Origin of the sequence: Flectobacillus rivi (genome assembly GCF_030056655.1) — a bacterium.
Taxonomy (GTDB): Bacteria; Bacteroidota; Bacteroidia; order Cytophagales; family Spirosomataceae; genus Flectobacillus; species Flectobacillus rivi.
The window spans coordinates 230,685-346,027 of the sequence record NZ_JASHIE010000001.1 but is presented as its reverse complement, the minus strand read 5'-3'; the positions used below and the strand labels follow the sequence as shown (position 1 = coordinate 346,027).

The window sequence follows — 115,343 nt, the reverse complement described above, 5'->3', positions numbered from 1 at the left end:
TTTTAGTTATGCGTATTCGGCGAATGTTTTTTTCAAAAACACTAATCGAGTAAATATTGGAAGAACGAAATTATTAGGAGTTGCCCCTGTCAATTTTGATGAAAAGCTAGGCGTTGCCAAACTCTATAATTCTGATCATACCCTTGAAAATATCGAAAAAAACTATTTTACAGGTAAACTTTTGACTTACCATAAAGCGTCAAAAGCAAACTTTAAAAAGGATATAGCCGACTACGATATAATCCAGTTATTTACCCATGGTAAAGCAGATTCAACAGAGTCGACAATTTATTTTCAAGATTCTGTTTTCAGTCTAAATGAACTCCAACGATTGCCACAATTGCAAGCTAATTTGGTGGTGCTATCGGCCTGTCAAACTAATATTGGAAAAAATGCTACGGGAGAAGGAGTTATGAGTTTTGCCAGAGGATTTGCTAATTTGGATGTGCCAAGTACGGTCTCAACTTTGTGGAGTGTAGATAATAATGCTACGTATCAAATCACGGAATTGTTCTATAAGTATCTTTCCGATGGTTACGAAAAAGATATTGCATTACAAAAAGCACAATTGGATTATCTCAGGAAACCATTAAATCCTAATTTACCATTTTATTGGAGTGGTATAGTCTTAATTGGAGATTCGGGAAAGGTGGTACTATTTTCAAAAATTTGGCAGTATACGATTATAGGAGTAGGTTGTTTGCTTTTTGGATTATTGGCTATTTTGGCATATAAAAAACTCTTTTAAAGTATGGATTGCGGGGAGTTAATCCCCGCAATCCATTATCTTAAAACTACATAATTGTCTTCGGTTGGAAAACTTTGATTACACCATCATTTTCGCTACTTACCACCAATAAACTCTTTTTGGTTGGACTATCTTTAGCAGGAATAAACATGACACCCTCTGGAGCATCACCAGTTTTAAGCAATTGTAAGAAAACAGGTGCTTTGGGATTAGTAATGTCATAAACTGCCACTGCATCCGAACGTTCCATGCCTACAAATACTACTTTTTTGTTACCGACCATTCCTGTTGCAATTCCTTCAGGTTCAACGCCTTTGTCGTCGCTTCTTGTGTCATCATAAAGACCAGCAGTGGCACATTGTGTATCTAATTCTTTCTTACTGTCAAAAATCAATGAGCCATCGTTACCATTCCAAACACTAAATGAGCGAGCACCAAACGAATATAATTCATCATAGTCGCCATCGCCATCGGTATCACCCAACGTTGATGTGATATTCAAACGACCTAATACAGGGTCAGTTTTAAGTGTAGTCGCATTTGGGAAAACAGTCGCATCCAATTTTGCTTTACCAATACGAAGTGTTTCTACAAAAGTGTCATATTCTCTAGCATCACCTTCGTTAGCTGTAAATAAATATGGAACACCACCAGCCTCATAAACGGCAATTGCATCGGGTTGGTACATGCCTTTTACAGGCCATTTTCCAAAAGCAATCGTATTGTCTTTATCGCTTGGATCGATTTCGTTGCCATCTACATTATAGCTTTTGAAACCTAATGGAAATACATTCGTAATGGTTTTTGAGGCAATACTGATTTTAGCAATAGCATTGTTTTCTTGTAAAGTTACCCAAGCGGTTTTTGAGTCACTCGAAACAGTAATATATTCTGGTTCAACATCTTTTGCCAAACTTGCATTCGGACCAAATACTCTAAAGCCTTTTGTCTTCAATGCGCTAAGTTGCCCTTCGTATCCTGCAAAATCTAAGGTTGTGACAGCATAGTTTTCATCTACTGAAATAATAGAAATACTGCCCACAGGGTCATTGCTATAACTTGCATTTGGTTCACCTTCGTTAGCTGACAAAATAAATTTGCCATCTGGCGAGAAAGTCACCATATCTGGCAACGCACCTACGGTAATCGATTTGATTTCTTTATAATCTGTTGTATTAAATACTACAATTTTGCCTGGCGCTTGCTTATCTGTTGACTCAATAGCTGCGGCTAATTTGCCGTTGCTCACACTTACGCTGTTTACAAAGCCACCATAAGGAGCAACAAGAATAGAAGAAATGACTTTGATATTGCTTGGGTCAGCAAAGTCCAAAACATCAATTTTATTAACAGCACTATTGTTTACAACGAACAAACGCTTTGTTTGAGGGTCGTAAGCTGAGATTTCTGCTGCGCCAGTTTCGCCAATATCGATTGAGCCTACTTCAGCAAAAGTGGCAGCATCTTCATTGACAAAAAAATCATTTTCAGTGGTAGTACAACTCGCTAAAGTTGCTGCGATAAGAATAGAAGTAAAAATCCTTTTCATCTTGAATAATTTAATTGTATGTACGTTTAAGAAACTTGGTTACAAAATTATTATCGCAGTTTTAGGAGAATTGTACTTAAGGATTAAGGCTATATTAGGATTGTATGCTTATTGTTAAGTAAATATTAGGGAAAGATGGGTAATATCGTGAAGAGAAAAGGAGGTTTGATTAGTATAAGGCTATTAATTTATTTAAAATGAAGGTATTACCTAGGTTGATGAGAATAGATATAAGTTTAATATTCATAAACAAAAAATCGGATTTGAGAGAAACCTAAGCTTCTCCCAAATCCGAAATCAAATATCCGCTATCCGAAATATTCTACTGGTGTTTGGCAAAAATCTTCTTGGCTGCCAAAGAAGCCATAGCCATAATGGTCAGTTGAGGGTTGACATTGATACTAGTAGGAAACACCGAAGCGTCGACTACATAAACATTGTCAAGTCCGACTACCCCAAAATTTTCATCAACTACTCTTTCATAAGCGTGTTGTTGACTCGCCATTTTATTACCCCCTTGTGGGTGTGCTGTACCCATAAAGAGGTCTGTCAATTGTAAAGGATAGGTTTCAAAATGCTGGATAAAATCATTTACTTCACTAGTATTTTGCAAGTTGAGTAAAATACCAGGTTTGGTAGGAATAATGACTTTTTGGGCTCCAGCAGCTTGACCTAGTTTAACCAGCGTAATGATTGCATATTTGATATTTTCGACATCTTTTTCACTCAAAGTCCAATCAAAAGCTTGTCCATTGAGGATGTTTGCTTTGGGCTGAATGCTTCCCATGGCATCCGAACCAATCAAGCCTCCAAAATTTAGAAGCTTGTCATAGTTTTTCATAAAATCGTCTCTTCGTTCAAAAACAAAAGGCATACAAGCTAACGCAAAGGCTGCAGGAGGATTGAAATAGGTCTCAAAAACGACCTTACTGTCAGGTTGTTCGCTATGACTGTATAAGGTAATTTGTTCTCCGTCAAATGCTTTGATAGGTTCGTCAAACTCAAAAGCTAACGGCATGCCAAAATTACAACTGATTTGTTGCCCAACCTGTGGGTTGTTGAGCTCACTGCGCATCAAAAAATGACTCGAGGCAATTACGCCACCTGCCACAATAACAGCCTTATTAACTTTCACGATACGAATAGCACCATTATCGGCACGTAAAAGTACAGAATTTGCTTTGGTGCCAGCTTCGTTTTTCTGTAAACGTAAGGCACTCCAATTAGCGATTACTTTCACGCCCCAAGCTTCTGACCACGGAATATAGGTTTCGAGCATCGAACGCTTACGTAACTTTTTGTTGCCCAAATTCCAGTTGCCATCGCCGATATTTTCTAAGTGGTTCACTTCCAGAACTTTTGGTTCTGTAAGTTTGGAAGCACCCAAAGGAGGGTTTTGATTATACCCCTCGACACCAGTCTTGAATTTGTCTGCAACAATTTCATTGATACCGAGCGGGTTCAATGGTTTTACGTTCAATTCACTTTTAATGGTAGGGTATTCATTGAAAATTTCCTCGACAGGAATACCGTAGGTTTCTTTCCAAATTTTAGCCACTGATTCAGGCATCTCAAAGCACACAGCATTGTTGCTAACAGTTGTACCACCCACACATTCGCCTTGAAGCATCGTCATGGTGAACTGATTGGTTTGTTGCAGACCACCTTCTTTGTAGATTTTCTTCATCATGTCAAACTCATTATCCTGAAAATCTTGACGTGGTTGTAAGCGGCTACCTCTTTCAACTACTACTATTTTACTAGCCGTTTCCCTCACTTTTTGCTCATCTATTTTCCCTGAAGCATCCGTAAATTCTTTTTGGATACATTCAACCAAACGATAGGCAGCACTAGCACCACCCGCTCCCGAACCGATAATGAGATAATCTACTTCTTCGGGCAAGTCCGCTTCATGCGTTGGCGTTGAAACCCTTGGTGCAGGAATTTTGAGGTCTTGAATTTGCTCATAATTATGGACATCATTAGGCGATTTGGGTAATGGCGCTACTTCACGATAAGGAGGATTAAATAAAGCCCCATTGCTTTGTAATCGGTCTCGTGTGTCGGCAGGCACATAACCAATCGAATGTCTGACATTGGCGTTGGTGTAAAAAGCAAACTGCGTCAAGGCATTTAATGAAAGCCCAATTTGATAGGCAAATTCTGAAATAATGGGAACGCTTGAGGATTTTCGTTGCCATTCATTTCTGAAAATATAATGATTCAAGAAATACCTTTGTTCGTCGCGATTCATAGACGAAAACGGAGGCTTCATGCCAAAAAGTGTATTGAAAACATGCTCTAATAGACTAAAAGGAACATTCAAAATACCTCGTTTTCTACCTCTTATCCCAGAGATATACCGGTCTATTGAGCTTGTAATCAAAGACAGGTTTTTTTCGTCTCCCAATAATTGATTTTGTTCTGCCCCTAAAGCCTGCACAAGCGCACGAATATTATCTGTTGCCGACGGGCTTAAGGTATTGATTCCACAATCAATTTTGTAATAAAGCTGACGTAGAAAAGCTAGTAATCCAGCAATGAGCAAAAATACACAAGCATAAAGCCCTAAATACCAGTCGATATGCTGAAATATGCCATATTGATTAATGATTTTGACATCAGCAAAAACAATCCATACTAATCCTAAAATAGCGCCAAGTACCATCGGAAAAATGATGAGATTGGTGAAATGTTGTCTTAGCGAAATTCTGTTGATCAACAAAAGACTAATAGCAGCCCACGATACAAAAAGCGTAATGGTATTGCCCAACATTGGGTCTGGAGCTGAGAAAATAAGTCCCCAGCCTTCGGTAGGATTTCCCCAAATGCGGAATGCCAACATACTCATTCCTATTAAAATACAGATAATAGTAAGTCCAGAGAAGACAATTTTTTGTAGTGTAAGAGGAATAGAAAAGTTTATCGGAATCTCTTTTATTGCTTGAAAATCGCCTCGGTTGGCACGGTACTTGACCATGACAAAGATGAAAATCGAGAGTAAACTTCCCTCTACAAAGGTAGAAGTAAGCAGGTAGTCACGGTAACTAATAGTGCTTGAAGGATTTAGGTAAAAAATAAGCGTATATAGCGTCGAAAATAAATGTCCAGCCACCAATACAATACAAACATAGTAGCGTAAAGCGATGTTATAAGCACCCAAAAAGGCAAGCATAATCATGAGCCATTCTTTGATATAAGTGTTCATTGACAAAGCCAGGTTGGCATTCCCCATATTAATCATGTATTGAAGGGAATCTGGCCATGGACTTGCCCCAAGCTGTCCTAAAGCTAAAACGCCCCAAAAACCTAAATAACCAAATCCCGCCAAGCGCAATAACCAAAAGCCAATATCTCTTTTGGGTTTTGCAATATTTTCTGTAGCCCAAGACTTTCCAAATAATTGATCAAATTGCTCTTTTGAAGCACCGTTGACAATAGGAGTGCCCCACAAAATACTTGCTACCAATCGAGCGACAAATAGGGTAAATATGGTCGTTACTTTGGATAAGGTAAGTATCGTAAATAAGATTTTACTAAAATGGTCAGGAAGCCAGAAGACAAATTTCTCAAAATGAAATACCCATGCTGGATGTGACGCTGTAGCATTTAACTCGTACTGATAGAGTTCGGCAACAAAGTAACCGAAGAAAACGATACTCCATGAGAACCAAGAACTAGCTTTTCGTAAAACAAATAACAAAGGTGATGTGGTAAAGATAATGATGCTTCCGATTAACCAAAACGATGATAGTTTGAAGCCCAGAACTGTAATTTTTTCGAATGTTATCCAATCTAAGCGATTGAATAACGTTACTAAAGTAGCAACCAAAATCGTTTGAACCACAGCAACGCTTCCTAGGCTTTTCCAAGTTGGTGTATTGTCGAGTGAATCAGGACGTAGGTATCCCTTTAGGGTAAAGAGAGAGGGAAGTTTCATAGTAGTGTTTTAAAGTATATCGTATAGATTGATGGTTGAAATAAAACAAGAACTGTATTGATACTCCAAAGGAGTGGTAAGCAAACTTTAATGATGAAAGCACTATATTTTTGATTATCAACAAAAATATACAATTTGCGCCTGTAATAAGTACTTTTTCAAGGCAAACCGTAATTATTAATAAGAACTTTTGAGTAAAAGGCATGAACCCGTAAAATGCCATACTTAGTTATATCTTTTAAAACTGGTGGATTCTTTTCGACCACTTAACACATGTGATTATAATGAAAAAACTTTTCCTAGCAGCCCATTTGGCAGTATTGTCTATTACTCAACCTATATTTGCCTTCAACACCGTAGTTCAAGCGACAAATGATAAACCAACGAAAGTAACTTTTCATGGCGTATATAAAATTCCAGATCATGAAATTTATACTATTGTAAAAGGTATTCGTACACCTATCAAGGAAAGCGCTGAAATCCTGATTGAACCTAATAGTAGCATCGTGTTACGTGTGATTGATCTCAAAACCAATCAGATTGTTGCCAGAGAAAAAATCATGTATATGAATTTGGCTACAGACCTTATTTTTGAGTCATTACAAGGTGAAAACGTTTTGTATAAACGTAAAGCATCAACAGGGGCAAGTACTGTTACGGAAAAAGTAGTTGCAACTCCTAAGCCAGCATCAGCTCCAGCACCTACTGCTTTAAAGACAGAGAGTGCTCGTCCATTCGTAAAACCTAAACCAGGTACTTTTCCAGAAAAAGACGGAATTCGTTCAGCAAAGGGAATTACTGATGAAAAAGTACCCACTACAAAGACAACTAGTGCTACCAAAGCGGTAGAAAATTCTGCTGTTTCAGCACCTAAGCTAACTAGCACAGCAGCTAATGCCACCGAAGGTGAAAAGCTTGACCCAAGAGCTACTTTGACAAAAGTAAATTTACCTAAACCCAAAGAAGAACCTATCTCTAAGGTAGGAAGCCTTGGTGCAATTAATGCCAAGCCAATTATTATTAAAAAAGCGACAACAAAACCTGCATCAACTACCAATACGAAGACAAAAGCGAAACAGTAATATGTCAGTTTTGGGCAAAGATCTTCAGAGACTAAATTTTTCATCAGCTTTGTAAGGCTGATCATTTGCTAAAAGCGAATAATTTCTTGTACAATTAAGTGAGTGGGCAAAATAAAAATAATTTTACCCGTATTAAGCACTAGGCTTTATGTTGTAGGCTAAAAGTTGAAAAGAATTTCTCATGAAATCATTAAGCTTTTTTGCCTAATGCCTACGGCTTACTGCTTAAAGCGTTGTAGGTGTGAAAGATTACAAATGGTTTTGTCTTCTCTTACACCTACAGCGCTTTTACAAGTAGTAATACTATAATTGCAGTTTTCTAAATTTTATTCTACAAAATCTCTTAAGTTTTTGATAAACAGGGCTTTATGTCTTTGTTTTGTTGTCTTCTTCACTACGCTCTCATTTGATTTCTCCCCGCTTAATCAGCTTACTAGCCACAACTCAAGAATTCTAATTATCTTTAGTGATATTTTTTGTCGTTGATGTCTGTATTTTGACGCTTAGCCATTAGTAAACTATTAGTTATACCCATGAGAAGTCGTTTTTTTTTACCAATAATGTTTGTTGTAGCCTTAATCTCCTGCGAAGAAAAAAAGCATCGTGAGGTTCAGTTACCCATCAGTGATTCATCTTTATTTGTAAATACACCGATTAAATATTGGGTCGAAAATCAAGCAATTGACGAGGCTTCAGGTATTGCCGCATCTTATCTGAATCCACATAAATTTTGGGTTCATAACGATAGTGGTGGCGACAATGTATTGTTTTTGATAGATGACAAAGGGCATGGCTTTCAGCAAGTTCACCTCGAAGGTATCAAAAATCGTGATTGGGAAGATATAGCTGTTGTCAAACATGGTGGTTCTTCCGAGATTTATATCGCCGACACTGGTGATAATTTTAAATGGCATTCTACAAAGTTTATTTACCGATTCAAAGAACCTAGTATGGGCGAAAAGTCCGACATGACCATCAGTCATATCGAGACGATCGAATTTGAATACCCCGACGGTAGAAAAGATGCAGAATGTTTATTAATTGATCCAGTTTCAAAAGACATTTTTATTATTTCAAACCGAGAAGCTGAAAAGCATATTTACCGCCTCAAATATCCACAGTCTACCCAAAAAGTAAACACTGCGGAGTTCGTAGGTATTTTGAATGCTTCAAAGGAAAAGCCTACAGATGATAAAGCGTCACGCCAAGATTTATATGTTACGTCTGGGACTATTTCAAATAAAGGAGATGAGATTTTGGTAAAAAACTATAAAAATATTTTCTACTGGAAAAAACTTCCCAACGAATCAATTGCCCAAGCACTTCAACATTCTGCTATCGTTTTACCATATGAAGTAGAGTCACAAGGGGAGGCGGTTAGCTTTTCTCAAGATTTAACGGAATACTACACTATCACCGAAAAAGGGCATCGTAGTAACACCGTTTACCTTTCATGTTACAAACGTAAAAATAGACTACATTCAGAATCTTTTTAAGAGAATATTCAACTCGTTTATCACTAAACTGAGGATGATTGTTGTATTGTAGGGTTAATCGTCAAAAATGATTTTTTGTTACCAAATGGTAAATTTCATTTGGTATGATTTTTGCGGCACTTTTATCAATTCTCAACTTCTTTTAAGGCGTAATTATCGCCTTGGAAATGAGAGAGTTATAGCCTAGCCTTACTATTATGATTCTCTTTGCCGTCATTTATATAGACACATACAAGCAGCTTCATATAGTAACTTCCGACCATTAAGATTATTTGTGGACAGTTGCTTATGCAAAATCTGGTAAATCATATATTTGAAGATACATTTGTAGGATATTGGCTTTGGGACGCAAGCACAAATCTGAACTCATGTAATCCAACATTTCTCAATCTTCTGGCATACCCCGAGGCAGAATTTAACGCTTCGGAGGTTTTTTGGCGTGATTACCTGTCTGCTTCGGATTTATTTGATTTTCAAAACGCATTCGAAGAACTTTCTCAAGCGCTTGAACCACGTAATTTTTCGTTTAAATGGCGCATGAAGTTGCCAAATCATGAAGTTCGATATGTTCGTGCGGGATTTAGAAATCTTCTCAATGACTTTTCGATCGAAGCGGTAGTGGGTAGTTTTATCGACATTACAGAAGAAACGCTCCAATTATTAGATGTTCAAAAAGAAGAAAAACTCTATCAACAAACTTCGCAATTAGGAAAGAGTGGCGCTTGGGAATTTGATTTTGCCAAAAATTGGTTTTATCTCAACAAGCCAGCTCAAAAGATTTTGCACCAACAATCGGCTTGCGCGGATTGGGAGGTGCTTCAAAGTGTTTTTGCTCACAAAGAAGATTTTCTTTCTTTTGAGAGAAATATCAAAGCTTTGTCGCCCTCACAAAATACATTCTTGTTGGAGTTTGAAGTGAATAAAAGCCTCGGAATTGGACGCTGGTTTAGAATTATTGCAGAGTCGAAAAGTACTACCATTACTTCAACAAAAGTTTTTGGTGTAATTCAAGATATTACCGATTTTAAATTGTTTGACGAACGTCTCAACGTAATTTTTGAGCGCTCAACCGACGCACATTTGGTATTTGACGAAAGCGGTATCATTGATTGTAATGCAGCAGCGGTTGAAATGCTTGGGTGTAATGATAAGGTAACTCTATTGAGATACCATCCAGCTCATTTTTCCCCTGATTTCCAACCTGATGGGATGACTTCTTTCGAAAAGTCGAAAAAAATGGATGCCTTGGCACGTCAAAATGGGTATCACCGATTTGAATGGCTTCACAAGCGTCTAGATGGCACGACTTTTTTGGCGGAGGTAACGCTCAACCCTATTCGATTAAATCAGAAAGATGCGCTTTTGGTGGTTTGGCATGATATTACAGAAAGAAAAAAAGCGGAAGCAAAACTAGCCAATACCCAACTTTTACTCGCCGAAACTCAAGTGCTGACTCACTCGGCAAGTTGGGTACTCGATTTGTCAACTTATACCAATACTTATTCGTCGGCGGCCTGTGAAATATTTGAAATTGAAAATGTGTCAAGTTTTCCTCAAATCAATCCGCTTGATTGGATAGATGAAAGTGCAAAGACTCGATACCAAAATTTATTAGAACAGGCTATCCAAAACCAAGAAGAGTTTGAGATAGAGCTATTGCTTAATCTTAACAATGGTAAAAAGAAAGTAATCCGAAAAATTGGAAAGCCGACTGTTTCAGAAAGTGGGAAGATAGATAAAATTATTGGGGCTATTTTGGACATTACTCAAGAAAGAAAAGACCAAGAAGCCATTTTAGTGAAGCAAGAGCAGTTTGCCAACTTTATTACCAATACACCTGCTGCCGTAGCGATATTTGACACCAAAATGAATTATATCGCCTATAGCCAGCACTGGATTGACTCTTTGTTGATTCAAGAACAAGATTTGGTAGGGCAAAATCATTATGAGATTTTTCCAAATATGCCTCAAAAATGGAAAGCTATTAATGATTTGTGTTTAAAAGGTGAGATACATCATTCTAAAAGCGATATCTATACACGTGCAGATGGGAAACAGGAATGGTTATGTTGGGATGCTCGTCCGTGGTACTTGGATTCAGGTGAAATCGGAGGAATCATCATTTGTCTTGATGTGATTACCGACCAAATTGAAGCCAAAAATACCCTTATTCTCGCCAAAGAGGAGGCCGAACAAGCAGCAGTTGCCAAAACACAGTTTTTGTCAACCATGAGCCACGAGATTCGCACACCGATGAATGCTGTGATTGGTATCACGCATTTATTGATGCAAAATGCCCGTGAAGACCAAGCTGAATATTTGAAAATTTTGAAGTTTTCTGCCGAAAATTTATTGGTATTAATCAACGATATTCTTGATTTTAATAAAATAGAAGCAGGGAAAATTACTTTTGAAGAGGTAGATTTTAGTCTGAAAGACTTATTGGGCAATATCCGAGCCGCTCTATTGCAGAAGGCTATTGATAAAGGAATTCAGTTGAAATTGATGATGGACGATGATCTTCCTGATGCGGTAAAGGGTGATTCGGTAAGAATAGGTCAAATTCTGACCAACCTTGTTTCCAACGCAGTGAAGTTTACGGATTACGGACGAGTTACCATTTCGGCATCAATTCTTAAAAAAGATGCAGATGCCACGACGGTGACTTTTGAGGTAAAAGATACAGGAATTGGCATACCTCAAGACAAATGGGATTCTATTTTTGACAGTTTTACGCAGGCCAGTTCAGAAACTACCCGAAAATACGGTGGTACTGGATTAGGGCTGACCATTACGAAGCGATTATTGGAGTTACAAGGTAGTAAAATCCAATTAGAAAGTGCTCCAGGGGAAGGTTCAATATTTTACTTTGACCTTCGTTTGAAGAATAGTTCATTCCAATTTAAAAAACGTACTGAACCTGATATGACAAGTCAAAAACACCCAAGTTTGAAAGGACTTAAATTATTAATTGCCGATGACAATAGAATAAACATCATTGTGGCACAACAATTCTTTAAGCGATGGGATATTGAAAGCGATGTGGCCGAAAATGGCGTACTCGCTGTTCAAATGGTACAGCAATCTGACTATGATATGGTCTTGATGGATTTACAGATGCCTGAAATGGATGGATATGAGGCTACACAAAGTATTAGATCGTTGAGTAACGATAGATTTGCTCAGATTCCAATCATTGCATTGACAGCTTCAGCCATGCTTGATATTAAAGATAAAGCATTTTCAGTGGGGATGAATGATTATATTTCAAAGCCCTTTAATCCTGACGAACTCTATCGAAAAATTGCTTTGTATAAAAAAGAAAGTACTCAGGAGGTGTAAAAAGCTATTCATTTGAATGAAAATACCTTTGATTTAAGTACAAATTTCGTGAATGTTGATTGAGTGAGGAGTGATTATGTGAAAATTCGTATTCCAGCAGTAGAGACGCAATGATTGCGTCTCAAGCCAAGTTATATCTAGCATAGGAGCATCAAAAAAGCGGTCGAAAATATTTTTCGACCGCTTTTTTGGTAAAAGCTTGTAGAATATTGCTAATCCTAAAAATTCGGAATGATTCATGTTTTAGTAAAGCATTTCGGCTCTATAGATGAAAAGAGGATTTAATAATAATCACTCATTAACTCAAGCACCATTCACTCAATTAGATATGATACCTATTTTATGGTTAGAAAATATCAAGGAACCTTCAACACTTTTCCTTGATAAACAGGGGCAATCTTAGTATTGCCAGTAGTAGGAGTGACCGAAATCAAGTAAAGGTTAGGAGATAGGTCTGACATATCTATAGGAAGTAAATTGTTTTCCGCAATCATATTTTCCTGAGCTTGTACGAGTCTTCCTAAACTATCATAAATTTTTAGATTAAAATATTGACTTTCAGCATCTAAACGCACAAAAAGTATTGAGCTGCAAGGATTAGGATAAGTAGGTAGTTCTTGAACAGGAACGAAGTCATCTATGATCCAATCGCCCGTGTATTCATAACAACCAATATCGTAGGCACCCCCAATAGGTCGAAGGGTATCTGTTAAATCTGTTTTTAAATTAAGATAAGCTAAGTCTTTACCTGCATTTACCAGTGGTGACGAGAGTCTTGGCTTGTAATTATCGTTATTGGAATATTGAAGTTTTGCGTTGTCTATCGATTTGTCTGTAAAGTTATTTGAGGCAATGTATCGTACTGTCGGATAGGTTTTGATATATTGATTAGTGGGCGTTTTGAGCAGTAAATTATTATAAACCTCATACTGTTGGATATTACTGTAAAGTTTAAGGCTTTCTCCTTTGGTACTGATGATACTATTGTTCATGATTCTGACGTAGGTATTTTCTGTAGAACGAGGTCTGGTATCTGAGAAAATACCATTTCCTCCAACATTATAAATCAGATTGTTATATACTTGCTGATTGCCCAAACCTCCGAGCATAATAATACCTGTTCCGTTTACATCATGGATAATATTATTGTAACAGTCGCCACCAGCACCTCCGCCAATCTGAATACCATTTACCTGATATATCGAAAATGGATTATACCCCGTATGTTGGAGTTCATTGTGATGGACTTTAGCATCAGGCGCACATGCATATTGGATTCCTTCGGCGGCAGTTCTTTGGACTTTATTATGGTGTATTTCTAATCCATAAATCAGGTGAGGGGATGCCAGCACTTTGCTACCATCGCAAGTGATTTCTTGTCCCTCGTTCCAAAACGAACTCCCTATATACATCCCTTCGCTTCCTGTATCGTGAATATAATTGTGATGTATCAAAATATTAAACATCGCAAAATTGCCTTCCCAGTTACTTTGGTCACAAAAAGGATCAGATTTTACCATGATTCCTGCAAATCCCACGTGGGAAATCTCAGTATTTGCCACCTCGATATCGCTACTTGTTCCCTCTATTTTGATACCCATTGAAGCACTAGCGGTTGAACTTACACCAATGCCTTCTTTCAAACTGGTATCTCCCGAGCCTAAAAATTGAATATAATTACAATCAGAGAATAAAACTCCGACATTGAAACCTGTGATATTGACTCTACCACCGCAGTTGATGATTTTGATAGGCTGTGAAGCCGTACCTTTGATATTGGTAAATCTCATTTCGGTATAATCACCAGCAGTAATACAAACCGTTTGTCCAGGTTTGACAGGTAAGTTGGCAGGGTCAAAGTAGTTGGCTTTGCTAATTTTAATGTCACAATTACAGTTTTGTGAAAAGGACGAAAAACTAACAAGAAGTCTCAAAAAAAATATCGTAGTTATAATTAAGCGCATAATTCTGTAAACCAAGATGAATAAATTAATAACTGGCGGATAATTAATCGAAACATTAAGCTTAATAATAGGTGGTTTTAACAAAATTATGAAATTTTCGCATTTATGTATCTTTTTGCTCTAAAATGTATTTTTAGAAAAACCTTTTCTATTTTGAGCTACAATTTTAAGCCGTTTTTAGAGTGATCTCCAACGATGGCAAAATACTTAAATATCAAGAAAGAAGAGATGAACCATATAGCTGTATCTATGCTACAATTAGATACCATCCTTCAGTTTGAAAGCGCCTTCAAACAGCAGAGATATGATTAACTCATAACATCTTCCTACTTACGATGATAAGAATGCCTATCTTTGCGACAAAATAAAATAAGAATGGCAGATAGTGAATGGATAGAAGAGCTTTGTCAATGGCTCGAATGGCAGGGTATTCCTTTTCAAAAAAGCACGGAGCAACTGGAAGGACAGATTTTGCCTTTGTTATATTTTCCTACTAAAAAGATAAAACTCCTTCTATTTGATATTTATCATTGGAAAAGCACACCGCTTTCAGAGGCCTATGGCACTAAATTGAGCCAGTTAGCTCAATCTACAGGTATCAAATATATTTGTCTTTGGCAAGATTTATGGTACACCAAGCAGGCACTCCTAAAAGCAAGAATCAGCAGTATATTGGGCTTTTTTACCAGATTGCATGCACGTCATTGTGTAGTCTCCAGAATTGACAAGCCTCTAATGGATGCTTTCCTACAAACACACCATTTACAAGGAAGTACGCAAGCCAAACTGAAATATGGACTTTTTCTCAAAAAACAATATATCCCTAAATACTTAGGCGAAAATTTTCCTACTGATGAAAATGCACTGATTGCGGTAGCAAGTTTTAGTGGCGCTCGTACCATGAAATGGGGCGACAGACAGGATTTTCGTTCGTATGAATTACTGCGATTTGCTTCACTGCAAGGATATGTTGTGGTAGGAGGGATGGACAAACTCATGAAGGCTTTTATGCAAGAAAACCAGCCAGACGACATCATGAGTTATGCAGATAAAGATTGGTCTGATGGGCGTAGCTATCAGGTGCTAGGATTTGAGCAAGTGTTAGATTTTGAGACAATTACCTATTATTGGGTGAACTCGAAAACATACGAACGTTATCCTGAAAACCGTATTCTCCAACAATACTCTGTAGAGGAATTGAAATCCCAAGGTTGGATTAGAATAGGCAATTCGGGTAGTTTAAAGTACATAAAAACTCTTAGAAAAGAATAGGAAAGTTTCATTTATGCAATATGAATTAATCACCATATTAGGTCCAACAGCTTCAGGAAAAACGCATTTGGCAGTACAATTAGCGGCACAGCTCGATGCCGAAATTATTAGCGCAGATTCAAGGCAAGTGTATCGTAGAATGAACTTGGGAACGGGCAAAGACCTAGAAGAATACAGTATTGGAAACAAAAAAATTCCCTATCACTTGATTGATATTGTAGAGGCAGGAGATAGTTATCATATTTTTCAGTTTCAAAAAGACTTCCAAAAAGCATTTAAGGATATTCGTAGTCGTGGTAAAATTGCCATTCTTTGCGGAGGTAGCGGATTGTATTTGGAGGCAGTTTTAAAAGGCTTTCAATATACAGCTGTTCCCATCGATGAAGCGTTTCGTGCGACTTTACTTCCCTTAAGCCACGAAGAACTCCTAAAACGTTTTGATACAGTAGCCTCGTTTGTACCCAAAGCAGATACATCTACCCACAAACGCACCATCAGAGCCATTGAAATAGGAGAGTATCTTAAAGTGCATCCTGAGTTTGAATTGCCACAGCAGCAAGTAATCAATTCAATCATCTTTGGACTAAATCCACCTGTAGAATTACGTCGAGAAAAAATTACCAGACGTTTGCATCTGCGTTTTGAACAAGGAATGGCGGAGGAGGTAAAAGCATTACTTGATGCTGGTGTCAGCCCAGATAAGTTGATATTTTATGGCTTAGAATACAAATGGATAACGGAGTATTTGCAAGGTACAATAGACTACCAGACAATGTTTGATCGATTAAATGTAGCGATACATCAATTTGCTAAAAGACAAATGACTTATTTTAGGAAAATGGAGAAAGATGGTTTGATTATCAATTGGTTAGATACAGAGCCGTTTACTCAAATTCAACAATTTATATAGGCTTTTTTAGGAGTGTTTTGTTACTTTGTTATAGAAAAATCGTATAAATATTACAATTCGATTAGGGTCAGCCTGTTCAAAGTTGTCATTGTATCAAATTAGAGATTTTTTCACACTCTTTTTCACTCCTATCTAAAATGTCAGTCGTTATTTTTGCCCTTGTATTATTAGGAATGGGTTTTTACCTTTCCTATTCTGTGAGTAGCACTCACAAAGAAAAGAAGTTTTCCAAATAAGAAAACTTTCTAGATGCTTGATTCGTAGTAAGGCAATATATGCACGGAAAATATTACTTACTAACCCATAAGTGTTCCTGCTTTGTTAAATTTTATTAAATGTTAGGTTTTGAAATTTGAAAATGTGTTCGGTATTTTCAAATTTCAAAACCTTTATTTTTGGCCTAGAAATCATCATCTAGTGCTTCCAAAATATTGATTAATTCGTCCATATCGGCAAAACCTGGACGAATTTCTTGCCCACCTTTCAGCGCCAAACCTTTAAATCCTACTTCTTCCAATAATTGGTTTGCATTGTCCTCTGTAATACCAAAACCTAGGAGAATTGGATATTGCGCTGCCCACGTTTCGATTTGATTGGTGATATCATCTATTGGAGTAAATTCATCTGAATTTTCTAACAAAAAATAGGTAACATATCCCGCTGTCGATTGAAACAAAGCTGGAAGATTAGCTTCAGCAAAATCAGTTTTGAGAATAATGGGTAAATTCAACTCTTTTAAAACATCTAAATCTGGCAAATCAGTCCCTGAGTTGGCCGAAATCTGGATTGCATCGGGTAAAAAAGTGCTTACCATTTCTTGAATATGCAACGCATTATTCGAACTGGTCTCACCCACGATTTGAACGCCTGCAAGCCAACCTCTCATTTCTTTATATTTCTCAAAAGGAACATTGTCCATTGAAAAACCAATATATTCAACGCCCATTCCTGCACAGTAGCGAGCATCTGATAAATTATTTACCTCCGAAACCTTAACGATAGTTTTTAACATAATTGTTTGCTTCTTGTAGGGCAAAACGTTTACCCTAGAATTTTTGCAAAAGTACAATTTGACCAACTCAGAACCAAAAAGCTAGCCGTGGTGTTAGAAAAATATTGTATTTTTGCAAAAGAATATTTGGTTAAGAGAAGCTGTCAATCTTTGATAAGTACCATTATTGGATTTACAACGTTGTTCTGGCCATTATTCAAAATCATATTTAAAAACAACGGAGGACTTTGAATCCTCGCCGAAAACATGAGTAAGCACGGAAGAATTTTAGTCGCCATGAGTGGCGGTATCGACAGTTCGGTGGCAGCAGTAATGCTTCACGAGCAAGGTTACGAAGTAGTTGGTATGACCATGAAAACATGGGATTATGCCTCGTCTGGGGGAACCAAAAAAGAAACAGGTTGTTGCTCGTTGGATTCCATCAACGATGCTCGCAACATTGCTGTAGAGTTGGGTTTTCCACATTATATTCTCGATATTAGAGAGGAGTTTGGAGATTATGTAATCAACCACTTTACGGGTGAATACTTGGAAGGACGCACGCCAAACCCTTGTGTAATGTGTAATACGCACATCAAGTGGGATGCGCTTTTGCGCCGTGCCGATAAGCTTGATTGCGAGTTTATTGCAACAGGACATTATGCCAATATTCGTGAAGAAAACTCACGCTTTGTGATTTCTAAAGGTGTTGATACTTGGAAAGACCAAAGTTATGTGTTGTGGGGTGTTTCGCAAGAAAGTCTTTCTCGCACTAAGTTACCTTTGGGACATTTGACCAAAAATACCATCAGAGAAATGGCAAAAGAGCGTGGCTTTATGGATTTGGTCAACAAATCTGAAAGTTATGAAATCTGTTTTGTGCCAGACAATGACTATCGTGGTTTCCTAAAACGCCGAGTAGAAGGTTTGGAGGATCAAGTGCGTGGCGGAAACTTTGTAGATACCACTGGTAAGGTTCTAGGAAAACATGAAGGATATCCATTCTATACCATCGGTCAACGCAAAGGTTTGGGTATTGCTTTAGGCTATCCAGCTTTTGTAACGGAGATTCGTAAAGAAACTAATGAGGTGGTATTGGGCCGTGATAAAGATTTGGAGCGTGATGGTATGTGGGTTGGACAATTGAACTTGTCGAAGTATACCTCTATCCCTGATACGTTAGAAACTATCACGAAAGTTCGTTATAAAGATCAAGGAACACCAGCTAAAATTATTCAAGAAGGAGAAAAAATTAGAGTAGATTTCCATCAACCTGTATCAGGTATTGCGCCTGGTCAAGCGGCGGTGTTCTATGAAGGAGAAGATGTTGTTGGCGGAGGCTGGATTACAAAATCGTTTAAACAAGATGCCACTTCTGGTATATATGCTGCGGTAATGCAGTAATATAAACGTTGAATTGTTGGGAGGCATTTTTTCAAATATATTTGGAAAAAACTCATTACATCATCAAATATTTTAGCAAGAGGATAGATTCGAGAGAGAGTCTATCCTCTTTTTTGTTTATTCTTTTCATGAAATTTTACTATTTTTGATTTTCTAACCAAAATAATATCTATGAAATACAATCAACAATGGCTCTGTGAAAAGTACAATTACGGAGAGCCAATTAAATATCTATTTTTCTGGGGGCATCAGTCTACAAAAGATGGTAGCCTTTCTAAGTCTTGTTTTAGTCAGTGGTGGCAATCACCATTTGAAGTCGACAGAGAAGTTTTTGTAACAGCCGAGCATTGGATGATGGTACATAAAGCCAGACTTTTTCAGGATGAATTTACAGCTGAAAAAATCCTAAAAGTGAAGAGTCCAGCAGAAGCCAAAAAACTTGGACGCTCGGTAAAAAACTTTGATTCAAGGATTTGGGATACTCACAAATTTAATATTGTTGTTGAAGGTAATTTTCATAAATTTTCTCAAGATATAGCTTTAAAGGAGTTTTTATTAACCACCCAAAATAGGGTTATTGTAGAAGCAAGTCCTGTAGATTCTATTTGGGGAATAGGCATGGCTTCTGACCACCCAGACGTAGAAAATCCGATGGAGTGGGAAGGCGAAAATCTATTGGGGTACGCACTCATGGAGGTGCGGGATAGGTTGCAGAACTTTAGGCAATAGGGATCAGGCATTAGGCAAAGAGTATCTAATTTGTGTGAAATGACATCTTATTTAATAGGACATAATTCATAGCATTACTCCTAATTATTTGGAGTAATGCTATTTTATTTTCAAATAGAAATAATTCCCTATTTCAACTTATTAGGTTCAACGCCTTCGAAAGTCATCTTAACATCTTTAATGGTACCGTCTTCGTTAAAATACAGATGATCGACACATACTACACGATGGTCACGGTCGAGATTAGGAATAGGGCGACGGTGATAAACAATGTACCAATCATCAGATTTAGGAGAATTAATTACGGAATGATGCCCTGCGCCTGTTGCAACCTTTTCGTCTGCCACTAAAATAGTGGATTTCTTCTCAAATGGTCCCCAAACTGAATCTGCCACCCCATAGGCTACTTTATAAGTACCATTAGTCCAACCACCTTCCGACCACATCAAATAATATTTGCCCTTACGGATAAACATAATTGGTCCTTCCACGTAGCCTTTTGGTGTGATTTCTTTGACCATTTCCCCGTTTTCTAAAGGCATTAAACCCGTAAAATCGGGTTTGAGTTTGGCAATATTACAGTGTCCCCAACCTCCATAAATAATATAATATTGTCCGTCTTTATCCTGAAAAACTGCTTGGTCAATAGGTTGTGCTTTATTGTAAAATTGATTGATAAGAGGTTTCCCAAGATAGTCTTTATAAGGACCTTCGGGTTTAGAGGCCACTGCAATACCTATTCCTCCCACCTTATCATCTTTGTCTGGATTGTTTGCTCCGAAGCCCTTACGTTCGGCGCTTTGAATATCATTTGCGGAAAAAAACAAGAAATACTGCTTACCTTTTTGTACAATTGATGGTGCCCACATCGCCATTTTTGCCCATTTGATGGCAGTAGTGTCTAAAATTCGAGGATGTTTTTTCCAATTGACTAAATCTTTGGACGAAAAGGCATCAAAGAATATTTGGTCTTTGTATTTAGCCGAAAATGTTGGAAAAATCCAATATTCTTTATTCAAAATGACCGCTTCGGGGTCGGCATACCAGCCTTCAAAAATGGGGTTGCCTGAGGTTTTTTTAGGAGCCTGAGCAAACACATTTGAAAGAGAGATGATAAATGTTAAAAAACAGTAAATAGAAAATTGAGATATTGATTTCATAAAATTTGGGTTTGATTATTACCCCAAGTTATGACCAATAAAAATCGAATCCTATTTGAATGAACTGTATGACAGGACATAGCAGTATAGGGTAACAATTTTCTGAACCCATTTAGAACATCTTGATATTTTCTTATGTATATGTTTAAATAAATTTAAAGTAGAAAATTCTTCCTCAAATTGAAAATTTTACTAACTCTAATACGGATACGTAAGTTATTACTTAACAAAAAATATAGAATTACATGATAGACATTTGTATGTTTTGACTGGAATACTCAAAATAGTTCGGAGTGCATCATAAATAAATGGAGTTTGCACTCGTTGCCCATAGTTTTGAGAGCAACAAGGGCATTGGTTTCTGGTGGTTATTCTATTTTTCATTTTAAAATAATAGAGTACTGTCACAAGTGCAATAACCACAATGGTAATGACGGTAAGAGCGGCTAGGTTCAAGATTTCGTTTTTCATGAGTTCTAACTTTAATATGTTGGTGTGTTTAATAAATAATGGAAAAGAAGTAGCTTTTATACGCTTAAGCGGAAATAGAGATATTGAATAAAAGCTCTAAAAAATCGTCTTGGTAGTTTTTTCCAATAGGTAAAATACAACCATTGCTCATTGTAACTTCCTGTAAGCTAAATTCATTGATATGATCAATGTTGATTAAATATGATCGATGAATACGGATTAGCTTTTCATAATTGAGTGAATGCTGAATTTGTACTATACTCGATTTCAATACAAATTTTTTGGAAGTACAAGTTTGTAATTCTACATAATTTCCAGCACTTTGCACAAATACTAGGTTATTGTATAGGAGCTTGATATAGAGGTTGTTTTGCCTTATAAATACATACTCCGTTCTGATTTTTTCTTTATTTTCTGGATTTGGCGGTACCAAAAAATTACTAGTCTTTTTTAAATAAACCATGTATTAAAGTAGTTTTAATCACAGATTAAAAGAGTAGAAGCTAGTTCAATAGTTTATATTTTGAGCATAGTGTATTTAAAGTTGTCAAAAATTGGCTTTTTAACTATTGGCTAGTTTAATTTTCTCTTTATAATCCATAGGATTTAGTGAGTGTTTAATAATGTTTTTTGGCATACTTTTATCGAATATAAACGGATGTATATTATAAGATTTAGGCAGTTGCAAGTGTATTAAACAGGTGTAGTGAAGGGTAATAGGTTTTGTTCAAAGTGACATACTTTGAATAATTGAAATGTTATCGTGCAAGAAGGTAAAAGTTAACTGTATTGAAATAGGCTAGCAATATGATATTTATACAGTATGTGGTGATTAGTTATTAAATACACAAGGATGAGAATATTTATGGCGAAATTTCCTCAGTTATCAGTGTAATTCTATACAAATCTCGTGAATTGGAGATGGTGAAGCAATATCCTATTAGATATAAATTTATACTTAAAGATAATTAGAAACAAATATTTTCAATAAGTAAATTGTAAATTTATATAAAAACTGCAAATACTTATATTTAGTTTATTAGGTGTTAATTTGTAGCAATATTCGGGTATGAAACCTCTAACATTCTCTTAAAATTTGCGTAAAAAACACTTGTATGACACTTTCATTATTTGAGTGTGAAGACTCTCAATTAAATCTGTTACCAAAGGATGGGACAGTCAACTACTATGGTAAACTTTTTTCAGAGGAAGAAGCCAATCGATTCTTCGAAGAGCTTTGGACTACTATTGATTGGAGAAATGATGAGGCGATGATGTTTGGCAAAAAAATCATTACCAAACGTAAAGTCGCTTGGTATGGCGATAGTCCTTTTCGCTATACGTATTCGAAAGTTACCAAGGAAGCGTTGCCTTGGACACCAGGATTATTGATGCTAAAGAATAGAATTGAAATGGCCACTGGCGAAACTTTTAATTCATGTTTACTCAACCTCTATCATACTGGTGATGAAGGCATGGCTTGGCATAGCGACGATGAAATTGATTTGAAAAAAAATGGTGCTATTGGTTCAATCACCTTTGGAGCTGAACGAAAATTTGCTTTCAAACATAAACATACAGCCCAGAAAGTGGAAATGCTATTAGAACATGGAAGCTTGTTGGTGATGAAAGATACCACTCAAACATTTTGGTTGCACCGATTACCGCCTTCTAAAAAAGTCAAAAAACCAAGAATCAATCTGACTTTCAGAACTATCGAAAATCAGCGATTTTAGGTTAATACAGGCTGTATTTTTCGTTCATAATACCAAACAATTTTATCCAAAAGTACATCTCCGCCACCATAAAAAAACACTGCTCCCAAAGGAGGATTGGCTGTAGCTAGTCCTCCATAAGTGTAGGGACGCCAAACCCAACAGTTGTAATATGTACCAATGAGTTCAGTCGTAAAAACCGCTATTCCAATGAAAAAATACACATTCTGCCATCTTTTTCGTCTAACCAATACAAAAAATAACAGACCAAATAGCAATGAAAAATGGTCGTTCCAACCATAACCAACCGCTACAAATACTAGTGCATAAAATACAATGAAAATAGGTCTTAATACCTTGTCATAACGAGCAGCCCATGATGTGTGTGCGAAGATATAACCTGTGGCATATACGATGCTATGACCAAATGGCACATAAAAAGGTACATAAGGCGTACGATAATCATACATTCCTGCGCCATTGCAGAAAATTAATTCCCCTAAATAGGATAAAAAAATCATGACGAAAAGTAACTTTCGCAGATGAGCATCGCTGTGTTTGAAAAGTAATCCAAAATAAACAAGTGTCAGTATATCAGCTAGATATCTTCCGTCAAATATATTTTGGGCAAACCAAGGAGAGTCGACAAAAAGTAAGGCTGTAATAAAAGGAAAAAAGCCCCAAGCCAGCGCTAACAGTGCCTTGAAGTTTTGTGTGTTTTGATTAAAAATGGGAAACGAAAGAATATATTTCATCGAATGTCATGTCAAAAGTTATCTGAATGTGAATTTAACATTTTGGGCAAGGCCAACTCACAATTTACCACTATTACTTAAATATTCTTGCAGAATTAAGTTGGATAAATTTTGAGATAAAACATTAGTAATCAAAAAATACACTCAAAACTCATCACTCATAATTCAGCACTATTACCTATCTCCATTTAAAAGACTTGTTATCGATAGCCCTCATCGTACATAAAATACCATCTAAATGATCATATTCATGCTGGAGCAGTTCTGATAAATCACCTTGCATATCCCAAATTTGCTCCTGCCAATTTTCGTTTAAATAACGAATCGTGAGACTTTTATGTCGCATTACTTTTACTAACAAACGAGGGAAACTCATGCAGTCATCCCAGAGTTCAAATTGCTCTTCACTGAGATTTTCTAACACAGGGTTGATAAAAACTACGGGTTTGTCAATATTCATATAAATTACCCTTTTCATAATGCCTAATTGTGGTGCCGCAATAGCTCTACCAAAATTGTACTTTTCTCGGATTTCCTGCATGACATTATGTAGGTCTTCAACCCATTCTTTTACGAAGGGTAATTCTTCTTTTGTCACTTCTTGACATATCTCATAAAGTCGAGGGTCGCCCAAGACTAGCAAATCATCTAAGGTTTTCATTTTTGAATCAATTATTTATGCAAAATCTGGAATATCTATTTAAAAAAAGTAGTTTAAATTTACAGAAGAATATGAGAATTTTAGAAACCATACAGATACAAGATGGAAAGATTTTACAATTATCCTACCATCAAGCACGCATGAACGCCGCCCGAAAGCAACTTTGGCAGTGCGAAAACGTCATAGATTTAGCGTCAATGCTGATTATCCCATCAGAACATCAGAGCGGTATTGTGCGTTGTAGAGTAGTGTATCAACAAGAAATAGAGGAGATACAGTTTATTCCATACCAGTGGAAAAATATTCAGAAAATAAAAGTAGTAGAAGCACCTCCCATCGATTATGCTATCAAATGGCTTGAAAGAAGTGTTTTTACACAACTACTACAAGACAACTCTGAAGCGGATGAGTTGATCATTACTCAGAATGGATGGGTTTCAGATGCTACTATTGCGAACTTGGCATTTTGGGATGGGAAACAGTGGTTTACGCCTAATACTCCATTATTAAAAGGAACAAAACGACAATATTTGTTGGATACGCATCAAATAAAAGAAAAAGCGATAAGGATTGAAGACCTGAAACATTTTGAGAAAGTATGTTTAATCAATACTTTCAGAGATTTATCACATGAAGATGCAATCATTCTTTAGCGCTTTAAAATCACAATTTACTCAATTACTCCCTCACAACTCATTCAATAATTGCCGTGGCAGAAGAACAAAAAACACCTTCGTTTTTATTAAGACAAAAATTTCCCTTTGAACCAACGGTAGGGCAGGTTGAGCTTTTTCAGAAAATGGAAAAGTTTATCCTCAATACTGATGATTTTGGTCCTTTATGTTTTTTGCTAAAAGGATATGCAGGTACAGGGAAAACCACGGTGATTTCGACAATAATTAAGGTATTGCCCAAATTTGGTTATAAATCTGTTTTGTTGGCACCAACAGGTCGTGCGGCAAAGGTAATGTCCAATTATTCGAAAAAGACAGCCTTAACGATTCACAAGAAGATTTATCGCCAAGTTGCCAACCAATATACAGGTAGCTTAGAGTTTCAGCGTCAAAATAATTACGCCACCAATACCATTTTTATCATCGATGAATCCTCAATGATTTCTGATGATGCCGAGTTTGGCACTGCGGGTTTGCTCACAGATTTGATGGAATATGTGTTTACTCACCCAGAATTAGATTATAATGGGAACAAAATTATTTTTGTTGGGGATACCGCACAGTTACCGCCCGTAGGAAAGTTTATGTCGCCAGCGCTGGAAAAAGTTTACATGGAAGGACAGTTTCACCTGGGTGTTTTGGAGCAAGAACTTACCGAGGTAATGCGTCAGGATGCTGAATCAGGGATTTTGTATAACGCTACACAATTGCGTAGTACGCTTAGTACCAACAAACCAAAAATCTCTTTTGTAACCAAAGGATATAGAGATTTTTATAAAATGACTGGTGAAAAGCTGGAAGACGGACTGAACTATGCCTATCGTAAATTTGGTCGTGAAAATACGATTATTCTGACTCGTTCCAATAAAACTGCTGTTCTCTACAACCGCTATATTCGTCAGCAAATTTTTGCCTTGGATGATGAGCTTTCAGTAGGAGACTTGTTGATGATTGTAAGAAATAATTATCACTGGTTGGGAGATGACTCCCCAGCGGGATTTTTGGCCAATGGCGATTTTGTAGAGGTTATGAAAATCCGAGGTGTAGAAGAAATGCACGGATTCCGTTTTGCAACTTTGTATGTTCGATTACTTGATTATGAAGACCATCCCGAAATTGAAGCGAAAGTATTGTTGAGTACCTTATATTCCAATAACCCTTCTTTGAATAAAGATGAAAGTAAAGCGCTTTACGACTCTGTAGCCTTGGATTATGAGCATATTACCAACAAAAAAGACCGTATTGCCGAAATTCGTAAAGACCCTTATCTCAATGCTTTGCAAGTAAAGTTTGCCTATGCGCTCACCTGTCATAAATCGCAAGGTGGTCAGTGGAACGCCGTGTTTGTTGAACAAGGCTATCTGACTGACGAACAAATCAATGAGGATTTTGTACGTTGGTTGTATACGGGCATTACGCGTGCTACACATGAGGTATTTTTAGTCAATTTTCATAATGAGTTTTTTGATTAGTACTGTAAAAATTATCCTAAAAAATTGATAAATGATAAGAGGTTTGAAGCAATTCCAAATCTAAAAGGCTGAGTTTTTCGTATTTTTCCCAAACGAGAAACTTATGAAATACATACTTGCCTTTACTTTGTTTTTAATGAAAACCAATTTTGTACCGAATGCCACGGTCGAGAAAGTTGATTTAAGACGCTATTGCGGTGTCTGGTATTCACTTTACTCTTTACCCACTATGTTTGATCGCAATACCCGCGAAACCACAGGGTATTATTCTCTTAATGCCAAAGGTTACTTAGATGTGGTAACCACTTATAAAAAAGGAGATGACGAAGAAATTCACTCCGTAAAATCCAAAGTTTTTCCTGTTGCGAATACCAATAACGCTAAGCTCGAAGCACAATTTTTATGGCCATATCGAGTGGATTATTGGATTATCGAACTCCCCGAAGATTATTCTTATGTGGTAGTGGGACATCCAGAGTACAAATTTTTGTTTATCATGAGTCGTAAAAAGACTATGCCACAAAAACAGTTGGATGATATTATAGCCAGATGTAAAGCAAAAGGCTATCCTGTCGATAAATTAAGTTCACAGAAGCATGACTAAGGAATAGCAAATGATATTTACTTTCTGAAAAAATCTTCTAATTAAGACGTTACTTAGTAGAAATATACCAATTGAATCTTTTAGGTTATATAGCGTCATTCGTTAGTGTAGAATTATGATTTTTTTACTTTCAAATATTTACTAATTAGACACATGTGTTTATAAAGTTTTATATTCAAAACTCACAATTCACAATTCATCACTACCAATTTCCTGATCTAAAAATTGATATTATCTCTAAACAGTATGCTTTCTAGAAGAACCTTTTTGGCTTCTTTGGGAGTCTTGCCATTGACTACATTTAGCTTTGGAAAACCCAAAACGAAGGTTTTGCCTTTATCCGATTTTGTTAAGCATCTTGAACCAATTGGTCGTCGATTGGAAATAGAAGGATATTACGTTTGGTGTGCTTCGCCGATTATGGCTCCAGATGGGAAAATACACGTATTCTTTTCTCGTTGGCCAGAAAAATACAAAATGGGTGGATGGATTCACAAATCCGAAATCGCTCATGCGGTTGCTGATTCACCGACTGCTCCTTTTCAAGTGATAGGTACTATTCTTGCCCCAAGAGGCGAAGGATATTGGGACGCTACTACTTGTCATAATCCTCATATTCAATTTGTTGATAATCAATACTGTTTGTTTTATATGGGTAATTCCAATGGTAAAACAGACACCAAGCGTATTGGTATTGCCACAGCGCCAAGTCTCGATGGACCTTGGACTCGCTATGACAAACCGCTGTTAGAAGCGGGTGCTGAAGGTACTTGGGATGACCATTGCACTACGAATCCCTCTTTTATCAAACATCCCAATGGGGAATATTGGTTGTATTACAAATCTTGGAATACGAAAGAATACCAAGAAGCCCAAGGTGCTATTCGAGGAAATCGGAAGTACGGTTTAGCGATAGCCAAAAACCTTATGGGGCCTTATCAAAAGTATAAAGGAAACCCTATTGTTGATTTTTCGAGAAAAGGTAATAATGCTCAAGTTGAGGATGCTTTTACTTATTTAGAAAAGGGGAAATTCAAAATGCTTACCCGTGATATGGGATATTACAACCATGAGGTGGGTTTATTTATGGAGTCTAAAAATGGAAAAAAGTGGAGCGAACCTACGGTATCGTTTCTCCCTGCTGAAGCCTACATTACCGAACCACCAGCACCTTCGCATCTCAAGCGATATGGTAGATTTGAACGCCCGCAATTACTCATGCAAAACGGTAAGCCAACCCATCTATTTACTGCCATGCAAGGCGGGAAATATGCTACGTCTAGTTGTTTTATTTTCCGTTTGAGCTAAAGTTTCACTACTAATATTCACTAATTTCTTTACCAATAAACCTGATTTATTTCATGAAAAAAATCGTAAGTAAAGTATTACCCTTTGCCATGGGGTTACTGATGTCGCATGGTATTACGGCTCAATATCAACTTGAAAATTTAGACAGAGGTTTGGTCGCAGTACGTACCAATCCCAAATCTGTTTTTTTGAGTTGGAGAATCCTTGGTACTGACGCCAAAAATCTTGCATTTAATCTATATCGAGGCAAAACAAAACTGAACGCCAACCCAATTTCAACTATATCTAACTGGGTGGATAGTAGCGGAGTTGAATCTGAAGAATACAGCGTTAGAGCCGTATTAAATGGCAAAGAACAAAAAGCCTATTCTACCAAAGTATTAGCACAAAACTTTATTGAAATCCCTCTGAATATCCCTACTGGAGGTACAACTCCAGACGGAAAACCCTATACCTATTCAGCATCAGATTGTTCGGTTGGGGATTTAGATGGTGACGGGCAATATGAAATCGTACTGAAATGGGATCCAACTAACTCGAAGGATAATTCTCAAAAAGGCTATACAGGCAATGTCTATTTGGATGCTTATCGTATGGACGGGAAGCAATTGTGGCGTGTGGATTTAGGTAAAAATATCAGAGCTGGTGCCCATTATACTCAGTTTATGGTTTTTGATTTTGATGGCGATGGTAAAGCCGAAATTGCGTGTAAAACTGCTGATGGAACCACAGATGCAATAGGAAAAGTGATTGGAGATGCAAAGGCTGATTATCGTAATGAAACAGGATATGTATTGGATGGTCCTGAGTTTTTGACGGTTTTTGAAGGAGTTTCTGGAAAAATTCTTGATTCTGTACCATTCACGCCTGAGCGTGGAGAGGTAGGAGCTTGGGGCGACAAGTATGGCAACCGAGTGGATAGATTTATTTCTGCTGTGGCATATTTGGACGGTAAACATCCAAGCCTGATTACTGGGCGGGGCTATTATACTCGTTTGGTTAGAACTGCTTGGGATTTTGAAAAAGGTAAAATCAAAATGCGTTGGAATTTTGACTCCAACGATGCTGGAAACGAAGCTCACAGAAGTATGGGAAATCATCAGATGAGTATTGCCGATTTGGATGGGGATGGCAAACAAGAGGTAATCAGTGGAGCATCTGTAATTGCCTCTACTGGTAAAAGCTTTTACGCCAATGGCTTGGGTCATGGCGATGCGCTGCATGTTTCGGATATGGATCCAACCAGAAAAGGCCTAGAGCTTTGGCAATGTCACGAAGAACCAGCCAAATACGGAGAATATGGCATGGAGTTTAGAGATCTATTGACAGGAAAACCTATTTGGGGTGTATCTGGAGAAGGTAAGGATGTGGGACGCTGTATGGCTTCGGATATTGATCCAACGCGTTATGGATATGAAGTTTGGGGCTCAGTAGGAGGACTTTATGACTGTAAAGGCAATCAAATTAGTGCTACCAGACCTCGTTCTATGAACTTCGCTGTTTGGTGGGATGGTGACTTAACTCGTGAGTTGTTGGATGGTAATCATGTAGATAAATGGGATTACCAGAATGGACAATTAGTTCGTTTGTTTACTGCTGAGGGCTGTTCGTCAAACAATGGAACAAAGGCTACGCCAGCCATTTCAGGAGATTTGTTTGGAGATTGGCGTGAGGAAGTTGTGTTGAAAAAAAATGATAGCTCTGCATTACGAATTTTTACTACAACCATTCCAACGACCTACAAAATGCCAACGTTGATGCATGATGCCCAATACCGTGTGGCTATCGCTTGGCAAAACTCTGGTTATAATCAACCTCCACATCCAAGTTTTTATTTGGGCGAAGTTGCACCGAAGTAATTTGAAAATTTGAAGATGTGTTGATTTGAAAATGGATTGTGATTTTGCGTAGCTAAATACCCGAGAGTCACGCTTAATTTAATGAATTTTACGAGTAGAGACACAATGCTTTGTGTCTTAAGCCGAATCAGACATAGCATATAGTATCAAAAAGGCGTTCGAAATAAGCTTTTCGAACGCCTTTTTGATACTTTATCTCAGGATAATAGTCACTAATTTGCTCATTATCAGATCACTAAATTAGGGACGAAATTATTCTGGAAGTAACTGGATAATTCTTCCCGGACCTTCTACCGAAATATAAATCAAGCCATCTGGACCTTGTTTTACGTTACGTACACGTCCAATACTTTCCAATAGTTTTTGTTCTTTTACCACCTTGCCATCTTTAATTTCGAGACGGCTCAAATATTGATATGCTAAACCTCCAACTAACAAACTTCCTTTCCAACCTTTGTATTTATCACTTGTAATAAAAGAGATACCACAAGTTCCGATAGATGGAGTGTATTGGTGTTGTGGAAGCGTAACACCTTCTTTTGAAGGAGCTTTAGAAATCGTTTTTCCGTCGTAGTTGATACCATAAGAAACTACAGGCCAACCGTAGTTTTTACCTTTTTGGATAACGTTTACTTCATCACCGCCACGAGGACCGTGTTCTGATTCCCAAATTTCTTGTGTAGTTGGATTAAAAGCCAAACCTTGTGGGTTGCGGTGACCATACGAATAAACCGTAGAAGGAGCAGTGTTACCTTCTAATACAGGGTTGTCGCTAGGCACTTTACCATCGTCGGTCATACGGTGAACTTTTCCCCAAGGAATCGTTACATTCTGCGCATTCATGTTAGGCGATTCAGCACCGCCGTAGCTAGTTGCACCACCTTCTCCGATTGATAAAAACAAAAATCCTTTATTGTCAAACTCAATGCGACTACCATAGTGATTGTACATGGTGTTGGTGGCTGGAGTTGTAAAAATCTTTTCAGTACCCGTAATAGCATCACCGTTAAGTTTGAAGCGAATCAAATTTAATTGTGATCCATCATCAGTGCCTTTGCTTACATAAGTCGCATAAATCCAGCCATTTTGAGCATATTTTGGGTGAACTCTTAAGTCCAATAAACCACCCTGTCCTTTTACAAATACATCCGTTGGAGCTCCTGAAAGTTCAGTAGTTTTTCCACCTGAATAGCGGTAAAATTTACCTTGTTTCTCTGTAAAAAGTAAGTCACCATTAGGAAGAAAGTCCATTCCCCAGATAACATCCTTGTCATTGACAATGATATTGGATTTGAGTTTTGGTTGTGTATCTGCGGTAGCGTTTTCTGTAGTAGGTTCTAATCCTCCATTAGTTTTGCAGGAGAATCCAGAAGAAAGAGACATGATTGATAAACAAGCACATCCTAAAAGTACATTTTTCATAATAATTGAATAGTTGGTTTTAATTTTCTTACAAAAGTATCATAATCAAGCTTTTCTCTGTCGGGGCTGTAGGGCTTTTGGTACCAGATTGTGGAGCCATTCAAGAGTTAGGACAGGACGAAGGACTCCCAAGTATTGCAGATTTAGGATTTCTGATTTCGGAAATAAAGTAAAATACCTTTATTTCAAGAAATACAAAAGATTACACTTCCGAAATCCAACATCTGATATCTGAAATAGATAGTTTTATAATCCTTCGTTCACTACTAATCTCATGCAATCTGAAATCTTGATTTAGAGTTTAATTTTTTCTCCTTGTTGTGGAAAAATGATGTTTAATCCTAATATATTTTGAGCTTTCATCTGTTCAATGATTTTTTGCTCGTTTATAGCTGGGGGTTTCAAATGCGTGATAACAACATTTAAGCCTTTCATATTTTCTTTTCCAGCAAGGTCTGCCAAAACACTCATTTCTTTCATCAACCATTGTGGTGTTAGGTGACCAAATAACAAATGATTGGGTTGTTCGTTGGGGAAAGAAACCTCGATAAGAATGCCCTTCAATTGCTTGTTTTTAATCAATGGTGCTACGGTTTTCCAAAGGTTTTTCAACTTTCCTGCTTTTTCTAATTCATCAGGTCCTGTGTCTCCCAAATACAAGACGTACGAATCTTGATGTTTAATCAAAAAGGCCGTGCTTTCAAAAGGCTCAATATGACTTAATGAAAAAGCTTTTACCGTCATGTCCGTTCCTGCAATTTTTTCCTCTGTTTCGAGTGGTAAAGTTGCATAATGGTATTTTTTCAAGAGAACACCAACGCCTGCATCGCCAAAATTTACCCAAGTTTTATCATTGAAATAGTTTTCTTGCATAATAGTCATGCACTTTTGTGTAGCATAAATACTTTTCGCGGTATCACCAGGGGAGTTGATAATGAGTCCAGAAACATGGTCGAGGTGTGGGTGAGAAATGAAATAACCTTTGATGTATTTTCGCATCACCTGCGAAGCAGATAAAGTAAACGTTTTTTTCTCCACAGCTTTTTGCAAACCTGCATAAACCGTTCCTGCGTCTAATGCCACAAATTGCTCAGAACCACTCGCACCAAGCATATAGCAAGACATATTACTTTCGTCGGTGCCACCTTTTACGCCCAAAGGAATTAAGTCAAATTGTGCTTTTTGCCCTAATGTAGCGAGACTTAAAAGGGATAAGGTTGCTAGTGTAAAGATTTTTTGCTTGTTGAATCGTATCATAAATGAAGAATATTAAATGCTAATTGTTGGTCTAATGAGATGATGATTGTCACTAGAAACCGTAAAGTTAGTAGATTCGAAATTAAATTATGGTTGAAGTTGAGATTTAAAAGCGTTTGTCTCAGAGACGACTAATGTTGGAATACTTTTTGCAGAAATTCCTTCAAAGAAAGTATCTATTTGAAGCGTAAAGAATAAAAAATGAGAAATATTGCTTTTGTTTTATCATTAAATTTCTATATTTAAAAAAGGAATTACTCTTTCGGCATAATACTTGATAGGTGAGGTTATTTGAATATACCTGTTTATCTGGTAAAAGCCATAGCCTAACTATTCTTGTATATAGATTCAACCCGTGTACTTATGTTTGAAAAAATCCTTAACAAATTTCTGAGCCTGATTGTCTTACTCCGCCATGGACGAATGACACCAGATGTACGTTATTATTACCGCCATACTTATCGGTGTCAGCTAACACAACTTAAGTATATTTTTAGGGACTATGTAATCAAGAAACCTTACAAAGAAATTGAGTTTCAGGGGGAGTTTGCTCCTGAACTAGAATTTACGATTCCGTTTGCTTATTGGCACTTCAAAAATGGTACCTTGAAAAGTACCAAGGCAGCGCTTTTTACCAAGGAAATGTATTTCTTTTCGCCTCATCATGAAGAAGTCTTTGATGTAAGAACCAACGAAGGAAATTATAATTTTGAACTCCCTCGTGTACTGTACAGTCAAGATTATGACATGGCCAAATGGCTTGAAGTGCCTTATAAAGAGCATTTTAAGAACGATGTTTATGTCTATGACAAACCGATGCTGATGATTGCTAATCGATACAATATGGAATGGGGTGGAGCACCCATTAGTTTTTATAGTATCGAAGATTTGGACTTTATGATTAGTCATTTGAAAAAAGACTATACCATTCTTTATAACCGCCCACGTCCTCAGAATATCACTAATGATACCAGCGATATTTACGAACTCAATGACTATGAGTGGTTAGCCGAAACACACCCTGAGGTAGTTTTGATGGAGGATTTGTATAAAGAGAATAAAATTAAAGCCAGAAATTACAACCATTTCCAACTATCTGTATATGCCAATTGTGAGAAGTTTATTTCTATTCATGGTGGTACGGCAGCCTTGGCAAGTTGTTTTAAAGGCTCTAATATAATTTTGTCAAAAAAAGGACCAGAGCATCATTTTGGTTGTTTCAAAACACTTTTTCCAAAACTTTCAGGAGCTACGATTTATCATGCCAAAACCAATGAAGAGGCGAGAGACTTTGTGCTAAAACATTACGTAAAATCATAACCGTATGGCAAATAACTATTGGTTAAAATCTGGTTTCTTGAATATTCTCCAAAGTTTGACAAATGTACTTTTTGGCTTTGGAGGCTTTTATATGTTGGTACGTGTTTTGGATAAAAATCAGTTTGGCGCTTGGACACTCTTTATGACGACTACCTCTATATTAGAGGTAATTCGTAATGGCTTAATTGGAAATGCTTTGGTGAAGTTTTTGTCAGGCGCAAAGCCTGAAGAGAAAACCCCAATTATTACGGCTTCGGTAACAATTAGCGCATCGCTTTCGGTTTTTTGTGTATTGCTAAATTTGATTTTTTCACATTTTCTCAGTGTAATGTGGCATACGCCTGAGCTGGAACCAATGTTTTATGTGCACAATATTACCTTTTTACTTTCGGGTGTATTGGCTATTTTTAACAGTGTCGAGCAAGCGCATTTAGCGTTTAATGGGGTTTTTATTACAACCTTTATTCGTCAAGCAGTCTTGTTCCTATTTATTCTGGTTTGTTTTATTACAAAGTTCACGATTCCGTTAGCGTATTTGGTGTATATTCAGATTGTGGCAGTTGTGATAGCAACTTTGATTGGATACAGCTACGCTAGAAAACACTTGACACTCGATAGACAGTTGCACAAAGAGTGGATTAGTAAATTGTTTCATTTTGGAAAATATACCTTCGGTACATCGGTAAGCTCTATTCTGTCGGGGACTATCGACCAAATGATGCTTGGGGCTATGCTTTCTCCTGTGGCTTCTGGGGCATTTAATGTGGCAGTACGAATTACAAATCTTATCGAGATACCAACCAATTCTATTGCTACGATTGTATTTCCACAAAGTGCCAAGCGTGCACAAGAAGGCTTAGATGGAGTGCGATATTTGTATGAAAAATCTGTGGGAACAATCTTGGCTTTGGTGATTCCTGCCATTATATTTCTTTATCTCTTTTCTGATTTAATCGTCAATATTATTGCGGGTGGAAAATACGATGACTCGATTCCTTTATTGAAGATTACGTTGTTGTATTGCATTTTTGTACCATTTGGTCGTCAATTTGGTATCGTTATCGATTCTATTGGCAAAACCAAATTAACCTTCTCTGTGGTGGTTTTTTCGGCTTGTTTAAACATTGCGATGAACTACTTTTTGATTAGTTCGCAAGGAGTAATGGGGGCGGCTCGGGCAACTTTAGTGTCCAGTTTTATTGGTTTTATCATCGGACAAGTAATTTTGTATAAAGAACTAAAAGTAAATGTGCTTCACCCATTTGTTTACGCTTTTAGATTTTACCCAGAATTTTATCACCAATATATCAAGCCTCGCTTAAAAAAGGCTTGATGTTAAATATTAATGCAAAATAAAATTGCATTAATACGCTTTAGGCTGTAAGCCGTAGGCATTAGGCAAAAGAGCTTAAATTATTTCATGAGAAATTCATTTCAACTTTTAGCCTACAGCATACAGCCTAGAGCTTAAAGCGGGTAAAATTATTTTAATTTTGCCTACTAACTTAAGTTTTTTAGATGAAAAAGTTTAAACAAATCACCTTAATTGAGGATTGTAGACTGAGTCCTGAAATTTTACCAGATTTACAGCAATATGCTGAAAAACCTGTGGTAATGTTTCAGGACTCTCCTGTTTCTGATGAGGAAATTTTAACAAGAATTGGAGATTCCGATGCCATTTTTCTGAGTTGGAAAACAAAGATTAATGCTTCAGTTTTAAGACAATGCCCACAGCTTAAATATATTGGTCTATGTTGCAGCATGTATGAAAATATTTCTACAAATGTGGATATTGAGACTGCCAAAGAACTTGGAATAACGGTAAAAGGAGTCAGAGATTATGGCGATGAAGGAACTGTCGAGTTTATAATATCGCAATTGATTTCATTATTCAAAGGCATCGGCAAAGCTCAATGGCGTTCTGAATCTACCGAGTTGACAGGAAAAAGTCTTGGAATTATTGGCCTAGGAACACTCGGACAAATGGTTGCTAAAACAGCTCAGTTTTTTGGCATGAAGGTATATTATTACAATCGTTCAAGAAAAAGTGAGTGTGAAAACTTAGGAATACAATTTTTATCATTGTCTGAGCTTCTCGCTACTTGCGACGTAATATCAGTTCATTTGCCCAAATACACTGTTTTATTAAACGAAGAGGAGTTTTCCTTCAAAAAGAAAAACTCTATTTTGATTAATACTTCCGTTGGGTTGACATTTGACAAAGACGCTTTTTTGAAATGGTTGCAAAATGACTCGACATCATTTGCCATTCTTGATGCAGATGGAGCAGGGACTTTCTATGAAGAATTTAACCAGCATCCTCAAATCATAACTTATCCTTTTAGTGCAGGATTTACTGCCGAAGCTAGAAGACGATTATCGGAGAAGGTTTTGAAGAATGTAGAAGAGTATTTATAGCATTACTGGTTCAAGCCACAGTCTCGAACTAGGAAATAGGCAAGCATCAGGATGATACATGATGGAGTGAAGACATTTGGAAGCTATATTTGATAGTTTAGGCTTATTAGGATTTTTTATACTACTAAGCTATTCTTAATTGCATAACTTACCATTTTAACCGTGAAAAAAATTCTCCAAAATCTATTCATAGCATCATTTGTCCTGATAAGTTTCGCTTCGATAGGACAATCAAAAAAACTCAATTTACAAGGAACATGGCGATTTGCGATTGATTCCTTGGATAAAGGCGTACAAGAAAAATGGTTTTCTCAAAAACTAAAAGATAAGGTAAAGTTACCAGGCTCGATGCTTGAAAATGGCAAAGGAAATGCAGTAACACTTCAGACTCAATGGACGGGTAGTATATATGATAGTTCTTGGTATTTTAATCCTCGAATGGCAAAATATCGGCAAGGTCCTCGCCCAAAATTCCCTTTTTGGCTTACTCCTAAAAAGCATTACGTAGGTGGCGCATGGTATCAACGTGATATTGTCGTTCCTGCTGACTGGAAAAATCAACGTATTTGGCTAAATCTTGAACGTCCACATTACGAAACACGTGTGTGGATTGATAATCAGGAAATTGGTTTGCAAAATTCTCTTTGTGTAGCCCATGTTTATGATTTGACGGGAAAACTCAGCACAGGAAAACATACGCTAACAGTGCGAGTTGATAATAAGACCAAAGCGATCAATGTAGGGAAAGATTCTCATAGTATTACGGATCATACTCAAGGAAACTGGAACGGTATTGTTGGAAAAATGGAGTTGTCTACCGAGGGACAAGTTTGGCTTTCGGATGTACAGATATATCCGAGTGTAAAAGAAAAGCTTGCTAAAGTAGTGATTCAATTGGAAAATAATCTGATCACTACAGTTTCTGGGAAAATTAGCCTTTCTGCCAAAAGCTTCAATTCATCCAAACAACATTCGGTTGCTCCTCTTGTGGTAGATTTTAGAGCGGATAAGGGAAGCAATACATTAACCTACACCTTACCGATGGGTGATAATTTTTTGACTTGGGATGAATATGCGCCAGCTTTATATAAATTAAACGTACAGGTTTCTACAAGTGAGGGCGTGCTGTCGGTAAGGGATGTTCAATTTGGCATGAGAGATTTTGCGATCAATGGAACTCGTTTTGAAATTAATGGACGTCCAATATTCTTGAGAGGAACGGTCGAAAACTGCCAGTTTCCATTAACAGGATACGCTCCGATGGATGTTGCATCTTGGGAAAAAGTTTTCAGAAAAGCCAAATCTTATGGGCTCAACCATTTCCGTTTTCATTCGTATTGCCCACCAGAAGCTGCCTTTATTGCCGCCGATTTAGTGGGTATTTATCTGCAACCTGAAGGTCCAAGCTGGGCAAATCACGGTTCGTCTTTGGGCGATGGACATCCGATTGATCAATATATCATGGACGAAACCAACCGTATGGCGAAAGTTTACGGCAATTATGCATCCTTCTGTATGTTAGCATACGGCAACGAACCAAGAGGAGGAAAGCAGGTAGATTATTTGACAAAGTTCATCAAATACTGGCAAGCGAAGGACCCTCGTCGCAAATACACAGGTGCTTCGGTAGCCATGAGTTGGCCATTAGTCCCTGCTAACGAATATATGATTAAGTCAGGACCACGAGGTTTACCTTGGGACAAACTCCCATCAAGCAGTGCTGATTTTGGAGATAAGGTCAAAAACTTTACAGTTCCTTACGTTACTCACGAGTTAGGTCAATGGTGTGTATTCCCGAATTTTGATGAAATCAAAAAGTATAAAGGACTTTATGAGGCTCGTAATTATGAACTTTTTCAAGAAGATTTGAAGGATAGAGGAATGGCAGATAGGGGCAAAGATTTCTTTATGGCTTCTGGAAAACTACAAGCCATTAGTTACAAGCACGAAATGGAAATGGCATTTAGAACGCCTCTTTCAGCAGGATTTCAGATGCTAGGTCTCAACGATTATTCAGGACAAGGAACCGCTTTGGTCGGTTTGCTTGATAGTTTCTGGGAGGAAAAAGGATATATCGATGCCAAAGAATTCCGTCAATTCTGTGACTCAACAGTTATTTTAACTCGTTTTCCAAAATTTGTTTTTCAGCAAAATGAAAGTATCCAAATACCAGTTGAGTTGTTTCATTTTGGACAAAAAGCTTTGTCAAAAGCAGTAATTGCATGGCAAATTGTTGATTCAGAAGGAAAAACTGTGCAAGCTGGTGAGTTTCAGCCATCTGATTATGCAATTGGGAATAACCTTTCAGTTGGAAAAATTACATTTAATCCTCAGCAAATTAATCAAGCCCAAAAACTGTTACTTAAAGCGTCAATTAATGGTTCAGAAATTCAGAATCAGTGGGCGTTTTGGGTATATCCAACTACTTTGCCAGTGGTAAAATCAGAGGAGGTTTATTCATGTAATAGTATAGATGAAAAAGCTTTGCAGATTTTGGAAAAAGGAGGGAAGGTCTTTTTACAAGCTGCTGGAAAAATAGAAAGAGGCAAAGAAGTAGTCAATTATTTACAACCTGTTTTCTGGAATACCTCATGGTTTAAGATGCGTCCACCGCATACTTTAGGGTTTGTTTGTGATCCTAAGCATCCTGCGTTCCAATCATTTCCTACAGAATTTCATGCCAATGTTCAGTGGTGGGAATTGGTCAATAAAACACAAGTGATGCTGTTGGACGAATTTCCGAAAGGATTCAAACCTGTGGTACAACCCATAGATACATGGTTTTTGAATAGACCGTTGGGCTTAATTGTGGAGGCAAAAGTAGGCAAAGGAAAGCTATTGATTTGTAGTGCCGATGTTAGCTCAAATTTGGATACAAGACCCGTAGCTCGTCAACTAGCTTATAGTTTGCAACAGTATATGGTCTCATCAGCTTTTAACCCACAGACTTCAGTAGATTTACAGGTAGTAAAAAATCTTTTTGATAAGTCTTACAATCCTAATTTTAATACCTATACCAAAGATGCTCCTGATGAGTTGAAGGTAAAAAAGAATGGTATGAATCCCTGATTAGTGATAGATTAAAGATCTTATTCCTTCTAAGGTACGACTTAAGTTGTATCCTAGAAGGATTTTTTTTGATATAATCTTTAACGCCAAAATCCTGTTACAAATAGGCTTATAAAAGCAGTTGTTAGGTTTTTATAACTGTTTGAAAATAAGTTTATAAGCTAAAGTTTTAGGTGTTTTTGCAAGAATGATTAATAAAATATTTTAAAAACATTATGCTTTGTTCTCTTCCTCATTCAACCTAAATTGCAATTGATTTTATCCTGAAAATTCTACTTTTAAGATAATTTTAGCCTAAAATGTCCAACTGGGTTGAGTATTTTATTCTTAAAATGGATTATTAAAATAATTTACAATAAATTAATATTTAATAATTTATTTTATTAATTTGGTTGCGAAATCCAACTAACACTTTCAAAACTAATTGCTAGAAAACAGTTTACAGGATTTCAAAACCGCATCAACTTACCGTATTTAAACCATGAAAAACAACGAAAGGAGGGAATCTTTTTCTCCGTAACACTCTAAAACTATTTTTTTCAAATTCGCTCTATCAGAGCCCAATTTTCAATTTTCATCATTTTAATTCCTAACAATGAAAGCATGTAGAAAAATTTTTACTACGTTATTTGCTACACTCTTGATTTTGACTGGACAGTTCGTAATGGCTCAACAAGTAGTCAAAGGAAAGGTCGTGGATAGCAATCAATCTGCCCTAGCAGGCGTAAGTATTTTAGTGAAAGGTACTACCAAAGGTACAGTAACGGATGGTTCGGGTAATTTTACGATTTCTGTTGCCAAAAATGCCTCTTTGATTTTCCAATCATTAGGCTTCGCTACAAAGACCGTTGAAGTGTCGGGACGTACAACCATCGATGTGGTATTGGAAGCTACTTCTCAAGACCTTGATGAGGTGGTTGTTACGGCCTTGGGTATCAAACGTGAACAAAAAGCCCTTGGTTACTCAATTGGAACAGTTTCGAGCAAGGAAATCACCGCTTCGGGTAATACCAACTTTGCTTCGGCATTGTACGGTAAAGTAGCAGGTGTTAAAATCTCTACGGCGCCAGGTGGTGCAACATCAGCTGTAAACGTACAGGTACGTGGGGTAAACTCATTGAATTATAATACTCAACCACTTTATGTTGTGGATGGTATCGTAATCCGTGATTTTAACCAAGCAGGTGCAAATGGCTTGAACAATGGCGGTTATTGGGATGACCAACGTATCCGTGGTAATGGTATCTTGGATATCAACCCAGCTGATATTGCAAGTTTGTCAGTATTGAAAGGTGCATCAGCAACAGCCCTTTACGGTTCTGAAGCTTCGAATGGTGTAATTGTTATTACAACAAAATCTGGTGTAAAAGGCAAAGGGTTAGGCGTTGAATTAAACTACACGTATAACCAAGAACGTGTAGCATTTACACCTCAATATCAGAATGTTTATGGTCCAGGTTATGACCGTGCTACAAACTTAGCAGTAGGCGCAGATGAAGAAGGTTTTATCACAAATCCTGATGGTTCTAAGCGTGTTAACTTCAGAGCTTACGGACAATTTGGTCCTAAAATGGATGGTAGAATGATGCCTTGGTGGGACGGAACAATGCAGTCGTACAGCGCAAAGCCAAATAACTTTAATGATTTCTACCAAACAGGTTATAATTCAACGGTTAACGCAGCTTTCTCAAATGCAACTGACAAAGGTTCTTACCGTTTTTCTTACACAGGAACTGACTATGCAGGTATTATGCGTGGAAGTGGTTTGAAACGTAATACTTTCAACTTGAACTCTTCTGTAAAATTGAGTAATAAAGTTACTGCTGATGTGGTTGTAAGTTATATCAACTCAAAAGTGCATAACCGTCCAGAGCAAATCAACCGTGTAACAGCCAACTATGGTGGTTTTTATAGCCGTGCGGAAGATATGAACAACTTCTTGAATCATTACCAAACATCACAAGGATACAAATATGTACCGTACAATGTTCCTGAGCGTAATCCTTCAGAGGCGTTCAAATACAACATTCGTGGTGGCGATATTATGGATTTGTTGTGGAATGCTTTGCGTAATAGCGAAGACGAAAACCAAGATCGTGTATTAAGTTCAGTGACTTTGAATTACAAAATCAATAATGAATTCGGATTACGTGGTCGTGTAGGTAATGACTTTACAAGTTTGGGTACTGAAGTAAAGAAATACAACGAATTTCCTGCTTTGTTTAACTCAGGAAATAGTACTGGTGAATACCGTGTTGCAAGTGGTCGTTACTCAATCGTGTATGGCGATGCGATGTTGACTTATGCTAAAAAATTGAATACAGATTTTGATTTGTCTGCTTCTGCTGGTGTACAAGGTCGTCAAGAAAAATACTATGACCAATCAGTTGGTACAAATGGTGGTTTGGTAATCGAGAACTGGTTTAGCATGAACAACTCTACTAACGTATTGAATGCTAGTGCTTCACGTAGAGAAATGATTAAGTTTGCATACTTGGGTACTTTGAATGCAGCTTACAAAAATATGTTGTTTGTAGAAGGTACTGCTCGTCAGGAATACTCTTCAACATTGCCAGCAGGAAATAACAGCTACTTCTATACTTCGGTAAACTCTGGTTTTGTGTTCTCAGATGCATTCCAAATGCCTAATTTCATGAACTACGGTAAAATCCGTGCTTCTTATGGTATCGTTGGTAATGCTCCTCCATTGTATGTAGCTAACACAACGTATTCACAAACGATTTTGCAAACGGCTTACGGCGCAGTTCCTGCTTTAAGAGCAAGTTCTAGCTATGGTAACGATAACATCAAACCTGAACAGAAATTTGAAAATGAATTTGGTTTAGAAACGAAATTCTTTAAAAATAAGTTAGGATTTGATTTGACTTATTACAATAGCCGTATCAAAGATCAAATTCTTCAAACCTCTATTCCAACAAGTACAGGTGCTAGCTCGGTATTGGCAAACGTTGGTGAGCTTCGCTCTTTTGGTTGGGAAGCATCGATTTATGCAACTCCTATCAAAACACGTGATTTCACTTGGAACACACGTATCAATGCTGCCATCAACCGTACAAAAGTTGAGAAATTGGCAAAAGGTATCCCTCAGTTAGTTGCTTATGATGCTGATCAATCTGCGATTAAAATCGTAGCAGACGAAGGCGATTATTTAGGAAATATCTATACGCATGTTCGTGCTACTGATTCTAAAGGTAACTATATCATTTCTGGCGACGGTCTTTATACTTTGACATCTGACTACAAAAAAGTAGGTAACGTTATGCCGAAATTAGTAGGTGGTTTCTTGAACTCATTTAGCTACAAAAACTTCAGTTTAGACATCAATATGGATTACCGTATCGGCGGACAATTGGTATCAAACCCATTGTTGTATGCTACAGGTGCAGGTATGTTCGAAAGTACCTTGAAATATCGTGATGCAGCAAACGGTGGTTTGCCATATTATGTTGATGGAAGTGGTAACAACGTGTTGTTGTCAAGTCATACTGCAACAGCTCCAAATGGAGGTAAAGTATATCATGATGGTGTAATGTTGGATGGTGTAACAGCAAACGGCGAGAAAAATGCTAAGATTATTGATGCAGCTTCTTATTACATGAACACTTACACTTGGGGTTCGTCGGGTTGGTACGAAAACGGTGCAGTGTATGATAACAGTTATTTGAAAGTTCGTGAAGCAATTTTATCTTATACTTTGCCTTCGGCAGTAGCTCAAAAATTGCGTTTGCAAAATGTTCGTGTGTCTTTGATTGGTCGTAACCTATTCTACTTGTACCGCACGTTGAAAAACCTTGACCCAGAAGCACCTATCGGTACTAGCTGGAACCGTCAAGGTATCGACGAAGGTTCAACAGCAGCAACTCGTAGCTTTGGTGTGGCTTTACACGCAAGTTTTTAATCAACCAATCAGACATTTTATTTAGAAAAGTATGAAAAAGACATTCATCAAAATAAGTGCAATGTTAGCGATTGTAGCTACTTTGAGTAGCTGTAAAGACCAACTCGGTGACTTGTACCTTAACCCTGAACAAACAACGACTCCTTCAGTTGAGAAATTTTTTACTCAAATTCTCAACAATGATCGTATCTACCCAAAATATTGGGATATGCGTACTTTTGCGTTGACGCACGCAGGTGTATTTTCTCAAGTGATTTCATTTACCAACGATAAATTCATTTACCGTGAACAAGCGCAATATACTGAGCAACGTTGGGGTGATTTTTACACAACGAATGGTAATGGTAGTGGTCCTTTGGCACATTATCGTGAAATAGAAAAACAATACGCTAAACTTTCAGCTACAGAAAAACAAAGTGCAGATGTGTTTGTGAATGCAGCGAAAGTAGCAATGTTGGAACAAACGGCTCAAATGGTTGACCTTTGGGGAGATATTCCATTTTCTGAAGCAGGAATGTTGAACTTAAACGGCTCGATTACATCACCAAAGTTTGATGACGCAAAAGAAGTGTACTACACTGTAATTGCAGGTTTGAAAGATGCTTCAAATTATTTTGCTACGGCTAACTTGAGTAGTGTAACGGCTGGTTCGTTCAAAAAGCAAGATATTCTTTTCCAAGGCGATATTACAAAATGGCGTCGTTTGGCAAACTCTTTACGTTTGCGTGCATTAATGCGTATTTCATTCGTGGATGAAGCAAAGGCAAAGGCAGAAGTATTAGAAATGTTGAATAACCCAACACAGTATCCTTTGTTGGAAGAAACAACTCAAAATGCTTTGTTGAACCCAGTAACAACTTATATCGACAATTTGCGTAATGCTTTCTATGAGTCGAATAATCATTTGGGAGCTTCGTTCTTGTTGGATAAAGTACTAAAACCTGCTAATGACCCGCGTATTGCAGTAATTTATGACAAAGGCGGTCGTCAGGATGGTAGCAAATGGGTAGCCAATGCAGATTATTATGCAATGCCATTAGACTTAAACTCAACTGACCAAGCTACAAATATTACTAATGGTAAATATGCAGTGCTTGACTCAGCTACGTTTGTATATAACAGCAAATTACCTGGCGTAATCTTTACTTCGGCTGAAACACATTTGTTGAAAGCAGAAGCGTATGAGCGTTGGGGAACTACTACAGATGCAGCAACGGCTTACAACAAAGGTGTAGCTCAATCAATTGCTTATTACTATGCTTTGAATAACTTGAGCAATAGTACAGCGCCAAAATTGACTGCTCCATCTGCCGCAGCTGTAAATGACTTTTTAGCAAACTCAACGATTAAATATGCTGGATCTTCGGCTCAAAAATTAGCCTTGATTTGGACACAAAAATGGGTACAATTTGGCTTTATGCAATCGGTACAAGCTTGGTCTGAACTTCGTCGTACAAAATATCCTCAGTTGACTTTTGTAGCGGACAATACTTCAGGTTTTGCTTTGCCACCAAACAGATTGACTTACCCTGGTCGTGAGCGTACATTCAACCCGAACTATAGCGCAGTTTCGGCAAAAGATACTCGCGATGCGAAGATTTTCTGGGACGTAAAATAGAAGTAGATAAGTGAAAAACTGAATGATAATAAAAATCCCCCTCATCTATATGGACGAGGGGGTATTTTTTTAGTGCTGAGTGAGGAGTGTTGAGTGCAGAGTTTTCAAAGAATTTTAGATTTGGGATTTCTGATTTCCGAAATGAAGCAAAATACTTTTATTTTTTACAAAATATAGAAGCTTACACTTCCGAAATCCGACATCCGATATCCGAAATAAACAGTTTTTACTCAGTTCAACCTATTTTAGGCAAGGACAAAGGACAATTCATCATTCAAAACTCACCATTCACAACTCATCACTACAAAAGTTCTGCTATCTCCATAATTCTGTGAAGTATCATATCGATTTCGTCATCGAGGGTTGCGAGATTACTACTGGTAATATTTTCAGGGTAAAATCTCAAATACGTCATCACCGCCTCACGAACCCATTGAAGATTTTCGTCGGTTACCTCTGATGTTGACAATGCTTGACTCAACGAGTTTGATAAAATATCTTCAGCTCTAAGTTTTAATAATAAACCTGTTTGACCTGTAAGTGATTCTTGCTCAGCGAAGCACTGAACTAAATGTTCGAAATTGGCTTTGAGCAATCTCAGATATACGGGAGTTAACGTTTCCATGGTAATTCGTTGGCTGGTAATACTACTATTCTATTTTGCATAGCAGGATTGATTGCTCTAAAATCAAAGCTCCCATCTGCTTTCTTTAATCTACGATACACCAATGGAATCAAAATTTGTTCGCCTCCACCAGCTAAATATGGTTGACCTATGTTTAAGTTATTTGAGAGTTTTTGTGCCGCAGCTAATCCTCTCCAAACCCAGATACCTCCCGCAGGAACGGTGTATTCTACAATATTTTTGAAGCTATTCCATTCTGGCTGAACGGCAGTTCCACCAATTACCTCAGATATTGATTTGGGTTTAGTACGTGTCCAATAACCTCCTGTAAATTGGTCCCATCCGTCATTACATACTCTATACAATTTTGTTCCTTCTGGCAATTGCTCCAAACTAGCGGTGTTGTTCACAAAAGACATCACATCTGGCGCATAGCTTACCGCAAAATCTGGGTCAAAACTTCCACTTGGTAACTTTACTTTGAAGTTAGCAAATTGAGTTCCTTGCGAAAAACCATTGGGTTGATAAGACCCGTTGGCCAAGCCAGGAAAGTCGAAGTTACGAATAATTACCTTTCTATGGTAAATACTCAAAGCATTGTTTAGGTCGGTATAAAGTTTCTGCTTGTTTGAAGTCGTGTCAAAAGTACCTTTTAAGATACTTTCGTTTAAGCCATCACGAATCCATTTTGACAAAGTAGTATCCGAGCCTGCTGGCAAACTGCTGCTGAGTTGGACAATCCAAGCACGGGTACTGTCTTTTGAAATAGTAATTCCTGAAAAAGAAAATGAACTGAATGATAATAATAATAAGGTACAAAGCATCAAGTGCTTCAAGGTAGGTTGGGTTTTCATAATTGTTTGTGTCAATTGAAAGGAAATTAATTTGATTTGAGATTACGAAGGTATAGAATATTTTCAATTATAAATGCAGAGTTTTTAATTTAAAACCTAATAATATGCTCTGTTGTGTTTGCGATTGAATGTTTTAGTAGGTACAGATTCATTTGTAATAAAAAATCGCCTTGTTGGTTGTTAGTCAACAAGGCGATAGAACAAGCAAACTATTTCAGATTTGAGATTTCTGATTTCGGAAATAGGAATGTATTCTTTAATTTTTGCATTCGTGTCGAATGAGGTACTAATGACGGATGCAAAATGTTGATAATTAAATATTTACATTCACAATTCACAAATCATAATTCAACATTACTTAAACTCAATCCATTCGAGGCTACACAAGTCTTTGTTTGGCGTATCTTTCTTAGTAAAGACAAAATACAAATCTTGTTTTCCTGTTGGTGCTTGAATACTCACAGATTGCTCAGCATATTTGTCCCACGCACCTGTTGGACTATACGACAATGTACTAACTACAGGACCCGTTGGCGAGCCAGTATGAACTTCCACAGTAGCAGCCTTGTCTCTTGACGAGAATTTGTAAGTTAATTCATTAATACCTTTCAAATCGATATTTTTTAAGACAAAATATGAACCATTGTGAATAAAGCCCAAACGCTTGTCTTGACGACCAAGATTATGTAATTCGTCAGCCTCAGCACCGTATACTCGGTTTGGACGTAATACCAAAGTAGCAGTTTTGTTTAAAGCCAAAATCGTTTTTGGTTTCCCTGCTGGAGCTACCAACGAACCTTTGTCAGTGTACGAAGCTGTAATCACATAGCGACCTTCTTGCTCCTTGCCAACGTGCTCTTTCAACGCCACTGTTCCTTTCGGAGCAATACGGTTTTCAACTGGTTCTGATCCCAATGAAAGGATATATTTTACCATTTCGGTAGTTTCCTCTCTAGAAAGTTGTGGGTGCGCGCTCATTTCACGGTCGCCCCAAAGACCACCACCACCAGTAATAATCTTGTTCGCAAGTTTAGCAATAGCCGTCTTATCATCACGATATTTTTTGGCTACCTCCTTAAACGCTGGACCAGCTGAAGGCGCATTCAATTGGTGACATGCCTTACAGTCTGAGCCTGCAATTAATGATTTTCCTAAGCTAAACGTAGAAGTTAATTGCTGGTGACCCATTTGTGGTTCTCTACTTACTTTTGGAATATAGTTCAAAACTACCTTCACACGTTTCGAGTCGATAATTTTATCTTCCTTGTCTTTTACATCAACAGCATATTTCAAATTACCTGAGTTAGCTTTGAAGAAAGTACTGTTTTCTTCTGTCGAAATAGCCACATCTGGTAAGGTATTACCAACTTTTATAGTCAAAGTTTTAGTATTGCTGATTCCTGCTTGATCTTTTACCGTTAACGATACTTTATAAATACCATTTTTCTTGAAAGTATAACTTGGATTTACTTCTGTTGAAGTACTATTTCCTTCAAATTTCCATAAATAAGACAATTTATCGCCTTTGTCATAATCCAAACTTTGTTCGCCTTTAAACTGGACTGTCATTGGAGCTAAACCGATAGTATCTTGTGCAATTGCTTTTGCTACAGGTGCTCTGTTTCCGCCATTAAAGTCGATTTTTACCAAACGAGCATCTTCATTGTCAATACCATATACCGAACCATATTCTAATAAATACATAGAGCCATCTGGTCCAATTTCCATATCTACAGGACGACGGAAATCACCTGTTTGAGGCATAAACTGCTCCAAAGATTGATAGTTCTGGTTTTCGTCCAATCTTACTGCAAATATCCAGTTACGCATCCAATCATATACAAATAATGCTTTGTCATAATAGGAAGGCATTTTACTTTTGTTAGCAATTTTGGCATCATAATGATACACAGGGCCACCCATAGCACAACGACCACCCACACCTAGTTCAGGAAACTCTGTTGATTTGTTGTAAGGATACCAAATCATCGCTTTTTGTGCTGGAGGGAGGTTCTTGATACCAGTATTGTTAGGTGAATTATTGATAGGAGTGTTCGGTTCAAATAAATCTCCGACTTTTTTAGTGGCAAAATCATATTGGTGATAAGGCTTGCTATCTCCTACAAAATATGGCCAACCGTAGTTACCTGCTTTTTTGGCTTGGTTAAATTCGTCATAACCTCTAGGTCCTTGAACGCCATCATTTCCCGCATCAGGACCAATTTCGCCCCAGTACACAATTGAAGTTGCAGGGTCTACCGAAATACGGTAAGGGTTACGACAGCCCATAACATAAATTTCAGGACGAGTGCCAGCAGTGCCTTTCGGGAAAAGGTTACCTTCTGGAATCGTGTAAGAGCCATCTTTTTCGACATGAATACGTAGGATTTTACCACGCAAATCATTAGCATTTCCTGCCGAACGTTGCGCATCAAACGTAATACGTCCCTCACGAGAATCAATAGGCGCATGACCACTCGACTCAAACGGAACTGTATTGTCTCCTGTTGAAATAAACAAGTTGCCATGAGCATCCCATGCCAGAGAACCACCTGTATGCGCACTCACTTCCAAATCAATCGGGAACTCGATAATGGATTGCTCACTAGCCAAATCAAGATTACTTTCGCTATCCACTTTGATACGAGAAATACGCTGTCTGGTTTGTTCTTTATCCTGAATCGTATAGAAGAAATACAAATAGTGATTATCCTTAAAATTAGGGTCAATCGTCATACCCAACATTCCATTCAGGTATTTGTCTACTGCCTTTACAGGAAAATCATATAATAGACGAGTTTTCTTTTTGGCAGGTTCATACACATAAAACTTTCCTGCACGTTCCACAAAAAACACACGACCATCGGGCGCAACTGCCAATTCCATTGGCTCATTGAGGTCGTTAGATAAGACAGTTTTGGTAAAACGATTTTCGTCAGGACGATTTAAGGTATCCACCTTTGTAAAAACCTCAGAGGGATAGGTTGAGGTAGGTGCTGGCTGGTGAATAAATGAGTACAAACCCAAGGATGCCCCAACAAGCACTGATAGTTTAGAAAGTGACATAGTTATTTATATAGTTAATTAATCTTTAGAAAATGGCCTCAAAAGCCAAAAGTTTCTTGGTCTGGGATTAAAATTAGAGTGACAAACCCAAAAAACTATCATGCCTTAGGGCAATGACCTAACATTATTAACTAATAGAGTTCAAAAAGTTGGAATTATACCCAGTTGGAGGAGGAAAATGTGTTTTTATTAACCTTGTTGGAGTTATCTCCAATGAGAGATATGCGTCAGTTACTAGTGGGTTAGTCCATATAGTTGAGCTATTGCTTGCGCATGCTCATTTAACTCCATAGCCGTCAGACTATGGAGTTAAATGAGCATGAAAAATCTTATTGGCTAGTTATTAATGCATTTCTACATTTGCCTTTTGACTGAGCTGTGTATTTTTTTGTCGCTCTATCAACAGCTTTTGCTGTAATTGAAGTTGCATTGCTTTGGTAAATCTTATCTTATTATTGAGAAGTCTTATTTTTTTTTGATATTGTTGATGAAGCCCCGATATTTTGTTGTTAAAGTTAGCAACAAGCATAGAATTACTTTCGTGACATTGTCTCAATTGTTCTTCATAATCTTGCAAACTAGTTTTATATTTCACAAGTTCTAAACTGTCTAACTTTATAGCATCTGCCAAATAATTAACTTTTTGATTTAAATCTTTCAGTTTCTGAGACTCTTCATCAAATTTGTTAATTAAAATATAAGTTTTTTCTCTTAAGCTCCCTAATTCATTCTCGGTGTACACAAGATTTTTGGTTAGTCGCTCTTTAGACGATTGAAGCCTTTCGAATTTTGTTGTACTTACACACGAATACATCATGATATTGCCAATCAATAGATATTTGGCGGCTCTGAATATTTTCATATTAAGAAAAATTATAAGGTAAATAGATAATCATTCACTGCAACAACATTGACGGATTACTGTTACAGCAAAAAAAGGGCTATTGCCTGTAAGTTATACCAGCAATAGTTAAAATGGTATTTATTCAAAATCAAACATTATCCACTTTTACCAAGGCCCTCGTTGAGCTAGGAGTATAGCAATTTATTTTAAGTGCTTCTCTAGCATTTTGAATTGCCAATTTTATGTGTCGTAAGTCAACGGGTTTATTCAGATAGTTGATAATTTTTGCATAAGGCATTTTTTTGATGAAATCGATATACATTACAGATGATAAAACAATGACTTTGATATTTTTATGAGCAAAATCGTGAGCAAACTCATCCAAGAATTGTAAAAATTCGTATCCATCCAAAACAGGCATATTCAAATCTAAAAAAACTATTATGTGGCTATAGTCTGTTGATTTAAGAAAGTTTATAGCTTCCAGACCGTTGATTGCTTCAAAGTGAGTTTGTCCAAGATCGTCGAGGGTTTTTGAGAGAATGAAACGATTAATTTTGTCATCATCAATTATTAATGAGATAGGTTCTGTTTTCATGTTGTGTTATTATTTTAAGATATGAATAGAGATAAAAGTTCACCTTTAGAATTGATATCAAGCTTGGTATAAATATTTTTTACGTGATCATTAACCGTAAAGAAGCTAATATTTAAACTATTGGCAATTTCTTTGTATGACATTCCTTTTAGTAAAAAATGGACGACTTCAATTTCTCGTTTGGTAAGTGCTTTTTTTAGTTTTGTTTCAGTTTTGTTTCTAGCTCCAAGAGAAGCATTTTTGATGTCATAAGATATTGTAATTTCTTTTTGCTTAAATAAATCTTGTTTATCATAAACGGCTGATGCTAATATAGGCGCGAGCATATAGCCACTTGCTCCAGCTTTAAACGATTCAAGAATTAAATGATCTGTGATGTCATTAGTAACGACAATAATTAATGATTGTAAAAATTTTTTTCGAATGCTACTAATCTGCTCTGTACCTCTAGAACTACTCTGTTTTATTCGTATAAATATTACATCAGGTTCGGGGTTATCAGTAACGTCTACTATAAAATTTTCTACATCGCTCCCTGATACTATCAAGTCAATATTTCTAAAAGTGGTAAAGAATTCCTCTATGTTTAATATTTTATATTGGTCTTCATCAATTATTCCGATTAGCATGATATATAAGTTTAAAACTAATTAAAAAATACGGTTCAGTGAAAGACAACAATATAGGCTGATTGGTAAAATACAAATGTTAGTAAAAGTCGGAAAAGACTTTTTTAATACTTAAACATGTTTTTTGCTGCAAAAATCAATATTTATTAGCAAGAAAATCGTGCGGTTAAACAGCTTTATAAATCAAATTGGTATAAAACAATGCTGGTGTTCGATGCTTAACTGGAAAAGATCTTATCACAAATTTGCTTCAGAAGTGGTTGTTTAAATTGAAAATGTGCTACAAAGATAGGGATTAATAAAATTGTTTAAAATCCCTATTTTTAGGGGGTGTTTACAAGAATTATCTTTTGTTAAGTAGGATAAAAAGTATAAAATTAAGGTTGAGATACTCTGAAGATTATGTTTAGCATACTCTTTTGGGTATTGATTGGCTAGTAGAACAATATTTTTTATTAAAAAAGTTATAATTTTTGGCGATGGATTTATAGAATACACAAAGAAAATAGAATCATGGAAATTTGTCTAATAAGTGTTTAAAGGCAATGTGTTGATTTACTGTGCTTTACGTGGTAAATGTTGAGTATGCCTAAACACCAAATAGTAGTATGTCAATCATAAATACGATAATGAATAAGAAGAGTTTGAAAACTATGATAGTTAAATTCTCATAAAGAGAAAATAAAATTTACACCCAAATGCTACCTTATAGTTTGTTAAAGGTATAATGTTTGAACGTTTGATTTCGCTAAGAGACACCAAGTTGCCTTGTCACTAAACAAGGTTTGATTTTTAGCATAAAATGTGCTATTTAGTTTTGCTCATGACGCTTGTGATTACAATCATTGTAAGTTCAATAAATAATTGACTATAAGGTAAAACAAAGAATTTTTTTAACCTTAATGTATATACGTTGTTGGGCAAATTGATTTGCAACGTAGACTTTTATCCCGATTAGTTTTCTTGTCATAGAAGAAGTATTGACAGAAGCTCCGTTATTCTGACTACTTTCAGGGTTGTGTTTTAGCTATTTATTAAAGTATAAACTGCGTTTGTAGCTGATATGTAAGAGTTGAATTAACATAGTAATAAATAGTGAAATGAATAGGTTAAAATATCATGGTTCATGTTTTAAGTAGATGTGTTAAATTTTGAAAACGATTTTAATACTCAATTATTAATTGTTAGGGCAATAGCATACCTGTGAGAATTTCTCTGAAAAACTCATTACTTATGGGATAAAACACTATCTACTTTTGAAAGAAGTTAAGTTGTCAATGCAATGGGTAACTATATTTTGTGATTTAGCGGTACGCCGATCACAGACTTTTATATTTAATTGACAGTACTTAACATTATGTATTCAAAAGTAAATACAAAACCAATCATCGACTATATGATAATCAATGGATTGTGGATTTTATAGTAAATACAAAGGCTAATAGATAAAACTTTTGATCTTCTTTATGGAAGATTCAAAATAGAATTATAAGATTAAAAGAAGCAAGTAATTCAATTTAGAAACCTCTCGACCTATTAATGGTCTGTGTCCACTTCAAAAGCAAGAAAAAAACTATAGAGTTGCACTAGAATAGGAAAAGCTTTCCCCAATAATTTGAAAGCAAGTTAGCATATCTATATTATATTTTGCGTTCTCATAAAGTTTAATTTATAACCTAAAAGATAATCTTGATAATATTTTTCTTGATAAAATGTGATAAAAAACCATAAGTTAAAAGGGTAGTTATATTGAAGCAGGTAATAATTAAATTTTTATTGTAATATGAATAAGTGTTAATACTAAGCTCTTGCCCTTTGAATCAAGTACACTTAGCTGGTGAATAGCGTTTAACAATACTCTATTATTAAAGAATTATCCTAAAGCATTATTAACTCATAGAGTTTAAAAAGTTGGAGTTATCTCCATAGCTTTAAGGCTATGGAGATAACTCCAACGAGGGCTGAACAGTCTTGCGTGTCACTACCTAAACCCTCTATTCCTCGGATGAAAATCTACAATCGTCTGTTGTAGATAGGCTCGGTCGAGGTGGGTGTATATTTCGGTGGTTGTGATGCTCGAATGCCCCAACATTTCTTGAATGGCTCGCAAATCAGCTCCTCCTTCAATCAAATGAGTCGCAAAAGAATGACGGAATGTGTGTGGACTGATATTTTTCTGAATACCTGTTATCATCGCAAGGTCTTTGATGATCAAAAATACCATCACTCTGGTGAGGTTTTTTCCCCGACGATTTAAAAAGAGATGATCCGAAAAATCAGTCTGAATGGGCTGATGCTTTCTGATTTCTTCCATATAAATTTGTGTGTAGTGCATGGCATCTCTGCCTATTGGCACTAATCTTACTTTATCTCCTTTGCCTCGAACTCGTAGGAAGCCAATATCAAAATAGCACTCCGAAATTTTTAGCTCTACCAGTTCCGACACACGAAGCCCCGAACTATATAATACTTCTAGCATTGCTCTGTTGCGTGTGCCTTCGGGTGTGGATAGATCGATGGACTCTAGCATTTGTACAATTTCAGGATAGCTGAGCGTAGAAGGTAATTTTCTGCCAACTTTGGGCGATGCTATCAAAAGGGTTGGGTCTTGTTTGATGACGTCTTCTACTTCAAGATATTTATAAAAAGCTTTGAGCCCCGAAAGCATACGTGCTTGAGAGGTGGCCTCCAATCCGAGTTCGTCGATGTATTGAAAAAAACTGAAGATATGCTTGTCGCTAACCTCAGTTACTGAAGGTGCATCGTTATGTGTGATTTCGAGATATTCCCAAAATTTACTAACGTCTCTGATATACGCTTCGATAGAGTTCTCTGAAAGCGCCCTTTCGAGAGTAAGGTAGTTTTTAAAGTTTTTTATATAAATTTGCCACATCTTGATACTTCCGAAATGAGTAATAGTATGTTTAAAAATTTTATTTGGCTCCCATAAGAAAAACGAAATTTCTATTCACGGCTCCTTACTTTTCTTGTGTCAAGACAAGAAAAGTAACAAAAGAAAGTCAAGAAATCCTAAACTCGCCTGCGGCTCAAACAATAGGATTTCATAAAATTGAACTCAAACTTTTTCATTTCTAATAACTTATAATATTTAAGCATACTTGAAAAACAAAGCAGTTTTATGAACTAGCGAGTTTAAGGCTTTGTTTTTAGGATATAATTTTTATTGTATTTTGCGAAGCTAATCAATATTTGGCATATTCGTAAAATCAGGCGAATCGGATGGAGCTTTTTCAAGGCCTGATTTCATTTTTAACTTTAAATCGATACTGTTGTGACAAAAAAGCAGATTTTAATCGTGAATGGTCCTAACTTGAATTTGTTAGGAAAACGTGAGCCAGAGATATACGGTCACCAAACATTTGAGCAATATTTTGAAATACTAAGAGACAAGTTCGAAAGTCATGTAGATTTGCACTATTTCCAGTCAAATCACGAAGGTGCTTTAATCGACAAAATCCACGAAGTAGGTTTTACTTTTGATGGTATTGTTTTGAATGCTGGTGGACTCACACACACGTCTATTGCCTTAGCTGATGCTATTGCGGCGGTAAAAACACCAACCGTAGAAGTACATATTTCGAATGTTCATGCTCGTGAAGAGTACCGTCATCATAGTTTTTTGAGCAAAAATTGTATCGGAATTATCATTGGCTTTGGCTTGAGAGGATACGATTTTGCTATCCAAACATTTTTATAATTTGGATTTGGGGTGACAAACTCAACACTCATGGATTCACATTAGGATTGCACAATTGGTTTTGAACTATTTCGGATTTGAGATTGCTGATTTCGGAAATTTAAAAAGTGCTTTAAACTTCCGAAATCTAACATCCAATATCCGAAATAGTCAAATTTGTTTGAACTCCCAATTCTCCACACTAACGGCCTTACTACGATGATTACATTTTATCCAGGACCTTCCAAAGTTTATCCAGTGGTTGAGCATTATCTCAAACAAGCCTTTGACGAGGGCGTGCTTAGTATCAATCACCGTAGTCAGACTTGTATGCAGATTACCCGCTCTGCTATCGATTTGCTTCACCAAAAACTTCATATTCCAGCAGATTATACGATATATTTTGTATCCTCGGCTACCGAGGTGTGGGAAATTATCGCCCAATCGCTTACTCAGCGTCATAGTTTACATTTATACAATGGAGCTTTTGGCGACAAATGGGCAGAATATGCTGGACGTATTTTACCACAAGTCTCGAGAGTATTTTATGATTATGAACAGTCAATAGAAGAGATATTATTGCCAGACTCCGACGCAGATGTGGTGTGTTTGACCCATAATGAAACCTCTAATGGTACGCACTTGAAGCAATGGAATACTATTTTGCAGAAATATCCAGAAGCACTCATTGCGGTAGATGCGACTTCTTCGATGGCAGGTGTGGAGTTAGATTGGCAGTCAGCAGATATTTGGTTTGCTTCTGTGCAAAAATGTTTTGGCTTACCCGCTGGTATGGCAGTGATGGTATGTTCACCCAAAGCGTTGCGACATGCTGAAATAATTGGCGATAGAAAATACTATAATAGTCTGTTGTTTATGAATGATAATTTCAAAAAATATCAGACTCATTATACACCCAATGTGTTGGAAATCTATTTACTATCTAAGATTTTAGAACAAATACCAGATATTTCAGAAACCTCTGCTCGAATTGAAGCTCAGGCAAAAGAGTGGTATGATTTTTTTGAAGAACATTTTGATGCAGATTTAACAAATGGAGGTGTAAAACCTTTGATTCAAATCCCAGCATTGCGTTCGGATACGGTATTGGCTATTGAAGCTCAACCAGCTGTAGTCAAACATATTAAGCAAATCATGGAAGCGCAAGGGATAACATTAGGCAATGGCTATGGTGCATGGAAAGATAGCACCTTTCGTATTGCCAATTTTCCTGCGATTTCTGAGGCTGACCGTTTAGCGTTACGCGAACAACTGTTATTACATTTGCCCAACAAAGCCGTTGTAACAGTTTAAAAAAATATTGTGCTCTAGGCTATATGCTGTAGACAATAGGCAAGAGATATATTGATAATCTCATAAAGAATATTTTTTTTGCCTAGTGCTCATAGCTGACTGCCGAAGGCTGAAAAGATAACTTCTGCTTTTTCATCAACTAAACCCTTACCAAATCATGAATTTCAATTTAAAGGAGATTTTCTCTGTTTCACTCATTTTGTTTTCTGTAATCGATATTCTTGGGTCGATTCCTGTGATTATTGATTTACGTAAAAAAACAGGTAATATTCACCCCGAACAAGCTACCTTGGTCTCAGGTGGTATTATGATTGCTTTTTTGTATGTCGGAAAATCTATTTTGAGCCTTTTCGGTGTCGATATTAATTCCTTTGCCATCGCAGGAGCATTGATTATTTTCTTGATTGGTCTAGAAATGATTTTAGGACGTAATATTTTCAAATCTGAGGAGGTTTCAGGTTCAAAAGCTGCTTCGATTGTACCTTTAGCATTTCCAATTATTGCTGGAGCAGGTACTATGACGACTATCCTTTCTTTGAAATCTCAGTATGATGAGATCAACATTTTGATAGGGGTGTTTCTAAACCTTATCTTCATATATATCGTGCTTCGTTCAAGCGAATGGATTGAAAAAATGTTAGGTCAAGGAGGTACAAATGTGCTCCGAAAAGTGTTTGGAGTAATTCTTTTGGCGATAGCAATCAAGATTATCAAAACAAGACTAGGGTAGTTCTGAATGATGAGTTTTGAGATATTTTTACATGTATTCATACTGTAGAGACGCAATGATTGCGTCTAAAGAGGTATCATTTTGGGATATAGTATCAAAAAAGGCGTTCGAAATTAGTTTTTCGAACGCCTTTTTTGATGAGTATACAATAGTCTAGGAAAATAGAATTCTTCCAGCTATGATTTTAATACATTAAGTAATAGAAAGGATTAAATAATTGGTATTGAGGTGTAATTTGGATATAACATTTTGATTATGAATATCTTCAAATAACCAATAGACTATTAACTAATAACCTCTTCCTACTTAACAGATAACCTCATCATTAGAAATTGAAATTCAAACGAGCAAATACATATCTACCGTTAAATCCAAACTGCTGAACACGACGAGAATACACAAAACGTCCAGCGCTCATGTTTCCTGAGTGAGTATGAATATCTTGGTAAACATCAAAGATATTGTTTGCCCCAACAGCCAGATTGATTCCTTTTGCTACCTGATAGTTTAACGTTAAATCTGTTGTGATTTTTGGTGAAAAAGTTTGATCTAAAGTCTCTTTGTTGTTGTTATTGAAAGCATTTGCTACAAAGCTTGTAGAGTTCAACATCGTTGGGTCTAAATATACCACTTCGCCAAAACGAACCGCACGAAGCATGGCTCCAAACTTACCAAATTTGTAATTTACAGTACCCGTAATTTTACTTTTTGGACTAGCTACCTCGATACGGCTTTGGTCTTCACGGTTGAAATAATTCCCTAACTGACCAGTTTCAATCAATGTCGGAGTGGCTTTAATTACAGGTTTACCATCAGAGCCTTTGATTACCTCATTGTCGATAAATGCACCCGCTAAGGTAAATTTCAATGAATGCCCTTGTGGCAAGCGAGTTGCATAAGCTACCACAGCCTCCAAACCTCGTGAACGAGTATCGATCGCATTTGTAAAGAAGTTAACTGTAGTTGCACCTGCTTGAGCCAATTGAGCAGCAATAGTAGCATTTCCATTAGCCGTAAAGTTATTGGTCAAGATAATACGGTCTTTAATATCAATCTGATAAGCATCGACTGTTACTTCTAATTTACCCAATTCTGCCGTAGCACCAATGCTGTAGCTTTGTGAAGACTCAGCTTTTAACTCAGGAATACCAAATATTTTTGCTGGCTGACTGCTATTCGGGAATGTACCACTTTCAACAGGCGTTTGTACACCATTGATAGTTTGGAACAAGGTATTTGTTTTTGAATAATACTGTTGTTGTAAAGACGGCGCTCTAAACCCTGTACTTACGGCTCCACGTATCGCTAGTTTGTCCAACAATTTGTAACGAGTCGCTACTTTATATTTTAGTCCTGTACTGCCAAAATCCGAATAATTTTCTAGACGTAAAGCACCTGAAACTACCCATTTTTTAGTTACGTCTAATTCTAAATCTGTATAAACCCCAACGTTGCTACGTGAGTGAGTACCTGCATTTGAAGGTAAGAAACCTGGGAATACTTGCGCTCCAGCCGCAACACCTAAGCTTGTATTATAGTTTTTGTAAGACGCTTCTTCACCAGCACGAGTGCCAAATTGGTCGACACGATATTCTGCACCAAACGCTACGTTCAAACCTTCCAAGATATCACCGTATTTACGACTCATATCAAAATTGGTCGTATTTTGTGAAAATGTATTACCTCCTGCATCAAACGAAGTTTGTGGAGTGCTTACGCTTCCAACTTGAGAATAGTTAATAGAGTTTTGAACACCATAATCAAAGATATTCTTACCATAAACATTACTTAAATCGAAGTTCCAGTTTTTAGCAATTTTACCACGCACACCCGCCGCAATGGACAAATCTGTTACATCTGAAGTGATTTCAGGTAAAAATCCATTTGGATAAAGTGCAAAAACTCCTGTACGAACTGCCGCCGGAACACCATTTGGATAACGATAAAAACCTGCAGCATTGCCTTTTTTGTTGTTATAACCTCCAAAAATATAGGCTTCAATATTGTCATTGATTGGTAAGGCACCGTTTACCACAATACCGCCACCTTTTACTTCAGAGTTACCAATACGCATATCAAAAGCATCACGTGTAAGTCCTTTACTTGCGATAATTTGGTCGTCGGTTTGACCTGTTACAGTTGGATATACCTGACCAGTATATGTACCAGTACGGTTGGTACGTCCTCTCGAAACATATTCACCTGTAATATTCAAAAAGCCTTTATCTCCTAGTTTAATACCATAGTTCAAGCCAAGTTGTCCCGTAAAACCATCTTGAACTGATACATCTTTAGGCAAACCATTACTGAAATTAACAGCATAATTCTTTGCATAAGATGTTACATATTCACCTGCCGATAGATTTCCTGATAGACCTGTTTGTTTTTTCAACACAATGTTAATAACACCTGCAATGGCATCAGAACCATATTGTGCCGCTGCTCCATCACGAAGGATTTCTATTTTATCAACGGCAGTAGCAGGGATCGCATTCATGTCAGTACCAACAGTACCACGGTTTACGGTGCCATTTACGTTGACCAAAGAGGACTGATGTCTTCTTTTACCATTTACCAAAACTAATACTTGGTCTGGTCCAAGTCCACGTAGTTGAGCTGGATCAACGTGGTCAGTACCATCCGAAATAGCCTGACGAGAAGATTGAAATGAAGGAGCGACGAAAGTCAAGATTTGGTTAATGTCAACTTGTCCAACATTATTGGTTACTTGCGAAAGCGGAATAACATCAACAGGCACTGGTGTGTCTATTTTGGTACGACCTTCACTGCGTGTACCTGTTACGACCACTTCTTCCAACGAAGAAATACTTTCTACCAAACTAAAGTTTTTGTTTGTGCCACTCGCCTCAATTTGTACATTTTCAGTAATTACTTGATAGCCCACAGCACTAACTTTGATCATGTAACTTCCTGCTTGAAGTTTTAATACATAATTCCCATTGCCATCAGATACCGTACCTGTAGTACGTCCTTGTACACTAATTGATACCCCAGGAATTCCTTGACCTGTTTTGCTGTCCTTAATACTACCTTTTAAACCTTGAGCAAAAGTGTAAACACTTGAAAATAGTAGTGCTAAAATCATTGAAAATCGATAGAACTGTCTCATAGAATAGTTGTTTATAAAAATTTAAAAAATTGATAAAGCATTTGATTTTTTCAAATAACAAGTTTTAAATCTATCTCATAAATCGACAAAAAACAAAAATAATGCGATTAAAGGTATTAAAATGATGATAAAATTCAATAATTATTGGAAAAAATATAAAAAGAAGTTTGAAATTGAAATGGGGGGTTTTAGGTTATAGAAAAAATTTTAGATGTAAACCGCAGGTTTTACTTTAAATATAACGTCTAAACTCCAAATACCAAATCACTTGGCTAAATTATCTCTATGACTGAACAAGAACTAGTAAAAAAACTACAACAAGCCGATCAATTGGCTTTCAAACATCTTGTCGATAAGTATCAAGACAAGGTGCAGAATACTTGCTGGGGTTTTGTGAAAAGTTCGACAGAAGCAGAGGATTTGACACAAGAAGTTTTTATTGAAATATATGAGTCTATTCATGCATTCAAATTTGAATCAAAGCTTGGAACCTATATCTATCGAGTGGCAGTAAATAAATCTCTCGACTATATACGTAAACAAAAAAGTCAAAAGCGTTGGGGAGTAATATTATCTATCTTAAGCTGGAGTGAAAACAAAGAGTTGCCCTCTATGCCAGACTGGGAGCACCCCGGTGTCACTTTAGAAAATAAGGAAAGAGCCAGTATCTTGATGAGTAAAGTCGAGGAATTGCCCGACAATCAACGTGTGGCTTTTACGCTTCATAAAATCGAAGGGCTTTCGTACCAAGAAATCGCAGAGGTAATGCAAGTATCATTGGCTTCTGTCGAATCTCTAATTTTTAGAGCAAAACAAAATTTAAAAAAGAAACTACAAGGATATTATCAGCAAGGAATCTAACACGATGGAAACAAATAACGATGAAATAGAAAAGACCCTACAGAGCCTAGATACGCTCGAAAGGGTAGAAGGTAATCCATTTTTGTTTGCGAAAATTCAATACAGAATTAGCCAACGAAATCATATAAAAACCATTAACCCTGTTTGGAAAACGGCTGGGGTAAGTTTTGCATTGCTACTGTTATTCTTCAACGTACTGACGGTTTGGAATAATTTGAAGTCCCAAAATGAAACAAATATTATGGTCGAATTAGGTAATGAATTTGGTATAAATACTGGTTTGTCGCAATTGTACTAATTAATAGATGCTCTATTCAAAAAAATATTTTTAGATATGAAATTATTCTCTCCTTGGATATTCGCTGGTTTGGTAATCATGAATATTGCTTTGCTAGCCGTAATTTGGCTGGGACGCCCTGCTGGAAGACCTCCACATGGTCAGCCTTTTGGTATGGGGCACGAAGGACCTCGTCTTCAACATTATTTGGAGTCAAAATTGAATTTTGATGAAAAGCAAAAACAAGCTTACGAAACACTGATTCATGAACATCGTCGCCAGATAGATTCCCTCCATCTAGCGATTCAAGAAGCCAAAAAAGACTTATACAGTAAAGGGTTATCACAAAATGATTCGATTATCTCTCAAAAGCAAAATCAGATTGCGAACCTTATAGCCAAACAGGAGCAGATCAATTTTGACCATTTCAGAAAAGTAAGAGATAAAGTCTGTAATCCTCAGCAGCAACAAGAGCTCGACAATATGATTGGCGAAGTGCTGGAGCAAGTATCAAGACCTCCAAGATAGCAATAAGTTGAGACTGAATATTTAGCAGATAAGTAATCAGAAATTCAAATAACGTAGTGACAGCCCATGCGGTTACAGTGTTAAATGTATTAACCGTAGTGGTAACTCTTGCAGTTACCTCATTCAAAATGGCAACTGCTAGAGTTTCAGCTACACCCCAAAAACGATAAATAAGAACTCTGTTGAACAAAATAAAAACCTTCGTACAGTCCTAACTCACAATTCATCAATAATGAGACATCTCTACCCACAATTATGTTTACTCAAACTGGCAAAAACCTTTTGCCTTAAATTTTAAAAACTATGAAAAAGCAATTATTTGCATTGGCTTTTATGGGTTTGTTTGCTTGTAAAAGCGATAATACAACGTCTGTAACTCCTGACAATACCACTACGACTTCGGACGTGGATATATCTGTGGTACAATCTAAGTTTTCGAATTCTGGTTTATCTGTTACAGTTGAAGGCAATTATTTGGTCATTAAAAGCAATGGTATTCCCAATCATAAAAGTCCCTATTTTCAATCAACAGATGCTAGATACGAGGCTTATAATGGAATCAATACACGTTTTAATCTAAATCCTAATCGGATATCCTCACAGAATTTAGTGTTTAAAATACCGCTTCATCCTGCAAAAGCTAGTACACATGCTTCTACGCCTCTAGGACCAATTGGTGTTTCACTAAATGGCGTTCCATTTTTTAATCAATATGCAGGACCCAATCAGCCTTTGACCAATGAGATTAATTCTTTTGACCAATACTTAGGTCATCCTCAACAGACTGGGCAATACCACTATCATCAGGAACCTGCTTACTTGACCACTCAAAACGGCAAATCAGCTTTTCTGGGTTTTCTGCTAGATGGTTTTCCAGTCTATGGACCTCAAGAAAATGGTAAGGCGGTATCCAATGCTGATTTGGATACTTATCACGGACATTCGCATGTAACAGCGGAATTTCCTAAGGGAATTTACCATTATCATATAACAGATGCCGATCCTTACATCAATGGCTCAGGCTTTTATGGAACAGCAGGAACAGTCAGTCAGTAATAAGGTGGAATTGTGAGTGGGTGTGAATGTAAGTTTTTAATTATCAATAATTTATATTCAAAGCTCCCCACTCATTATTCAACAATTCCTAGTTCAAGACTTAGTCTTGGACTTACTTTTTAAACAGTTTATAACTGTTATTAATATAAAGTTGAATATGAAATTTTACCATTGCTTAGTTCTCTTTTTAAGTCATATTTTGCTGTTCGCTTGTGAAAAATCACCACAACATTATCGGTGGGATGATAAGGCTTTTGTGTACCAACAAGATGTTCTTTTTTATCAAGGAAAACCTTTTTCAGGCGTGCTCGATACCTTTTTCCCAAACCATCAAAAATCTTCGGAAAGAGTTTATAATCATGGAAAGCTTGAAGGATGGGAAACACAATGGTATGAAAATGGTAATTTGTCAGAGAAACGTTTTTATCGCAATAATCAAAAAACTGGGCATCATTTTGCCTTTTGGCAAAATGGTCATAAACGCTTCGATTATCATTTTGTGGAAGATATGCCTGTTGGTGAACATAAGCAATGGTATCAGAGTGGACAGCTTTTTTCCTTATGTCACTATAATGAAAAAGGTCAACCTTCAGGAAGACAAAGTTTTTGGTATGAAAATGGAAAACTCAAAGCCAATTTTGAGGTAGTCGAAGGAAGAAGATTTGGATTATTAGGTGCTAAAGGTTGTATGGGCGAAAACGAAAAACTTCAAACGGGATTATAATGAATAAAATAACTCTTGTTGTACTCATAAATGTACTTATTGCAAGTTGTTCTACTTCTGAAAAGAAGACGAAAATACCCTATTACAATACAGCAGATTTTACCACTATTTGGAATGCTGACAGTGTCACACATCATATTGCAGATTTTAGTTTCCAGAATCAAGCAGGTCAAAAGGTGACGCTCAATACGGTAAAAGGCAAAATCCATGTTGCCAATTTTTTCTTTACCATTTGTCCAAGTCTTTGTCCTCGACTGATGGATGGCATGCAAAAGGTGGCACAAGCGTATGCCAAGGATAGTTCAGTCAGAATTATGTCCTACAGCGTTATGCCCAATCGTGACAGTGTTGCAGTTTTGGCACGTTATGCAAAGACAAAAAATATAAACTTGCCTCAATGGCATTTGTTGACAGGAGATAAAAAACAGATTTATGATTTGGCAAGAAAATCCTATTTTGCGGATGAAAATTTAGGTGTAGCTAAAGACGAAAACAATTTTTTACATACCGAAAACTTTATTTTGGTAGATTCCCAAAACCGAATTCGTGGAATATATAATGGTACCTTAGCCACAGATGTAGAAAATTTGATTGCGGATATTCGAGAGTTGAAAGAGGAGGGGAATTGATAGAATTGGCGAGATATGCATCTCGAATTTAGTGAATTGTGGTTGAGTGAATGAGTGATTATGTTACAATTTATATTCTAGTAGTAGAGACGCAATGATTGCGTCTTAAGCCAAGTTATATCTAGTATAGTAGCATCAAAAAAGCGGTCGAAAATTGTTTTCTGACCGCTTTTTTGATGAAATATTGGAGAATGCCCCTAATGCTAAAATCCTGAATGACTCAATCTCAATTCACTAATTTAGCGACAACTCATGTTTAAAATACATACCGTATACCAATACCCAGATTAAGATAGATAGTAGGTGAAATGTTGTACCTAATCTGAATAATCCTAGAGGTAGACATCATCGTTTCACTATTTGTTTGACTAAAGTCTAGCCCAAATAAATTTGAACTTACAATCGGTACAACGAGTGCTAATTTCTTACTAACGAAATAGCTTACTCCTCCTGAACCTTCCAAAGTTACGCCTGTAGAGAAGGTGTTGGTATCTTCATTGTTAGACGGCCTAAAGTCATCGTAAATAGTTTGGGAAGTATTACCTGCATAAAGATTTCCTTGAAGCCTTCCATAAATACCTAAATTCCCAAATATTTGTTTGTAATATTCATTTCCTACACCTAGGGAGAATTTGTAATTTGAATTATTCGTACTGTATGTAGTTGCAAATCTGTAATCTGTTGAGGATTGTGTAAATCCTAAGGTCCAGAAGCGAGCTTTTGATTTGGATATAAACTTCCCGTAGGTAACATTTAGAGTAGATGATAAATCATCTTTTTGATTTTGATTGTAGTCCTTCAGTCTTGTTGTTCCAATATTGAAACTACCTTCCAAGTATTTTTTGCCTTCACTGTATTGTCCAAAGCTATAGAAATTAAATAGTAGACAAATCGATATAACTAATAAGCTAAATTGTAACGTTTTCATGATTTTTCTAGGTTAGAGTGTTTTACCGATAGCAATTTTGAAAGAACCAATATTTGGGGATAGGGCAACATAAAAATTTTCTGTTTTAGCAGGTTGTGAATCTGATTTTTGATAGTTAACAGAGCCTATATTAGCACTACAATCAAGAAAAAGTTTACTTTTGAAATGATACCTTAATCCTACATTAGCTTGAATGGAGGCATGAAAACCATCACTTTTATAGCCATTGTTCGATCTGGTAAGTAAATATCTCCCTATACCACTAGCTTCTGCATATAGACCAATATTTTTGTTGAGTGGCTGAAATTTATTGATAAAATATCCTGCTCCAATACTATGTGAACCATATTTAGAGGAACTGCTCGATTCATGCCACTCAAGCGTATAATCTGCTAACCAGCCTCTCGAAACCTTATTGTCGCCAAATTTTCCAAACTTGAAATGTAAGTTTAGGTTTTGTTCATGAGCTAAAGCCTGTGATGAAGTAAAGGCGTTTCTAAAGTTTCCAATAAGTCCGCCACCGACCACCCAATATTTAGTGCCTGGGTCGTATTGTGCTTGAGATGAATTATGGACCATGAGTAGTATCACAGTCAAACAGGTTAGAAAAAGTATTTTCATGTAAGTATATGGTGTTAAAAATTTGTACGAAAGTAAGAATCCTTAAGTACAATTCAAGTGATTTAACAAAACTTTAACAAAAAGAGAGCGCTCTACCTATGGCAGAGCGCTCTTCTATATTACTCGTTTCTTAGTGCGAAACAATCCTAATTGAACAAAACGGTGTAGAATAAACGTAATATTGTACTTTATATAAAAAACAAATAATAGATGCTAAAATGACTGTATAGATAGAATTGAAACACTTTATATCTACTTTGGTAAAATCTACCACTAACTGATATACTACTAACCAGTAACATCTACAATCTAAAAAGTCTTGCCTATAGATATTTTGAAAGTTCCAACACTTGGTACAATCGCACCAGAAAAGTTCTTTACATCACCCATACTTTGATATTGAAGCGTCCCTACGTTTGTTCCTAAATCCAAGAACCATTTGTTCTTCATACTGTAGCGTAGCCCAACATTACCTTCAATCGTTGCAGCCCAACCATCAGTGCCAGTGCTTCCTTTTGAGGTATTGTATAGATATTGTGCTTTGCCAACGGCTTCAGCATACAAGGCTAAATTTTGAGTGATTGGTTGAAATTTGCTCACAAAATAGCCTGCTCCAAAACGATGCTGGTAATAGGTCGTGTTAAGAGTAGACCCTGATGATGTTAAAAGACTATAGTCTAAAAGCCAACCTTTTGCTACATTGTTTTCTCCAAATTTTCCTTTTCTAAAAGTCAATGAAATTGCATTGCTATGTAAATCTTCTCTGCCAAGATTGCCAAATGTGGTGTTATTAGTAGCTAACGAACCACCTAGTTGCCAGTATTTTGTATTAGGGTCGAACTGTGCTTTTGAGGTAAGAGAAAGTGCGCTCAACGCGGCAACACAACAGGTTAGAATGAGTTTTTTCATGATGTAAACGGTGTTAAATTTTGAACAAAGCTAAAAGGTCATTTTTAGAAGAACAATAGCAAAAGCAGTTTAACACGCTTATTTAACATTAATTAACTAAAATCAGCACTTGGCACTTCTATGTTCTTTTGTGGTAAACCTCAAAGATTATTTATCTGAAATTAGTAGTGTACGAAGGGAGTATTTCGGATATGGGAGTTTTTTCTTGCTATATCTTGTAAAAAATAAAAGTAGTTTTCTGTATTTCCGAAATCAGCAATCCCCAATCTGCAATAGTATGAACAGCAGAGACAAAATATTTACGCATGTTGATTCTTTCGAGATAAAGCCGAAAATTGATTATCTTCACGGTTTTTTAAGAGAAATGGCAAAAAAAGCAAAATATTATGCAGTGTGGAAGGGAAGAAAAACGGGTGTTTTTTCTTCGTGGGCAGAAACTGAAGAAGCTGTAAAAGGCTTTGAAGGGGCACAATACAAATCCTTTGATACAGAGGCGGAGGCCGAGAAAGCTGCTAAGGGAAACTACTGGCAGTCTGTGCAACAAGGAGCTACTGGAGCAAAAGCGGTAACCAAGAAAAATGTAGGAAAACCCTTGGCCAATAGTATTTCTGTAGATGCTGCCTGCTCTGGCAACCCTGGCGTGTTGGAATATCAAGGAGTTGAAACTTCTACGAAAAGAGTCTTATTTTCGATGGGTCCATTTCCTGAAGGAACTGTAAATATCGGAGAATTCTTAGCTATAGTGCATGGTTTGTCTTTCTTGCAAAAACACAATTCTGATTTGCCCATTTACTCAGACTCAAAAACGGCTTTGAGCTGGGTCAGAAATAAAGCAATAAAAACGAATTTAGAACGTAATGCTAAAACCGAAGAGCTTTTTCGATTAGTAGATAGAGCATTAATCTGGTTGAAAAATAATACGTATTCAAACCAAGTGCTCAAGTGGGAAACCGAATTCTGGGGCGAAAACCCCGCGGATTATGGAAGAAAGTAATGAGTGATTGAGTGTTTTGTGATTTAGTGATTATTATTAAAAATCACTAAATCACAAAACACTCAATCACTAAATATTATAAACGTATATGTTTCAGTTCAAGCAATTTACCATACATCAAGACCAGTGCGCCATGAAAGTGTCTACCGACGCTTGTATATTGGGTGCTTGGGTAGATGTTGCTCAGGCTGAAAATATTTTAGATATTGGTTCAGGAACAGGGTTGTTATCATTGATGATGGCACAGCGAACCAACGCAGGTATTGATGCCGTAGAATTAGACCTACCAGCTTTTGAACAAGCCAAAAGTAATATTGCCGAAAGTAAATGGAGTGATAGGATAGGAGTATTTCACGGAAAAATACAAGATTTTTCTCCTGATACAAAATATGATTATATTGTGTCAAATCCTCCCTTTTATCAGAATCATTTGAAGTCGGAGAAGGTACAAAAAAATCAGGCGCATCATACCGAAACTTTAAGTTTTGAAGAACTTTTGGATTCGGTGCTTAGGTTACGGACAACTTCTGGTAAATTTGCAGTATTATTACCAGCTTATGAGGCGAAAGTCCTTGAAGACTTGGCAGTATCAAAGGGATTATTTCCACAAAAAAAATTGACTGTTCGCCATCGTGAAGGCGCAAAGATTCTTAGAGTTATTGTTGAATATGGAAGTGAGCCAGAGATTCTGGAAAACACTGAATTACTGATAAAAGATGCTCAAGAACAATATACAGGTCAATTTAGCGCATTATTAAAAGAGTATTATTTGATTTTTTGATAAAGACACCGTCTATCATTCGTTATCGAGTCATGCGGTAACATTTCTAATAAACAAAATTATGTTAGCAATTTCGATTGTAGTACCACTATATAATGAGGAGGAATCTTTGCCTGAACTTTGTGCATGGATTGAGCGAGTGATGGATGAAAATCAATTTACCTACGAAGTGATTTTTGTGAACGATGGGAGTAAAGACCGCTCTTGGCAGGTGTTGAAGTCTCTTGCCGCACAGAATCCTCGTATCAAAGCTGTTTCATTTAGTCGCAACTATGGTAAATCTGCTGCTTTGCACGTGGGTTTTCAGAAAGCTCAAGGAAGTGTGGTGATCACAATGGATGCTGATTTGCAGGATAGCCCAGATGAGATTCCTGAGTTATATCGCATGATTACGGTTGAGGATTATGATTTGGTTTCGGGTTGGAAACAAAAACGTTTTGATCCACTTTCGAAAACGATTCCTACTAAACTCTATAATGCGGCTATCAAATGGATGTCGGGTATTAATCTGCATGACAATAACTGTGGTTTGAAAGCCTACAAATTAGAGGTAATCAAAACAATCCGTCTGTATGGCGAAATGCACCGCTACATCCCTGTTCAGGCTAATTGGAACGGTTTTTCAAGAATTGGAGAAAAAGTAGTGCAGCATCAGGCTCGTAAATATGGTACAACCAAGTTTGGTATCGAACGTTTTCTTTACGGATTACTAGATTTACTTTCAATTACTTTTGTCCAAAAATTTGGCAAACGTCCAATGCACCTATTTGGTAGTTTGGGTATCTTGTCATTTTTGGTAGGCTTATTTATTACACTTTACTTGATAGGTGATAAAATTTACAGCATTTCCAATCATATTCCTTTCCGAAATATTACTGATAATACGTGGTTTTATTTGGCGTTGGTAGCGATTATTATAGGTTCACAACTGTTTTTAGCTGGTTTTATTGGCGAATTATTAACCATGAACTCTGATAGAACTACTGATTATCAAATTAGAGAAGAACTTTAAAGATTTTAAGTAAAAGATATTTTCAATAAAAAATGAGTGATTTAGCTTGGCTTGGTAGAACCAAATTGTTGGTAGGTGACGAGGGAATTCAAAAATTACAAAATGCTCACGTATTAGTGGTGGGCTTAGGTGGCGTTGGTTCATTTGCTGCCGAATTTGTCGCGCGCTCAGGCGTTGGCACAATGACGATTGTAGATGGCGACGTGGTCGACCCATCCAACCGTAACCGTCAGTTACCTGCATTGGCAACCAATCATGGGGAGCCCAAAGCGGATATTATGACTGAGCGATTGTTGGCGATTAATCCAGAATTGAAGTTAACAACCATAAAGGAGTTTTTATCTCCAGAAGCAGCTGAAAAGCTTTTGAGCGAAAATCAGTTCGATTACGTGATGGACTGTATTGACTCAATCACCCCAAAATTAACGCTTTTAAGTACAGCGTATAACAAGGGACTCAAAATCGTAAGTTCGATGGGAGCAGGAGGAAAAGTAGATCCAACATTGCTTCGCACCGCAGATTTATTTGAAACTCGTCAATGTTATCTCGCCTCATTAGTTCGTAAGCGTTTGCGTAAAATGGGAATCCGTTCGGGCATCAAAGCGGTTTTTTCTTTAGAAAAACACGACGATGATTCTTTGATGTTGACCGATGGAAGCAACTTCAAAAAGTCAGCTTATGGGACAATTTCTTATATTCCTGCGGCATTTGGAGGCGTTTGTGCATCAGTGGTAATTCGCGATTTATTGGGCTATCCGATTAAAATGGAGAAAAAACCAAAAGAGATGGTAGCTCGTGAAAAGAAACAGAAAAAGAAATAATATACCTCATTACCAGTGTTTTACGGTTTTTTGAAGCACTGGTATTTCCTTCCTCATGCGTAGATTTATTTGGACTATTCTCAAGTTTTCGATTATTCCGATTGTTGTAGGCTGTTTGTTTTTGTTGGGATACTGGTATTTTGATCCCTTCAAAGTGCTGCATAGCTACTCGGACTTTTCAAAACCTGTGATTGTTCCCAATAGAGATTATGTTTCTACCGAGACATTTATTCGCAATAATCCTCAGTTTCATTATAATTCTTTCATTTTGGGGAGTTCCCGAACGATGGCATTTAAGCCAGCACGTTGGAAAAAATATTTGCCTGAAAATGCAGAACCTTTTCTTTTTGATGCTTCCAATGAGTCTATTTATGGGATTTACACTAAAATCAAATGGCTAGATAGACAAGGAGTGAAGTTGAAAAATGTACTACTCATTATTTGTCATGATCGTACGTTTACACATACTTCAAACGTCGATAATCACTTGTATATCAAACATCCGAAGGTCTCAGGGGAGTCAGTATTAGATTTTCAAACGCTATTTCTCAAAGCGTATATACAACCTGACTTTTGGATTCGCTATTATGGGTATCAATTATTGGGCTATCAAAGTTGGATGAAAGGCTTTATTCAAGAAAAGCCCATCTATTATGATACTCGAAATAATACCATCTATATGCCTTTTCAGGAGCGTTTGGTAAGTCAACATCCAGAAGAGTACTATCAGGAAAAAAAGGGCGTGTTTTATCAAAGAAAAGGTCAGAAGACAGATAAGTCAATTTTAATTGAATATCGTCAGGAAAAAATGCTTCAAGAGATAGCTGATATTTTCAAAAAACATCATACGGACTACAAAATAATTTTGAGTCCATTGTATGAACAAGTCAAGTTTCATCCCACAGACTTGGCTCTATTACAAAAATTATTTCCCAAAAGAGTGTATGATTTTACAGGAAAGAATGGGTTGACAGAATATTATCAAAACTTCTACGAACAGAGTCATTACCGTACAGGGGTAGGCGATGCCATTATGAGAAAAGTGTATGGTGAGAAGTAAATATGAGTCATCCCGAATTTTAAAATTAGGGTTATTCTCCAAATTTTCATCAAAAAAGCGGTCGAAAAATAGTTTTCGACCGCTTTTTTGATGAAAATATACTTGATATAACTTGGCTTAAGACGCAATCATTGCGTCTCTACTACTAAAATATAAATTGTAACATAATCACTCATCCGCTCAATCACTAAGTTAGGGATAACTCATATTTTTGTATCTTAAAAAATCTCCTTTATCGTATAATAATGACGATTGATTTGTGCCTGCTCCCCAACAGTTTTTCCCTCGAGTGCTTTAAATACTGGTGCTTGGTCTGATACTAGCATAAAACGTTCGTTATTTAATTCTATTTGAGGCATATTTATCGCGAATACAAAATTAAACTGCTCCGTTTTTACAATACTTCCCACACCAACTTTAGCGTCGATTTGTACATCTCGAAATAATGCTTCGAGTTTATTTAGCTCTGCTTTAGCATTAGCTAAGTGGATTTTTTCTTGCTGAATATCTTCAACATCTTCTTCTCGACGAGCGTCGTCACTTCCTCCGAAACTTCCAACTTCTAAAGAGGTAATACTTTCTTTTAAGTCAGAAAGACGTTTTTGAATATCTCTTACTAAGGTTTGTTGCTGTTGAATTGCTTTTTCAAAAAGCTGCTTTTTTATTGTTAACTTTTCCATGTTGCTTACGGTTTTGATTGATAGCAAGATAGAAGGAATTATTACCTATAAGAATGAGAAAGATTGGATAAGTATATGAGTGAAGTTAGGTGAATACGGGTTAAATCGGCAGTATATAAACGACAAAAGCCCAAACTTACGTTTGAGCTTTTGTCGTTTATAAAGAAAGAGGATTTTTTGAAAAATAGTCATTATTCAAAAAATCCTCTTTCTCATTTAATGCTAGTCTAGTTTCAATACAGCCATAAATGCTTCTTGAGGAATTTCTACGTTACCTACTTGACGCATTCTTTTCTTACCTTTTTTCTGTTTTTCCAATAATTTACGTTTACGAGAAATGTCACCACCGTAACATTTTGCTAATACGTCTTTACGAAGCGCTTTAACCGTTTCACGAGCAATGATTTTTTGACCGATTGCTGCTTGAATAGCGATTTCGAACTGTTGGCGAGGTAATAATTCTCTTAACTTTTCGCACAAACGTTTACCCCATTCGTAAGCTTTTTCACGGTGTACAATTGCAGAAAGCGCATCGACTGGTTCTGCATTGAGCATAATGTCAAGCTTCACCATGTCACTTTCTTCATAGCCTTTGAATTCATAATCCAATGAAGCGTATCCACGAGAGATAGTTTTCAATTTGTCAAAGAAGTCAAATACAACTTCAGAAAGTGGCATATCAAACTGTAACTCAACACGGTCAGAAGTCAAGTAAATTTGATTTTTGAGAATACCACGTTTGTCCATACAAAGCTTCATAATCGAACCCACATACTCAGACTTCGAGATGATTTGCGCTTTGATGAATGGTTCTTCTACGCTATCAATTTTGTTAGGGTCTGGTAACTCAGACGGAGCAGATACCCAAATTTCACCTTCGTTTGTTGTATTTACTTTGAATTTTACTGAAGGTACAGTTGTGATTACTGTCATGTCAAATTCACGTTCCAAACGCTCCTGAACGATTTCCATGTGCAACATACCCAAGAAACCACAACGGAAACCAAATCCTAAGGCAGCAGAAGTTTCGGGCTCCCACACCAACGAGGCATCGTTCAATTGCAATTTCTCCATCGCATCACGAAGATCCTCAAACTCGGTGGTGTCTACAGGATAAATACCCGCAAATACCATTGGTTTTACCTCTTCAAAACCTTGAATCATATCCAAGCAAGGTTTGTCGCGGTGTGTGATCGTATCACCAACTTTTACTTCTTTGGCATCTTTAATACCTGAAATCAAGTAACCTACGTCACCTGCTCTTACTTCTGATTTAGGTTCTTTATCAAAACGGAGCGTACCAATTTCATCGGCGGTATATTCTTTGCCAGTGGCTACGAATTTTACTTTATCACCTTTTTTGATAGTACCATTATATACACGGAAAATTACTTCGATACCACGGAATGAGTTAAATACCGAGTCGAAGATAAGTGCTTGTAATTCAGAATCTGGATTGCCTTTTGGTGCAGGTACACGCTCAACGATTGCATCCAAAATATCTTTGATACCAATACCTTCTTTTCCTGAAGCATGAATAATTTCGTCACGGTCACAACCCAAAAGATCTACTACTTGGTCTTTTACTTCTTCAGGCATCGCTCCTGGAAGGTCGATTTTATTCAAAACTGGAATAATTACCAAGTCATGATTCAAGGCCAAGAAAAGGTTTGAGATAGTTTGAGCTTCGATACCTTGTGAAGCATCAACAATCAATAATGCTCCTTCGCAGGCAGCAATTGAGCGAGAAACTTCATAAGAAAAGTCAACGTGTCCTGGAGTGTCGATGAGGTTAAAAGTATAACTCTCGTCGCCGTATTGATAGTTCATTTGGATAGCGTGTGACTTGATAGTAATACCACGTTCACGTTCCAAGTCCATATCATCCAAAAGCTGAGCTTGCATATCACGCTTTTGAACAGTATTAGTAAATTCAATCAAACGGTCGGCTAGAGTACTTTTGCCGTGGTCAATATGTGCAATAATGCAAAAATTACGAATGTTTTTCACGTTTCGTTTAATTTATCTGTTGTTTCTTTTGCGATGCTTTTTGATACCTTAGGCATCGTAAACCCACAATTCTTCAAATTGTATTTACAAAATTACGTCCATTCCTCCGAAAAAGATAATAACCAGCCGAAAAGTTTAGATAAGAGTGCTTTTGAGGTTTGAAAATTTGAAAATTGGCGAGTTGACAAATGGTTATTTTAAACCAAAGTGTTTTTCAATAACATCTTTATAAGTGGTAGCAATCGGAACAACTACATTAGATAAATGTAACTGATGGCGCTCAATTCGGTGGATTGCCGATAATGAAACAATAAATGATTTATGGACACGGATAAACTCTTGAGAAGGCAAAAGATGAACAATATCTTTGAGGGGCATTCGAGTGATGACTTTTTTATCTTTTTCATGAATATATAATAGATTACCATCGGACTGAATAAACTGTACATTCTTCCAGATAATTTTTATCCAATCATGTCCATCCTTTACAAAAAAGTATTCGTTTGTAGAATTACGCTGCGTCCTATTCTCTAGTGCACGATTACATGCTTCCAGAAACCTCGGAAAACTAATTGGCTTTAGGAGATAATCAACAGCCCTCAAAGAAAATCCTTCTACAGCATAATCAGAAAAAGCAGTAGTAAAAATCACTTGTGTTCCTTTGGGTAAAAGTTTGGCTAGGTCAGTTCCCAATAAATCGGGCATTTGAATGTCTAAAAATACTAATTCAACCGCCTTTTGTTTGATAAAACCCAACGCTTCCATCGGACTGTGGAAGGACTGAAGGTGCTGGAAATCGGGTACTTTTTGAATATATCTTTCAAGAATAGCAACGGCAGCTGGTTCGTCATCGAGGATAATACAGTTCATAGGAATGTTTTAGGTTTTAGTGTGCCAAATATCTTTAGCCTAATTACCAAGATTAAGTTTCAACTGAACACTAAAGGTTTTGTCGTTTTTCTGAATATGAAACTCATTTTGATTATTGTATTCTAGTTTAAGTCTTTCTTGAACTTGTTTGAGACCAGTGCCAAGTCCCTCTCGACCAACAGCAAAATTGCTATTTTCGATTGAAAACTTCAACGTTTGTTGTTCTAAAATAGCAGAAAGGCGAATGTAGCAAGGGTGTGATAGACTGAGACCATAGCGAAAAGCATTTTCTGCTAAGGGCATTAATAGCATAGGAGAAACGACGAATTTATTAGGAGAAATTTCCCATTGAAAGTCTAGCTCAATCATTGGATTTTGTGGAAGTCTAGCTTTTTGTAAATCAATATAATTTTGTAGAAAAGAGATTTCTTTATCCAGAGGAATCTTACTTTTGGGAGCTTCTTCAATAGCAAATCTTAATAAATCAGAAATCTTCAGAATCATATCAGCAGTGTTAGGACTTTCTTCTAGGCTTGCTTGGTTATAAACGGTATTTAGGACATTGAACAGGAAGTGAGGGTTAATTTGTGCCTTGAGCGCATGAAGGTCAGCTTCTGACTTACTTTGAAGCAATTGTGTCTGAAGTTGTTTGGTTCGTATATAGTCACATAAATAGGCTACCATCAAAATCAACACCAATCCAAGAAGACTGATGAGAATGTTTTCATCAATGTATCCTTCAAAATGCCCTGTTCGAAATTGTAAGAGCTCAAAAATAAGCCATAGCAACATTGAGACCCAAGGAAACCAAAGGGCTTGAACAGCAGGATTATGATGATAAACAATTTTAAGAAAAACCCATTTATAATGAATATATGCCAACCCTACCACCAGCAAGGAAATACCAATCCAACCTAATAGATATTTTATATAGCCACTTTGCAAAATGAAACCTTCTTTGGATTCGGGCATAGCGGAAGCTTTCAGGAGAATAAGCCAATAAAAAGCTAAACCAATTGGTGCGAGAAAGCTAAGCTTTTTGATATTTTTTTGATTCATTGATTTTAAGGTATGGCAGAAAAATCATATTTCTTCATGTGCTTGAGCTCCTGTTGGGCTGATTGAGCACCTAATCTCCCAAGCATGATCTGGTCTTTGAAATAGTCCAATTCTCGATATATTTTTAAATAATAGGTTTTATTTGCTTCAAGGTTAATAACCGCTTTTACCTCAATTTTTTCCTGAATATTTCTTGAAATTTCGATTACTGTAGATTCTGCAGGAAGCTCAATTTCGATATATCTATTTTGAGATAATTCTGTAATTTTTTTACTCTGAATGATGATTGAAACGCTACTGCCCCAAAATTCTCTTTCTCGCAAAATAAATAGTTTAGCTTTGGGGGCATCTGCGCTAGTGAATCTCAAACTAGCCCATACCAACGCGTAAAATACATTTATATAGAAGCTCATAGTCATTTGTCAAAGTTTTTTATGCCCAAAATGTAACATCACTTGTATATAAAAATTGGAGATTTTATCACTTGGTAATCCATCTTGAGATGGGCTATATTTTAGTTCCCATGGGACACTATTAAATCCTAGCCTGTAACCAGCTTTAAAGGAACCTCCTGCTGATTTTTGAGGTGTTCTATTAAAAAACTCGATACCAAAATCCATAAATGGTTGATTCAGTGCAAAATTAACTCCTTGACCAAGCGTGTTTGGCAAAGGGTAGTTTACATTATTACTTGAGGTTTTTACTCTTGTAATGTACTGATTATAGCTAGCATACCCTATTCCTCCATTAAGGTAAAAGTAATTATTGCGATCAGCCAAAAAAGCATATCCAATCGTGAATGTCGCGGTATTTGCACTTGATTTACTCTCAAATGAGCCATAAGATTTACCTCCGCTTGTGGTGCTATAATTGATACCTAAATCAAACTTAAAGCGATTGTATAGCAAATTAACTTGTAATGGAATGTATCCTACAAACAAATTCGGTTTGGCATTGTAAGCTTCTAAGTATGATTGTAACCTAGGAAAAGAAATAAACTCCAAACAAGAAGACGGTAATCCAAGGCTTATTCTAAGCTGTGGAGTACTTTGAGCTGTAAATTTTGCGCTGGTGGTATCCTGTAGCTCAACTTCTGTTTGCGCCTGCGCATAAAAGGCAGTCATAAGTAGCAGAATTGTAAAAAATCTTTTCATCCTGTATGATGTTTAAAACCTATTGTAACCAATATCCCTCTATTTTGAATATCTGTTTGAAGCTACTAACTACTTTGATGTCTATCAATATTTTGTTATCAACTACATCTAGTTCGTGGTGAAAGTCCTTTCTTATGTGATTTTGGAAATAAGGTAAAACTCGGTTGACAAAATAGATTCTCTTTTAATTTCACTTAAAGAGAGCTTAAAATTCATAAAGCGGGGTAGGAAGAAATACCCCCGTGTTTGCCAAACCCACTTAGCAACCGTATTTTCAAGAAAAGAAGGTATTGAAGTATCGGGTAATTGTATCTTATAAAGATAGAGTTGTGAAACATGGAGAATTTTTAGCGATTTATCAACCACTCATTTTTCATTTTATTTTACAAATTCATTTTTAAGGAAATTTTAATAAATCACGCAATTGCCCAGAATATCCCAAAATTGCGTTGCACATGAACAAACTAAATTTACGTTTAATTATTATCGTTTTAAGTAGTATTTCTGCTCACTTTTCTACTCAAGCTCAAAACAAGGTTGTAGACCGCTTTACGATTCGAAAATCCTTTCAAACGAAAGAAGATTGGGCAAAACCCGCTGTTATCACATTTACCAAACCACAAGAAAAATCTGCATCTTGGCTACTAGACATGGCCATTGGTTATAGTGCTTATCATCATCCTCAAGGGACATTGTCGGTAATCCCGTACATGGAGTTGCATCGAAATACCTTGATTGATAAGCCTCAAAGTGTCTGGATTGGTGGTGTCGCAACCGAATGGAGAATGAATAGTTTAGAACATAAAAAATGGTCTCCCGTTTTGGTGCAATCTTTCAAGTTTATGGAAGATAAAATCAAGCAAAATGCTTCTTTTCAAAGCAACTTTTATTTGACTCCTGTTTTTGCTTTTAAGGATATGAATCCTAAATATTTTTGGATTCCCAACCATCCTGTGAGCCTTGGAAGTAGACTGAGTTTTGTGTACACGCCCTATATTGGTATCGAAAATGAAAATCGTACTTACTCCGAAACTCACCTTTCGGCAGGTAATATTTATCGTGCATTCGGACGTATCTCGACAGATATTACGTTTTATCCTTCCAACAATAGCCTAAAAGGAAAGCTGGACTTATCTCTCGACTGGCAATATCGCTACAATTATTACCAAACGGTTTCTGATGTGAAAAATAGTACGCAGCAGTTTTTAAATACTAGTCTCAATTATACATTTTTTACCTCTGCGGATGGTAAAAAAATGAGCCAAATTGGATTTGATTATACCATTGGCGAAAACCCAACTGAAGGCTTCGAGAAACAGTCGTTTTACACAGTAGCGCTAAAATTTAGACTCAATTTGGGAGGCAATAAAACAAAGGTGATTCTTTAGTTTTTAGGAGCAAACAAAAATAAAAAAGATAAGTATTTGTTCATTAGGGTCATTTTTTTATCCTTTAAACCTAAAAAATAATGCTTTGATTTTTAAAGGGTTGTTTGATATTTTTGAGGATGGCGTAAAATTTTGCTAAACCTGATGCAACATCAGTATGAGTTTGAGCATCTGTTGGAGAAATTAAACTTCTCTAAATAATGAAAAACCTCATCAACTTAATTCTAAGCCTCTTTATAACCTATTCTAGCTTAGGACAGATTAAAGGTAAAATTGTAGACGACAAACAACAAGCAGCTTCGTTTGCCAATGTATTGGTATTAAACACAAAGGATTCGAGCTTAGTGAAAGGTGAAGCTGCCGATGTAGATGGAAAATTTGAATTTACAGGATTAAAACCTCAAGCCTATCTATTACAGGTTTCGGCGGTAGGTTTTCAGAAATCCTTTCAAATAATCAACCTAGAGTCAGGCAAAACGATGGATGTTGGAACGATCCAACTCAAAGCAGAAACACAAACTTTGGGCGAGGTACAAGTAACCGCTCGTAAGCAACTGATTGAGCGTGATGGTGACAAAATGATTATGAATGTGGAGGCTAGTCCAACGGCAGCAGGGCTCAATGGTTTGGAGCTGATGGAAAAAGTGCCTGGTGTTACCGTAGATCGAAACACTGAAACTATCAAATTGAAAGGAAAAGATGGCGTTCTCATCATGATTGACGACCGTAAAACCTACCTTACGGATGAACAACTTGCTAATTTCTTGAAAACACTGAAAAGTGAAGATATTGAAAAAATTGAAATTATCGCCAACCCATCTGCTCGTTTTGATGCTTCTGGTTCGAGTGGTATTATCAATATCAAGACTAAAAAAGGCAAAAATTTTGGTACAAATTATACTTTAGACCTCAACGCAGGATATAGCCACTACAAGGGCGTAGGTGGTTTGCCCAAAAATGGACAGGGACTCACGATAAACTCACGTCGTGAAAAATATGTCGTTTTCGGGAATATCAACCGTCAATATGCTGCTTGGTATAATTCAGAAGACCAAGTTCAAAACTTTTTGTCAGAAACGGGCTCTGTATTAGAAAAGCGAGTAATTACAGGTTTGGCAAAAGGAAATTTTGAAAACTGGAGTGCTAAAATTGGCTTTGATTATGATCTTTCGAAAAAGACTACCGTAGGTTTCTCTGGACAATGGTCTAATACTTTTAGCCCTATGGAGCGTTCGTACAACCAACAATCCGTAACCGAAACGATTCGTCAAAGTTTATTGACAGAAAGAAACCGTGAAGCTACTTTCGATAATTACACATTTAATACCCACCTGAAGCAAAAAATAGATACGTCAGGCACTGAATTGACTGTAGATTTTGATGTGATTTTGAACTCGAAAAGTTGGGATGATAAATTTGTAACAACTACCACGCAAAACGATGCAAGCCCTTCTGTAGCGAATAACCAGATACTTTTTCCAGCCAATGGTAATACCTTTGTTTTGAAGGCAGATTTTATCAAAAAGCTTACTGCAAAAACTAAAATAGAAACAGGAATTAAGGCTAGTTATTCGAAGAAAACCAACGACTTTAGTGATAACTTCCGTGACAATGGAGCTTTGGTAAGTTCATTCTTCAAGTTCAACGAGTTAATTTCGGCGGGTTATGTGATGATAAACAGCGAGTTGACCAAAAGTTTGAGCATTCAGGCAGGTTTGAGAGCCGAACAAACCAATAACCAAGGTTTGAACAGAGAAGGGAATAAATTGACTCAGCAGGATTATTTAAACCTTTTCCCGACACTGACTTTGAACCAAAAGGTTTCGAAAGACTATGCAATTTCGTTGGGATATAGCCGTCGTATCAACCGACCTAACGACGATGTATTTAACACTTTCAAGAGATTTTTCTCACCACAAAGCTATGTGGCAGGTAACCCAACCATTTTGCCATCGCTTAATAACACGATCAGTTTGACCAATACGATTAAAGACAAATATAGTTTTTCTTTAAACTATGTGTCTGTTAATCAGTTTTCAACAGAGGTTTTTGATGTTGACTCAGTCTTGATTCCTGGGCGCCGTGTCATTCGTGAATCGATGGAAAATGTCAATGGAAAAATTGGTTGGTGGAGTGTTGATGCATCAGTACCATTTAACCCAACAAAATGGTGGAGTGTAAATTTGAACATTTGGGGTGGTATCAATGTCTATAATTACAAAAGAGAAAGTACTGTGGTAGATATTAGTCAGCTATATCATGGGGCTTATATGCAGCATACTTTTACCTTAAACAAAACTCTTTCAGGAGAAATCTCGGGCTGGTATAACTCAGGCGAAACTTGGGGTTTTCAAACCTCAAAACCACAAGGTGGTCTTGATTTTGGTTTGAAAAAAATGCTTTGGGACAAAAAAGCTACTGTGAAGTTCTTGGTACAAGACCCATTCAACTTTAATAGCTTCAGAAATAACGTGGAAACTACGACACTAACAGGCGTAGGAACTTACCGCTGGGACAACCGTAGATTCAGAATTTCTCTTACCTATAATTTTGGAAACACCAATGTAAAACAAGCCATACAGTCCAATGATGGAGGAAATGGTGGAGGTGGCGGCCCTTCAAAAAATTAGATGATCTAAATTGACGCATTTTTCAAAGCTCTCATGTTCTAAAGTGCAGAATATGAGAGCTTTGTTTTTGGATGTTAGTCTACAGACAAGTGCTCTAATTTTATATCTTGCACTCCCTCAGCTTGATAAATCGTATAAGCGGAGGCTATCAAAACCACATTTTTGATGATATATTGTCCTGGTAAACTCAAGGCAAATAGCGATTGCCAAGTTTCGTTAGGCATAAGAAATAAGGGTAAAAACGTAGTTGCCATTTGACAACAAAACAAGAAAAATGCCAATTTGGTGAGTCGTGGTATTAACCAAATAATTCCAATGAAGCATTCTAAATAGCCCAGAAATGGTAAGAATATATTAGTGGGAATAAACTTTGCTAACGTCAAAGCATGTAGCTGACTAACGATTTGTTCGGCAGGAGATACTCCCAACACCTTTAAAGCGCCAAACCAAAAGAAAACTACAAACAAAGCAATTCTATTGAACCATTGTACGGTTGTATTTTGTGTATTTGTATTAGATAAATTCATGGCTATAGTTTTTTAGGCTTGTATTTCACAAGCTGGGTTAATCATCAACATCAAGGATACGATTGCTTGGCTTGATAGAAAGATATCAAGTCTTAAAGGTTACGTGAAAATTAACAAACTATAGCAGGTGGAGGAGAAGTGTTATTGATATAGCCTTCTGATAATTGATAATTATGAAAAAGGCGATTAGAAGGTTTTATCCATTCCAAAATATACAAAATCGTATATCGCTGAATAGAGGTATATTCTTTCAATAAATTCTTTAACAAATAACTGCTTTTTCCAGATGGCGCTTGTGATGAATGCTCTTTGACATGGTCAGTGATATGTTCCGCCAGTTCCATGAAACGAAAACGAGCATTGTTGTCTAGTTGGCAAAGGGTATATAAAGTATCGTTTTGATAGCGCTGTTCTACGAGATTATAATGATTTTCTCCATGTTTGACTTTTCCTTCAATGGGGCGACTTTCAGCCCAATTATTTTGATAGGGTAGTTGCAAAGGTTGTTTTATCCAATAGTAATCGCCTGACTCTTCGATATTTATCTCTTGTGAGTTCGCTATTCCATATTCTTCCCAACAATACAGAAAGCTAAAACCAACCATATTGTATAGAAGTAATAAAACTAAAAATATTGAAACTAGTCTTTTCAAAAGAATAAATAGTGATTTTTTGAGTTTTGGGCAAATGTAGATAAATGATTTGTAGAAAACAATGAGATTAGTTTCAAATAAAACTAATGACAGAACAATAAAAAAGGGCGAGTAATCGCCCTTTTTAGTTATGTTTTGATTCGAATGGTAATGAAAGCGGTTGGTCGCATGAATATATCTACCCCAAAAGAAACCGTGACAATTTCATGCCCTTGTTCTTCTATTACACTAAGGGTATTTTCGGTACGACGAATTAATGTGGTCGTCGACCACCAAGTCGATACTTTGAAGATTTTGTAGGCTGTCATGAGGAACTATTAAAAGACGTCTGAATTGATAAGTGGGTTCGTGAAATAATCTGTTTTAAACTCAAGTTACACATTTTTAGGAAAGATTTTTTTAATTCAATGCCGAAAAATACGCTTCAATTATGGCAAAATGAGTAAGTGGTCGTTTGCCGTTATCTTAACTCTTGTGATTATTTTTGCAAAGTAACTTTACCATAATAGAACCCTAAAAAGAGAAGCTTGGCGTAAATCCAAAAGAATTCTTAGCTTTGTGGTTAGTCAAAACCTAAAAATCATGAATACAACTCAAATTGGCATCATTACCAATGCGATTGGCGTAAGAGCCAACCAAGTACAAAATACGATTAAGTTATTGGAGGAAGGTGGAACGGTACCGTTTATAGCTCGTTATCGAAAAGAAGCAACTGGAAGCTTGGATGAAGTGCAAATTCTGGATATTAAAGACCTTTGGAATAAATTAAAAGAAGCCGACAAGCGCCGTGATACTATCATTAAAGCCATTGAGGAGCAAGGAAAAATGACTCCTGAGCTATTGAATAAGCTCAATAATGCTTATCAGCTTCAAGAATTGGAAGATTTGTATTTGCCCTACAAGCAAAAGCGTAAAACTCGTGCTAGTATTGCCATAGAGAAAGGACTTGAGCCATTAGCAAAACTAATTTTCGAGCAAAAGGATAATAATTTTCTTCAAAAAGCTGGAAATTATCTCAACGATAAAGTGGCTTCTGTCGACGAGGCATTGCAAGGTGCACGTGATATTATGGCCGAGTGGATCAACGAAAATGTGGATGCTCGTAATGCAGTGCGTAAGGTGTTTGAACGTGAAGCTTATATTTCTTCAAAAGTAAAAAAAGGAAAAGAAGAGGAGGGTGTCAAATACAAAGACTATTACGATTTTAGCGAACCACTCAAAAAAGTGCCTTCTCACCGTTTGTTAGCTATTCGTCGTGGCGAGGAGGAGGGTATTCTATCGGTTTCTATTTCGCCAGATGAGGATAATGCCTTAGGCGCACTAGACCGTATATTCTTGCGTGGAATGTCTGAGCCTAAAAAGCAGGTAGAAGACGCTATTACAGACTCGTACAAACGATTGATGAAACCATCTATCGAAAATGAGTTTTCGAATTTGTCTAAAGAAAAAGCAGATGGTGAAGCCATAAGAATTTTTGCGCAAAACCTTCGTCAGTTGTTACTAGCCTCGCCACTCGGACAAAAACGTACCTTGGCAATTGACCCTGGATACCGCACGGGCTGTAAGGTAGTTGCTCTAGATGCCCAAGGCAACTTGGTTGCAGATACTGTGATTTATCCATTCGACAAAACGATGGAAGCGCAACATACAGTTTTGTCTTTGGTTGAAAAACACAAAATCGAAGCTATTGCTATCGGAAATGGTACTGCTGGTCGTGAGACAGAGGCTTTTGTCAAAAAACTAACTTTCTCGACGCAACCACAAATCTTTATGGTTTCGGAGCAAGGCGCCTCTATTTATTCAGCGTCAGAAGTAGCTCGTGAAGAGTTCCCAGATAAAGATGTGACGGTCCGTGGTGCTATTTCTATCGGTCGTCGCTTACTCGACCCTTTAGCAGAATTAGTAAAAATTGACCCAAAATCGATTGGTGTGGGGCAATATCAACATGATGTAGATCAACCATTATTAAAAAATTCCTTGGATTCGGTCGTAGAAAGTTGTGTAAATACAGTTGGGGTAAATATCAACACAGCTTCGAAACATTTGTTGAGCTACGTAGCTGGTTTGGGACCAAGTTTGGCGGCTAATATTGTTAAATTCCGTAAGGAAAATGGAGATTTTAAATCAAGAGCGCAAATCAAAAAAGTACCTCGCTTGGGAGACAAAGCCTTTGAGCAATGTGCAGGTTTCTTGAGAATTCCTCAGTCTGATAACCCTCTTGATAATTCTGCTGTTCACCCAGAGAGTTATCAAGTAGTAGAACGTATGGCAAAGGATTTGAAATGTACGGTAAAAGATTTGATGACAAGTGCCGAACTTCGTAAAAAACTCAATTTGCAACAATATATCGGTGAAAGTACAGGTTTATTAACGCTTCAAGATATTTTGAAAGAGCTGGAAAAACCTTCGCGTGACCCTCGTGAACAACTAACCGCCTTCGAGTTTGATGCGAATGTAAAAACGATTGAAGATTTATATGAAGGAATGGTTTTGCCAGGAATCGTAACTAACATTACTGCATTTGGTTGTTTTGTAGATGTGGGGGTAAAACAAGATGGTTTAGTTCATATTTCTCAACTAGCCAACCAATATGTTTCAGATCCAAATCAAGTGGTGAAATTACAGCAACAAGTGCAAGTGAGAGTCGTGGAGGTAGATATTGCTCGTAAACGTATTGCCTTAAGCATGAAAGCCGTTTAGGAGAGGTACAGGAAACGGGCACAAAGGCACAGAGTGTTTTTTTAGGTGGCAGAGGGAACGGGCACAAAGTCATAGAGTTTTTTTTTAGTGGCGCAGGAAATATTCTCTGCGCCATTTTTGCAATTTGATTATGAGTACCTTCAATTTACCTATATACTATTAACCAATAACGTCTTCCTGCTTATAAGCACACAACTCAACATTCACTAAATAAATGATAGATATATGCTAACATTTCAAGAATTATTCTTATTTGCCTTGGCAGCTTTTGTGCTGGTCATTAGTCCAGGACCCAATATGATTTATCTCATTTCTCGCTCGATTACGCAAGGACGAATGGCAGGGTTACTTTCGCTAGCAGGGGTAATGGTTGGGTTTTTATTTCATATCATTATGGTATCTTTTGGATTAACCGCTATTTTGGCAGAGGTACCATTTTTGTATGAGCTTATCAAATATTTAGGTGTGGGATATTTGCTTTACTTAGCGTTTCAAGCCATTAACCCCAAGGGTAAATTTGTATTTGAAGCACGAAATGATTTGTCAAATGATTCTCCCAGAAAGCTATTTATGATGGGTTTACTCACCAATGTCTTGAATCCAAAAGTTGCGATGTTTTATCTATCCTTTTTCCCACAGTTTATAAAGCCAGCGTATGGAAATCCTCTTTTGCAAAGCTTACAATTGGGAATAACTCAAATGCTGGTAAGTTTTTCAGTGAACTTCTCCTTGGTACTGACGGCATCTCAAATGGCAAGATTTTTTGCCCAAAATCCTTTTTGGGTAAAAATACAAAAATGGTTTATGGCAAGTATTTTGGTGGCATTAGCAGTGAGGATGGCCAGAGCAAAGTAGTTTTTAAGTGACAGAGGGAACGGGCACAAAGGCACAGAGTGGTTTTTAAAGTGGCAGAGGGAATGGGCATAAAGGCATAGAGTGGTTTTTTAGTGACATAGGGAATGGGCATAAAGGCATAGAGTGATTTTTAAAGTGACAGAGGGAACGGGCACAAAGGCATAGAGTGATTTTTAACGTGGCATAGAGAACAGGCATAAAGGCATAGAGTGGTTTTTTAAGTGACATAGGGAATGGGCACGAAGGATCAGATAAAGATACAGGTGAACAAGGTATGCCTTAATGAATGTAATTAGAACACTAACACTAAAAACCAATTTTACTACCACTCCCAAAATTACTATATACCTGTTCCCTTTCTCATTCTAACAACCGCTTTGTGCCTTTGTGCCTCTGCTACTTTGTGCCTTCTTCCCACCCCTCTACCTAAAATACGTAACCGCCTTGGTATATCCAGCCATTACGCCGAAGCCTCCTTTGATGTTGGAGTATAGCATTACAGGTTCTGAAAATGGATTTTCGTCGGCTTGTTTGGCTATCTCGTAGTCCTTGTGGAATTTATAGAAATGTATATCGGTGTTTAAGACCTGTATCTGCCAAATATACAGACGGTCTTTGGCAACATAGTTAGGTTTAGAGAGCAAAAAGGATTGGGGCGTTCCTAAAAATTGACCATCTCTTTCTACATCATCGATGGTGTGCTGGTATCGCTCGTTACTTATTTCTGCCGTTTTTTTCGTCAAATCCTGCAACTCAGAAATTGTATAAACTGCATAATAATTGACTTGATTGGGAATATCTTTCCACGATATAAGATAGCTCGTATTCATATTCGAGGTACTTCCCGAAACCAATTGATATGAAATACTGGTCGTATCAACAACACTCGAAGGTATGGTGCAATTCGCTTCTGCTTTTTTGCCATCAAACGTGTTTACGCTTAGATAATAAGTCTTACCTGATTCTACTTTGAAGTTTTTGGCACTTATTTTAAACACTCCTGTTAAAAATGAGTCTGGAATAAGTTTTACTGTCTGGGTACCATTGCTAAGTGTAACTGTCGATTTTGCTACGTTCTGTTCCCAAGTCGCATAAGGATTATTTCCAGCGGCTGGTCGGGTGTGATATAGCGTTACCGTATGGACGGTGTCTTGTGGACTCAAAAAGGCGGTTACAATGGGTGCATCGCTACTCGGAATTACCCCCGTTTCTTCCACCGTTAGAAAGTCTCCATTACAACCCCAACACAATAAGAGTATCAATAAGAGATATATAGAATGTTTTTTCATAAAATAGCTGTTTAAGTTTGTCTGCTTTTCTTAAAACTTAAAGCTGTAGGTAATTGATGGAACAATAGGGAATAGCCCTTTTCTGTATAATTTACTATCTCTCATTTGTCGTGTGGAGGCATCATAAACTTGATTGATTTGATAATAGAAAGGGTTCACACGATTGTAGGCATTATATACCCCAATTTCCCAAGCTCTTTCTCCGTGCTTTTTCTTTTTACTAAACTTCATCGCTAAATCTAGTCGATGATAAGCTGCTGCCTGAAATGAATTTTGACTATCATATAGAGAAATTTGAGAAGTTATGCCAGTGTGGTCTAAACCATTAAAGTTTCCTTCAGCAATAGGTACACTCAAATGGTTTCCTGTGCCATATACCCAAGTCGCTGAGAAAGTTACCATCGGTTTTAGTTGATAAATTCCCACAATCGAAATGTCATGACGACGGTCGTAGCGGGGCAAAAACTCTTTTCCATCATTGAGTTCTGCAAATTGGTGTGTCACTTTTGACAAAGTATAGGCAATCCAACCTGTGAGTCGCCCTGTTTTGCGTTGTAACATCAATTCTAGTCCGTATGCTTTTCCTTGTCCTGAGGTTACATTTTCTTGCCAATCCACAGCATTGATTTTTTGAGGGTCAGGTCCAACGTCTAATAGCAAAAAGCTAGCCCCTTGTTTGTAGCCTATGATGTTGTCCATTTTCTTATAATAGCCTTCAATACTCAAGGAAAAATTCTTTTCGGAAAAGTCTTTTACATATCCCAAAGCAACTTGCTGTGATGTTTGCGGAGGAACTCGGTCTGTAGCCGAAACCCACAAGTCGGTAGGTAATCCAAGACCTGAGTTGGACAACAAATGAATATACTGATTCATACGTGCAAAAGAGGCCTTGATCGCAGCATCATTTGGTAGCTTGTATGCTGCCGAAAGTCTTGGTTCAAGATTCAAGTAGTTTTTCTGGTTTACTGAAAAATGACTAAGCCTCAAACCAACATTGATACTGAATTTTTCATTGATGCGCCATAAATCCTCCACATATACTGCTGATTCTAAGGCATTGATAATTGTACTTTGTACCGAAGAAGTATCTACTCTAGAGTCTTTGAGAACAAGAGCTTTGGGTGAAAAACGATGTGCAGTTACTAAAAAGCCAGCTTTGATATTGTGTTGATAATTAGGTAAATAATCAAAATCAGTTTTCAAAGAAAAATCTCGAATACCTGATTCGTATTGATAAGAAAAAAGCCCTTTGTTGGATTCTTCAGTATTAAAAACCTTGAAGTCGAAATTGGTAAAAATGAGTGAGGTATTACTAAACAGCTTTTCATTGAAAAGGTGATTCCAACGCAAGGTTGTGGTGGTATTGCCCCAGTTAAAACCATTTTCATTTTTGACTGCGAGGTTATAGTTTTGGTCTTTCGAACTAAAGGAATCCCTTCCCAAATAACCACTCAAGTAGATTTTATCTCTAAGCCCAAGGTCATAGTTGACCTTCATATTCAGGTCATAGAAATACATATTAGGAAAATCGCCACCGCTGATTGGTCGTAACAGTGCATCGGCGTAGGTGCGTCGTGCAGCAATCAAAAATGAGGCTTTTTCTTTTTTGAGAGGACCTTCTAATGTCAAACGGCTTGACAGTAAGCCAACGCCAAATTCGCCAGTAAGCTTTTCTTTATTACCTTCTTTCATTTGCATATCGATAACCGACGAAAGGCGCCCGCCGTATCGTGCTGGAAAACCGCCTTTGGTCATCTCAATGCTTTTGAGAGCATCGCCGTTAAATACTGAGAAAAAACCAAACAAATGGTTGGCATTATATACCGTTGCATCGTCCAGAATCAATAAATTTTGGTCGGGTCCGCCACCACGTACATATAAGCCTGTAGAGCCTTCACGTCCCTTTTGTATCCCTGGAAACAATTGTAGGGTTTTCAAAACGTCTTTTTCTCCCAGAAAGGCAGGTACAGCCTTTACCTGTGTTACTGGTAAAGAAATAAGACTCATTTGGGTTTGCTCACTTAATTTTTCTTGTTGAGAGCTATTGACTTTGACCTCCTCCAAAACCACATTTTTGACACTTAGCTCAACCGTAATTTGTTGGCTTTTCTGTGCACTGACACGGATTGTTTTGACTTGGTATCCTACCTGAGAAACTTCCAAGTCAAGTTGTTCCTTTGCGGGAATTGTCAAGGAAAAAAAGCCGTAAGCATTGGCAGATGTTCCTATATTGAGGGCAGGGACTCTCACCGAAACATAAGGCAATATCTCTTGACTTCCTTTTTCACGAACAAAACCACTGATGGTAACTTTTTGTGCGAACAAAGTGCAGGAGCAAAATGTAAATAGTAACAGAAGGTAGATTTTTTTCATAAGGATTATTTACTCAATTGAATTTTTCTTTTTGGACCTTTGTAGTCTGGTACACTTACTTCAGGACCTTCAAGTATCATTTTGTTTCCGGAGCGAGTAATGTTGTAAGCCCCTAGTAAGTTGATGAATTTAGGAATACTTGACATAATACTGATAAAAGTTTGGCTTCTAGCTGCATTGGCGTTGTAAACGATACTTACCACTTCACTATTCACTAGTTTGTAAAACCCAGAGCATTCTCTAATGCTTCCTGAAAGTTGACAATTATCAAATTGCAAAACGCCAGATGGATATTTTACTATAGAATCTGGTACCGTATATGGGTAGGAGAAATAGGTAATTTCATCGACTTTCCATGTACCAGAAATATCGTTGAGTAGTTCTTGATTGGCGTCTTTGCAGGACAATAAGCTACAGACTAAAGTGCAAATGCAGAAATAGGAGAGTTTTTTCATGGATTATGAATTTAGTAATGAGACTTTCTCTAAAATAGTAACTATCATGAGAAAGTCTCTATTTGATGAGTTTTATAACTGACTAGCAAATTTTACATTAAAGTACGCTCCAATATCATAATAGGTGCCAAAAGGAGGGTTTAGACTTTGTTCAACCATAATTTTACCAATTTGATCATCTGAATCACTAAGTGTAACTGTGGCTCCAAGAGTTTGGCTTACCTCTGTCCCAAATAGCTTAACTTTAAAAGCGCCAGATATACTAAGAGTTATATTTGGAATTGCAGAGTCTACTTCGTACATGTAAATCATGATGTTTTTTCCATAATATGAGGAGTTCCACTGCACAATTGAATGTGGAGTAGTCCACCAGTTATTATCTGTAATATCTTCTCTCGACCCATCTTGCATTTCATTGAGTGTGCGAATATCTACAAGAGATGTAAAATTATTTGCACTTGTTGGTGCGTATGCAATCATTGTGATTTCTGGAGCTCCTTTAACCCAAGATTCATAGTAAGATATATCTGGAGATGACATGCCAGTCAAAAAGAACCATTTATTGTCTACTGGAGTCGCAGAAAAAGTATAAGTTGGACAACCACTACAACCTGTCCCTTCTGTGCCTGGATCAAATTCATCACTAAAACTCTTGATATTCTTTCCTGATGAACTTTTTAGAACAACTTTCCCACCCTCAAGTATGGTTCTTTCGTTCAAGCCTACAACCACTACTGGAAAATCAGGAGCCTTTTGTGCATCGAGCCAGTGAATTTTACCATTTTTATCATAAGCTTTAATTAACTTTAAAGTACTCTCATCTGCAACTAAAGGGTCTATTGCAACAAGTGGTTCAAAAGTATCAGTATCCCACTTACTAATATTTCTAGGGACTGATATATTTAGTAAAGGATACTTGGCTAATAGAGATGATTGTAGGTCACCTATTGATTTTGAAGCAGAATTAGAAGATGTTTTTTCAGAAATAAGTTTTTGAAATGTTTGACCATGAATTATGGATTCGGACGCATTTTGATAGATGATATCGAAATCTCCATCAAACTTTTTTAATGCTTCTGATTTGACAAAACTTCTCACTTGTTTATCAGCCATGTTAGCTGCTAATGCCTTAGCAAAATCTTCCATGAGAGGATCATAAATAACTTCACTAGTTTTAGTGACATTGGTTTCATTACTTTGTAATTGCTCAAGCGTTGAATCTGAGCAGCTAGCTAGTGATAGCGTTAGCATCAATCCTATTCCACCAAGGAATAATTTGTTACTTTTAAAAAAAATCATAATTTTGTGGAGAGTTAAAATGTAAATATTAAGACTCACAAGCCCTGCCTGAAGTCGAATCTCATTGGCGGGGCTTACTTGTTGTAAATATATCTAGGACTTTTGAATACATCCTATCTTTTTAGTTAGAAAATTTTATGCAATACCGCATAAAATTTTCTAACTAAAAAGATAGGAATTTATACAATAATATATAAATTTGGTCAATTATGACTTTTCTTTGTCTTTCGTATAAATATCTAAATAAAGGATTATTCCTATGAAAGAACTTTACACTAAAAATACTTAGACGATATTATAAGTATTTCTCACAGATTCATAAATCTACTCTATCTCTAATGCTTTATTGATATTTTAAATTTGAAACACCATGTTCAACCTAAAAAAACTCCGTCAAACTCGCCTAGCACTTGGCTTCAAGCAAAGCTATATTTCGCACCTGACAGGCATTCCACAATCCACAATTTCAAGAATTGAAAAAGGCGAACGAAGTCCAACAATCAAAGAAGTATCCCAAATTATCCAAGTCTTGAATATCAAACCTATTGATCTTATTGAATAAAATAAGAAATCATGTTTAATTTTGCTGTTCAACAAAAAGATATGTAATGATAAACTACAACAACAAGAAATTTGCCCCTATCAGTAATACTGAAAATGGAGAGACCTCCGCGGAAACAATCTTTTATTACCAACAAGAAGGAAATATATTGACCTCTGAATATGCTGGAGGTAAAATTACTAAAGGACATTTGATTGGGTTAGTCGACGAATCAGGGAAAATCGATATGCGTTACCATCAAGTCAATGCTTTAGGCGAATTAATGACAGGGAAATGTATTTCCACACCAGAAATTTTACCCGATGGACGGATACGATTATACGAAGTTTGGGAATGGACTTCGGGGGATTGTTCCAAAGGCGAGTCAATCATTGAAGAGTTATACTGATAAAGTACAAGTCCATCAAATATAAGATTTGTCAGAGGCTTTTCGTTAGAAACTCAACCTGTCTTACCGAATGATAAAATACCATATACTTGTGATGAAATTACACTTGGTGAAAATGGGGAATTTTGTAACTTGCTTTTAGAAAAAATTACCCAGATTAAATCCTTACCAATCTCATGAAAACGACTACCACATCAATTTATATCAAGCTTCTTTTTCTAGGTTTATTACCGTTTGTGCTAGATTCTTGTGCGCTTTTTCGCAGAAAAGAATCTTCCGAAACTACTACAACTACGAAGCGACCTACAAGTCCAAGTAGACCAATGGTAATCTCGTCGAGAGAAGTAAGAAAGTTGATTGATGTGTCTCGTCAGTATCTCGGGGTTCCGTATCGTACAGGAGGTATTGATTCTAAAGGTATGGATTGTTCAGGTTTGTTGTTTGCTACTTTTAAAGAAATGGGCGTCAACATTCCGAGAAGGGCTGTGCAACAGTCAGGCTATGGAAAAGAAGTGAAAGATTTGGATCAATTGCGTCCTGGGGATTTGGTATTTTTTGTTACAGATAAAGGCAATGTTGCAGAAGTTAATCATTCAGGGATGATTACCGAAATTCGAGGTCCCAAAGAAATTTATTTCATTCATGCTTCATCTTCGAAAGGCGTTCGTGAAGATAACCTCATTTCTACCTATTGGATGGGATGCTATGCCACAGCTAGAAGACCCTTCTGATTTGGGATTTCGGATGTTAGATTGCGGAAGTGTACTATTAACTAACAACTTCACCACTAGTTCAAGACTTAGTCTTGGACTTATTTTTTTATACAGTTTTTAAACTGAAAAAATAGTTTTTCAAATCTTCAAATTACCACAAAATCCCAATCCTAAAATGTCGGCTCCCTTAGAAGTTTGGATGCGTGGACCTATCGAAGGTATCCCCGCTTTATTACAACCCGCAGCTCATGCTGTTTTGCAAGTTCAGGAAGAATTACATGATTTGTTGAAAGACTTTTCTGACGATTTACTGTGGGAAAAGCCTCATGGTGTAGCTTCGGTTGGTTTTCATTTACAACATCTTTCGGGTGTGTTAGATAGACTTCAAACTTATGCCGAAGGAAATACCCTGTCGCCCGAGCAATTTGACTTATTAAGTCTTGAAAAAGTAGCTCCTCAAGAAAATCAGACGGTAGTGACTTTATTGACTCGATTTGATTTACAAGTAGCAAAATACCTTTCCTACCTCAAACAACTTTCAGAAACAGATTTGCTACTCACTAGAGGAATTGGTCGCAAGCAAATTCCTACCAATGTGATTGGTTTGATTTTCCATGCTGCCGAACATACGACTCGTCATTTTGGTCAATTGTATGTGACTGCCAAACAGTTGGTGTAAGAGTAACAGGCACTAGGCAAATAGTTTTAAAAAAACTACAGACTTATTTTACGGTAAGTTATGGAGATAAAGGTATTTTTATGAAATTATAAAACTTACTAGTCCAAGACTTAGTCTTGGACTTTTTTTTATTACAGTTTTAAACTGTAACTAGAACTAAGTAATCGTTTAATTTATAAGGGATTAGGCGATAAGCATTAGACAAATAGTCTTTTAGATAATCATAGCCTTATTTTTACTGAATACTCAAAGCCGATTGTTATCTTATGTTTATATAAGTACTTGAATTTCAGTATTTTAATTTTATCTACGAAATATTTCGTAGATAAAATTTGCAATTACGAATCTTTTCGTAGTATCTTTGTTACGAAATATTTCGTAGTAAACTTTTTTATCATGATAAAGCCCACAGAATCAGAATTAGAAATTTTACAAGTATTATGGGCGCTAGGCCAAGTGACTGTAAGACAAGTAAATGACGAGCTCAATAAAAAGCGAGAGATAGGATATACCACCACACTCAAACTGATGCAAATTATGTTTGAGAAAAAGCTAGTCACACGTACCGATGAAGGACGCTATCACCTGTATCAATCAGCAGTAAGCGAAGACGAAACGCAACAACAACTGCTTGATATATTTGTTGATACAGCATTCAAAGGTTCGGCTATGAAGCTCGTGATGCAGGCTTTGGGAAATCACCAAACTTCGGCAGAAGAACTCGACGAAATCAAGAAACTCATTGCTCAACTAGAACAAAATAATTAGCCATGCAATATTTCGAAGCTCCTTTGTCACCACAAACCATCTATGCTTTGGCATGGACCTTGGTGCATTCGCTATGGCAACTAAGCCTATTATTCTTTTTGTATAAATTCATCGGTTCACTTTATCGACAAAATACCTCTGTACGTTATTGGTCGGGAATCGGTGTATTGTTTTCACAATTCTTGATTTCGGGTTTTACTTTTTGGAAGACTTTTCCAAAAGATATATCTGTCAAAGTATTCAATTTCGGGGTAGGAAATCCTCAATCGCTAACAAATGTATCAACCTCTGAACCTACTACTCAATCGCCAGTGGTATTGACTTCCGTTTGGGAACAAATGGCTACATGGCTCAATTTACATTTAGATTGGCTGGTAATGTTATGGATTTTGGGCATGGCAATAATGACCTTAAGGTTGCTTGGTGGGTATTTTTATGTGCAAAAGTTGCGCTGGCAACATACAAACTTGGTAGATACCGAAACAGAAAACCTCTTTAAACAGCTTCTTAATCAATTTGATATTTCTCGAACTGTAGAAATTCGTGAGTCTCAACTGGTGGAATCACCGCTCACAATTGGCTATTGGCAACCTATGGTACTTGTACCGATTGGTCTTTTAACAGGTTTGAGTCAGGGAGAAATTAAAGCGATTTTTGCACATGAATTGGCTCATATCAAGCGCCATGACTATTTGATTAACATTATCCAGTCAATGATTGAAATTCTCTTTTTCTATCATCCTTTGGTTTGGGTAATTGGCGAAACTGTTCGTCAAGACCGTGAAAACTGCTGTGATGATTGGGCGTTGGAGATTTGCCAAAGTAAACTGTATTTGGCAAAAGCGCTAACGTTTGTAGAAACCTTTAGACAACAATCAAAAACATCATTGACTATGGCTTTTTCAGGCAATAAACCTCAATTATTAGGCAGAATCCAGCGTATTTTGGGTATGCCTCAGCAAGAAACTAATAACCCTGTGGGTATTATTAGTTCGGTAGTAGTATTAGCGTTGGCTTTCTGCTGTCTCAACTTTACGCAGGTAAAAGCGCAAGCATCAAAGCTTTTTAACAAATCGGTAAAAACGCTGACACAAACTTCTAAGGAGATTTTGGCAGAAAGTACGCTAATCAGTACTTCTGAAGAACAAAAAGATACGAATATTCCAAATCCAGAACCAGAAGAGAGCAAATTGTCACAACTCCTAGCCACTCATGATGAAGCTAACGACCCAGATAGCTTGAAAGTGGCGCAGCACGAGCAAGAAATTGAAAAGTTACAAAAGAAAATGGATCCTTATCTAAAGCAAATTCAAGACTTAGCTGGACAAATGGGTACATTAGGGGCAAAAATGCAAATCGACCAAAAACCATTGCAACAGTTTTCTGAGCAAATTGGAAAATTAGGGGGAGAATTGGGTACATTAGTAGGGAAACAAGTACAGTTGGAGATGACAGTTGCTAACCTCGACAAAAAATCTGATGAATATAAAAAAGTTCAGAAAGAGTTGAATACTATTGAAAAACAGCGTGTAGAAATTGAGAAAAGGATGGAAAAGGCTTCTAAGGAAATGGAGTCAGTATCTAAGAAAATGGAAATAAATACCGCTCCAATGGATAGTCTTGGAAAAGAAATGGATAAGCTTTCAAAGCCTATTGAAGAGATTGGTAAAGAGATGGAAGTGCACGCTAAGGCAATTGAGGAAATAGACCCAGAAGGTAAATATTGGTCAAAAAATAGACATTATGGTTCGGGGTATCGCTTGCCAAAGCCTCCTAAACCTCCCAAAGCGCCTAAGGCACCAAGTGCGTCTTCAGCACCAAAACCACCGAAGCCACCAAAAGCTCCAAGCGCTGCTTCAGCACCAAGTTTACCACCGCCACCAACGCCGCCGTTGGCACCCGTAAAATCGGATAAGAATCAGGACAATAATTGGTAGACATCTTAAATTTAGTGAATGGTGGTTGAGTGATTTAGTGATTATTTTAAAAATAACTCAATCACTCAACCACTCAATCACAACTCACTAAATCATAGCTAAGTCTATTTTAGTTTTTTCTACCAAAAAGTGCCAATACACCTATCGTGAGCATAATCATGAAGCTTCCTATCATGTCAATTTTTCCAAAAGGGGTATTCAACCAGAAAATAGCCATGGCTGTAGACGATAGTGGTTCTGCGCAGGCAAGCAAACTACTGGTTTGAGCTCCAACAATGGTTACTGCTTTCAAAAAGGCATAAAATGCTGCCAAGCTACCCAACAATAGGATAAAACCCGTGTAAGCAAAAGACTGCGAATCCCAAGTACCTGATACTTTCCAGGGAGCAAATACACAACTGAAAATGATACCCCCCACAAACATCGCCCAACCAATAACGGTAGTCACTTCGTAGCGATTCATCAAACCAACTGGTAATAAGCTATAAATCGCCAAAGCAACTGCGGAGGCAATGCCCCACAAAAGACCTTCAGTAGAGATAGCCAAACTTCCAAACTTGCCATGGGTAACCAATAAAAATGTGCCAGAAAGAGCTAAAATAATAGCTACAAATTCGATAAAATTGGGTAACCTTCTCTGTTTAAAAGCCATATATATTGCAATAAAAACAGGTCCCATATATTGCAAAACGGTAGCTGTTGCAGCGTTTGACTTATGAATTGCTTCAAAATAAGTGTATTGTACTGCCACCATTCCTAACACACTAAATGCCAGAAGCAATAGCGTATCTCTTTTATTACTCCAAATTTTCCATAAATCTAAACCACGAAAAAGGGCAATCATCAATAAAATACTACCCGCTACTAACAAACGTAGCGTTACTAGCCAACCAGGATTGATACCTCGTTGACTAAATAAAAACTGACCAAATGTTCCTGAAACGCCCCATGTAATGGCGGCAAAAATGGCTAATCCAAACCCTGCGATTCTTTGCTGACTATTCATAATGTAAGATTTGTCCTTCGACAAAAGTATTTTGAGGTCGCAAAATTAGAGTTATCTAGTGGTTTATACTTAATAGTTTTAGAAAAATCCAAAAACAAACTCTAATAGTAATATTTCAGGTTGAAAATAGCAATAAAACAGTTAATCGTCTGTTTTTCAAGTAGATAATTTCATGAGAGATATAAGTATTTTATTACTGGATAAAACACATAAAAGCTATCAAAGTATTTTGAATCTGTCTTAAATTCAGTTTCAAACTGTTTAAAAAAATAGGCCCTAGATTGGGTAATCGTACAAAAGCTCCGTAGGAGTGACAGTTTGGTAATCATGAATCTATTTGCTGACCTATTAAAAGAGCGCCGTAGGTGCGACAGAAAGATAACTATCTTGAATTCTGTCGCACCTACGGCGCTTTTGCAAAGAAAAACAGGGTAATTCTCGTGTACTCAAGCGTATTTTGCTCTATTCTTTTAGTCTTGAACAACTCTTTTACGAAAAAAACTCCTCACTCAAAACTCCCAACTCAGCACTTACCGAAGTCCCATTCCGAGTACCAAGCCCCACATCAACGCAAAACTAATAATCATCGAAATATTGACTAAAAGCCCAGCAATTTTGGAGTCATATCCTAACTCATCAGCAAATGGGAGCAAAGTCATCCCTACAGGTAGAATCATACAGATTAAGACGATACTGCGATACAGAGGCTCGAAAGGAAGCTTGTAATACAATAAAAAACCCATGGTTAAACCAACAGCATAACGGATAACCAATACACTAGCGATTTTTTTGAAGATTTCTGGTTTAAGCTCAATGCTCAAATAAATACCCATAATTAGCAATACCAACACCTTATTTCCTTTCGCCAAAATATCAATAATGTTAACCAAGACCTCTGGTAATTCAAGTTTGGTTAAGTTAACAAATAAGCCTAACAACATAGCCTGAAAGGGTAGGAGCGTAAAGATTTTGAGAAATGCCTTTTTGAGTTTCTCTCTTTTTCTGACGGCTTGAGCTTCGTTAGTTTCCGCAAAAATAACTCCAGTCCCATATACCATACAAAACACCACAATAGAGTTACCCATATCAAATAAAGCTGCGAATACCATTCCTTCGGGTCCCCAAATGCCTTCAATAAGTGGAAATGCAAATAGTCCTAAGTTAAAACCACCGCTTGCCATGGTCAATAAACCACGCAATCGCTTAGTTTGACTTTTGAAAAGCAAACCTGCAATCGTCATGGAAATAGCACTGAAACTGATGCAAAAAATTGGAAGCAATAACAAATCTGCTTCGATTTTGACACGCATAATAGTAACAAAAACCAAAGCTGGAAAGGTGGTATGTACCAAAAGTTTGGTGATAATTTTACCTTCTTTCTCAGTAATAATGCCTTTATATTTGAGGAAAAAGCCAAGACCAATAATGGATAAAGCAGTTATAAAAACAGCATTAGTAGGATTCATCGTGAAGGGGATATATGTCTTTTATGCTAAAAAGACCCAAAAGTAAGGGATTTACTGGTAAAAAAAGCGCTCTTCAAACAATCTCTCAATAAGGAATCAAATATGTTTTTAGAAAGACTAGTGCAAAATGTCTTAAATCGGAACCACTTTTTCCAAAAACAAATTTAACAAGGTCTTAATGCGAAAGCTATCTTGAAATTATGTAATTTTGCGCCAATATTTTCATTCATAACTCAATCATTTACATTTACATTAAGGAATGGGCAAGAAAGTTTTAATCATTGGTGCTGGTGGTGTAGGAAATGTGGTAGCGAAAAAATGTGCCATGAATCCCGACGTGTTTTCGGAGGTCGTATTGGCGAGCCGTACCAAGAGTAAATGCGATGCCATCGCAGAAGAATGTGCTAAAATAGGTTTGCCAACACCTGTGCAAACTGCACAAGTTGACGCTGACAACGTACCAGAATTGGTTGCACTTATCAACGAAGTGAAACCTTGGATGGTTATCAACGTGGCATTGCCGTACCAAGATTTGACCATTATGGATGCTTGTCTTGAGACAGGCGTACACTATATGGATACTGCTAACTATGAGCCAAAAGACGTAGCTAAGTTTGAATACTCTTGGCAATGGGCTTATAAGGAGCGTTTCGAACAAGCTGGTTTGATGGCTTTGTTGGGTTGTGGTTTCGACCCAGGTGTAACACAAGTGTACACGGCTTATGCCAACAAGCATCATTTCGACGAAATGCATTACTTGGATATCATCGACTGTAATGCTGGTGACCACGGTAAGGCTTTTGCTACCAACTTCAACCCTGAAATTAACATCCGTGAGATTACTCAGAACGGTCGTTATTGGGAAAATGGAGAGTGGGTAGAAATTCCTCCAATGTCAATCCACAAAGCTATTGATTATCCTGGTATCGGTCCGAAAGAATCGTATGTGTTGTATCACGAAGAGTTAGAATCTTTGGTGAAAAACTTCCCAACGATTAAACGTGCTCGTTTCTGGATGACTTTCGGTCAGCAATATTTGACTCACTTGAACGTACTTCAAAATGTAGGTATGACTTCAATCGAGCCAATCAAATTTAAAGGTATTGATATTGTACCTTTGGAGTTCTTGAAAGCGGTATTGCCAGAGCCAGGAACTTTAGGAGAAAACTATACAGGAGAAACTTCTATTGGTTGCCAAATCAAAGGTATCAAAGATGGTAAAGACAGAACTTACTATGTTTGGAACAACTGTAAGCACCAAGACTGCTGGAGTGAAGTTCAAGCACAAGGCGTAAGTTACACGACTGGTGTACCTGCTATGCTTGGCGCTATGATGATGATTACAGGCGAATGGTTCAAGCCAGGTGTTTGGAACTGCGAAGAAATGAATCCAGATCCATTCATGGCAATGTTGAACGTTCACGGTTTACCTTGGAACGAATTGGTTGACGTAGCACTTCCACACGAATATTAGAATTAAAAAATCCCTTCAGCTTCAAAACTGAGGGGATTTTTTTTCGATTTGAAAATGGATCGATTTGAAAATTTGAAAATGTGCTGATTTGAAAATTTTCTGATTCGAAAATGGTTTTTATAATCAATGGTAATAAAAAGCTTTAGACAAAAAGCTTATGTGAACTCATAAGAAATATTTTGCCGAGAGCCCATAGCTTAAAGCCGAATGCTAAATCGTTGAGTTTGTACTTCTACTTACTAAAGAATGGCTTTCTGGAAAATTCTATACTTTTTATAAACCTCTCCATTCAATTTCTCAGCTTCTCCACGCATGGTATGATTGGTTTCCAAAACCAAATGCGTATCCATAAATTCCATCTTACGTTTTTGTGCAGCTTGTATCATACTTACACCTAGAAGCGTGGTTAAGCCCAAACCTCTGTAATTGGGTTTTACGGCACCTAATAATAAATCCAATTGCTTATTTTTCCTTGCATCCAAAAGGATATGGACAAATCCAAAAGGAAATAATCTGCCACGAGCTTTTTTCAAACCTTTACTCATATCAGGTAAGCCCACAACAAAGGCAATGGGCTCATTGTTTTCGTCAACAATAATTTTGACAAAATCAGGGTCTAGTATTGGAAGATACGCTTTGGCAATTTTTTGCATTTCAGCCTCCGAAAGTGGAACAAAGCCTAGTAGATCTTTATAGGTTTCGTTTACCAATCGAAAGATTGGGACTACGTAAGGTTTAAGTGCTTTTTTTGACGTAAAATTAAGTAGCTTAATGTTGGGATTACGCTGTGCTCGGTCGAAAATTCTTTGATAAAATGGAGGTATTTCAGCAGGAATGTCAATTTTATAAACCACACAATCTGTCAATTTATCAAAACCTAATGTTTCTAAGAATTGAGGTAAATAAGGTGGATTTGTGGCAGTAGCGATGACAGGTAAATATTTAAACCCTTCTATCTGGAAGCCCTGTGGGTCTTTTTCAGAAAATCCAAACGGGCCTACTAGAGTTTCCATGTGTTGAGCTTTTGCCCAACTCTGGACTGCATCTATCAGCAATTTTACTACGTCAATATTTTCAATACTATCTAAATGAAAAAAACGAGCCTCTTTAATATGCTGAAGTTCGTTGTATTCACGATGAATAATGCCCATGATTTTACCTACGGGCTTATCATTCATATAGGCCAAAAAAAAGATAGTATCTGCGACTTCGAAGGCAGGATTTTTTTTATGATCAAAGAAAATCCATTCGTCTGCATAGATAGGAGGTACCCAATTTGGGCGTTTCTCATGGAGTTTTTCAGAAAGATAAACGAATGTTTTGAGTTCGCTTGGACTTATAACTTCTTTGATAATAATTTCTTGCATGGATAAATTAAGATAACCTCAATAAGGTTTTGTTACTTTTTTGTTAAAAATCAATAAAAAAAATCACTTTCCCAATTTATAAGAAATGATACTTATCGCTTTTTAAATAAAAAATCCTCACGTCGTGACTGTACTTTATGCCACAACATGAGGAAAAACAGAAGAATTTATCCAAATACTCAACCGCCTGGAGGAATTAATTCAAATGCTCCAATATCATGTGTACTGCCGTAAGGTCTTGCATTGTTATCTCTGTCAAAAGAGATACCCCAAAGTAAAAGGTTTTCGCCAGTGTTGACCAGTGGAGAACCAACTATAGGGTAGTAATTACCATTGCTAGGATTATTGAGTTGTGCCTGACTTATATCCAGTGTTTTGAAGTTGTTACGCTCGTTGACAATCACTGGACTGCCCAATTTAACGATATACTTGCCAGTGGCTGGATTGGCAATCAAATTATTGATGACCTCATGCGTATGAATCAAACTGTATAGTTTGATGGCATCACTAGCAGAGCCTATAATCGAATTGTTGGCTATTCTTAAGTAAGTATTTGGAATAGAGCAGGAGCGAGAATCTGCAAAAATGCCATTATAACCTGAGTTCACGATAACATTATTGAATACAGATTGATTGCCCAAGAACCCCACCATGATAATGCCTGTGCCTCGAGCATTCACTACAGTGTTATTATAACATAGACCACCAGAGCCTCCGCCTATCTGTATGCCATTAGCTTGATAGGCATCAAACGGACTAATTCCTGTGTCTACCATCGTGTTGTCATGAACTAGCGCATCTACTGAACAACCAAACTGTATGCCTTCGCATCCCGTTCTTTCTAACTGATTGTTATAAACCTGAAGACCATAAATATTGTGAGGAGGTACTACTTTGGTTACGCCATTGCAGTTGATAGTCATTCCTCCAGCAGCAAATGAATTACCAATATACAAGCCTTCGCCAGGTACATCATGGATATAATTATCATGAATTTTGACATTATACATGGTGAAGTTCCCCCTCCATGTAGTCGAATCGCAGTTGGGGTCAGTTTTTGCCATAATACCAGCAAAGCCAGTATTAGAAATTTCTACACGTTCAATTTCGCAGTCACTGCTTTTGCCACCTACTGTGATTCCCATGCCTCCAGAGCCTGTTTTGGCTACTTTTAGTCCATAATACACATTTGGGTCACCCGTGCCAGTCACTTTGAAATAACGACAGTTATCAAAATTTAAACCATTTTGATTGTTAGTCGTATTTTGAAAAATTACTTGCCCTCCAAGATTTCTATAAATAATTGGCTCGTTGGCTGTACCATTGAGTCCAATAAATTTGAGTCCAGTGTAGGTTCCTGCTTGAATACAAACAGTATTGCCTGGTCCAGCGCTCAGGTTTAAGGCTGAATAATCACCACTTTGAATAACTGTATAATCACATGAACTTGGAACATAGGTAGCTACTGCCGATGCCGATTCAAAACAACCAATATCAAAGTCACCACCGTTTGGTCGAGGCTTATCTGTTACATCCGTTGTGATACCCCAAGAGCTTAAGTTTTCGCCTTTATTAATCACAGGAGCATGACTTAGCGGACGATAATTCTCAGCACTAGTATTTTCATAAAACGATGCGTCCACTACACCATTAAGATAATTTTTTCGGGCATTTATTCTAACCGATGAGGAGAGTGGCGAAATGAATTTCCCTACTCCTGAGTTTAACATCACATTGTTTACAATCTCATAATTATGGATCGAGCTGTACAGTTTCAATGCCTCATTTTGGGGAGAGATAATCGTGTTTTGAGCAATACGTAAATAGGTATCAGGGATCGAGCCAGGACGAGAATCTGAGAAAATGGCGTTGCCTTTTGGTCTGACAATTAAGTTGTTATAAATCATTTGGTTTCCTGGAAAACCAAACATCACTATGGCTGATCCCTCAGCATCCAGAATGGTATTATTATAAAAATTCCCTCCTGCGCCACCGTTCATGGCCACGGCATTGTTGAGAGTGGTTGAGCCTGGCACTTTTCCACAATTTTTAATCATATTATGGTGTACCTGTGCGTCGGGTGAATTGGCATATTGGATGCCTTTACTACCTGTGCGCTCAAAGATGTTATTATAAATTTCAAGGCCAATAATGAGGTGTGTAAACTTAGATACACTTACACCATTGCAGTTGATAGTTTTTGGAGTGCCATAAGAAGGCTCGCCAGCGGAAATACCTTCACCAACTACATCATGTATGTAATTATCATGTATTTTGATGGCACTCATGGTATAATAATCTCTCCAGGTAGTGCTATCGCATGCAAGTTCTGTACGTGCAACAATACCCGCACCTTGAACATTTTGAATTTCAACTTTTTCTACTTCAATATTGCTACTTTTATCTGCTATATTGATGCCTCTACTGTTATTACCTGTGCCTGCTACTTTAAATCCATAATTAACATTTGCATCACCTATTCCTGATAGCTTGATGAATTTACTTTTCGAAAAGTTGATGGCTACAGCATTCGTAGTATTTTGAATGATGACCTGTCCTCCACAATTTTTTATAATGATGGGTTGGCTATCTGTCCCTTGAAAGCTATTAAAAGATAGGTTTGTATAAGTGCCAGCTTGAACACAAATAGTTTGCCCCGGTTGGGCATTGAAGTTACTGGGACTGTAAGCCCCACTCTTAGTTATAGTAAAATTACATCCACAGGATTGAGCATAAGCGGAAAGCGAAGAAGGCCAGCTACAGAGTATAGCCAGCAGACCAATATATAGTGATTTCATTAGGTATGCTATTGATAATTATGAGTTTATCAAAGTTACTCGATTTTTTGGAAAGTCTTAAATCAAAACTAAAAAAGCCATGCTTGTGATGGCATGGCTTGAGATTCTATGGGCGAGTAATGTTTTTAATTCAAATTTTTAACTGCCTGACGAGCGAGTAATTTCCAACCTCCTTTTTCTTTACTCCAAACAGTCAAAATAAAAAGTTTAACGCTTCCTGCCTTACCACCATCCAATGTTTCAGCAGCTAAACTATGACGAACAATCGCCGTTTTGCCATGAATACTAATCGTTTGGTCTGTCAATTGAATCGTTTTGAAGTCAGATTTACCACTCACTAAAGCTTCTACAAATTGCGCTTTGTTTTCGATTTTACCACCTGAGTGACCATAGGATAAATCTTCGGTAGCGATATTTTCTAGGGCTTCTTTGGTTGGGTCAATCATTGCCAAACGCAATTTTTCAACCGACTCAGCTACTGCTTTTTCATCTTTTGATTGTGCAATACTTCCCAATGTAGCCATAACTAAGAATAAAAGTGTGATGCTTAATTTTTTCATGATGTTTAGATAAAATGGGCTTTGATAGCCTATAGGATAAATACTAGATTCTGATAGTTAATCAACGAAGAAAGATGATGTTTCTTTTTTTCTACTTTATCAAATGAAAAATATTCATAAAAACACGATAACAGGTGCAAAATTAAAAGGGACAAAAGCAAAGTATATGCTTTTGTCCCTTCGTAATTAATTTCTAAAGATTAATCTGTAACTATTTTAGTTGAATCTCTAATAATCAGCTCTGTGGGAAGTTTTACCGTTTGATAAACAGGATTTTTACTTTTCTTCTCTACCATATCTAGTAGCAATTCTGCTGCTCGTTGTCCCATTTCTAAGGCTGGTTGGATCACCGAGGTGAAAGATGGAGAAAGTAATTCTGCTACTTTCAAATTGGTGAAGCCCATCAATGCCATATCTTCAGGAATACGAATATTACGTTTTTTCAGAATCTTTAAACATGCCATGGCTAGACGGTCACTTACCGTAAAAATAGCGTCAGGAAGAATGGGTTGTGACAAAAGCTCATCAATCACCTTTTCCATGTCCTCAATGCTAAAATTACAGTATTTTACAAAATCCTCGTTGTAAGGAATGCCGTGCTTTTCTAAGGCTGCTTGGTAGCCACTGATACGCTCACGAGTGATTGAAAGCGTAGGAGAAGCCGCCAAATGAGCAATGTACTTTTTGCCAGATTTTATCAAATGCTCGGTCCCGTCAAATGCACCCTGATAATTATCTGCCACAACTTTATGGGTATTGATTTCGTCCGAAAATCTATCAAAAAATACAATTGGCATACCCTTGCTATGTAATTCTTTCAGGTGCTCAACGTGGGTTGTTTGTCCAGAAAGCGAAATCAAAACACCATCGACACGACGTGAGGCAAGGTGTTGAATATTAACTACTTCACGGTCGTAGGATTCATGACTTTGAAAAATTACTACATGGTATCCACGGTTGTATGCAATGGATTCGATGCCGTTGATAGCTTGAGAAAAGAATGGATTGTCAATTTCGGGTACAACTACACCAATAGCACGGCTACGGTTTTCTTTAAGGCTAAGGGCAATAGGGTTGGGGCGATAGTTCAGTTTTTCGGCACATTCCAATACAATTCGCTTAGTTTCGGGATTAATTTCATAACTTCCCCTCAACGCTCTCGAAACAGTGGAGGTCGACAAATTTAGTGCCTTTGCAATATCTTTTATGGTTGCGATTTCCAAAGCTAATCTTGTTTTTGTACAATTTTCTACAAAGATAACTTGCTTCTCTGTAAAACTATTCTAATCTACGATTTTCAAGGTAATATCCCAAATATTATTAAATAAATCAAAATTCCTGACTGCTTGACAACGTTGCCGACAACGATTGCGTAAATATTTTCCTGTAAAAATTTGTCCTTAGATTTGGACAATTCTAACTTGACACCGTCTTACAGCAACTATATAGTAGAATTGTTTCTACTATTTCCCTGAAAAAGTCAAAAAGAAATATTCAGAGATACAGTGTTCTTTATGGAACATCTTAATAGCCATCGTATGTATAATTAGTTTTTGGATAGATAGTTTGAACCCTCTAAACCTCGACCTAGCTTCTCCCTTCTTTTGGGAGGGAGAAAGCCAAGGGAAATCAGTATTTCTGATTGAAATCTTGAAGTAATATTTTCTGAAAAACACATTTTATTGATTAATTCTTCGTCTTACTTTTTGTCTTGAAACAAAAAGTAACAAAAAATTCAAGAATTTATAAACTCGCTTCGCTCAAACAGTATAAATTCATTGCTTACGCGAGCAAGTTTACGAAAGTTTAAACAGCTTCCATAATAAATTAGAGTATGTTTAAAATTTCCAAGTTATTAAAAATGAAAGAGTTTGTGTTTTTTTCTGAAATCCTGTTGTTTGAGCCGTAGGCGAGTTTAGGATTTCTTGACTTTCTTTTGTTACTTTTCTTGTGTCAAGACAAGAAAAGTAAGGTGTAGCGAATGGAAATTTCGTTTTTCTTATGAGAGCTGAATAAAATTTTTAAACATACTCAATTGCCAGAAGAACCCCTATGGTTAGCTCCATTAGGAGTTTCAAATAAACAATAACTAATGAAAAAAGTCCTTTTATTTACCTTCACTCTTCTTACCATATTCAGCTTTAAGCTCGAAGATACTCGTACTACTATTTTTTTGTGTGGAGACTCAACCATGGCTGATAAGGCGGCAAACGCTGCACCAGAAACAGGCTGGGGAATGGTTTTACCAGAATTTTTTACAAATGAAATCAAAATTGAAAATCATGCCGTAAATGGTCGTAGTACTAAAAGCTTTATCAACGAAGGTCGTTGGAAAACGGTAATAGACAAGGTAAAAAAAGGTGACTGGGTTTTGATTCAGTTCGGTCACAATGATCAAAAAGTGAACGATACGACTCGTTCGGCACCTTCGCAAACACTTTACAAGCAAAACTTAACTCGATTTGTCAACGAAACTCGTGCTAAAGGTGGAAACCCTGTGTTGATTACACCTGTGATGCGCCGCAAGTTTGACGAAGGTGGTAAGTTTGTTGACCAACATCAAGACTACCCAGATGTTGTAAAAGCTTTGGCAAAAGAGTTGAAAGTACCCATGATTGATTTACACCAAAAATCGCAGAAAGTGATTGAACAACATGGTGTAGCTGGGTCAAAGAAACTTTTCTTACATTATCCTAAAAATGTATATGCTCGTTATAAAGACGGTGCTTCTGACGATACACATTTCTCTAGATACGGTGCTGAAGTAATGGCTAGCTTGGTTTGTGAAGATATGGCGTCTTTAGGTTTACAACTGAAATCGTTTTTCAAAAAGTCGGTATATCCTACCAAATTTGTTTACGAATTGCCAAAGGTTTCAACACCAGTTTTCAAGAAAGATACTTTTAATATTGTCAACTTCGGCGCGGTAGCAGATGGACAAACGCTAAATACAAAGGCAATCAATAAGGCAATTGTTACTTGTAGCGAAGCAGGTGGAGGTACTGTAATCGTACCATCAGGAGTTTGGTTGACGGGTTCAATAGTTATGAAGAGTAATGTTAATTTGCATTTGCGTAAAGGTGCCTTGATTCAATTTAGTAATCGATTTGAAGACTTTGATTTGATTCGTACCACTTACGAAGGCTTAACTGCTGCTCGTTGTCAAGCACCTGTGTATGGAATAGATTTGGAAAATGTAGCCATTACAGGTTTTGGTGTTTTGGATGGTGCAGGCGATGCGTGGCGTCCAGTAAAACGCTCCAAAATGACCCAAGGCGCTTGGGAAAAACTCATTGCATCAGGTGGTTTGTTGAGTCCTGACAAAAATAACTGGTATCCAAGTCAGAAATCATATTTAGGTTCTACGGTACAACTGCCAGGCGTATTGAAAGATGGAAAAGAGGTTAAAGATTTTGAATATATCAAAGACTTCCTTCGTCCAAATATGTTGTCACTCACACGTTGTTCAAATGTATTGCTTGAAGGGATTACTTTCCAAAATTCACCAGCTTGGTGTTTGCACCCATTGTTGTGTGACAATATTACGTTGAAAGGAGTAAAAGCCAAAAACCCTTGGTACGCCCAAAATGGTGATGGAATAGATTTGGAATCTTGTAAAAACGCTTTGATTGAAGATTGTACATTTGATGTGGGCGACGATGGTATCTGTATCAAATCTGGTCGTGATGAGGAAGGTCGTAAACGTGGTGTGCCTACCGAGAATGTATTGATTAATAATTGCTTTGTATATCATGCACACGGCGGTTTCGTTATCGGTAGCGAGATGTCTGGTGGTGTCAAAAATATGTTTGTCAACAACTGTACCTTTATGGGAACTGACATTGGTTTGCGTTTCAAGTCGGCACGTGGTCGTGGAGGAGTAGTGGAAAATATTTATATAAGCGACATTGGAATGACCAATATCCCTGGCGAAGCAATTTTGTTTGATATGTATTATGCTGCCAAAGATCCAGTGCCTGTGTATGGCGAGAAGACAGATATTCCAGAAATCAAATTTGAGCCAGTTGGTGCAGGAACACCACTTTTCAAGGATTTTTATATGAAAAATATCGTATGTCGTGGTGCCGAAAAGGCGTTGTTCATTAGAGGTTTGCCTGAAATGCCTATCAAGAATGTGTGGTTAGAAGATGCGATTTTGGAATCTGATAAAGGAATGATTTGTACAGAAGCTGAGAATATCAATCTCAAAAATGTAAGTATTCTTTCTAAGGATGCTACGACGATTCAAATTCAGAATGGACAACAAATTACCTTAGACAATATTCAGTATAAAGGTGCTTCGACTGACTTATTACTGAAAATAACGGGAGAACGTAACAAAAGTGTTCGTTTGGTTAATACAGATACCAAGCAAGCAAAAAAAGACGTTGAACTTGGAGAAAAAGTGCCTTCAAGTGTTCTTTTGAAGAAGTAAGTAACTTCGTGACATAATCTCATAAAGAGTATCCTGAATTGAAAAGGTGCTCTTTATGGAAATTAAAGTCTCAACGCTTTGAAAGAACGTATCTCTCAAAACATTCTAAAACATTCAAAAAACAAAACCTATGTTCAAGACAACTGCAAAAATATTGACAGTTTGCGCATTGATGGCGAATTCGGCTTTTGCTCAAGTACAGCAGTCGTTGCCTTGGTCAGAACGAATGGCAAATACCATGCTAACCGTTCACAAGGATACCATTACTTACAGTGCTGAAAAGAAAAACGCTCATTGGGAATACGAAATGGGCTTGATGATGAAGTCACTCGAAAATGTTTGGTATCATACAGGCGACGCTAAATATTTCCGTTATATCAAGCAAGTAGTTGACCAGTTTGTAGACGACAAAGGTAATATCCGTACCTATAAAATCGACGATTACAACCTTGACATGATTACGCCTGGTCGTTTATTGTTGACGTTGTATCATGAAACGAGTAAAGAAAAATATCGCTTGGCTGCTGATAATTTAATGAAGCAGTTGAAAGAACAACCTCGTACTAAAGAAGGTGGTTTTTGGCATAAAAAACGCTATCCAAACCAAATGTGGTTGGATGGATTATACATGGCTGAGCCTTTCTATGCAGAATATACGGCAATGTTTGGTCCTTCAAAAAACTTCGATGATATCATCAATCAGTTTGCTTGGATGGAAAAAAATGGTCGTGACGATAAGACAGGTTTGTTGTATCACGGATGGGACGAAAGCCGTGAGCAGAAGTGGTCAGACCCTAAAACAGGTAAGTCTCCGAACTTCTGGAGCCGTGCAATTGGTTGGTACACAATGGCATTAGTAGACGTTTTGGATTATATTCCTGCCAACCACCCACGTCGTGGCGAGTTAGTAGCGATTTTACAACGTATCATTCCAGCCGTTATCAAGTATCAAGACCCTAAAGAGGGCTGTTGGTATCAAGTAACTGACAAAATCGGAGGCAAAGGCAATTACTTAGAAGCCTCTGGTTCTTCGATGTTTGTGTATTCGATTGTGAAAGGTGTTCGTTTGGGATATTTAAGTCCAGCCTATATGGTTGCGGCACAAAAAGGCTATAAAGGTATTTTGAAAAACTTTATTTCGACGGATGCCAATGGTTTGATTCACTTAGAAAAGACCGTACAGGTGTCTGGTTTGGGAGGTACTCCTTATCGCGATGGTAGCTACGAATATTACTTAAGTGAAAAAATCCGTCAGGATGATTTAAAAGGTGTTGGTCCTTTCATCATGGCAAGTGTTGAGATGGAAACATTCCCTACTTTGTCGATTGGCAAAGGCAAAACAGTTATGTTAGATAACTTCTTCAACCGTGAATATCGCAAAGGTTTTACTGGTGAAAAAGAAACCTATCACTATACTTGGTACGATCGTAAGGATTCAGGATACTCGCTTTGGGGTAAAGTTTTCAATGAATATGGAGCTAAATTAGGTACTTTAGAAGAAGCGCCAAGTGCTCAGAATTTGAAAAATGCAAGCGTATTTATTATTGTTGACCCAGATACTCCGAAAGAAACTCCAGCACCAAACTATGTTGAGGAGAAGGACGTAAAAGTTATTGCTGACTGGGTAAAAGCAGGTGGTGTATTGGTTTTATTGGCCAATGATACATCTAATGCTGAAATCAAGCATTTTAACCAATTGACGAAGGCGTTTGGTATTAGTTTTACCAACAAAAACCGCAATATGGTGAAAAATGACCAATTTGAGCAAGGTAAATTTGAATTCAACAATCATCCAATTTTCAAGGATGTGAAGAAAATTTATGTAAAAGAATTGGTAACCCTAGAAACAAAAGCACCAGCAAAACCGATCTTGGAAGAAGGTGGCGATGTAATCATGGCAACAGCCAAAGTTGGTAAAGGTACAGTATTTGTCCTAGGTGACCCTTGGATTTACAACGAATACCTCAATGGCAAACGCCTTCCTTTGCAATACGAAAACTTTAAAGCTGCTAAATACCTAACAGAATGGCTTCTAAAACAAGCCACCATTAAAAAGTAAGTCAAGGGCGGTGGTGAGAATATCTTACTACCGCCTTTTTTTTAGTGATGAGTTTTGAGTTGTGAATTGAGAGTTAGTAGTGTACGGAGGATTTCCAACAATTGCGGATTTTGGATTTCTGATTTCGGAAATAAATTAAAATACCTTTATTTTTTACAAAAATAGACAATTACACTTCCAAAATCCCACATCCGATATCCGAAATAGACAGTTTTAGAGTCCTTCGCATTGTTCCAGTGCTGAGTTGTGAATATAAATTTTGACAGTAACTTAACATTCACCACTCTCAACTCATCACTCAAAACTCCACCAGTTTCTATTCTTTAAAAAATACAAATTCTAATTTCTGGACGATTAAGTGTAATATCTCTGAGTCATGGAAAATTGACGGAGGGAATAATTTTCGGGAACGATGCCGAAAACGATTGCGTAAAAACATTCTCATATTCGCTTGCAGGTGCTAAACATTTGATATAAACTTATTTTACAAAACTACAGAGTTTTAAACGTATCCTTAGAATAATATCATTTTTGGGCATAACGCCTCTTGAATAAAACGACTGCTATGAAAGATATTTCATTTTCACAATTGGATTCAATTGTGCCTCAATGTGCGGTGAATTTACCAAACCTTAACGACCTCAATCTTCCAGAAAAGGTATTGCAATTTGGTACAGGAGTATTGCTCCGTGGTTTACCAGATTATTTTATTGACAAAGCCAACAAGCAAGGCGTTTTTAACGGACGCATTGTGGTGGTAAAATCTACATCAGGGGCATCCGATGAGTTTGACCAACAAGATAGCTTATACACGATTTGTGAGCGCGGGGTACAAGCAGGAGAACAAATCGAGTCATACACTTTGAGTTCGGCTATTAGCCGTGTGATTTCAGCACAATCAGATTGGAAAAAGGTGTTGGAATGTGCCCATAATCCTGAAATGCAAATTGTCATTTCAAATACTACCGAGGTGGGTATTCAATTAGTGCAAGACGATATTAATAACAATCAACCTCCTGTGTCATTCCCAGGGAAGCTATTAGCGTTTTTGTATGAAAGATATAAAGCATTTAATGGCGACAAGTCGAAAGGCTTGGTGATTGTGCCTACAGAGTTAATTCCTGATAACGGTAAAAAATTGGAATCGATCGTATTGGAATTAGCGCATTTGAATTCTTTAGAAACGGACTTTTTAGATTGGTTAGAAGTATCCACAACTTTCTGTAATTCGTTGGTAGATCGAATTGTGCCAGGCAAACCCAAACCAGAGGTAAAAGAGGCGATTGAAGCTCAATTAGGTTATACTGACCAATTATTAATTGTTTCTGAGGTTTACCGACTTTGGGCTATTGAGGGTGACGAACACGTAAAAGAAGTTCTTTCGTTTGGACAAGTAGACGAAGGTGTGATTGTTGAGCCCAACATCGATTTATATCGTGAGTTGAAGTTAAGATTATTGAACGGAACGCATACTTTGAGCTGTGGCTTGGCGTATCTAGCTGGTTTCAAAACGGTATCTGAAGGTATGGAGGACGAATATTTAAGTACTTTCGTAAGCAACTTGATGCTTGCGGAGTTAGCTCCATCTATTCCATACAAAGTGTCAATTTTGACAGCAGAACGTTTTGGTCGTCAAGTATTAGACCGATTCCGTAACGATAGTATCCAACACAATTGGTTGAGCATTACAATGCAGTACACTTCTAAAATGAAGATGCGTAATTTGGCGACCTTGTTACAGTATTATCAAAATTTCCCATGTGTTCCCGAGTATTTTTCGGTAGGATTTGCCGCATATTTGCTTTTCATGAAAGCAGAACTTGCTGAAGATGGAAAATATTATGGCACGAGCAATGGAGAGAAATACCTTATTCAGGACGACAAAGTAGCGTATTTTGCTGAAAAATGGGCTTCATTATCTCCTGATGAATTGGTTGATGCGGTACTTTCTGACAAATTCTTGTGGGGAACAGACCTTACTGCTCTCAAAGGATTTGCAGCTATGGTAAAAGAATATTTACTCAAAATGACAAACGAAGGGGTATTGAGTACCCTAAAAATATTTGTACGTAAAGGCGAAGATACTTTAGTAAGTTAGTGGGCAAAATTAAAAGAATTTTGCCAGCAATAGGCATTAAGCTATATGCTATAAGCAAAAAGTATTTCTAACAAAATCATGAATACATTTTTTGCCTAATGCCTACGGCCTAGAGCGTTTTAATTCAATTTTATTTTGCATTAATACTTAGGTTAGCGTACTGAGTTAGTATTGTATGAAGGATTTGTTCCATTTTGGATATCGGATGTTGGATTTTGGAATTTTAACCTAGTTTTTACATGATATTTTGTTAAAAAGAAATGTACTTTACAATACTTCCGAAATCAGCAATCCCAAATCCGCAATAGTGTAGTAACTTTCTTCTGTAACCAGAAAACATTCTCAAAAAAATGAAAGCAAAAGCTATCAAAATCAATCCTAGCGACAATGTCTATGTAGCTTTGACAGACCTCAAAAAGGGGGAGGTGCTAGAAGGAATTGAATTAAAAACAGATGTCCCTGTTAAACATAAATTTGCAGAATTTGACTTCGCCACAGGCGATTTGTTGAAAATGTATGGTCTTACCATTGGAAAAGCTGCTCAGCCAATTCAACAGGGAGAACATATCACTACTTTTAACGTAAAACACGTTGCCGAATCTTATGGTGAGCGTGTTCCTAATTTGGAGTGGCACAAACCAGATACTTCAAAATTTGAAGGACGTACTTTTAATGGTTTTCATCGTGCCGATGGACGTGTTGGTTCTGCAAACTACTGGTTGGTAGTACCAATGGTTTTTTGTGAAAACCAAAACGTCGAGGTAATCAAAAATGCGCTTTTGAATGAATTGGGATATGCTAAAGCTTCGCAATTTCAAGGATATACCCAAAGCTTGATAAATGCCTACAAAAATGGGTTAGATGTTTCGGCATTAGTTTATGAAGAAACAGAGCAAACTGAAGAAGGGCGTGGTAAATTATTCCCACAGGTAGACGGTATCAAATTCTTGACGCATACTGGTGGTTGTGGTGGTACTCGCGAAGACGCACAAGTGTTGTGTCAACTATTGGCGGGTTATATCACGCATCCCAATGTGGCTGGTGCAACGATTTTGAGTTTAGGTTGTCAAAATGCACAGGTAAAATTATTACAAGACGCTATTGCCAAAGTAGACCCTCAATTCTCAAAGCCTCTTTATATTTTCGACCAACAAGCTATCGGAAACGAAGAGCAAATGTTGCGTCAGGCTATCAAACAAACCTTTATCGGTCTAACGATTGCCAACCAAGCTAAACGTGAACCAGCTCCGCTATCTCACCTGACTTTAGGTGTA

At 37.1% G+C, this 115,343-nt stretch carries 89 protein-coding genes (2 of these 89 cut by a window edge); 49 read left to right on the top strand and 40 right to left on the bottom strand.

The features are described 5' to 3' along the window. Positions 1-748 carry the 3' end of a CHAT domain-containing protein gene (locus tag QM481_RS01340; RefSeq protein WP_283380357.1) on the top strand. The gene continues 1,880 nt to the left of window position 1, outside the view, so 748 of the gene's 2,628 nt are visible here — the last part of the coding sequence; its start codon lies off the left edge, out of view; it ends in the stop codon at positions 746-748. A gap of 46 nt (positions 749-794) precedes the next feature. Here QM481_RS01340 and QM481_RS01335 read toward each other — a convergent pair whose 3' ends face one another. Further along, complete coding sequence (locus QM481_RS01335) at positions 795-2,297, bottom strand: choice-of-anchor I family protein (RefSeq protein ID WP_283380356.1); 1,503 nt, start codon at positions 2,295-2,297, stop codon at positions 795-797. 322 nt (positions 2,298-2,619) lie between these two features. Then, complete coding sequence (locus tag QM481_RS01330; protein ID WP_283380355.1) at positions 2,620-6,237, bottom strand: GMC family oxidoreductase N-terminal domain-containing protein; 3,618 nt, start codon at positions 6,235-6,237, stop codon at positions 2,620-2,622. 284 nt (positions 6,238-6,521) lie between these two features. Between QM481_RS01330 and QM481_RS01325 the strand changes: the two genes are divergently transcribed. The 3 genes from QM481_RS01325 to QM481_RS01315 all read left to right on the top strand — a co-directional run bounded on the left by QM481_RS01325 (position 6,522) and on the right by QM481_RS01315 (position 12,157). Next, positions 6,522-7,319, top strand: coding sequence for a hypothetical protein (locus tag QM481_RS01325; RefSeq protein ID WP_283380354.1), 798 nt, complete (start codon positions 6,522-6,524; stop codon positions 7,317-7,319). 533 nt (positions 7,320-7,852) lie between these two features. Beyond that, complete coding sequence (locus QM481_RS01320; protein ID WP_283380353.1) at positions 7,853-8,815, top strand: YjiK family protein; 963 nt, start codon at positions 7,853-7,855, stop codon at positions 8,813-8,815. Between the two features lie 288 nt (positions 8,816-9,103). Then, positions 9,104-12,157, top strand: a complete 3,054-nt coding sequence (locus QM481_RS01315; protein WP_283380352.1) for a PAS domain-containing hybrid sensor histidine kinase/response regulator — start codon at positions 9,104-9,106, stop codon at positions 12,155-12,157. A 356-nt stretch (positions 12,158-12,513) separates the two neighbouring features. Here the strand turns inward: QM481_RS01315 and QM481_RS01310 are convergent, their stop codons facing one another. Then, the gene (locus tag QM481_RS01310; RefSeq protein ID WP_283380351.1) at positions 12,514-14,091 is read right to left on the bottom strand and encodes a T9SS type A sorting domain-containing protein; all 1,578 of its coding nucleotides are present in this window, start codon (positions 14,089-14,091) and stop codon (positions 12,514-12,516) included. Between the two features lie 405 nt (positions 14,092-14,496). On the opposite strand from QM481_RS01310, the gene QM481_RS01305 reads away from it, so the two are divergent. After that, positions 14,497-15,393 carry a hypothetical protein gene (locus tag QM481_RS01305; protein WP_283380350.1) on the top strand — a complete coding sequence of 299 codons (897 nt, stop codon included), beginning with the start codon at positions 14,497-14,499 and terminating at the stop codon, positions 15,391-15,393. 13 nt (positions 15,394-15,406) lie between these two features. After that, positions 15,407-16,303 (top strand): tRNA (adenosine(37)-N6)-dimethylallyltransferase MiaA, encoded by an 897-nt coding sequence (miaA, locus tag QM481_RS01300; protein ID WP_283380349.1) that lies wholly within the window; start codon positions 15,407-15,409, stop codon positions 16,301-16,303. 400 nt (positions 16,304-16,703) lie between these two features. On the opposite strand, the gene QM481_RS01295 is transcribed toward miaA, so the two are convergent. Further along, positions 16,704-17,315 carry a beta/alpha barrel domain-containing protein gene (locus QM481_RS01295; protein ID WP_283380348.1) on the bottom strand — a complete coding sequence of 204 codons (612 nt, stop codon included), beginning with the start codon at positions 17,313-17,315 and terminating at the stop codon, positions 16,704-16,706. Between the two features lie 246 nt (positions 17,316-17,561). Here QM481_RS01295 and mnmA point away from each other — a divergent pair, with 246 nt between their 5' ends. Next, a complete protein-coding gene (mnmA, locus tag QM481_RS01290; protein WP_283380347.1) occupies positions 17,562-18,698 on the top strand; it encodes a tRNA 2-thiouridine(34) synthase MnmA in 1,137 nt (378 codons plus the stop codon). 171 nt (positions 18,699-18,869) lie between these two features. Next, entirely contained in the window at positions 18,870-19,427 is a 558-nt protein-coding gene (gene ybiA / locus QM481_RS01285; RefSeq protein ID WP_283380346.1) for a riboflavin biosynthesis intermediates N-glycosidase, read from the top strand. Positions 19,428-19,555: 128 nt separating this feature from the next. Here ybiA and QM481_RS01280 read toward each other — a convergent pair whose 3' ends face one another. Together QM481_RS01280 and QM481_RS01275 are read right to left on the bottom strand one after the other, a co-directional pair. Further along, positions 19,556-20,587, bottom strand: a complete 1,032-nt coding sequence (locus tag QM481_RS01280; protein WP_283380345.1) for a glycoside hydrolase family 43 protein — start codon at positions 20,585-20,587, stop codon at positions 19,556-19,558. A 535-nt stretch (positions 20,588-21,122) separates the two neighbouring features. Beyond that, complete coding sequence (locus QM481_RS01275) at positions 21,123-21,521, bottom strand: LytR/AlgR family response regulator transcription factor (RefSeq protein ID WP_283380344.1); 399 nt, start codon at positions 21,519-21,521, stop codon at positions 21,123-21,125. A 652-nt stretch (positions 21,522-22,173) separates the two neighbouring features. Between QM481_RS01275 and QM481_RS01270 the strand changes: the two genes are divergently transcribed. Next, on the top strand, positions 22,174-22,794 hold the full coding sequence (locus QM481_RS01270) for an alpha-ketoglutarate-dependent dioxygenase AlkB family protein (RefSeq protein ID WP_283380343.1): 621 nt from the start codon (positions 22,174-22,176) through the stop codon (positions 22,792-22,794). On the opposite strand, the gene QM481_RS01265 is transcribed toward QM481_RS01270, so the two are convergent. Next, on the bottom strand, positions 22,791-23,528 hold the full coding sequence (locus tag QM481_RS01265) for a hypothetical protein (protein WP_283380342.1): 738 nt from the start codon (positions 23,526-23,528) through the stop codon (positions 22,791-22,793). The two genes, QM481_RS01270 and QM481_RS01265, sit on opposite strands and share 4 nt — an antisense overlap. Before the next feature lie 178 nt (positions 23,529-23,706). Then, entirely contained in the window at positions 23,707-24,189 is a 483-nt protein-coding gene (locus QM481_RS01260; protein ID WP_283380341.1) for a peptide deformylase, read from the bottom strand. A 71-nt stretch (positions 24,190-24,260) separates the two neighbouring features. On the opposite strand from QM481_RS01260, the gene QM481_RS01255 reads away from it, so the two are divergent. The 5 genes from QM481_RS01255 (at position 24,261) to QM481_RS01235 (ending at position 30,106) form a co-directional block, all read left to right on the top strand. Next, positions 24,261-24,842, top strand: a complete 582-nt coding sequence (locus tag QM481_RS01255; RefSeq protein WP_283380340.1) for an aminotransferase class IV — start codon at positions 24,261-24,263, stop codon at positions 24,840-24,842. A 56-nt stretch (positions 24,843-24,898) separates the two neighbouring features. Further along, positions 24,899-26,335 carry an ATP-dependent DNA helicase gene (locus tag QM481_RS01250; RefSeq protein ID WP_283380339.1) on the top strand — a complete coding sequence of 479 codons (1,437 nt, stop codon included), beginning with the start codon at positions 24,899-24,901 and terminating at the stop codon, positions 26,333-26,335. Between the two features lie 103 nt (positions 26,336-26,438). Further along, entirely contained in the window at positions 26,439-26,939 is a 501-nt protein-coding gene (locus tag QM481_RS01245; protein WP_283380338.1) for a lipocalin family protein, read from the top strand. Between the two features lie 246 nt (positions 26,940-27,185). Further along, positions 27,186-28,247: a glycoside hydrolase family protein gene (locus QM481_RS01240; protein WP_283380337.1), complete on the top strand. Its 1,062-nt coding sequence runs from the start codon at positions 27,186-27,188 to the stop codon at positions 28,245-28,247. A 53-nt stretch (positions 28,248-28,300) separates the two neighbouring features. Continuing rightward, the gene (locus tag QM481_RS01235; protein ID WP_283380336.1) at positions 28,301-30,106 is read left to right on the top strand and encodes a rhamnogalacturonan lyase; all 1,806 of its coding nucleotides are present in this window, start codon (positions 28,301-28,303) and stop codon (positions 30,104-30,106) included. Between the two features lie 252 nt (positions 30,107-30,358). Here the strand turns inward: QM481_RS01235 and QM481_RS01230 are convergent, their stop codons facing one another. Both QM481_RS01230 and QM481_RS01225 read right to left on the bottom strand, forming a co-directional pair. Next, on the bottom strand, positions 30,359-31,528 hold the full coding sequence (locus QM481_RS01230) for a PQQ-dependent sugar dehydrogenase (protein ID WP_283380335.1): 1,170 nt from the start codon (positions 31,526-31,528) through the stop codon (positions 30,359-30,361). Between the two features lie 294 nt (positions 31,529-31,822). Then, on the bottom strand, positions 31,823-32,785 hold the full coding sequence (locus tag QM481_RS01225) for an MBL fold metallo-hydrolase (RefSeq protein ID WP_283380334.1): 963 nt from the start codon (positions 32,783-32,785) through the stop codon (positions 31,823-31,825). 363 nt (positions 32,786-33,148) lie between these two features. Here QM481_RS01225 and QM481_RS01220 point away from each other — a divergent pair, with 363 nt between their 5' ends. The 6 genes from QM481_RS01220 (at position 33,149) to QM481_RS01195 (ending at position 45,129) form a co-directional block, all read left to right on the top strand. Beyond that, on the top strand, positions 33,149-34,105 hold the full coding sequence (locus tag QM481_RS01220; RefSeq protein ID WP_283380333.1) for a hypothetical protein: 957 nt from the start codon (positions 33,149-33,151) through the stop codon (positions 34,103-34,105). A gap of 4 nt (positions 34,106-34,109) precedes the next feature. Next, complete coding sequence (locus QM481_RS01215; RefSeq protein WP_283380332.1) at positions 34,110-35,438, top strand: flippase; 1,329 nt, start codon at positions 34,110-34,112, stop codon at positions 35,436-35,438. 185 nt (positions 35,439-35,623) lie between these two features. Continuing rightward, positions 35,624-36,523, top strand: a complete 900-nt coding sequence (locus QM481_RS01210) for an NAD(P)-dependent oxidoreductase (protein WP_283380331.1) — start codon at positions 35,624-35,626, stop codon at positions 36,521-36,523. A 162-nt stretch (positions 36,524-36,685) separates the two neighbouring features. After that, positions 36,686-39,592: an exo-beta-1,4-galactosidase gene (locus tag QM481_RS01205; protein WP_283380330.1), complete on the top strand. Its 2,907-nt coding sequence runs from the start codon at positions 36,686-36,688 to the stop codon at positions 39,590-39,592. A 595-nt stretch (positions 39,593-40,187) separates the two neighbouring features. Next, on the top strand, positions 40,188-43,511 hold the full coding sequence (locus tag QM481_RS01200; protein WP_283380329.1) for a SusC/RagA family TonB-linked outer membrane protein: 3,324 nt from the start codon (positions 40,188-40,190) through the stop codon (positions 43,509-43,511). A 31-nt stretch (positions 43,512-43,542) separates the two neighbouring features. Further along, entirely contained in the window at positions 43,543-45,129 is a 1,587-nt protein-coding gene (locus QM481_RS01195) for a SusD/RagB family nutrient-binding outer membrane lipoprotein (RefSeq protein WP_283380328.1), read from the top strand. Positions 45,130-45,430: 301 nt separating this feature from the next. On the opposite strand, the gene QM481_RS01190 is transcribed toward QM481_RS01195, so the two are convergent. The 7 genes from QM481_RS01190 to xerD all read right to left on the bottom strand — a co-directional run bounded on the left by QM481_RS01190 (position 45,431) and on the right by xerD (position 54,638). Next, positions 45,431-45,754, bottom strand: a complete 324-nt coding sequence (locus QM481_RS01190; RefSeq protein WP_166549504.1) for a hypothetical protein — start codon at positions 45,752-45,754, stop codon at positions 45,431-45,433. Then, on the bottom strand, positions 45,742-46,608 hold the full coding sequence (locus QM481_RS01185) for a hypothetical protein (protein ID WP_166549503.1): 867 nt from the start codon (positions 46,606-46,608) through the stop codon (positions 45,742-45,744). The genes QM481_RS01190 and QM481_RS01185 overlap by 13 nt, the downstream gene beginning before the upstream one ends. Before the next feature lie 354 nt (positions 46,609-46,962). Continuing rightward, complete coding sequence (locus tag QM481_RS01180) at positions 46,963-49,674, bottom strand: PQQ-dependent sugar dehydrogenase (RefSeq protein ID WP_283380327.1); 2,712 nt, start codon at positions 49,672-49,674, stop codon at positions 46,963-46,965. 343 nt (positions 49,675-50,017) lie between these two features. Further along, positions 50,018-50,536: a hypothetical protein gene (locus tag QM481_RS01175; RefSeq protein WP_283380326.1), complete on the bottom strand. Its 519-nt coding sequence runs from the start codon at positions 50,534-50,536 to the stop codon at positions 50,018-50,020. Positions 50,537-50,666: 130 nt separating this feature from the next. Next, on the bottom strand, positions 50,667-51,116 hold the full coding sequence (locus tag QM481_RS01170; RefSeq protein WP_283380325.1) for a response regulator: 450 nt from the start codon (positions 51,114-51,116) through the stop codon (positions 50,667-50,669). Positions 51,117-51,130: 14 nt separating this feature from the next. Continuing rightward, on the bottom strand, positions 51,131-51,745 hold the full coding sequence (locus tag QM481_RS01165) for a transcriptional regulator (protein WP_283380324.1): 615 nt from the start codon (positions 51,743-51,745) through the stop codon (positions 51,131-51,133). A 1,981-nt stretch (positions 51,746-53,726) separates the two neighbouring features. Continuing rightward, positions 53,727-54,638: a site-specific tyrosine recombinase XerD gene (xerD, locus tag QM481_RS01160; RefSeq protein WP_283380323.1), complete on the bottom strand. Its 912-nt coding sequence runs from the start codon at positions 54,636-54,638 to the stop codon at positions 53,727-53,729. A 399-nt stretch (positions 54,639-55,037) separates the two neighbouring features. Here xerD and aroQ point away from each other — a divergent pair, with 399 nt between their 5' ends. From aroQ to QM481_RS01145, 3 genes are all read left to right on the top strand, one after another. Beyond that, the gene (gene aroQ, locus QM481_RS01155) at positions 55,038-55,463 is read left to right on the top strand and encodes a type II 3-dehydroquinate dehydratase (protein WP_166549497.1); all 426 of its coding nucleotides are present in this window, start codon (positions 55,038-55,040) and stop codon (positions 55,461-55,463) included. Positions 55,464-55,661: 198 nt separating this feature from the next. Next, positions 55,662-56,756, top strand: a complete 1,095-nt coding sequence (locus QM481_RS01150; protein ID WP_283380322.1) for an aminotransferase class V-fold PLP-dependent enzyme — start codon at positions 55,662-55,664, stop codon at positions 56,754-56,756. Positions 56,757-56,913: 157 nt separating this feature from the next. After that, positions 56,914-57,486, top strand: a complete 573-nt coding sequence (locus QM481_RS01145; RefSeq protein ID WP_166549495.1) for a MarC family protein — start codon at positions 56,914-56,916, stop codon at positions 57,484-57,486. 325 nt (positions 57,487-57,811) lie between these two features. Here QM481_RS01145 and QM481_RS01140 read toward each other — a convergent pair whose 3' ends face one another. Next, positions 57,812-60,616 carry a TonB-dependent receptor gene (locus QM481_RS01140; RefSeq protein WP_283380321.1) on the bottom strand — a complete coding sequence of 935 codons (2,805 nt, stop codon included), beginning with the start codon at positions 60,614-60,616 and terminating at the stop codon, positions 57,812-57,814. A 285-nt stretch (positions 60,617-60,901) separates the two neighbouring features. Here QM481_RS01140 and QM481_RS01135 point away from each other — a divergent pair, with 285 nt between their 5' ends. From QM481_RS01135 to QM481_RS01110, 6 genes are all read left to right on the top strand, one after another. Beyond that, positions 60,902-61,477 (top strand): RNA polymerase sigma factor, encoded by a 576-nt coding sequence (locus QM481_RS01135; protein ID WP_283380320.1) that lies wholly within the window; start codon positions 60,902-60,904, stop codon positions 61,475-61,477. A gap of 4 nt (positions 61,478-61,481) precedes the next feature. After that, the gene (locus QM481_RS01130; protein WP_283380319.1) at positions 61,482-61,775 is read left to right on the top strand and encodes a hypothetical protein; all 294 of its coding nucleotides are present in this window, start codon (positions 61,482-61,484) and stop codon (positions 61,773-61,775) included. A gap of 36 nt (positions 61,776-61,811) precedes the next feature. Next, positions 61,812-62,282 (top strand): Spy/CpxP family protein refolding chaperone, encoded by a 471-nt coding sequence (locus tag QM481_RS01125; protein ID WP_283380318.1) that lies wholly within the window; start codon positions 61,812-61,814, stop codon positions 62,280-62,282. A 303-nt stretch (positions 62,283-62,585) separates the two neighbouring features. Next, entirely contained in the window at positions 62,586-63,338 is a 753-nt protein-coding gene (locus QM481_RS01120) for a YHYH protein (protein WP_283380317.1), read from the top strand. 157 nt (positions 63,339-63,495) lie between these two features. Continuing rightward, positions 63,496-64,062, top strand: coding sequence for a toxin-antitoxin system YwqK family antitoxin (locus QM481_RS01115; protein ID WP_283380316.1), 567 nt, complete (start codon positions 63,496-63,498; stop codon positions 64,060-64,062). Further along, on the top strand, positions 64,062-64,691 hold the full coding sequence (locus tag QM481_RS01110) for an SCO family protein (protein WP_283380315.1): 630 nt from the start codon (positions 64,062-64,064) through the stop codon (positions 64,689-64,691). The genes QM481_RS01115 and QM481_RS01110 overlap by 1 nt, the downstream gene beginning before the upstream one ends. Before the next feature lie 256 nt (positions 64,692-64,947). On the opposite strand, the gene QM481_RS01105 is transcribed toward QM481_RS01110, so the two are convergent. The 3 genes from QM481_RS01105 to QM481_RS01095 form a co-directional block, all read right to left on the bottom strand. After that, a complete protein-coding gene (locus QM481_RS01105; RefSeq protein ID WP_283380314.1) occupies positions 64,948-65,619 on the bottom strand; it encodes a hypothetical protein in 672 nt (223 codons plus the stop codon). Positions 65,620-65,631: 12 nt separating this feature from the next. Further along, positions 65,632-66,240 carry an outer membrane beta-barrel protein gene (locus tag QM481_RS01100; RefSeq protein WP_283380313.1) on the bottom strand — a complete coding sequence of 203 codons (609 nt, stop codon included), beginning with the start codon at positions 66,238-66,240 and terminating at the stop codon, positions 65,632-65,634. A gap of 309 nt (positions 66,241-66,549) precedes the next feature. Next, positions 66,550-67,149, bottom strand: coding sequence for a hypothetical protein (locus tag QM481_RS01095; protein ID WP_283380312.1), 600 nt, complete (start codon positions 67,147-67,149; stop codon positions 66,550-66,552). A gap of 277 nt (positions 67,150-67,426) precedes the next feature. On the opposite strand from QM481_RS01095, the gene QM481_RS01090 reads away from it, so the two are divergent. The 5 genes from QM481_RS01090 to QM481_RS01070 all read left to right on the top strand — a co-directional run bounded on the left by QM481_RS01090 (position 67,427) and on the right by QM481_RS01070 (position 71,817). Next, positions 67,427-68,143, top strand: a complete 717-nt coding sequence (locus QM481_RS01090; RefSeq protein ID WP_310589655.1) for a ribonuclease H1 domain-containing protein — start codon at positions 67,427-67,429, stop codon at positions 68,141-68,143. A gap of 88 nt (positions 68,144-68,231) precedes the next feature. After that, positions 68,232-68,924, top strand: a complete 693-nt coding sequence (locus QM481_RS01085; RefSeq protein WP_283380311.1) for a tRNA1(Val) (adenine(37)-N6)-methyltransferase — start codon at positions 68,232-68,234, stop codon at positions 68,922-68,924. A gap of 61 nt (positions 68,925-68,985) precedes the next feature. Next, positions 68,986-69,936, top strand: a complete 951-nt coding sequence (locus tag QM481_RS01080) for a glycosyltransferase family 2 protein (protein ID WP_166549482.1) — start codon at positions 68,986-68,988, stop codon at positions 69,934-69,936. 32 nt (positions 69,937-69,968) lie between these two features. Next, positions 69,969-70,757 carry a tRNA threonylcarbamoyladenosine dehydratase gene (locus QM481_RS01075; RefSeq protein ID WP_283380310.1) on the top strand — a complete coding sequence of 263 codons (789 nt, stop codon included), beginning with the start codon at positions 69,969-69,971 and terminating at the stop codon, positions 70,755-70,757. Between the two features lie 55 nt (positions 70,758-70,812). Continuing rightward, positions 70,813-71,817 carry a hypothetical protein gene (locus QM481_RS01070; RefSeq protein WP_283380309.1) on the top strand — a complete coding sequence of 335 codons (1,005 nt, stop codon included), beginning with the start codon at positions 70,813-70,815 and terminating at the stop codon, positions 71,815-71,817. A gap of 218 nt (positions 71,818-72,035) precedes the next feature. Here the strand turns inward: QM481_RS01070 and QM481_RS01065 are convergent, their stop codons facing one another. From QM481_RS01065 to QM481_RS01040, 6 genes are all read right to left on the bottom strand, one after another. Next, a complete protein-coding gene (locus QM481_RS01065; RefSeq protein ID WP_283380308.1) occupies positions 72,036-72,497 on the bottom strand; it encodes a hypothetical protein in 462 nt (153 codons plus the stop codon). 222 nt (positions 72,498-72,719) lie between these two features. Further along, on the bottom strand, positions 72,720-74,507 hold the full coding sequence (gene lepA / locus QM481_RS01060) for a translation elongation factor 4 (RefSeq protein WP_283380307.1): 1,788 nt from the start codon (positions 74,505-74,507) through the stop codon (positions 72,720-72,722). A 192-nt stretch (positions 74,508-74,699) separates the two neighbouring features. Further along, on the bottom strand, positions 74,700-75,377 hold the full coding sequence (locus QM481_RS01055; RefSeq protein ID WP_283380306.1) for a LytR/AlgR family response regulator transcription factor: 678 nt from the start codon (positions 75,375-75,377) through the stop codon (positions 74,700-74,702). Between the two features lie 39 nt (positions 75,378-75,416). Further along, positions 75,417-76,436 carry a sensor histidine kinase gene (locus tag QM481_RS01050; RefSeq protein ID WP_283380305.1) on the bottom strand — a complete coding sequence of 340 codons (1,020 nt, stop codon included), beginning with the start codon at positions 76,434-76,436 and terminating at the stop codon, positions 75,417-75,419. 5 nt (positions 76,437-76,441) lie between these two features. Then, complete coding sequence (locus tag QM481_RS01045; protein WP_283380304.1) at positions 76,442-76,849, bottom strand: hypothetical protein; 408 nt, start codon at positions 76,847-76,849, stop codon at positions 76,442-76,444. Positions 76,850-76,858: 9 nt separating this feature from the next. Further along, complete coding sequence (locus QM481_RS01040; RefSeq protein ID WP_283380303.1) at positions 76,859-77,590, bottom strand: outer membrane protein; 732 nt, start codon at positions 77,588-77,590, stop codon at positions 76,859-76,861. A 455-nt stretch (positions 77,591-78,045) separates the two neighbouring features. Here QM481_RS01040 and QM481_RS01035 point away from each other — a divergent pair, with 455 nt between their 5' ends. Together QM481_RS01035 and QM481_RS01030 are read left to right on the top strand one after the other, a co-directional pair. After that, positions 78,046-78,978, top strand: coding sequence for a hypothetical protein (locus tag QM481_RS01035; RefSeq protein ID WP_283380302.1), 933 nt, complete (start codon positions 78,046-78,048; stop codon positions 78,976-78,978). Positions 78,979-79,178: 200 nt separating this feature from the next. Further along, positions 79,179-81,608, top strand: a complete 2,430-nt coding sequence (locus QM481_RS01030) for a TonB-dependent receptor (protein ID WP_283380301.1) — start codon at positions 79,179-79,181, stop codon at positions 81,606-81,608. Positions 81,609-81,682: 74 nt separating this feature from the next. On the opposite strand, the gene QM481_RS01025 is transcribed toward QM481_RS01030, so the two are convergent. From QM481_RS01025 to QM481_RS01015, 3 genes are all read right to left on the bottom strand, one after another. Further along, a complete protein-coding gene (locus QM481_RS01025; protein WP_283380300.1) occupies positions 81,683-82,135 on the bottom strand; it encodes a hypothetical protein in 453 nt (150 codons plus the stop codon). A 110-nt stretch (positions 82,136-82,245) separates the two neighbouring features. Beyond that, positions 82,246-82,740 carry a hypothetical protein gene (locus QM481_RS01020; RefSeq protein WP_283380299.1) on the bottom strand — a complete coding sequence of 165 codons (495 nt, stop codon included), beginning with the start codon at positions 82,738-82,740 and terminating at the stop codon, positions 82,246-82,248. A 176-nt stretch (positions 82,741-82,916) separates the two neighbouring features. Then, positions 82,917-83,096 carry a hypothetical protein gene (locus QM481_RS01015; protein ID WP_166549468.1) on the bottom strand — a complete coding sequence of 60 codons (180 nt, stop codon included), beginning with the start codon at positions 83,094-83,096 and terminating at the stop codon, positions 82,917-82,919. A gap of 274 nt (positions 83,097-83,370) precedes the next feature. Between QM481_RS01015 and QM481_RS01010 the strand changes: the two genes are divergently transcribed. After that, complete coding sequence (locus QM481_RS01010) at positions 83,371-85,488, top strand: Tex family protein (protein ID WP_166549467.1); 2,118 nt, start codon at positions 83,371-83,373, stop codon at positions 85,486-85,488. A 225-nt stretch (positions 85,489-85,713) separates the two neighbouring features. Next, positions 85,714-86,343 carry a LysE family translocator gene (locus QM481_RS01005; protein WP_283380298.1) on the top strand — a complete coding sequence of 210 codons (630 nt, stop codon included), beginning with the start codon at positions 85,714-85,716 and terminating at the stop codon, positions 86,341-86,343. A gap of 422 nt (positions 86,344-86,765) precedes the next feature. Here QM481_RS01005 and QM481_RS01000 read toward each other — a convergent pair whose 3' ends face one another. The 4 genes from QM481_RS01000 to QM481_RS00985 all read right to left on the bottom strand — a co-directional run bounded on the left by QM481_RS01000 (position 86,766) and on the right by QM481_RS00985 (position 91,759). Next, the gene (locus QM481_RS01000) at positions 86,766-87,632 is read right to left on the bottom strand and encodes a DUF4249 family protein (protein ID WP_283380297.1); all 867 of its coding nucleotides are present in this window, start codon (positions 87,630-87,632) and stop codon (positions 86,766-86,768) included. 30 nt (positions 87,633-87,662) lie between these two features. Next, positions 87,663-90,005 carry a TonB-dependent receptor gene (locus QM481_RS00995; protein WP_283380296.1) on the bottom strand — a complete coding sequence of 781 codons (2,343 nt, stop codon included), beginning with the start codon at positions 90,003-90,005 and terminating at the stop codon, positions 87,663-87,665. Between the two features lie 5 nt (positions 90,006-90,010). Further along, on the bottom strand, positions 90,011-90,460 hold the full coding sequence (locus QM481_RS00990; RefSeq protein WP_283380295.1) for a hypothetical protein: 450 nt from the start codon (positions 90,458-90,460) through the stop codon (positions 90,011-90,013). Between the two features lie 72 nt (positions 90,461-90,532). Beyond that, positions 90,533-91,759: a DUF3103 family protein gene (locus tag QM481_RS00985; RefSeq protein WP_283380294.1), complete on the bottom strand. Its 1,227-nt coding sequence runs from the start codon at positions 91,757-91,759 to the stop codon at positions 90,533-90,535. Positions 91,760-92,129: 370 nt separating this feature from the next. Here QM481_RS00985 and QM481_RS00980 point away from each other — a divergent pair, with 370 nt between their 5' ends. The 6 genes from QM481_RS00980 to QM481_RS00955 all read left to right on the top strand — a co-directional run bounded on the left by QM481_RS00980 (position 92,130) and on the right by QM481_RS00955 (position 96,806). Next, on the top strand, positions 92,130-92,321 hold the full coding sequence (locus QM481_RS00980; RefSeq protein ID WP_283380293.1) for a helix-turn-helix domain-containing protein: 192 nt from the start codon (positions 92,130-92,132) through the stop codon (positions 92,319-92,321). Positions 92,322-92,367: 46 nt separating this feature from the next. After that, the gene (locus QM481_RS00975; RefSeq protein WP_283380292.1) at positions 92,368-92,709 is read left to right on the top strand and encodes an avidin-fold protein; all 342 of its coding nucleotides are present in this window, start codon (positions 92,368-92,370) and stop codon (positions 92,707-92,709) included. Between the two features lie 176 nt (positions 92,710-92,885). After that, positions 92,886-93,440, top strand: a complete 555-nt coding sequence (locus QM481_RS00970; protein WP_283380291.1) for a C40 family peptidase — start codon at positions 92,886-92,888, stop codon at positions 93,438-93,440. 157 nt (positions 93,441-93,597) lie between these two features. Then, positions 93,598-94,101: a DinB family protein gene (locus QM481_RS00965; RefSeq protein ID WP_283380290.1), complete on the top strand. Its 504-nt coding sequence runs from the start codon at positions 93,598-93,600 to the stop codon at positions 94,099-94,101. Between the two features lie 399 nt (positions 94,102-94,500). After that, positions 94,501-94,869, top strand: coding sequence for a BlaI/MecI/CopY family transcriptional regulator (locus tag QM481_RS00960; RefSeq protein ID WP_283380547.1), 369 nt, complete (start codon positions 94,501-94,503; stop codon positions 94,867-94,869). A gap of 2 nt (positions 94,870-94,871) precedes the next feature. Next, positions 94,872-96,806, top strand: coding sequence for a M56 family metallopeptidase (locus QM481_RS00955; RefSeq protein ID WP_283380289.1), 1,935 nt, complete (start codon positions 94,872-94,874; stop codon positions 96,804-96,806). Between the two features lie 109 nt (positions 96,807-96,915). Here QM481_RS00955 and QM481_RS00950 read toward each other — a convergent pair whose 3' ends face one another. Next, entirely contained in the window at positions 96,916-97,812 is an 897-nt protein-coding gene (locus QM481_RS00950; RefSeq protein ID WP_283380288.1) for a DMT family transporter, read from the bottom strand. Positions 97,813-98,342: 530 nt separating this feature from the next. Next, the gene (locus QM481_RS00945) at positions 98,343-99,278 is read right to left on the bottom strand and encodes an AEC family transporter (RefSeq protein WP_283380287.1); all 936 of its coding nucleotides are present in this window, start codon (positions 99,276-99,278) and stop codon (positions 98,343-98,345) included. A 259-nt stretch (positions 99,279-99,537) separates the two neighbouring features. Here QM481_RS00945 and QM481_RS00940 point away from each other — a divergent pair, with 259 nt between their 5' ends. Beyond that, a complete protein-coding gene (locus QM481_RS00940) occupies positions 99,538-100,752 on the top strand; it encodes a saccharopine dehydrogenase family protein (protein WP_166549457.1) in 1,215 nt (404 codons plus the stop codon). A 239-nt stretch (positions 100,753-100,991) separates the two neighbouring features. On the opposite strand, the gene QM481_RS00935 is transcribed toward QM481_RS00940, so the two are convergent. The 4 genes from QM481_RS00935 to QM481_RS00920 form a co-directional block, all read right to left on the bottom strand. After that, positions 100,992-102,119 carry a hypothetical protein gene (locus tag QM481_RS00935; RefSeq protein ID WP_283380286.1) on the bottom strand — a complete coding sequence of 376 codons (1,128 nt, stop codon included), beginning with the start codon at positions 102,117-102,119 and terminating at the stop codon, positions 100,992-100,994. Between the two features lie 179 nt (positions 102,120-102,298). After that, positions 102,299-104,917, bottom strand: coding sequence for a right-handed parallel beta-helix repeat-containing protein (locus QM481_RS00930; RefSeq protein WP_283380285.1), 2,619 nt, complete (start codon positions 104,915-104,917; stop codon positions 102,299-102,301). A 125-nt stretch (positions 104,918-105,042) separates the two neighbouring features. Then, complete coding sequence (locus QM481_RS00925; RefSeq protein ID WP_283380284.1) at positions 105,043-105,477, bottom strand: nuclear transport factor 2 family protein; 435 nt, start codon at positions 105,475-105,477, stop codon at positions 105,043-105,045. A 200-nt stretch (positions 105,478-105,677) separates the two neighbouring features. Further along, on the bottom strand, positions 105,678-106,700 hold the full coding sequence (locus tag QM481_RS00920; RefSeq protein ID WP_166549453.1) for a LacI family DNA-binding transcriptional regulator: 1,023 nt from the start codon (positions 106,698-106,700) through the stop codon (positions 105,678-105,680). Positions 106,701-107,569: 869 nt separating this feature from the next. Between QM481_RS00920 and QM481_RS00915 the strand changes: the two genes are divergently transcribed. From QM481_RS00915 to QM481_RS00900, 4 genes are all read left to right on the top strand, one after another. Beyond that, on the top strand, positions 107,570-109,912 hold the full coding sequence (locus QM481_RS00915) for a glycosyl hydrolase family 28 protein (RefSeq protein ID WP_283380283.1): 2,343 nt from the start codon (positions 107,570-107,572) through the stop codon (positions 109,910-109,912). A gap of 130 nt (positions 109,913-110,042) precedes the next feature. Next, on the top strand, positions 110,043-111,971 hold the full coding sequence (locus tag QM481_RS00910) for a glycoside hydrolase family 88/105 protein (RefSeq protein WP_310589654.1): 1,929 nt from the start codon (positions 110,043-110,045) through the stop codon (positions 111,969-111,971). Positions 111,972-112,536: 565 nt separating this feature from the next. Beyond that, positions 112,537-114,069, top strand: coding sequence for a tagaturonate reductase (locus QM481_RS00905; protein WP_283380282.1), 1,533 nt, complete (start codon positions 112,537-112,539; stop codon positions 114,067-114,069). Between the two features lie 350 nt (positions 114,070-114,419). Beyond that, a protein-coding gene (locus QM481_RS00900) for a UxaA family hydrolase (RefSeq protein WP_283380281.1) crosses the window boundary here: on the top strand, positions 114,420-115,343 show its 5' portion. 711 nt of this gene lie beyond the right edge of the window; 924 of the gene's 1,635 nt are visible here — the first part of the coding sequence; its start codon is at positions 114,420-114,422; its stop codon lies off the right edge, out of view.

What these genes read in the sequence shown, in the direction of transcription:
- QM481_RS00985 (WP_283380294.1), bottom strand. Translation starts at nt 91,759, where the DNA reads ATGATTTTTTTTAAAAGTAACAAATTATTCCTTGGTGGAATAGGATTG.
- QM481_RS01110 (WP_283380315.1), top strand. Translation starts at nt 64,062, where the DNA reads ATGAATAAAATAACTCTTGTTGTACTCATAAATGTACTTATTGCAAGT.
- QM481_RS01295 (WP_283380348.1), bottom strand. Translation starts at nt 17,315, where the DNA reads ATGTTAAAAACTATCGTTAAGGTTTCGGAGGTAAATAATTTATCAGAT.
- QM481_RS00980 (WP_283380293.1), top strand. Translation starts at nt 92,130, where the DNA reads ATGTTCAACCTAAAAAAACTCCGTCAAACTCGCCTAGCACTTGGCTTC.
- QM481_RS01255 (WP_283380340.1), top strand. Translation starts at nt 24,261, where the DNA reads ATGAGAATTTTAGAAACCATACAGATACAAGATGGAAAGATTTTACAA.
- QM481_RS01050 (WP_283380305.1), bottom strand. Translation starts at nt 76,436, where the DNA reads ATGAATCAAAAAAATATCAAAAAGCTTAGCTTTCTCGCACCAATTGGT.
- QM481_RS01225 (WP_283380334.1), bottom strand. Translation starts at nt 32,785, where the DNA reads ATGATACGATTCAACAAGCAAAAAATCTTTACACTAGCAACCTTATCC.
- QM481_RS01025 (WP_283380300.1), bottom strand. Translation starts at nt 82,135, where the DNA reads ATGAATTTATCTAATACAAATACACAAAATACAACCGTACAATGGTTC.
- QM481_RS00905 (WP_283380282.1), top strand. Translation starts at nt 112,537, where the DNA reads ATGAAAGATATTTCATTTTCACAATTGGATTCAATTGTGCCTCAATGT.
- QM481_RS00965 (WP_283380290.1), top strand. Translation starts at nt 93,598, where the DNA reads ATGTCGGCTCCCTTAGAAGTTTGGATGCGTGGACCTATCGAAGGTATC.
- QM481_RS00935 (WP_283380286.1), bottom strand. Translation starts at nt 102,119, where the DNA reads ATGCAAGAAATTATTATCAAAGAAGTTATAAGTCCAAGCGAACTCAAA.
- QM481_RS01045 (WP_283380304.1), bottom strand. Translation starts at nt 76,849, where the DNA reads ATGAGCTTCTATATAAATGTATTTTACGCGTTGGTATGGGCTAGTTTG.
- QM481_RS01320 (WP_283380353.1), top strand. Translation starts at nt 7,853, where the DNA reads ATGAGAAGTCGTTTTTTTTTACCAATAATGTTTGTTGTAGCCTTAATC.
- QM481_RS01210 (WP_283380331.1), top strand. Translation starts at nt 35,624, where the DNA reads ATGAAAAAGTTTAAACAAATCACCTTAATTGAGGATTGTAGACTGAGT.
- QM481_RS01000 (WP_283380297.1), bottom strand. Translation starts at nt 87,632, where the DNA reads ATGAAAAAACATTCTATATATCTCTTATTGATACTCTTATTGTGTTGG.
- QM481_RS01270 (WP_283380343.1), top strand. Translation starts at nt 22,174, where the DNA reads ATGACACTTTCATTATTTGAGTGTGAAGACTCTCAATTAAATCTGTTA.
- QM481_RS01315 (WP_283380352.1), top strand. Translation starts at nt 9,104, where the DNA reads ATGCAAAATCTGGTAAATCATATATTTGAAGATACATTTGTAGGATAT.
- QM481_RS01165 (WP_283380324.1), bottom strand. Translation starts at nt 51,745, where the DNA reads ATGCTAATCGGAATAATTGATGAAGACCAATATAAAATATTAAACATA.
- QM481_RS01260 (WP_283380341.1), bottom strand. Translation starts at nt 24,189, where the DNA reads ATGAAAACCTTAGATGATTTGCTAGTCTTGGGCGACCCTCGACTTTAT.
- QM481_RS01095 (WP_283380312.1), bottom strand. Translation starts at nt 67,149, where the DNA reads ATGAAAAAACTCATTCTAACCTGTTGTGTTGCCGCGTTGAGCGCACTT.
- QM481_RS01100 (WP_283380313.1), bottom strand. Translation starts at nt 66,240, where the DNA reads ATGAAAATACTTTTTCTAACCTGTTTGACTGTGATACTACTCATGGTC.
- QM481_RS01015 (WP_166549468.1), bottom strand. Translation starts at nt 83,096, where the DNA reads ATGACAGCCTACAAAATCTTCAAAGTATCGACTTGGTGGTCGACGACC.
- QM481_RS01195 (WP_283380328.1), top strand. Translation starts at nt 43,543, where the DNA reads ATGAAAAAGACATTCATCAAAATAAGTGCAATGTTAGCGATTGTAGCT.
- xerD (WP_283380323.1), bottom strand. Translation starts at nt 54,638, where the DNA reads ATGTGGCAAATTTATATAAAAAACTTTAAAAACTACCTTACTCTCGAA.
- QM481_RS00995 (WP_283380296.1), bottom strand. Translation starts at nt 90,005, where the DNA reads ATGAAAAAAATCTACCTTCTGTTACTATTTACATTTTGCTCCTGCACT.
- QM481_RS01115 (WP_283380316.1), top strand. Translation starts at nt 63,496, where the DNA reads ATGAAATTTTACCATTGCTTAGTTCTCTTTTTAAGTCATATTTTGCTG.
- QM481_RS00940 (WP_166549457.1), top strand. Translation starts at nt 99,538, where the DNA reads ATGGGCAAGAAAGTTTTAATCATTGGTGCTGGTGGTGTAGGAAATGTG.
- QM481_RS01180 (WP_283380327.1), bottom strand. Translation starts at nt 49,674, where the DNA reads ATGTCACTTTCTAAACTATCAGTGCTTGTTGGGGCATCCTTGGGTTTG.
- QM481_RS01200 (WP_283380329.1), top strand. Translation starts at nt 40,188, where the DNA reads ATGAAAGCATGTAGAAAAATTTTTACTACGTTATTTGCTACACTCTTG.
- QM481_RS01220 (WP_283380333.1), top strand. Translation starts at nt 33,149, where the DNA reads ATGTTTGAAAAAATCCTTAACAAATTTCTGAGCCTGATTGTCTTACTC.
- QM481_RS01125 (WP_283380318.1), top strand. Translation starts at nt 61,812, where the DNA reads ATGAAATTATTCTCTCCTTGGATATTCGCTGGTTTGGTAATCATGAAT.
- QM481_RS01335 (WP_283380356.1), bottom strand. Translation starts at nt 2,297, where the DNA reads ATGAAAAGGATTTTTACTTCTATTCTTATCGCAGCAACTTTAGCGAGT.
- QM481_RS00930 (WP_283380285.1), bottom strand. Translation starts at nt 104,917, where the DNA reads ATGAAATCACTATATATTGGTCTGCTGGCTATACTCTGTAGCTGGCCT.
- QM481_RS01070 (WP_283380309.1), top strand. Translation starts at nt 70,813, where the DNA reads ATGCGTAGATTTATTTGGACTATTCTCAAGTTTTCGATTATTCCGATT.
- QM481_RS01085 (WP_283380311.1), top strand. Translation starts at nt 68,232, where the DNA reads ATGTTTCAGTTCAAGCAATTTACCATACATCAAGACCAGTGCGCCATG.
- QM481_RS01005 (WP_283380298.1), top strand. Translation starts at nt 85,714, where the DNA reads ATGCTAACATTTCAAGAATTATTCTTATTTGCCTTGGCAGCTTTTGTG.
- QM481_RS01065 (WP_283380308.1), bottom strand. Translation starts at nt 72,497, where the DNA reads ATGGAAAAGTTAACAATAAAAAAGCAGCTTTTTGAAAAAGCAATTCAA.
- QM481_RS01190 (WP_166549504.1), bottom strand. Translation starts at nt 45,754, where the DNA reads ATGGAAACGTTAACTCCCGTATATCTGAGATTGCTCAAAGCCAATTTC.
- QM481_RS01055 (WP_283380306.1), bottom strand. Translation starts at nt 75,377, where the DNA reads ATGAACTGTATTATCCTCGATGACGAACCAGCTGCCGTTGCTATTCTT.
- QM481_RS00915 (WP_283380283.1), top strand. Translation starts at nt 107,570, where the DNA reads ATGAAAAAAGTCCTTTTATTTACCTTCACTCTTCTTACCATATTCAGC.
- QM481_RS01120 (WP_283380317.1), top strand. Translation starts at nt 62,586, where the DNA reads ATGAAAAAGCAATTATTTGCATTGGCTTTTATGGGTTTGTTTGCTTGT.
- QM481_RS00950 (WP_283380288.1), bottom strand. Translation starts at nt 97,812, where the DNA reads ATGAATAGTCAGCAAAGAATCGCAGGGTTTGGATTAGCCATTTTTGCC.
- QM481_RS01235 (WP_283380336.1), top strand. Translation starts at nt 28,301, where the DNA reads ATGAAAAAAATCGTAAGTAAAGTATTACCCTTTGCCATGGGGTTACTG.
- QM481_RS01305 (WP_283380350.1), top strand. Translation starts at nt 14,497, where the DNA reads ATGGCAGATAGTGAATGGATAGAAGAGCTTTGTCAATGGCTCGAATGG.
- QM481_RS00910 (WP_310589654.1), top strand. Translation starts at nt 110,043, where the DNA reads ATGTTCAAGACAACTGCAAAAATATTGACAGTTTGCGCATTGATGGCG.
- QM481_RS01245 (WP_283380338.1), top strand. Translation starts at nt 26,439, where the DNA reads ATGAAATACATACTTGCCTTTACTTTGTTTTTAATGAAAACCAATTTT.
- QM481_RS00970 (WP_283380291.1), top strand. Translation starts at nt 92,886, where the DNA reads ATGAAAACGACTACCACATCAATTTATATCAAGCTTCTTTTTCTAGGT.
- QM481_RS01130 (WP_283380319.1), top strand. Translation starts at nt 61,482, where the DNA reads ATGGAAACAAATAACGATGAAATAGAAAAGACCCTACAGAGCCTAGAT.
- QM481_RS00990 (WP_283380295.1), bottom strand. Translation starts at nt 90,460, where the DNA reads ATGAAAAAACTCTCCTATTTCTGCATTTGCACTTTAGTCTGTAGCTTA.
- QM481_RS01080 (WP_166549482.1), top strand. Translation starts at nt 68,986, where the DNA reads ATGTTAGCAATTTCGATTGTAGTACCACTATATAATGAGGAGGAATCT.
- QM481_RS00925 (WP_283380284.1), bottom strand. Translation starts at nt 105,477, where the DNA reads ATGAAAAAATTAAGCATCACACTTTTATTCTTAGTTATGGCTACATTG.
- ybiA (WP_283380346.1), top strand. Translation starts at nt 18,870, where the DNA reads ATGAAATACAATCAACAATGGCTCTGTGAAAAGTACAATTACGGAGAG.
- QM481_RS00955 (WP_283380289.1), top strand. Translation starts at nt 94,872, where the DNA reads ATGCAATATTTCGAAGCTCCTTTGTCACCACAAACCATCTATGCTTTG.
- QM481_RS01090 (WP_310589655.1), top strand. Translation starts at nt 67,427, where the DNA reads ATGAACAGCAGAGACAAAATATTTACGCATGTTGATTCTTTCGAGATA.
- QM481_RS00945 (WP_283380287.1), bottom strand. Translation starts at nt 99,278, where the DNA reads ATGAATCCTACTAATGCTGTTTTTATAACTGCTTTATCCATTATTGGT.
- QM481_RS01240 (WP_283380337.1), top strand. Translation starts at nt 27,186, where the DNA reads ATGCTTTCTAGAAGAACCTTTTTGGCTTCTTTGGGAGTCTTGCCATTG.
- QM481_RS01145 (WP_166549495.1), top strand. Translation starts at nt 56,914, where the DNA reads ATGAATTTCAATTTAAAGGAGATTTTCTCTGTTTCACTCATTTTGTTT.
- QM481_RS01275 (WP_283380344.1), bottom strand. Translation starts at nt 21,521, where the DNA reads ATGGTTTATTTAAAAAAGACTAGTAATTTTTTGGTACCGCCAAATCCA.
- QM481_RS01150 (WP_283380322.1), top strand. Translation starts at nt 55,662, where the DNA reads ATGATTACATTTTATCCAGGACCTTCCAAAGTTTATCCAGTGGTTGAG.
- QM481_RS01170 (WP_283380325.1), bottom strand. Translation starts at nt 51,116, where the DNA reads ATGAAAACAGAACCTATCTCATTAATAATTGATGATGACAAAATTAAT.
- QM481_RS01040 (WP_283380303.1), bottom strand. Translation starts at nt 77,590, where the DNA reads ATGAAAAGATTTTTTACAATTCTGCTACTTATGACTGCCTTTTATGCG.
- mnmA (WP_283380347.1), top strand. Translation starts at nt 17,562, where the DNA reads ATGAGTAAGCACGGAAGAATTTTAGTCGCCATGAGTGGCGGTATCGAC.
- QM481_RS01030 (WP_283380301.1), top strand. Translation starts at nt 79,179, where the DNA reads ATGAAAAACCTCATCAACTTAATTCTAAGCCTCTTTATAACCTATTCT.
- QM481_RS00975 (WP_283380292.1), top strand. Translation starts at nt 92,368, where the DNA reads ATGATAAACTACAACAACAAGAAATTTGCCCCTATCAGTAATACTGAA.
- QM481_RS01140 (WP_283380321.1), bottom strand. Translation starts at nt 60,616, where the DNA reads ATGAGACAGTTCTATCGATTTTCAATGATTTTAGCACTACTATTTTCA.
- QM481_RS01230 (WP_283380335.1), bottom strand. Translation starts at nt 31,528, where the DNA reads ATGAAAAATGTACTTTTAGGATGTGCTTGTTTATCAATCATGTCTCTT.
- QM481_RS01075 (WP_283380310.1), top strand. Translation starts at nt 69,969, where the DNA reads ATGAGTGATTTAGCTTGGCTTGGTAGAACCAAATTGTTGGTAGGTGAC.
- QM481_RS01105 (WP_283380314.1), bottom strand. Translation starts at nt 65,619, where the DNA reads ATGAAAACGTTACAATTTAGCTTATTAGTTATATCGATTTGTCTACTA.
- QM481_RS01010 (WP_166549467.1), top strand. Translation starts at nt 83,371, where the DNA reads ATGAATACAACTCAAATTGGCATCATTACCAATGCGATTGGCGTAAGA.
- QM481_RS01215 (WP_283380332.1), top strand. Translation starts at nt 34,110, where the DNA reads ATGGCAAATAACTATTGGTTAAAATCTGGTTTCTTGAATATTCTCCAA.
- QM481_RS01175 (WP_283380326.1), bottom strand. Translation starts at nt 50,536, where the DNA reads ATGAAAATATTCAGAGCCGCCAAATATCTATTGATTGGCAATATCATG.
- QM481_RS01265 (WP_283380342.1), bottom strand. Translation starts at nt 23,528, where the DNA reads ATGAAATATATTCTTTCGTTTCCCATTTTTAATCAAAACACACAAAAC.
- QM481_RS01280 (WP_283380345.1), bottom strand. Translation starts at nt 20,587, where the DNA reads ATGAAATCAATATCTCAATTTTCTATTTACTGTTTTTTAACATTTATC.
- QM481_RS01330 (WP_283380355.1), bottom strand. Translation starts at nt 6,237, where the DNA reads ATGAAACTTCCCTCTCTCTTTACCCTAAAGGGATACCTACGTCCTGAT.
- QM481_RS01020 (WP_283380299.1), bottom strand. Translation starts at nt 82,740, where the DNA reads ATGGTTGGTTTTAGCTTTCTGTATTGTTGGGAAGAATATGGAATAGCG.
- QM481_RS01035 (WP_283380302.1), top strand. Translation starts at nt 78,046, where the DNA reads ATGAACAAACTAAATTTACGTTTAATTATTATCGTTTTAAGTAGTATT.
- QM481_RS01185 (WP_166549503.1), bottom strand. Translation starts at nt 46,608, where the DNA reads ATGAAAACCCAACCTACCTTGAAGCACTTGATGCTTTGTACCTTATTA.
- QM481_RS01325 (WP_283380354.1), top strand. Translation starts at nt 6,522, where the DNA reads ATGAAAAAACTTTTCCTAGCAGCCCATTTGGCAGTATTGTCTATTACT.
- miaA (WP_283380349.1), top strand. Translation starts at nt 15,407, where the DNA reads ATGCAATATGAATTAATCACCATATTAGGTCCAACAGCTTCAGGAAAA.
- QM481_RS01135 (WP_283380320.1), top strand. Translation starts at nt 60,902, where the DNA reads ATGACTGAACAAGAACTAGTAAAAAAACTACAACAAGCCGATCAATTG.